Consider the following 115,343-nt stretch of genomic DNA (forward strand, 5'->3'; position numbering starts at 1 on the left):
GAGCGGGAGCATCCGGGCCCAGCAACTGGGCGAGATCCACCACCGCCACCCCGTAGACGGCGACCGCATAGAGTGGCAGGCGCAGGGCGGGCCAGAGGGCGGGCAGCAGCAGGCGCCACCAGATCTGGGGGGCGCTGAAGCCCAGGCTTGCCCCGAGCCACTGCTGGCGCGCCAGTTTAGCGGGCTCCAGGGCCGCCAGCGCCATCAACAGCAGAAACGGCGTCTCCTTCATGATGAGGGCCAGGATCAGGCCAAGCCCCCAGGGATCCCGGATGGTCTGCCAATCGGGGGGAAACTCGAACCCGGTCAGGGAGGGAGAGACGAGGCGCAGCAGCCAGCCTGAGGGGGCGAGCAGAAAGGCAAAGCCGATGGCGAAGGCGACGTGGGGCAGAGCCAGCAGGGGGGAGAGCAGGCGGCGTAGCCAGCGAAAACAGGGGCGTTCGTCACCCTGCTGACCGCTTTGTGCCAGCAGCAGGGCGGTCAGAAGCAGGCTGCCGAGAGTCGAGGCCGTGCCAATCCACAGGCTCAGGGCCGCCGAGTGCCAGAGTCCGGGCTGGGCCAGCAGGCGATGGAGGTTTAACTGGCTTAGCCCGCTGCCCAGCAGTTGCCACAACCCCACCAGCACGGGCGCCGCCAACAGGAGGGCGCAAACGCAGGTGAAGAGGGGACGCCAGCCTGGCAGCCGGTTGTCGGTGGTTGATGGCATCAGTGGCCGTAACGTTCGGCCCAGGCTTCTTCAAGCCTGAGCTGCCAGCTGGGGTGGGGTTCTGCCACCGCCTTGAAGCGAAGAGCCGGCGTCTGGCTGGCCGAGGCGGGCAGGGCGTCGGCCCGCAGCACGCTGGGATCGCCCCAGAAGGCTGGATCGGCCTTGCGTGCCTGGGCCGCCGGGCTTAGCAGGAAATTGGCCACCACTTTGGCCCCGGCACGGGCGCTGGCGTTGAACGGGATGGCGAGAAAGTGGCTGTTGGTCAGGGCCCCCTTTGCCATGGCCACCGCAACCACGCCAGGTGGCAGGGCACCATTTTGCACCGCGCTCTGGGCTTCTCCCGGGTTGAAGCTGATGGCCATGGCCAGCTCACCGTCATCCAGCAGCTGGCGGGTTTCGGCGGCGCTGGCGGGGAACAGCTTGCCCTTGCGCCAGAGCGTCGGATGCAGCGCATCGAGCCAGACCCAGAGGGGCGCCGTCAGACGCTCAAACTCGGCATCGGTCGCTTCCCGATAGAGGGGGGCGGGATCCGGGGTGAGCTCCAGCAAAATTTGCTTGAGAAAGCTCGAGCCGTGGAACTGGGGCGGCTTGGGATAGGTGAAGCGGCCAGGGTTGGCCTTGGCCCAGGCGAGCAGGGCGGAGGCCGAGGTGGGGGGCGTGGCGACCTCCTCTCCGTTGACCATCAGGTTGAGCTGGCCTATGCCCCAGGGGGCCTCGAGTCCCTCCACCGGCACGGTGAAGTCCTCACTTACCGGCAGATTCATATCCACCAAGGCCATGTTGGGCAGCTCCCCGGTGAACGGCACCCCCAGCAGCCCCTGTACCTTCATCGCCTTGAAATTCTCGCCATTGACCCAGAGCAGATCGATGGGACCACCGGTGTTCTTGCCCGCCTGTTTATTGGCAAGCAGCTGGCTGACGCTCGGGGCGATATCATCCACCTTGACCTGTACCAGCTTGACCCCGTACTGGCGCTCGAGCTCCTGCCCGGCCCACACCAGATAGCCGTTGATCTCCGGGCTGCCGCCCCAGGCGTTGAAGTAAACAGTCTGGCCTTTGGCCTCGCCCAGCGTCTGCTGCCAGCGGGCATCGGGGGCCGGGTTCTCGCCGGCAAGCAGGGAGCCGCTTGCCAGCAGGGGCAGGGCGCAGGCCAGGGTTTTGAGCAGGGGCAGGGTCTTGAACATGAGTGTCACCTAAGGGATCAGGCGCCGCGGCGCCAGTTGTGATAACGGGCCAGCAGGGCCAGGGTGCGGGTGGGCTGGTGGGCCCGTTTCCACTCGCCAGCCACGTATTTGTTCCCCTCCATCAGGGTGGGATAGGCGTGGATGGTGGCGAGGATCTTGCCAAGCCCCAGCTTGTGACGCATGGCGAGGACGAACTCGGCAATCCGCTCGCCGGCGTGAGTGCCCACTATGGTGGCACCCAGGATCTTGTCCTTGCCCGGCACGGTCAGCACCTCGACAAAGCCCTCACGCTCACCGTCGGCGATGGCGCGATCGAGCTCGGCCAAATCGAAGCGGGTCGCCTCGAATGCAATGCCCTGCGCCTCGGCCTCCTTGCGATTGAGGCCAACACGGGCAATCTCGGGGCTGGTGTAGGTAGCCGCCGGGATCACCCGGTAGTCGGCGCGAAAGCGCTTGAACTGGCCGAACAGGGCGTTGACGGCGGCATACCAGGCCTGATGGGCGGCAAAGTGGGTGAACTGATAGGGGCCGGCCACGTCCCCTACCGCCAGAATGCTGGGGTAGTTGGTGGCCAGAAAGCCATCGACCGCGACTGTGCCGCGCGGCGCCAGCGTCACTCCCAGATCTTCCAGCCCGAAGCCGCTCACGTTGGCGACCCGGCCCAGCGCCAGCAGCAGCTGATCTCCTTCGATCACTTGGGTCTCGTCACCCCGGCGCAGGTGCAGCCGGATGGGCAGCCCATCCTCTATGGCTTGGTATTGCGCCCGCTCGGCGCGCCAGCCGGTGAGAAGGGTGACGCCGTCCCGTTCCATCTGGAGGCGCAGCGCCTCGGCCACTTCCCGCTCCTCTCGTGGCAGCAGCTGATCGGCCAGCTCCACCAAAGTGACGGGAATGCCGAGCAGAGCAAAGCTCTGGGCCAGCTCGCAGCCGATGGGGCCGCCGCCGAGCACCAGCAGGCGGCGCGGCGGGGTGCGCAGTTGCCACAGGGTGTCCGAGGTGAGGTAGGGGACGTCGCCAAGGCCAGGCAAATCGGGCACCAGCGGCCTGGCACCAGTGGCGATGACCACATGGCGGGTGGTGAGGCGCCGGCCGTTGACGTCGACCTCCCAGGGGGAGACCAGTCGCGCCGCCCCCTCGATGCACTCCACCCCCAGTCCCTGGTAACGCTCGACGGAGTCGTGGGGCTCGACATCCCTGATCACCTGGGCGACCCGCTCCATCACGGCGGCAAAATCGGCCTCGCTCTGGCTCGGACTAAAGCCGAGCTCGCCCGCCTTGCGCTGCTCGGCAGCAAAGCGGGCGGCGCGGATCAGCGCCTTGGAGGGGACGCAGCCGGTGTTGAGGCAATCTCCCCCCATCCTGTGCTTTTCAATCAGGGCCACTTTGGCCTTCACCGCCGCGGCGATATAGCTGGTGACCAGGCCGCCGGCGCCGGCGCCGATCACCACCAGGTTGTAGTCGTAGCGGATCGGTTTTTGAAAAGGGGCGTGCAGGCGGCGCAGGGCCAGAGTCTGCGCCAGTTTTTTCATCAGCCAGGGCATCAGCCCCAAGAGGGTCAGCGCCACCATCAGGCTGGGGGAGAGAATATTGCCGGTGCTGGTGAGGGTCGCCAGCTCGCTGCCCGCCAGCACGAAGACGAAGGTGCCGGGCAGCATGCCAAGCTGGCTCACCCAGTAGTAGGTACTGACTCTGATAGGGGTCAGCCCCATCAGCAGGTTGACCAGAAAGAAGGGGAAGATGGGGATGAGGCGCAGGCTCAGCAGATAGAAGGCGCCATCTTTTGCCATCCCCGCCTGGAAGGTGGCCAGCTTGTCGCCAAAGCGGGCGCTCACCCAGTCGCGCAGCAGGAAGCGGGCGCTGAGAAACGCCAGGGTGGCTCCGAGCGAGCTGGCAAACGAGACCAGTAGCAGCCCCCACGCCACGCCAAAGACCGCGCTGCCTGCCAGGGTGAGCAGGCTGGCGCCCGGCAGGGAGAGGGCGGTGCTGAGCACATAGATCACCAGAAACAGCAGGCTGGCCGTGACAAAATGGCGGTCGACCCACAGCGCCAGGCTCGCCTGGCGAGCCTGTAACTCGGAGAGGCTAAGATAGTGGCCGAGATCGAACGCGAAAAAGGCGCCGATGAGGCACCCCATCACCAGCAGAAGCAGCAAACGGGCTCGCGTCATTTTACGTCCTTGTCGGCGTTGGCATCGGTCGGACGCGCTGGCTGCACCGGCAGCTGGCAGAAGCCCTGGGGAGCGATGTCTAGGGCCGCATTGAATTTGGCCGACATGTTCTGGAAGGCGATGAGGCCGGTCAGCTCCACCATGGCGTCGTCATCGAACCATGGCTTGAGACGGGCAGCCTGTTCATCGCTCACTCCATCCAGCCCTGTCATCGCCTCTGTGTAGTCGAGCACGGCCCGCTCCCGCTCGTCGAACAGCGGGCTTTCGCGCCACTCGGCCAGGGCTTCCACCTTCTCGCTGGAGCCGGCCCGCTTGATGAGGGTCATGGCATTGATGTCGACGCAGAAACGGCACCAGTTGAGCTGGGAGACCCGCACCGTCACCAGGGAGCGCAGCACGGGATCGATGGGAGAGCGTTTGCGGTTGATGACGCCATAGAGAGTTGCCACGGCGGCAAACAGCCTGGGGGAGCGGCCCCAGCACTTGCCCGGGATCAGCACCTGGCCGTAGTTGCGTTTTTGCAGCCAGAAAAAGGGGCGGATAAACCAGGCATACTCCTGATCCGGTTTGACCTCGACGCGCATTGCTACTCCTCTTCTTTGTTCTTCTTCATCATCTTGGGTTTGTAGGCCCCACCCAACCGTTCATTGAGCCGCTCCAGAAAGCAGTTGATCCGTGCCCGGTTGGTGCCAAGGTCACTGCGCCCCTGACGGGAGGCGGAGCGCATGTCGATGCGTGTCTCTCTGGGGCCGGTAAAGACCCGCAGCGCCACATCATCCTGAAAGCCGAACCAGGGGGTGGTGACGACGGCATCGAGCCCGTGGGGGCTCGGACGTACCTGCCAGCCCAGCTCTGCCATCAGTGCGTTGGCCTCGGCGATCACCTCGGCCCCGGAGGCTCGGGTATAGAGAGGACCGGGGTTGCCGGCAAAAACTTTCAGGGGAGGCGCATTGACGGGCAGATCCGCCGGGGTTCTGAGCTCGCTGGCCCAACTCAGGGCGGGGGGATGATAGGGATCCGTGCTGACATCGTTGGTCAGCGGCGAGCGCCACGCCTGCACCAGGAACAGCAGGGGCAACAGCAGCGGGATGGCCCCCCACAGGTTGGATACCTTGTTTCGGCTCCACGGCAGGCGTACCAGCAGGAAGAGAGAGAGCAACGCCCCGGCCAGACAGAGGGCAAAACCCAGCCACCAGGGCCAGAGATGGATACGGCTACCGAGGGCCCCTACCAGAGGAACGAACCAGGCCAGCAGTGGCCACAAGATGGTGCTGGGCATAGCGCGGGATCCATGGATTGAGTGGGCAATGCCGAGAAGGATAAACCTAATAGCCTGATAACGTTAGCAAATTGAAGCCTGTTCGGCGATTTTTTGGTCGAGGTGACAAGTGCAGGAACGCGGTTTGGGCGTCATCACCAGGCTGGCGACCAAACGGGGCGCCATGTGCCAGCATGATGAGCCAGTTATCAGTTAATGAGAGAGGGGCGAGGGTGGAGTGGAGCAAAAGGATAAAGAGAATTTCAGGAGAGTGATGACCCACCGATGTCGCGCTCACTGGGCGACATCGGTGGGAGAGGCGATTTACGTCGTTACTGTTTGTCGACGGCAACCGGTAGCGGCAGCTTGTAGTCGCCATTGATGACATCAGCCTTGGGCCGATAGACACGCAGACCCAGATACCAGTTGTCGGTTGGCGTCTCCAGGAGGTTGTCGACCTTGCCACACGTGGCTTCTGAGCCGTAGTAGAGGGTGAAGGAGCCATCCTTGTTGCGCTTGATGGTGCGATCGTTCAGCGTCGATTTATCGGTATGCAGATACTTGTCCGAGCCATACATGGTGAATGAGAAGAATCCCGGCGCATTAAATCCCGGCGCATCATAGGTGGCCGAATAACAGGTGTCTTTGGAGAGGCCATAGTCACGGTACTGGTATACGGCGTCTTGTGGCGGCAGCAGCCCCAGGGCAACGGCGACCCCCATCTTCTGCAGCTCGGGATCTATGGTGCCGTGGCGACCCGAAGTGCCATTAAAGTTGGGCAGCTTTTTCGCCTTGATCTGGTACTCGCTTCTGATGGTATCCAGGCTGGCGCTGTCCCAGTTTCTCGGCTCATATTGTTTCGGCGTTACCCCCTTGGGGAAGGTGACCTTGATCTGATCCTGCAGCTGGTTGACATACTTGACGTCGTCCGGGTTGTTGGCATCGACCTGGGTACGGATCACGATGGCGACGAAATCGGTTTTGGAATCGATCTCGTGGGTACCCGCGCCGTAGAACACCTGATCGATGTAGTGATCGCTTTGCAGGATCATGGCCGACTGATAGCGATTGTCTTTCGAGGTCGGCAGCGTGATGGTGGTCCCTTTTGGTGCATAGAAAATGCCGAATGAATAGACGGTATCGCGATTCATGGTTACGGCTGGTTGCTGATCGAGGGCGATCAGGTTGCGATCATGCCGGAATTGATTGGCTCCGGCGCTCTTGTAGATATTGGCAAATGAAAGGTCCACTTCGGCTTCGACATAATTGTTGGTCGTGACCGGAATGGGCGCCGAGCTGGCGGCATAAGCCGTGGCACTGCCAAGGGTTGCTGAGGCGATGAGTAAGCACAGTGCCGTTTTCTTCAAAGACATAGATAATTCTCCACAAACCATGAGGGTGTTGATATCCGAAATATCCTGCCGTGATGCCTTGACAAGAAGTATTAATGTATCGACCGGATGCATACTATGGTAGCGTCACGCTCAGGAAAGTGAGTCAATATCTTCTTGAATTAAATTCAATTAACGCGAGAGTCGGGATGCGCAGTGATTTTGATTTGAATCTGCTGAAAACGCTGGTGATCCTGGCGGAAAAGAAAAATCTGAAAAAAACGGGCATCTCTCTCGGCTTGACGGAAAGTGCCGTGAGCAAACAACTCGCCCGGCTGCGGGAGCATCTCGATGATGAACTGTTTGTCAGAGTGGCCGGCGTGCTTGAGCCGACCGACTATACCCTGTCTATCTTGCCGCGCGTCAATATCGCGCTGACCGATATAGAAGACGCGTTGATCCCCATCTCCTTCAACCCACAAAACTATTCCGGTTCCATCAATCTGGCGCTGCCTGATCTGGTGATGGAGGTCTTTGGTCTGACGCTGTATGAAACCTTGCAGCGTGAATTCCCCAATGCCCTGATTGCACTTCATAACTGGGGAGAGGAGACCGAAAATAAAATACTGTCTGGCGAAATCAATCTGGGTATTCACCTGCTGCATCCCGATCGCTTGAACGGGTTATATCAGCAGCGAGTGTGCGGCGATCAGTTGGTGATCGCGATAGCGGGCAATCACGGCGTGCATGACTGGCAGACAGTAAAACATTGGCCATTCATCAAGCAGAAAAATATTGGCTGGAATGCACAGCGCTTTCATTTTATTAAAAGCCTGAAAGAGTTGGCGGTAGAGATTGATTATTTGCATGATATTGACACCGCTTCCCTCGCACTCAAATTGATGAGAAGCCAGCGTGTCGGCAATGTACTGCCCAGTTTGATCCTGGGAGAGGAATTAATCAGGGTACCGGGTGCTGAATTTCTCGACTATGAGGTTGTCTGGACGACCTGCGTTCGTCTTACCGACCGCCGCTCCGGCCTGTATCAATATCTCTATAAAATCATCCTGACCCTGTTTATTGGTCAACGCCGGGAAGACATCTCGGCAAAACCGGCAAATTAGCGGGGAATTTATGCTCATCCGCCCGGCCAGATAAGGCCGGTTATGACCTGATCATGGTATGCAGGGCGGAGGACAGGTGCTCGCAGGAGCAAGGAGATAAGCAGTTACGCCGCACTGGGCGATGAGGCCTAGTTGCGGTAGAGCACCTTGATCAGGTGAAAACCGAACTTGGTGCGCACCGGCCCCAATACCTTGAGCAACTCCCCCTTGAAGACGGCATCGTCGAAAGATTTGACCATGTCCCCCTTGGAAAACTCCCCCAGATCGCCGAAGCGCTTGCCGGAGGGGCAGGTGGAGAAGCGCTTGGCCATCTGGCCGAAGTCGGCGCCCTTTTCGATCTTCTCCTTGATCTCCAGGCACTGTTTCTCTGTCTTGACCAGGATGTGCTGGGCACAGGCTTTTTTCATGGGGCGCTCCTCGGGTTAACGGGTGGATGGCAAATCGGGGGCGCAAGGGTACCCCAAATTGCGCCCGGCGTCAGCCGTCCGGGTAACGTTTGACAGAGCCTTGTCGCCATCAGGGGTGGCTGCTGGTGGCCAGTTGCGTTCTGGGGCGAGCCTGCCAGAGGATTTCCAGTCCCAGCAGGGCATAGAGGCTCCAGATGGCCAGCGGGTTGAGCCATTCGCCACCAAGCTGCATCGTCAGCAAGGCAGCTGCCGCCAGCAACAGTGTGATGCCGGGCAGGCGCCAGTAAGCGGGCAGGGGCGCCAGCAACGCCATGGTCAGCAGGATGGCGAGACCAAATGGCAGGTTGAGTGCGGTAAAGGCCAGCGCCTGCTGGCCGTTCATGCCGGTCAGCAGCGCCAGCAGGGCGCTGCAACAGGCGAGAAAGGTGATGAATTCGAGCCGGTCGGCAATGTAGTCAGCCATCTGTTCGCTACGAGCATGCATGATGGGATCTCCTTCGGTTGATGGCTTGAGTGTGCGCGAGGGTGTCAGACAAGGGCAGCGGGATAATTCGATTGCACTGAACGAGCCAGTCTCAATCCCGTGTGGCGCGGGCCTTGTCGCGGGATAGCGAGGTTTGAGAGGCAGGCTGTTCAATCGACCGGCAGGTTCCGACAAGCCTTGTCGTGGCACACCCAGGGAAGCGCTGTTCGACGTGGGCCGGGAGTGATGGATATTTATCCGGTTTCAGATGGCTAGCGGTATCCTGGGTCGGCGAGCGAGGCCAAAGGGGGCACCTGGCTGCGCAATTTGTGGCCAACATCTTAAAATCTATGGCGAATTTGCCAGGCCGGCGGCTCTGTCGTTGGCGAAAGCCTATGTTAGGATAGGGTTCGCCATATGTTGGTGCGCTCTTGGTCCGACCCCGTGCATGACTGCGTTCCCCGCTTGGCGGGCGAGCGGCTGCAGCGGGCTGTGCCTGTGTGCGTCTTTATATTCGTTACCCAACTTTCAGGAATATCGACCTTTGACCGGATGCAATCCATCCCTGCCGGCAGGGCGTTTACTCTCCGGCTCCGCCTGTCGCCGCGGCCTGCTGATCCTGGCGCTGGGCCTGTTTCTGTCGCTCCTGGCGGCGCCAGCGCTGGCGGCCAAGCTCACCTATCAGGTCAAGGGAGTGAAAGGGGACAACAAGGACAACGTTGAAGCTTATCTCAACGCCCTGCCCGTCTATCAGGAGCGCCAGTATCGTCCTGCCCGCCCCAAGATCATCGAGAGCGTGCAAAAGGCGCTGCAGGTGTATGGCTACTATGAGCCCAAGATCACCCTCAGCCGCGACGAGAAGAAGCCATCCCGGGTCATCGTCACCATCGACAAGGGGGAGCCGGTTATCGTCTCCCGTCTCGACGTCTTGCTGGAAGGGGATGCCAGCAGTGACGAGCGCTACAGCGAGCTGCTGGATCAGCTGCCCCTGAAAGAGGGGGAGCCCCTCAACCATGCCAAATATGAATCCATCAAGGCCGATCTCGGCAGCCTGGGGCTGGCGCGCGGCTATTTCGACGCCAAGCTGAGCAAGAGCCAGGTCAAGGTGTTCCCCGACAAGGGCACGGCGGAGATCTTCATCCTGTTCCAGTCCGGTCATCGCTACCGTTTTGGCGATATCCGCTATGACGCTACCCCCGAAGCGCTCAAGCTGATCAAGCCGCTCATCACCATCAAGGATGACGAACCCTATCTGGCCATCCGCCTGGCCGAGATGTCCCAGGATATCTCCTCCACCAAGCTGTTCCGTCAGGTGGATATCAAGCCCCAAATCAGCGAGGCGACCGATTACCGGGTGCCCATCTCGGTGACCCTGGCCAATCGAGTTGATCACGAAATAGAGGCGGGTCTGGGCTATGCCACCGACGTGGGGCCGCGGATGAGCGCAACCTGGGAGAAGCCCTGGGTCAACCGTTACGGCCACCGCCTGTTTGCCACCGCCAAGGTGTCGGCGCCGGAGGCGGAGCTCAGCTTCGACTACCAGATCCCGGTGGGCAACCCGCTGCGGGATTACTACTCCATCCAGAGTGGCTATCAGTACAAGGACAACAACGACACCCGCTCCGATCTCACCACCATAGGGGTGCACCGCTGGACCCGGCGGCCGGAGAGCTGGGATCGCGACGTCTTCATCCGTCTGGAGAACGAGGTCTATACCCAGGGCATGGACGAGGGGAACAGCTTGCTGGTGATCCCCGGCGTCTCCTGGTCGCGGCTGCGGGTGCGGGGCGGCCTGGTGCCGGACTGGGGGGATCGCCAGCAGCTCACCCTGGAGTTTTCCGATCCCACCTGGGGATCCGACATCAGCTTCGTGCGGATATGGGGTCGCAGCAAGTGGCTGCGCACCCTGGGCGAGGATCATCGCTTCCTGATGCGAGCCGAGCAGGGGGCCATCATAGGGGACAGCTTTTCCCTGGTGCCGCCATCCCTGCGCTTCTTCACCGGTGGCGATCAGACGGTGCGTGGGTTTGACTATGAAACCATCTCCCCGACCGGGCCGGATGGCAAGCTGACCGGGGGCCGTTATACCAGCGTGGCCAGCCTGGAGTACAACTACCGCTTCAGCGAGAAGTGGCTGGGGGCTCTGTTCGTGGATGGCGGTACCGCCACCGTTGATTACAGCGAGCCGTGGAAAATCGGCACCGGGATCGGGGTGCGCTGGGTCACCCCCATCGGTCAGGTCAGACTCGATCTGGCAGTCGGAGTATCGGAAGAGGATAAGCCCGTGCGGCTGCATTTCGCCTTGGGGCCTGAATTATGATCTGGGTAAAGCGTCTTTTTCTCTGGCTGATGGGCCTTGTTTTTCTGCTGCTCATCGGCGTCAGCCTGCTGGGCTTCACCCATCAGGGCAACAAGTGGCTGTGGCAACAGGCCAAGGGCGCTCTCCCTTCCCTCAAGGGGGAGCTGGTGGCGGGCCAGCTCGGTTATGGCTGGACCCTGGAAGGGGTCGGCTGGCAGGATGAGCTGGTGGATGTTTCGGTCGATCGCGCCGTGCTGGACTGGGATCTGGGCAAGCTCCTGCAGGGCAAGCTCTGGATCAAATCCCTGGTGGTCACCCATCCGGTGGTGAAGGTCGCCGACTCCGAACCCACGCCGCCAGAGCCCTCCGAACCCTTTGTCTGGCAACCACTGCCCCTCAAAATCCAGGTAGACACCCTGCAGGTGGCTGATCTCGATCTGGCCGTGCCCGGTGTGGCCGTGACCCTGGGCTCGCTGGATATAGGCGCGACCCTCGATCGCAAGGGGCTGATAGTGCGCGGCCCCGTGCTGGATGGTCTGAGCGTCACCCTGGTTGACACGCCGCCGGCCAAAGAGGCGGCCGAAGAGAGTGCCAAGGCCGGGAAAACGGCTCAGGGCAAGGCTCAGGATAACGCGAGCGGGACAACCAACAGCGAGTCAACTCAGGCTGATAAAGCTGCACCCATCGAGCTGCCCGCCATTTCCCTGCCATTCCCCGTCCAGCTGGAAGGGGTGAGTCTGACCCGTTTTCGTTATCAGCAGGGCGATCTGATCGAAGCCGTCGACAAGCTGCACCTCTCGGCCGGCGCCGAGGAGGATCGCATCGAACTGCGCGAGCTTTCGCTGCGCCACGCCATGGCCGATCTGGCCCTCAAGGGGAATATTCGCCTGGGCGATGATTATCCGCTGGATCTGACCCTGGATGCCAAGGCGCGCAAGGGCTTGCTCGATGGCGAGCTCAAGGGGGAGCAGGCCACTCTGGCCCTGAGCGGGTCGGTCGGCAAGCTGGATCTGGCGTTGCAGGCCAAGGGGCCGGTAGCCGCCAGCCTCAAGGGGTCGCTGGCAGCCCTCGACCCGGATCTGCCGTTTGATCTGGCGCTCGACTGGAAGAGCCTCGGCTGGCCCTTGCACAAGCCGGCCAAGGATGAGCCGAATTACCGGCTGGACAAGGGGAGCCTGACCGCCAAGGGCAAGCTCTCCGGCTATCAGTTTGCCCTCAAGACGTCGGGCAAGGGGACGGATGTGCCCCCGTTCAAGATTGCCCTCGATGGCAAGGGTGATCTCGAACAACTGAGCAAACTGGCCCTGCGGCTAGAGGCTCTCAAGGGGGAGTTGACCCTGGATGGCAAGCTGGCCTGGCAAAAGGGAGTCCACTGGCAAGGGAGCACCCGCTTCAAGGGGATCAATCCGGCCGAGCTGGTGCCGGATCTCAAGGGCACTCTGGCCGGGGAAATAGAGAGCCGTTTCGTGATGGACGAGGCGGGCAGCTGGGAGCTGAACCTGCCCACCCTCAGGGTGGATGGCAAGCTCAACCAGTATCCGCTGGCCATCAAGGGGGAGGCGAGCGGCAATGACAAGATGGAGTGGCGCATTCCCGGGCTGTCGCTGCAAAGCGGCCCCAACCGGTTGCAGGCCAAGGGGCAGATCAGCCAGCAGGTGTGGCAACTGGTGGCCGATCTCGATGCTCCCAATCTGGCGGGGCTCTACCCCGGTCTGAAGGGGGACATCAAGGGACAGGTGCGCCTGGGGGGCAATCAGCAGGCGCCTCGGGTGACCACAGAGCTCCTGGCCAATCGCCTCTATTATGCGGGCACCAACATCAAGGGGATCGCCATCAAGGGCAATGCCCTGGTGGGTGACAAGCCTGCGGGTGAGCTGGCGCTCACCGTGGCCAGCCTGACCCAGGGAGAGACCAAGCTGAACCAGCTGGCGCTGGCCCTCGACGGGGATCTGGCGCGCCATCAGCTCACCCTGACGATGAAGGGCGATCCGGTGGCCGCCAATCTCAAGCTGGGTGGCGGCGTGCGCGGGGATCACTGGCGCGGGACCCTCTCCGAGCTCAAGCTCAAGACTCCCTTGCGGCGCTGGAGTCTGACCAACCCCTGGGCGCTGGATCTCGATCTGCCGCGCCAGCGCCTGGCGATGGGGGATCTCTGTCTTGACTCCCAAGGGGCCAACCTCTGCATCAAGGGCAGTCAGGTATCGGCCGAGCAGGGGGCGCTGGAGTTTGCCCTCAACGGGTTTGATCTCAAGCGGCTGCGCCCCTGGCTGCCGGACAACTTCCGCTGGCAGGCGGTGCTCTCCGCCGATGGCCGTGCCAGCTGGCGGGGCAGCCAACCGACCCTGCATGCGGTGGTGCGCACCACGCCGGGCAGCTTCGTGGCCGACGACATCAAGACCGATTATCAGCAGTTGGCGCTTGCCGTGGAGTTCGAGCGCCAGCAGGCGGCGATCCGCCTCGACTTCGTCTCGCAGCAGATTGGCAATATCGATACCGATCTGCTGATCAGGGAGCCCGCCGGTCGCGGCCAGCTCGGGGGGCAGCTCAAGTTTGACGATCTCAAGCTCGACACCTTTGCCCCCCTCATTCCCGAGGTGCGCTCCCTGCAAGGGGTGATCTCCGCCAATGCCCGCTTCGAGGGAACCCTGGCATCCCCCCTGCTGTTCGGTCAGCTCAATCTGCTGGATGGCGAAGTGCAGACTCACTCCGATATGGTGACCCTCTCCAAACTGGTGACCCGCCTCAAGATCGAGGGCAACCGCGCCGAGCTGGATGGCTCCATGCTGGTGGGCAAGGGGCCGCTGGCCCTCGGCGGCTGGCTCAGCTGGGCCAAGATGCCGGTGAGTGGCAGCCTGACCATCCAGGGGGATGAGCTGGAGGCGCAATACCCGGGCATGGGCCGGGTGCGGGTCTCACCGGACATCGCCATCTCGTTGGGGGAGGAGACCCGCATCACCGGGAAGGTGGATATTCCCTGGGCGCGGATCCTGGTCAAGAGTCTGCCGGACTCGGCGGTCGCCGTCTCCGATGACGTGACCGTGGTGTACGACGATCTGCCGCCACCGCCTCCCCAGGCCAGCCTGCCACTGCTGATGAAGGTGGCGATCCGGCTCGGGGACGACGTGAAACTGGAGGCGATGGGGCTCAAGACCAATGTCTCCGGCGGGCTCAATATCAATCAGGATCCGGGCAAGCCACTGGCGGGCAATGGCCAGCTGGTGCTGACCGACGGCCGCTTCAAGGCCTATGGCCAGAACCTCATCATCAAGGAGGGACGGATCATCTTCTCCGGTCCCCTCGATCGCCCCTTCCTCAATATCGAGGCCTATCGTGACCCGGATACCATAGAGGATCAGGTGACGGTCGGGGTACGGGTGACGGGGCCGGCCACCAAGCCGGAGATCAAGGTCTATTCCGAACCCCAGATGGCCCAGTCCGAACAGCTCTCCTATCTGCTGCGCGGCAAGGGGCTGCAGACGGGCGGCGAGGATGGCGGCTTCAACGGCTTGCTGGTAGCCGGCGCGGTCAGCCAGGCCAACGGCGTGGTGTCGAGCATCGGCGAGGCGCTGGGGATGAGCGATGTTTCCCTCGATACCGCCGGCAGTGGCGACGATACCCAGGTGACCCTCTCCGCCTATCTGTTGCCCGGTTTGCAGTTTCAGTACGGGGTGGGGGTATTCAGCCCGATCGCCGAGTTCAAGCTGCGCTACGAGGTGCTGCCGCGACTCTATCTGCAGGCCATGAGCGGGGTCGCCCAGGCGGTGGATGTCTTCTATCGTTTCACCCTCTAACGGGGGCGACCGTGACTGACGAGACGGGAGGCGCTGGTCTCCCGTTTTTTATCCTGATTGCGAGGTGTAAGGGAAAGAATTGGGCGGGCCGGAAAAGCGAAAACCCGGCGCAAGGCCGGGTCTTCTGAATGATGGTGGAGGGAGAAGGATTCGAACCTTCGAAGGCAGAGCCGTCAGATTTACAGTCTGATCCCTTTGGCCGCTCGGGAACCCCTCCACGGGGTATTGCAAACAGATTGTGGCACTTGAAATGGTGGAGGGAGAAGGATTCGAACCTTCGAAGGCAGAGCCGTCAGATTTACAGTCTGATCCCTTTGGCCACTCGGGAACCCCTCCACAAGTGCGAGGCGCATACTAACAGATCTTCCGCTTTTGTGAACCCCCAAGCGGGATTTTTCCATTAAAAGAATCGGATTGATGGCCGATAAGAAGTGAAATCGCCATTTTCAAGAGTTATGCCATGCTACCCCGCTCAATCCGTGATCACCTGCTCGTCGATGAGGGCCAGTTGGGGCAACGCCTCAACCTGGATCTGCAGCATGGCGATCGGGCGGATTTTCGGCTGCACCTGGCGTTGCTCACCGATTCGGTGGAGGAGCAGCCCTGGTTTGATGCCAAGCCGGCCGCTGCGCCGGATGAGCGGGACTGGCGTGCCCATTTCGGGTTGCGCCCGGCAGAAGCCTTGATGGCAGAAGAGGCGACCAGCGACAGCAGTGCCCTCAACGAGCGGTTGCAGCAGGGGGGCAGCATGGTGGATGTGCGGCTGTGGCTGGCATTGCAGCCACCGCCACTGGTGGCAAAGCAACCGCTGCTGGATGAGGCGGTCTACGACAACCTGACGCCACTCGGGCGCGAGCGGCTGCGGGGAGCACTTGTGGATGAGCCTCGTCAGGAAGATCCGCTGGTGCTGTTGCCTGTGCTGGATCGCCTGCAGCAGGGAATCGATACCCGGCTCCACTGGCTCAGTTGAGCGAGACGGGTTGCATGAAGGGCGGTTCGGATCGCCCATGTCGGTAAGCGAATGCGGGCATGCAAGCGGACATACAAAAGGCGGGATATCCCGCCTTTGTGTTGAATGACTGAGTTAACCTTGCCGGGAGTTATGCGTCGGCTTCATCCGGTTGTGGCATCTCCTTGCGTGTGCCATTGGCGCGACGGGCGATCGGCTTTTCGGTGTGGCGGTTGATTTGACGCTCCAGTTTTTGTCCCAGTTCATTGATGGCGGCGTAGAGATCCTCATGCTCTGCCTGGGCAAACAGCTTGCCGTTGGGGATGCCAGCAGTGGCTTCGACGATAAACATCAGACGCTCTTTGGACACAATCACATGGGGTGTGATGAGAGGCACCTGAAGACGCTCGAGCTTGTCAAAACGGGATTCGATGCGCTCGCGGATAGCCGGGGTGATGTCGATGATTTTGCTGGTAATTTCGATTTTCATATTGGCCCCCTTCGGGTCGTCTTGCTTGTGTCTTCACCTTCAGATTACTCATCGGTGGCATTGAAAATGTGATGTTGGTCACAAAATCTCCCGCCATGTATTTAGCGATTTGTAAATTGTGAGCTTTTCCGGTTTCGTGCCAAAAATAGCTTGAGCTCCTTGAAACTGGCAGGCAGTATGACGGGAATAGGATCGTTTCTGTCCCTTCTTGGCAGCACCTTGTGTCGACTTCTTGTCCGGTTCGCCCGGTTTTCCCCGCTCGATACTGCATGTTAGCCCCCTCTCTGTATTGTCTTTGAACTCATGAGTCGATGTGGGGAGTGGTTGTGCCCGTTCTGCCTGGACATCAAACGTGAGCGATTGTTGTGTTGGAGTTGTAGATGAAGCAGCAAGCCACTCAAATCATGTGGTTTTATGATCGGCAGCATGATCAGTGGAGCCTCTCCGATCAGGGCGCCTACCAGCAGTGGCAGGGGGAGGGGAAACACCCCTGGGCAGGTTGCCTGCAGCCGGAAGATGAAGCGGGCTTTGCCGATTTTTTGGCGCGTCTGCATCAATCCACCTTGCCGGAACAGTTCATCGGCCATCTCAAGGATGAACGGGGCCTGTTCAGTCACGTGATCTGGAGTGGGCAATACGTTCCCAGCCAGCAGTTGTGCTGCGGTTGGCTGGCACCCCTTGACGGGATGAGCGCGGCGGCCGAATCACTCAATCTCTCCCAGCCATTGCAGACCTCATTGCTGACCCGCCTGGCCCAGGCGCTTTCTGCCTGTACCGGTACCGAGTTTTTCAACACCCTGGTCAACCAGCTGACTCACATCCTCAAGGTGGATGCCGTCTGGGTGGGTGAGCTGAGCGGGGTGGACAGGATCAAGGTGCTGGCTGCCGACGGGCTGGATATCCGGGATTACCCTCTGGCGGGCACCCCGTGCCAGCAACTCTATCGGCAGGGAACCAGCTGTCAGGTGAACCTGGATGAGCTGAGCGAATGCCAGACCCCCTCCCGACCCGGACAGCGCTATTATGGCCAGCCGCTGTGCGATAGCCGGGGCCAGCTGCTGGGTCATCTGGCCCTGCTCTACTCCGCTCCCGCCGACATTGCCAATCTCGACTCCGTGCTCAACACCTTCTCGGTACGCATGGTGGCCGAGTTGGAGCGGCTGCAATCCGATGCCCAGATGCGCCTCTCCGCCGTGGCCTTTGAAACCCACGAGGGGATCATCATCACGGATCCCGGTTTCAAGGTGCTGAGGGTCAATCACGCCTTCAGCCAGATCACCGGTTTTGACAGCCAGGCCGTGCTGGGCCTGCATCTGGAAGAAGATCTCTGGCCCACCATGGGAAAACCGGGCTACGAGCTCAATACCCTGAGCCGCTGGCAGGGGGAGACCCAGCGGCGCCATGCCGATGGCCACGTCTATCCCCAGTGGGAAATCGTCACGCCGGTGCAGGATGAGAAGGGGGAGATCAGCCACTTCGTCATCTGCTTCGAGGATATCTCGGAGCGCAAGGCGGCCGAGCTGCGGATCCAGGATCTGGCCTATTACGACGAGCTGACCGGTCTGCCGAACCGGCGCCAGTTGCACGAAACCCTGGTGCAGACCTTCAACGAGGCCAGTCGCAACGGATTGATCGGGGCTCTGCTGTTTATCGATCTCGATCACTTCAAGACCATCAACGACTCCCTCGGCCACGCCACCGGTGACTGGCTGCTCAAGGAGGTGGCGACCCGTCTCAAGCGGCTGGTGCGTCAGGGGGACTGTCTCGCTCGCCTCGGTGGTGACGAATTCGTGCTGCTGCTGCCCTCTCTCTCCGCCAGCCCGCCTCAGGCAGAAATGCAGGCCGACATCATCGCCGAGCGCCTCATCACCGAGATTGCCTCCCCCTACAGCCATGGCGGGCAGGTATTGCATATCGGCGCCAGCGTCGGCATCACCCTGTTTCCGGATCGGGAACAGGGGGTCGACGATCTGCTCAAACAGGCGGATACCGCCATGTACCAGGCCAAGTCTGCCGGCCGCAAGACGCGGCGTTTCTTCGATGCCTCCATGCAGCATCAGGCGGATCGGCGCCTGCTCATCCACAACGAGCTGCGCAACGCCCTGAACAAGAACGAGCTGACCCTCTACTATCAGCCGCAGCATCTGGTGGATGGCGGCGATCTCATCGGCATTGAAGCCCTGATCCGCTGGCAGCCGCCGGGCCGGGCCCTGGTCTCGCCCGCCGAGTTCATCCCCATTGCCGAGGAGACGGATCTCATCGTCGACATCGGCAACTGGGTGTTGCATGAGGCGTGTGTCCAGTACGTGTTGTGGGAGGAGAGTGGCATCCACATTCCCCAGATCTCGGTCAATGTGAGCGCCAAGCAGTTTCACGCCACCGATTTCGTCGAGCGGATCCACGATGTGCTGGCACAAACCGGCATGGATCCGGCCTGCCTCAACCTGGAGATCACCGAGTCGGTAGTGCTGGGCCATGCCGAGGACACCATCAGCAAGATGGCGGAGCTCAAGGCCCTTGGCATCAGCTTTGCCATCGACGATTTTGGTGCCGGCTACTCGTCCCTCAGCTATCTCAAGCGGCTGCCCGCTGACGAGCTCAAGATCGACCGCTCCTTCATCCAGGACATTCCGCGGGATGGGGACAACATGGCCATTGTCGAGGCGGTGATCGCCATGGCGCGTCACATGGGGTTCAACGTGACGGCGGAAGGGGTGGAGTCGCGCCAGCAACTTGAGTTTCTCAAGGCGCAGGGGTGCAGCTTCTATCAGGGCTACCTCGCCTCCAAGCCGTTGCCTGTGCCTTATCTGGAGAAATATGTGCAGCGGCTGGCCAAACCCGAGTACCAGCGCGACGTCCACCTGGCCTGCGCGGAAAAATAGTCGTCATCCCCGCTTTCGCACCGCCCGGCTGCGGGTAGAATGGGCATTTCCGGATCCACCGCCTGCGGGCGGTGGCGTGCTTCCCAATGGAGATGTTCAGTGAAAGCTGTGTGGGGAATTCTCTTAACGACACTGTTTGCGCCAGGGATCATGGCCCAGACCCAGGATCAGAGTCTGTACCGTCAGGCCTATGATGCCGTGCGGGCCAACGATCAGGCCCGTTTTCAGCAGCTTCGCGCTCGCTTGACCCATTATCCTCTGCTGCCCTATCTCGATTACTTCCAGCTCGCCTTTCGGCCCGGGGCGGCCGATTATCAGGATGTGACCCGTTTCATCCGCCAGCATGGGGATACCCCCCAGTCCAACCGGCTGGAGCGTACCTATCTGACCTATCTGGCCCAGAGCCAACAGTGGTCGCAGTTCCTGCGCTTCTACCCGGCCAAGCCCAAATCGACCGACCTGCTCTGCATGCACTATCAGGCGCTCTATTACACCGGCAAGACCAGGGAGGCGTTGCAGGGGGCGGGCAAGATGTGGATGAGCGGGCAATCCCGTCCCGATGCCTGTGATCCGCTGTTCACCCTCTGGCAGGGGGCCGGTCTGCGCACCCAGGACAAGATCTGGCAGCGGATGACGATGGCCTTCGAGGCGGAAAATCCCAACCTGATCCGCCATTTGGGGGCCTCCCTCGGTACCGGCCTGCAGGGGTATGGCAACCAGATGGTGACCCTGTTCGAGCAGCCAGCCAAGGCGATGAATCCCACCTACTTCAGCAACAACCCTTACTCCAGGAAGTTGTTGTCGCTGGGGCTGACCCGTTATGCCAACCAGCAGCCGGAGGCTGTACTGCGCCAGCTTGACCTGTTTCGCAGCCGCTTTGGCCTGAACCAAGACGAGATCAAGCCGGTGGAGCGGGCAATCGCCCGCCGCCTGCTGCTGGATCGTTCGAGGAGCGAGCGCCAGTGGCTGGACAACACGGTCAGGTTGCTGGCCGATCCGGATATCACCGAATTGCGGGCCAGGCTCGCCATCTGGGAAGAGGATTGGCGCGGTCTCTCCGGTTGGGTGAAGATGATGCCGATGGCACGCCAGAAGGAGGATCGCTGGCGCTACTGGATGGCCCGCTCGCTGGAGGTGCAGGGACAGCAGAAGCAGGCCCGTGATCTCTATCTGGAGACCGCCAATCTGCGTGGTTTCTACGGGTTTATGGCCGCCCAACGCACCGGCGCCCCCTACCGGATGAAGAACCAGACGGTGCCGCATGTACCTGACTGGCGCAGCGCGAGCCGGCGTTGGCCCTTCCTGCTTCGGGTGCAGGAGCTCCTGACCATGAACGAGGTGGCGGCTGCCCGCTCGGAGTGGATCCACAACATGGATCGCAACCCGGTGGCCCAGCGCATCGAATTTGGCCACATCGCCCTCAATCGGGGCTGGCATGATCTGGCGATCCTCGCCAGCATCCGTGCCGAGGCCTGGGATGCCCTCGAGTTGCGTTTCCCCAAACCCTACAAGCAGACCTTCAGTCAGGTGGCCCGCGAGCGGGCGGTCAACATGAGCCTGCTCTACGCCATCTCCCGCCAGGAGAGCGCCCTCTACCCGCGGGCACAATCGCCGGTGGGGGCGAGGGGCCTGATGCAGCTGATGCCGGCGACCGCGAAAGAGACTGCCGGCAAGATTGGGGTACCCTATCGCAGTGAGCAGCAACTGTTTGATCCTGCCATGAATATCCGTTTGGGCAGCGCCTATCTCAAACGCCTGCTGGATGTCTATGACGGCAACCGGATCCTGGCGGCGGCGGCTTACAACGCAGGCCCCGGCCGGGTGAAGCGCTGGCGTGAGCAGAGTGCCGACAAGCCGATGGATGTCTGGGTCGAAAGCATCCCCTACCGGGAGACGCGCAACTATGTGCAGAACGTGTTGTCGTTCGATCTCATCTATCAGCACAAGTTTCAGCAGCCGCTGCGGTTCATGTCCGATCGCGAACTCAAGCACGGCTATTGAATGCGGGGGCCGCTGGCCCCTGCCTGTTACCCGGCGCCGGGTATCACGGCGCAAGAATTTGTTACCAAAGGAAACCTGTCAGGTGACCTGGCTCCGGGAATCGGATCCGCGAGCAGGATATACTGGGCCGTCGGTACCGACAGGTTCCCCACAATAAAGGAATGGATAGTGGCAACGATTAAAGACGTTTCTCAGCTGGCAAATGTGTCCATCTCAACCGTCTCCCGGGTGATCAACAACACGGCACAGGTCGCGCCGGAAAAGCGCGAGGCCGTGCTGGCTGCGATGAAGGAACTCAATTTTCGTCCCAACAGCTTTGCCCAGGCCCTGGTCAGCAAGCGCTCCAACTGCATCGGCGTGCTGGTCGGCGATCTCTGTGGCGGCCCCTTCTTCGCCCAGATGATGCGAGGCATCGAAGCCATGGTCGATCGGGCCAACAAGTTCACCATAGTGATGTCAGGCAACCATGACATCACTCGCGAGCGTCATGCCATCCAGGCACTGCTGCAGCGCCAGTGTGACGCCCTGATCCTGCACAGCAAGGCGCTCCCCGATGAGGAGCTGAGCGAGCTGGCGGCAGGATCCACCCCTGTGGTCTTTATCAACCGCCAGGTGCCGGGAGCCGAAGATCGCTGCGTCTGGCTCGACAACCAGGCCGGTATCACCACGGCGTGCCAGCATCTGCTGGAGGCCGGCCACCGCAAGATCGCCTTTATCACCTCGGACGATGAAGAGTTCGTCGACGGTCAACAGCGCATGGCGGGCTACACCCAGACCCTGGCCCAGGCCGGTATCGCACTGGAACCGGCCTTGATCGGCCGTGGCTTTGCCGATGAGAACGGCGGTTATGTGGCGATGAACGAGCTGCTCTCCCGCGGGGTTGAATTTACCGCCGTGCTTGGCTTCAACGATGCCATGGTGGCGGGAGCCATCTCCTGTCTGCTGGAGCGGGGTTACAAGATCCCGCAGCAGATCTCGGTGGTGGGGTTCGACGATATCCCTTACGCCCGCTACATCTATCCCAAGCTCACCACGGTGCGTTATCCCATCGAGGAGATGGGGAGCCGTGCCGCCGAGCTTGCTCTTCGCCTGCTCGATCACAAGCCGGCCGACGGCCTGTCACTCAAGTTTGAAGCCAGGCTGGTGGAGCGCGAGTCCGTCGCCTGACGCCCGCCAAAGAGAGTAAAAATGTGGCCCCGTCGGGGCCATATTGCGCTCTGGCGCTGTACCAGGAATGCCGCCGTTTTATCTCAACCTGCCAGCGCAATCCGCCGCTGGCGCCTTGCCTCCACCCCTTCGGCCAGCATATCGAGCAGTACCAGGGTCTGTTCCCAGCCGATGCAGGCGTCGGTGATCGACTGGCCGTAGCAAAGTGGCTGACCCCCCTTGATCTCCTGACGCCCTTCACACAGGAAACTCTCCACCATCACGGCAACGATCCCCTGGTTACCAGCTGTCAGCTGATTGGCCAGATCCTGTGCCACCCGCAGTTGACGAAGATGCTGCTTCTGGCTGTTGCCGTGGCTGCAATCGACCATCAGCCGGGGAGCTAGGTGGTGTCGTTGCAACAGTAAACAGGCTTGTTTCACGGCATCATGTTGATAGTTGGGTTGGCGGCCGCCACGCAGGATCAGGTGGCAATCCTTGTTGCCGTGGCTACGAACCAGTGTCATGCGCCCCTCATCATCCGGTTGGGTATAGAGGTGGGCAGCCCGACTGGCAAGGATCGCCTCCACGGCGACCTGGACATTGCCATCGGTACCATTCTTGAAACCGATGGGGCAGGGGAGCGCAGATGCCAGCTGGCGATGGAACTGGGATTCGGTGGTGCGTGCTCCGATGGCTCCCCAGCTGATAAGGTCCCCCAGATAGAGCATGCTGGTGAGATCGAGAAACTCGGTAGCGCAAGCAAGACCCGCTTCTCCAAGCTCCAGCAGCAGAGCGCGCGCCTGGTGCAATCCCTCCGCCAGTCGGTCACTACCATCGAGGCGGGGATCGAAGATGAATCCCTTCCAGCCGAGGGTGGTACGTGGTTTTTCGAAATAGGTGCGCATCACCAGCAGCAGTTGATCGCCGTAGCGTGTCTGCAGCTCGACCAGCCGAGCGCCATAGTCGCGGGCGGCGATCGGATCGTGAATGGAGCAGGGGCCAATCACCAGCAGCAGGCGATCATCCATGCCTTGCAGGATCTGGCTGGCATGGTGGCGGTAGTAGCCGATTCGGTGGGCAAGCCGGGTGGGGCAGGGGTGCGTCGCCAGCAACTCGCCCGGAGTGGGGAGAGTGGCAAGTGGCGATGCGTTCAGTAGTGAGGGGAACATGGAAGATCCTCGAACAGAGTGAAAATCTGCATGCTCATTGCTATCCAGTGGGACTTGTCCCTTGTTGTCGTAAATTGCGGCACGGGAAGGTTCCCGTGCCGCGTGGAGGGCCGGATCAGAAACGGGCCGAGCCGCTGATGTAATAGCTGCGGCCCGGTTCCACGTTTTGGAAGAGGGCATCTTTCTCTTGCAGACGGACATCGGTCAGGTTGGTGATGCCGACTCGCAGATCAAAGTTGTTGGTTACCTTGAAGCCGGTGCCAAGATCGAACGTCTGGTAGCTGGGTAACTTATGCAACACAGTGGCCTTGTTGACGGTCTGCTCCGCAAACTGGGTGCCCGTGTAGGTCGTGCCGACGAAGGCATTCACCCGCTCGGTGGCTTGCCAGGTGAGCCTGGCGTTGGCCTTGTGCTCCGGGCGCTCGGGCAGGGGCTGACCTTGTTCCCCTTCCGCCTTGAGGTAGGTGTAGTTGGCATTGAGGCTGAGATCCTCGAACAGATCGAGGCGACCGGTCAGCTCCAGTCCCTTGGTCGTGGCCTTATCCAGGTTGTACCAGGTACGGTCTTTGGAGTTGGGTATCTGCTTGAAGGTCAGCATGTCTTCTATGTCGGAGTAGAAGAGGGTGGCGCTGGTTTCCCAGATGCCTTCTCCTGCGATGATCCCCAGCTCGTAGTTGGTGCTGGTCTCGGGTTTGACCTTGTCGCTGCCGTAGATGAGGCAGCTGCCACCGCAGCTCTCGATGCTGTAACCCTTGGAGTATTGATGCGGAGCCGGCGCTTTGAAGGCCTGGCTGACGCCGCCCTTGACGGTCACCAGGTCGCTCAGCTCATAGACCAGATAACCGCGTGGCGTGAAGTGGCCGCCATAGATCTCGTGGTGATCGTAACGCCCCCCCAGGGTCAAGGTCAGGCTATCGGTCAGACCGATCTCGTCCTGGGCAAACAGCGCCTCCTGGGCGTGACTCTCCCTGCCGCCGATATCCTTGTAGCTCACCGTATCCACCAGCTCCCGGTCGAGATATTCGCCGCCGAAGGTCAGATAGTGATTGGCCAGCATCAGATTGGTGTAACCCTTGAGAGTCAGGGTGTTCTCCTCCAGCTCGCGCTGCTGGGGGGCTGAGTAGCTGGTGTTGAAGTCGTCGATCCGGGAGCTTTCGTAATTGGCCATGACGGTGGTGTCACCCCAGCTCCAGTTTCCCTTGTGAGTCAGGCCAAACAGATTGCGGTCGTTCTGCTGCTGGCGACTGTGCACCTTGTTGCCTGTTTTGCGGAAGATGTCGAGGGGCCGTTCGTCCTGGTTGTAGAGATAATCGAGTTCGAAGCGTTGTTGCTCATCCACCAGCCAGCTCAGGGTGGAGGCGAAGTTGCGCGTCTGTTTGGCTTCGATGAGGGGAATGCCGTCGGTTGCCTCTGTGGGTGTCCAGGCCTGGCGATCATAGACTTCGCCGTTCATCCGGATCAGCAGGTTGTCGGTGAGCGGGCCGGTAAAGCCCAGGTTGGTTCTGTGCTGCTCGCCGCCATCCTTGCCTTCTATGGCCTTGAAGTCGGCATCCGCCGCCCCCTGCCACTGCGTGCCCGGCTGCTTGGTGATGATGTTGATGACACCGCCGATGGCGTCGGAACCGTAGAGCGCTGACATGGGGCCGCGGATCACCTCGACCCGCTCGATCATGCCAAGGGGAACCGGAGTGTTGTCAAAGTTGCCGCCGCGCCACAGGGCATTGGAGGAGGAGAGGCGTTTGCCATCCACCAGTACGAGCGTGTATTTGCCCGACATGCCGCGAATGCCGATATCGCTGCGACCATTGGTATCGGTTTCGGCCTGGATACCCACCTCGTGACGCAGCAGATCCGAGAGATCGTTGATCGGTGCCGCCTTAATCTGTTCGGCGGTGATGACAGAGATGGAAGCTGGTGCCGAGCGGGTGTTGTGTGCCGTGGTGGTGACGGTGATCACCTCGTCGGCTTGGGGCGTGCTATTGGCGGCTGTGGCTTGCTGGGTCAGCAAGGCCACTATGGTGGTGGCCAGTAGCGTGGGGGTGACAAAACGGGAGGCTGAGGATTTCATTATTTATATTTTCCATAATATTCAAATGATAAGCATTATCATTATCAAATTGCTTTTGCCTCGTTCGCAACTCTTTTTTTAGCTTTCTTTCAAAGATTCATACGCTCCCCTTTTTGACAGAAAAGAAGTTAATGATATTGATTATCATTTGTATTGATCCAGATTTTGCTCCTTGCTAGGATGCCGCTCACCTTGTTGCCAAGCGAGTCGAATGACGGGCTTGTCAGCATCAGGCAGAGATTCATTCCAAGGAGTAGCACCCTCATGTGTGACTATGTACAGGAAGAAGAGTGGCCCGCCACTGCGGCTGATCTGGACAGGGCCTGCTGTTTTGCCAGTGGTGAGCGGGTACTGCTCACCTCGGGCATTCACGACAGCTTCACTGGCATCGCACCGGGTCAGTTGCTGAGCCATTTGCGTCAGCTGCGCCGACAGGGCATGACCAATCCCGTCGCGATTGGCGCCATCCCCTTCGACACCCGAGCCCCCTGGCATCTGGTGATCCCGAAACAGTGGCAATGGATTGCACGGGAGCGCCTGCTGCCCGCCTGCCACTGCCAGCTGCACGGCAAGGTGTGTGAGGTGACCGATGCGGCTCACTATCAGGGGGCAGTGCGAGAGGCCCTGCAGCAGTTCAGCGAAGGCCAGCTTGAGAAGATAGTGCTTTCGCGAGCCATTGATGTGCAGAGCGCGCAGTGTACTGCCCCTTCGCAAGCCTATGGCAGCCTGCTGGCCCAGAATCCCGGGGCCTATGTGTTTCAGGTTCCGCTTCCCGAGGGGGAGACACTGCTGGGCGCCAGCCCGGAGTTGCTGATCTCGCGCAATGACATGACAGTGGTGAGTAACCCGTTGGCAGGCTCTCGTCCCTGCCACGCCTTTTGCGAACAACAGGCAGCCTGCGCCGATCTGCTGCAGGCACGCAAGGATCGCTATGAGCATGCGCTGGTGGCCGATGCGGTCGCAGCCGCGCTCTCTCCCTTCTGTCGCGAACTCGAGGTGCCGGTCGAGCCGCAGGTGATCGCCACGCCCACCATGTGGCACCTCTCGACCCGGATCGAGGGGCGGTTGCACGAGCCATCTACCGCGCTGGAGTTGGCACTGGCGCTCCATCCCACTCCGGCAGTATGTGGTACTCCCCAGGAGGAAGCCCGCCAGGCCATCGCCCGGCTGGAAGGATATGATCGTCACTTCTACAGTGGCGCAGTGGGGTGGATGGATGCCGATGGCAATGGCGAGTGGGTGGTCACTATTCGCTGCGGCATGCTGACCGAGAAGACGTTGCGTCTCTATGCCGGCGCCGGGGTGGTGGTGGGTTCCTCGCCCGAGGCGGAGTGGCAGGAGACGGCTGCCAAACTCGGCACCATGCTGCGTGCTTTTGGCCTCGAGAGCCGTGAACCGGAGGTGGCTGCATGAAGCCGCTGGTCCCCTTTACCCCCTGGCCCGCAGAACGCGCAGCCTACTATCGGGCGCAAGGGTGGTGGCGCGGTCAGCCGCTTACCGCCCTACTGGATGAGTCTGCAGAACGTTATCCCGATCGCACTGCCCTCATCTGTGGCGAGCGTATCCTGAATTATGGCCAGCTGCGTCGTGAGGTCGATGCATTGGCGGCGCGGCTGGTTGCCCGCGGGCTCGGTCACGGCGATACCGCGCTGGTGCAGTTGCCCAACTGCGCCGAATTCTATATCTGCTGGTTTGCCTTGATCCGCTGTGGCGTAGTGGCGGTACATGCCCTCTTCAGCCATCAGCGGCGCGAGCTGGTCGCCTTTGCTCGCCAGATTGAACCCTCGCTGCTGGTATTGAGCCCTGCTCATCCGGGTTTTGCGGGAGAGGCGGGCAGCCTGGCGGCCCTCGAAGCGCTGGCGCAGCCATCCTGCCAGATGCTGCTCTTCGAGCCTGTAGACGGGGAGGCGTCAGCACAAGGGTTTGCATGGCGTGAGCCGGACCCCGTTTCTCTTGCAGATCATCCTGCTCCTGTTGCAGTGGCGCACCCTGTGCCGACCCCGGCCGATCAGGTTGCCTTTTTCCAGCTCTCCGGTGGCAGCACGGGCACTCCCAAGCTGATCCCCCGTACTCACGACGACTACGGCTACAGCGTGCGCCAGAGCGTGGCGGTCTGCGGCTGGGACGAGCGGGTCATTTATCTCTGTGCCCTGCCTGCCCCTCATAACTTTGCCCTGAGCTCTCCCGGAGCGCTCGGCGTTTTTCATGCCGGCGGCTGTGTGGTGATGGCGCCGGATCCTTCACCGGCAACCTGTCTGCCACTGGTACAGCGTTACCGGGTCAACTGGGCCGCACTGGTACCCCCCGCCCTTGCGCTCTGGCTGGAGGCGGCAGGCCATTATCCGCAAACGTCCCTTGAGTGGGTGCAGGTGGGGGGCGCGCGCCTGAGTCCTGCGCATGCCGAGGCGGTGGAAAACCGTCTGGGTTGTCGCTTGCAGCAGGTATTCGGCATGGCGGAGGGGCTGGTCAACTACACCCGCGCCGAGGATGGCCACTGGCATCTCGTCAACACCCAGGGACGTCCGATGAGCCCGGGAGACGAGGTGGAGGTGCGTGACAGCAACGGGCGCACCTTGCCCGATGGCGAGTGCGGTGAGCTGTGGACGCGCGGACCCTACACCTTCCGTGGTTACTACAAGGCCGAGGCCCACAATCTGCGGGCCTTCGATCGGGATGGCTTCTACTGCACCGGCGATCTGGTCTGCCGCTTGCCCGGCGGCTATTTGATGGTGGTCGGCCGCAACAAGGATCAGATCAACCGGGGTGGGGAGAAGATCGACGCCCTTGAGATAGAGGAGCTACTGCTCACTCATCCCGACGTGCGGCAATCGGCGCTGGTGGCCATGCCCGATCCGCTGCTGGGGGAGCGCAGTTGTGCCTTTCTGATGAGCCGTGAGTCCCTCGATTTGCCCCGTTTGCGTCGTTTCCTGCGAGAGCAGGGGGTGGCGGACTACAAGTTGCCTGATCGCCTGGTACTGGTGGATGAACTGCCCCAGACCCCGGTCGGCAAGATAGACAAACAGAGGCTGCGCGAGCAGCTTGCCAAGGAGTGTGCATGACCATTCAAGCCCTTGATGCCTACCCGCTGCCCACCGCAGAAGAGCTGCCCGCCGCACGGGTCAACTGGCCCTTCGAACCGGGCCGCGCCGTGCTGCTGATCCACGACATGCAGCGTTACTTTGTCGACTTCTACGGGCCGGACAACCCGCTTATCAACCAGGTCGTCGCTAATATCGTGCTCCTGAGCCGCCAGGCCCGGGCCCTCGGCATGCCGGTGGTCTATACCGCCCAGCCCGCCGAGCAGAGTCCGGCTGATCGCGCCCTGCTAAACGACATGTGGGGGCCGGGTTTGACTCGCTCGCCGGAACGCCAGCCCATTGTCGCGGCGCTGACGCCACAGCCGCAGGATACTGTGCTGACCAAGTGGCGCTACAGTGCTTTTTGCCGTTCCCCCCTTGCTGATCTGATGGCTGGATGGGGGCGGGATCAGCTGGTGATCTGCGGTATCTACGGCCACATCGGGGTGATGCAGACGGCGGTCGATGCTTTTATGCGCGACATACGCCCCTTCCTTGTGGCCGACGCCATCGCCGACTTCTCTCGCGAGGATCATCTGCTGGCTCTCTCTTATGTCAGCCGCAATGCCGGTCGGGTGATCACGGTGGCAGAGGTGCTGGCGGCAGCAAACCCCGTTCCGCTTAGCCGTGCGCTGTTGCAGGCGCAGGTGTTGGCCCGTTTGCCAGCAGAGATGCAGCAGACGCTGCCGGCAGAGGATGAGAACCTGCTCGACTACGGCCTCGATTCTTTGGCGGTGATGGGGTTGGTGGAGGAGTGGCGCCAGCGTGGCCTGGAGGTTGAACTCGCCGAACTTGCCCGTCAACCGACGCTGGCCCACTGGTGGTCGCTGCTCTCCCGTCACGCCGAACAGCCGGAGTGCACCCCATGAACGAATGGCAAGGCAAAATCGTCTGGGTGACCGGCGCGGCGCAGGGAATAGGCCATGCCGTGGCGCGCACCTTTGCCGAGGCGGGGGCGAGCGTGGTGGTGCTCGATCTTCAGTTGGTCGAGGCGCTGCCCGGCAATGTGAAGGGGGTGGTGATCGATGTGAGCGACAGCGAGGCCATCGTCCGCTGCTGCGAGCAGTTGCTCGAAGAGGGGCTGGGGCCCGATGTGCTGGTCAATGTCGCCGGCGTGCTGGCCACCGGCAGACTGGACGAGGTGGGTGACGTCCTGCTGGCGCGCACCTTTGCCGTCAACACCTTCGCCCCCTTCTACCTGATGCGGGCTCTGGCCCCCTGGTTTCGCGCGCGGCGAGGCGGTGCCATCGTCAATGTCTCCTCCAATGCAGCCAAGGTGCCGCGAGCGGGGATGGGAGTCTATGGTGCTTCCAAGGCTGCACTGACCAGCCTCACTTTGACGGCGGGGCTTGAGCTCGCTCCCTACGGAGTGCGTTGCAATCTGGTGTCACCGGGCTCGACCCAGACGCCGATGTTGTGGGGCATGTGGCAGGACGGGGAGGGGGAGCGGAGAACCATCGCCGGGCTCCCCGAACAGTTCAAGCTGGGGATCCCCCTTGGCAAGCTGGCCACACCGGCCGACGTGGCGGCCTGCGTTCTCTTTCTCGCCTCCGATGCTGCCAGCCATGTCACCCTGCAGGATCTGGTGGTCGATGGCGGTGCCACTCTGGGCGTCTAGCCCCGCATCTTCAGATGTCGCTGGCATCGCCCTTTTCTTATATTGAGGAGGCTCTGCTTCCTCGCTTTTCAAGCGTTCGGGGAGGCGAAAACGCTACCCGGTCGATGTTGCGCAAGGATATTCCCATGGAACAGACAATGGCGATGCGTGCCCCGTACCAGGGCGGGGACAAGCCGCGCTGGCCACTCACCACGGCGCAGGCGGGCATCTGGTTTGCCCAGCAAAAGTACCCGGAGAGTCCGGCTTGCAACACGGGAGAGTACTGGCTGCTGGAGGGGACGCTCGCCCCTCACCACTTCATCCGGGCGGTGCGTCAGACGCTCGATGAGATCCCCGGTCTGCACTGCGCCTTTGTGGCAACGGGGGAGGGCCCCTTCATGGAGGCCAACCCCGCCTGCTGGCAGATGGCAGAGCGGGATCTGCGCCGTGAGGCCGATCCGCTCGCAGCTGCGCAGGTAGAGATGGAAACCCTGTTGGCGACCCCCTTCAATCTGGCCGAGGGCCCGCTCTTTGCCACTACCCTCTACCGCCTTGCCGACCGGCAGTGGGCCTGGTTTATCGCGGTGCACCATATCGCTATCGACGGTTTTGGCCTGCGCCTGATCTGCCAACGCGTGGCGCTCTGGTACGAAGAGCTCTGCTGCGGGGGTCTGCCAGCCCCATGCCGTTATGCCACCCAGACCGAGCTGCTGGCTGAAGAGGTTGATTATCAGGCATCCCCCCGTGCCGCGCGGGATCTCGACTTCTTCGTGCAGCAGTTGGCTGGCGTGGAGAGCCCGGCGTCGCTCTCCCGTCGTCCGGTGCAGGGACCGGGAGACATCCATCGCCTCGAGCAGCGTTTGGCTGGCCGACTGTGGCAGGCTCTGGTGGCACGGGCTGGCTGCTCTTCCTGCCATCCATACAGCCTCTTGCTGGCGGCGGTAGCCAGCTATATACACCGGATGAGCGGCGCTGGCGAGGTAGTGCTGGGGATCCCCCTGATGGGGCGGCTGGGCTCACAGGCTGCCGATACCCCCTGCATGAAGGTCAATGTGCTGCCCCTTCACATCGAGGTGACAGGGGCAAGCCGGGTTGGCGAGCTGCTGGCGCAGGTAGAGCGGCAATTTGCCGCCCTGCGTCGCCATCAGGGTTGTCGTCAGGAGCATTTGCAGCAGCGTCAGCCCGGGCTGCCTCTCTTTGGCCCTCAGGTCAACCTGATGCCCTTTACCCGCACCCTGACTTTTGGCGAGGTACGCGGCGAGGTGCGGGTACTGGCGGCGGGGCCGGTGGAAGAGTGTGCCTTTTACTTTGCCGAGGAGGCAGGCGACGTCACCCTGACCCTTGAGACCCATCAGGGGCGCTTCAGCCGTCAGGAGAGTGAGCGCCATCTGGCCCGTCTGGTGGTCTATCTGGAGGCCTGGAGTGATGCCGGTGACGACATTGAGGCCGTGCGTCTGCCGCTGCTGCTGGCTTGTGAGCAGGCCGAATTGGCACGCTGGAACGAGACCAGCCATCCGTTACCATCCACCACGCTGAGCACCCTGCTAGGCGAGGGGTTGGCCGCGGCCAACCCCGCCGCCATCGCCCTTGAATGTAGTGAGGAGCGCTGGTCAGTGGCCGAGCTGCGCCAGGGCACTCGCCAGCTGGCCAGCTATCTGGTGGGGAGGGGGATAGGTCCCGGTTGCCGGGTGGCGGTGGTGATCCCCCGCTCGCCCGAGCTCATCTTGGCCCAGCAGGCCATCATGGCGGTGGGGGCCGTCTATGTGCCGGTCGATCCAGACTATCCGGCAGAGCGGATCGGCTACATTCTGGCGAGTAGCGCACCTGCGCTGTTATTGACTTGCCGAGCCCTGGCCATGTCGGTGGCGCCCGATATACCTGCCGTCTGCCTTGATGCACCGGAGGTGGCGAAGACGCTGGCGGCGGTGGCTCCCTGCACCTTGCCGGCCCCCAAACCGGAAGATGCCGCCTACATCATCTACACCTCGGGTTCGACCGGCCGCCCCAAGGGGGTGGTGGTGAGCCACGCCGCCATCGTCAACCGACTGCTCTGGATGCAACATATGTATCCCATCGGCCCAGCGGATCGAGTGCTGCAAAAGACGCCGGCCGGTTTTGATGTCTCCATCTGGGAGTTCTTCTGGCCTGTTATGACGGGGGCGCGATTGGTGCTCGCCAAACCGGGCGGCCACAAGGATCCCGCTTATCTTGCCGCGCTTATCGAACAGGCGGGGATCACCACCTTGCACTTCGTTCCCTCCATGTTGCAGATCTTCGTCGGTCAGGCCGAGCCCAAGCGTTGCCGCACCTTGCGCCAGGTCTTCTGCTCCGGCGAGGCGCTGCCGGCCGATCTGGTGCAGCGCTGGTATGGCGCTTTTGCCGCGCCCCTGCACAACCTCTATGGCCCGACCGAGGCGGCAGTGGATGTCACCTGGTACCCTTGCCGTGCGGATGAGGCGGTGACCAGCGTGCCCATCGGCTATCCGGTCTGGAATACCTGTATCCATATTCTCGATCCCTGGCTGCAGCCAGTGCCACCCGGTGTAGCGGGAGAGCTCTGGATAGGGGGCGTACAGGTGGCAGAAGGCTATTTCGGACAGCCTGAGCTTACCGCCGAGCGCTTTATTGCCAACCCCTTCGGGGCGGGGCGTCTCTATCGAAGCGGCGATCTGGCCTCCTGGCGCGAGGATGGCGCCATCGAGTATCTGGGGCGCCTCGATTTTCAGGTGAAGATCCGCGGTCAGCGCATCGAGCTGGAGGAGATTGAGCAGGTGTTGCTGCAACATCCCAGCGTGGCGCAGGCAGTGGTGCTGGCCCCCGAGTTTGCCCAAGGCGATCGCCGCCTGGTGGCCTATGTGGTGGCCGCCGATGAGGGGGAGTTGACGCTGGCAGAGCTGACGCCTGCGCTCAGTGCCGCGCTACCCGACTACATGGTGCCGGGGCTGCTGGTGACTCTGGCCGAGCTGCCGCTCACTCCCAACGGCAAGCTGGATCGCAAGGCATTGCCGCTGCCAGATCTTGCTACCGCAGTTGGCCAGCAGTTGCCGCGAACCCTGCTGGAGGAGCGGCTCTGCCGTCTCTTTGCCGAGGTGCTGGGGCTGGTGCGGGTCGGCGCCGGGGATAACTTCTTTGCTCTCGGCGGCCACTCTCTGCTGGCAGCGCAACTGGTGGTACGCATTGAAGAGGCGCTCGGCCAGACGCTTTCCCTGGCCAGCCTGTTCGAAACACCTAGCCCTGCTCAGTTGGCACGGCATCTTGGCGGCGAGCGAGAAGGGATGCCAATGCTGTTGCCACTCAGGGGGCGCAGGGAGGAGGCGGTGCTATCCGGTCCAACCCTTTTCTGTGTCCATCCCGCCGGTGGCCTTGGCTGGTGTTATGCCTCGCTGGTGGCCCATCTACCTACCAGCATGGCGGTCTATGCCCTGCAGGCCCGGGCCCTCTGCCAGCCGGATGCCCCTTTGCCTGCCACATTCGATGAGCTGGCGCTTGACTATGTGACCGAGCTGCGTCGCCATCAGAGCGAGGGGCCTTACTGGCTGCTTGGCTGGTCGATAGGTGGCATGCTGGTTCACAGGATGGCGGCCATGCTGCAAGAGCAGGGGCAGGAGGTGGCCATGGTGTTGCTGCTCGATGCCTATCCCTGTCACCAGTGGCACACCCGGCCGCTGCCCGACGAGCAGCACATGCTCGATGCTCTGCTGCGGATGGGAGGCATTGCCGTGTCGGACGCGGCGCTGGGTTCCCTCACTCGTGAAGAGGTGGTTGCCCGGTTGGGGGAAGAAGGAAGTGCGCTGGCCATGCTCGATGGGCAAGTGGTGAGCGCCATGATCGGGCTGATTGACCACAATAACCGGCTGATCCGCCAGCCTGTCGACTATTGCTATCACGGAGAGGTGATCTTTATCGAGGCGGTGGGCTCCCGTCAGCCCTGGCTGGATGGCCGTGGCTGGGAGACCCTGACGCGAGGGACGATCCACTATCAGCACTTCCCGTGTCTGCATCAGGAGATGGTGCATCCTGACTGGCTGGCGAAGATAGGTGAGCTTGTCTGCAAGCGCCTTCAGGCAGCAGAGCGGGAGGTGCAGTCGTGACCCCGGTCGCGGCCATCAGGGAAGCGCTGCTGGCAGGCAAGCTGGTGGGGCTTGGGGAGCCGCACTGGCACCCCGCATTTATCAGGCGCCAGCACGCCTGGCTTTGCGATCCGATGCTCTGGGGGGTGATGACGGATCTGGTGCTTGAGTGCGGCAACCGCCGCCATCAGGGTCTGCTAGACGCCTGGCTGGCGGGAGCAGATTGCTGGCAGGGAGCACCGCTCACGCTGGAGAGCCTCTATCCGGTCTGGCTGGACTCCAGCGCTTTCACCGCCTGGATGCCCCCCGAGTTTCCAGCCCTCTTTGCTGCCTTGCGCCAGAGCAATCTGGCGCGTCCTGCGCAACTGCGGTTGCGGGTTCATCTGTGCGAGCTGCCATTTGAGTGGCAGGAGCTGACTCCCGAGGCGTGGCAATATCACAACAGGGGGCGGGATCAGGCGATGGCCGACTGTATCGCCGGGTTGCCCGAGCGCGGTGTGGTGGTGCTGGCGGGAGCGCGCCATCTGCTCAAAGCGGCGGGCGATCCCCATTTCTCGCTGCCAAGCCTTGGTCAGTTGCTGGAGATGGTCAATCCGGGGCGATTGCATGTGCTTTATCCCTGGCTCACTTCAGCTCCGCTGGGGGAGGGAGTCAGCGGGGTGGACGGGCTTACTACGGCCGAGATCTTTCCTCACTGGCCGGTCCAGCTCCCCCTCGACTCACTTATCGATCAACGGGTCTGGGTCGCAGGCGCCGAACGGCAGATACAGACTTGTCCGATCCTGCAGACAGAACCCTGGCGAAGCAGGTTGCGTGCCCGGGTTCCCTTGTTGCCTCCGAGAATAGCCAGCCAGCTGACACGCTGGCTGGATTGATACCAGGGAGTTCGACTCCCTTTTGGGTGTATTGGCGTTCTGTATCAGCCCCTGAAAACCTGCACCATTTACGGCATCACGCCACCTCTCTCGACGAAAATTCAATTTATTTACTATTTCAAAGAAGTTTACACTGGTCTTACCTGGCTGATTCCCTTTGCTTTTTCATTAACATGATATTTACATTTGAGGTGTCACCACTCCCGGTGGCGTTCTCAACGGCAAGGAGCCAGTTATGACCCATGTCGACATCCCTTTCCTTCGTTACCTCGATGCGGAAGGGGGCCAGGTTGCTAACCTGCCGACCTGGCTGGACAAGGCGATACTGCACACCTTCTACCGCAACATGGTGATGGTGCGCAGCTATGACAAGAAAGCGATCGCGCTGCAGCGAACCGGCAAGCTCGGTACATTCCCCTCCCATCTCGGGGCGGAGGCGGTCGGCGTCGGCATTGGTCTTGCCATGCAGCCGCAGGATGTCTATGTGCCCTACTACCGGGATATGCCCACCCTCTACGTGCGGGGCGTGCCCATGGAGAAGAACCTGCAGTATTGGGGAGGGGATGAGAGGGGCAGCTATTTTCTCAAGGCTGACGGCACTCCCTCGGAGGATCTTCCCATCTGCGTACCTATCGCCACCCAGATCACCCATGCCTGCGGCATTGCCGCCGCGTTCAAGCTGCGCAACCAGCCCAGGGTTGCCGTGGTCACCATCGGCGATGGTGGCACCTCCAAGGGGGACTTTCTGGAGGGGCTCAACTGCGCCGGCGTCTGGCATCTGCCCATGGTCATCATCATCAACAACAATCAGTGGGCCATCTCGGTGCCCCGCAAGTTGCAGTCGAGCGCCCCGACCCTGGCCCAGAAAGGAATCGGGGCCGGAGTGCGCAGCCTGCAGGTCGATGGCAACGATGTGGTCGCTGTCTACGATGCCGCTCGCAGCGCCATCGAGCGGGCTCGCACCGGCAAGGGGCCGACCCTGATCGAGGCGGTGAGCTATCGCCTCGGGGATCACACCACCGCCGACGATGCCACTCGCTATCGTGACGGGGCTGAAGTTGAGGCCGCCTGGGCCCGCGAGCCGGTCAAACGGCTGCGGCAGTTCATGCACAGCCAAGGGTGGTGGGATGAACAGCAGGAGCAGGCGCTGTTGGCCGAGGCGAGCCAGGAGGTGGAGCAGGCAGTGGCACGTTACGAGGCGATGCAACCCCAACCACCGGAGGCACTGCTTGATTATCACTACGCCGAACTGCCCGCCGAGCTGCTGCCCCAGCGCGAGCGGATCATAGCCAAGGGGATGAAGTGGGAGGCTGGCCATGAGTGAGATGAGTCTGCTGGAAGCGGTCAATATGGCTCTGCACTACGAGATGGAACATGACCCCGACGTGGTGGTGCTGGGGGAGGATGTGGGGGTCAATGGCGGGGTGTTTCGCGCTACTGTGGGCCTTCGCGACAAGTTCGGTTTCAAGCGGGTGATAGATACGCCACTGGCCGAGGGGCTGATCGCCGGGGTGGCGGTCGGCATGGCGACCCAGGGACTCAAGCCGGTGGCCGAGTTCCAGTTTCAGGGGTTTATCTTCCCCGGCATGGAGCAGATCATCTGCCAGGCGGCCCGAATGCGCAACCGTACGCGCGGCCGACTCTCCTGTCCCATCGTTTATCGTTCACCCTATGGTGCCGGCATCCACTCACCCGAGCACCACAGCGAGAGCGTCGAGGCGCTGTTTGCCCATATTCCGGGGCTGCGGGTGGTTATCCCCTCCAGCCCGCGGCGCGCCTACGGCCTGCTGCTCTCGGCCATCCGCGATCCGGATCCCGTGATGTTCTTCGAGCCAGATCGCATCTATCGCTCCATGAAGTCCGACGTGGTGGATGACGGTATCGGCCTGCCCCTGGATGTCTGTTTTACTCTAAGGCCCGGGCGGGACATCACGGTTGTTGCCTGGGGGGCCTGCGTGCAGGAGGTGATGCGGGCGGCGAACCTGCTGGCCGAGCAGGATATCCAGTGCGAGGTACTGGATCTGGCTACCATCAAGCCGCTGGACATGGAGACTATCCTGGCTTCGGTGCGCAAGACCGGCCGCCTGCTGGTGGTGCACGAGGCGTGTGGCAGTTTTGGCGTGGGCGCCGAGATTGTGGCGCGAGCGACCGAGCAGGCATTGACCTCCCTCAAGGCACCGCCAAAGCGCCTGACCGGGGTGGATGCGGCCGTGCCCTATTATCGCAACGAAGAGTATTACCTCATCACCGAGCAGGATATCGCGGATGCGGCTCACCAGCTGATGGAGAACTGGTCATGAAATTTTTCAAATTACCGGATCTGGGCGAAGGACTGGCCGAGGCCGAGATTGTTGAGTGGAAGGTGAAGGTCGGCGATACCGTGGCGGTCGATCAGGTGTTGCTCTCGGTCGAAACGGCCAAGGCGCTGGTGGACGTGCCTTCACCGGTGGCGGGGGTGATCGCCCGCCTGTGCGGCGAGGAGGGGGATATCCTCCATATCGGCGCCCCGCTGGTGGAATTTGAAGGGGGCGAGGATGACGGCACAGTAGTGGGCAAGGTGAGCGCCCATCAGCATCATATCGAGGATCACTTCGTGGTGGGGGCCATTGCGCCCGGCGGCACTCTGGTGCGGGCCATGCCTGCGGTGCGCCTGCTGGCCCAGAAATTGGGGCTGGATATCGAGCGACTCAAGGGGAGCGGCAATGCCGGCATGGTGACCGAGCAGGATGTGCAGGCGGCCTTCGAAGCGATGCAGGGTAGTGGCAACGAATTTCTCAAGGGATCGCGCCGGGCCATGGCCAAGGCGATGGAGATCTCCCATCAGACGGTGGTGCCGGTCAGCATCACCGACGAGGTGGATTTGCGTCACTGGCGAGCCGATGAAGACGTGACGGTACGTCTCATCAAGGCCATCGGCGTGGCCTGTCGTGCCGAGCCCTCCATGAACGCCTGGTTCGATGGTGAGACCCTGTCAAGGCGGCTGTTCAACGAGGTCAATGTGGCCATTGCGGTGGATTCCAGACATGGGCTCTATGTGCCCGTGATGGAGAACGTAGCCGAGCGGGAAGGGGCCGACATCCGCCAAGGGCTGGATCGGATGATAGCCGACGTGAAGGCCCGTGCTGTGCCGCGCGAGATGCTGCAGGGGGCGACCATCACGCTGACCAACTTTGGCGCCATCGCGGGTCGCTACGCCAGCCCCATAGTGACGCCCCCCCAGGTGGCCATCATAGGGGCCGGGAAATTGTTCGAAAAAGTGGTCTTCATTCACGGGGAGGCCAGACCGGTTCGGGCACTGCCTTTGTCGATGACGTTTGACCACAGAGCCTGCACCGGTGGTGAGGCGGCACGCTTCCTAAAAACCCTGGTACAAGCACTGGAAGCGCCGAGTCTGTAAACGATTGTGCCCTGCTCCCGCAGGGCACAAATTTGTTTGCGTAATCTACAAAGCCACGTATAATCCTATCCAGCTTGAAAGGGCGATAGTTATGTCAATGAATTTGATGTTTTACATCTTTTCCTGTTGTTCATAAGTTAATCCCGTTTTTTGAGCTTTACCCGCTGAAAAGCATAAGTAATTATTTTGAATACAGGTTTAAAGATATGTCTAACATGATCACCGGTACCGTTAAGTTTTTCAACGAAACCAAAGGTTTTGGCTTCATCCAGCAAGAAAACGGCCCGGACGTTTTCGTTCACTTCAGCGCCATTCAAGGTAACGGTTTCCGTACCCTGGCTGAAGGTCAGCGCGTACAGTTCTCTGTGACCCAAGGTCAGAAAGGCCCGCAGGCTGAGAACGTAACTGCTCTGTAATCTTACAGAATTTAAGAAAGCCGTGGTGCCTCAGGTACCACGGCTTTTTGTTTATCTGGAGCTCGTCAGGGCTCAGGACGCGGGTTGAATCATGCTGTTGCCACTGCTGATCCTTGCTACCTCCATGTCGACACCGGAAGTGCCGGTGCAAACTGCCATGCAGGCACAAAGTGTCTGCCGGCAATTCGTGGCGGTGCGCCTGGGCAGTGATCGCCAGCCTGACGAGATACAGGCCCGGCCTCTGCCTGGCAAGGAAGGGGAGTGGCTGGTGGACGGCAAAGTAAAAGGACCCGAAGGTCCTTTGCTGTTTGCCTGTCACCTGCATCAGGGACGGCATTGGAAATTGCTGAATTTTTCGCTCTGGGCACCGCAACCCGTCAAACAGGCTTGAGTGCGACCAGCAGGTGCTGCAGATGCTCCACCATGGTCATGCCAAACGGGGTGAGATAGCCGCCATCTTCCGCGCTGATGAGTCCCTGTTGATGCAGGCGAGCCGCCGCCTGGCACAGCTCCTCGGACATATCGCTGCGCAACTTGATCCCCAGGCTCATGTTGGCTGGATCAAAGCAAGCCAGTATCTTCAACTGGTTTATCACGTCATCCGAAATCTGATCGATACCAATCATGGATCCACTCCTTACGCTAAAGATGTAAGCAAACTAGCATCCCTGTCGCCACTTTAGTGGGCGCTGGCTCAAATTATTGCGCTTTGCAGGGGGCGTATGGGGTGAATGATGTTTTTTTGGTCGTTATCAAGTACTTGGCGTTCGGTTTATCGAAAGGTTTGGGTCGTACAAACATGATAGGATAGGTCACTCCTTTTATATCGGACGGTCCGTCGGCGACTGTTCGCTCGGTTCAAGGTATCGTCCATGGTCAAGATCACTCTGGTATCCCTGCTGCATTCGCTCTCTGCCCGTTTTCCCGTCTATCAGACGTCATTGCTGACATCCTTCCTGGACTCCTGCCAGGGGGAGGTATGGCTGCCCGCTCGCAAGGGGAGCGATGTCGCCCAGCTGCGCAAGCACGCCAAAGGGGCGTCGGCCGGTGAGCTGGCCTCCCTCGATGCGGGCTGGTGCGACTTTGCCACCGGCGCTAGTGGGGCCACGGCAGAGCTCGATGCCCTGGCCAACTATGATGCCGAGATGATGGACAACCTCCTGATGTATTGGCACAGCGCCGCCAAGATCAACAGTCCCATCACCGACAACCTGTTCGAACTGCGCCGCGAGGTGGTGGATGAAGCCCATGGCACCAAGCTGGCGCAGGCCTGGCAACAGCAGCAGCAACAGCGTTTCGAGCAGCTGATGGCCGCGGCGGCCAGTGGCCGTGATCAGCTTTGCTTTGTTGAGGTCGAATCCGCCTACTGGCTGCGCCAGAAGCTGAGCGAAGTGGCGGAGATCGAGCTGGTTACCCCCGAACTTTGACGAAATATCCTGGTAGGAGCCGCTATGTGGCGTGCTTCTGCCCTATTCTTGTGGGCGCCCCAACCCCTCATTCGGTGCCGGGGGCGGCGAGCTGGACAAGCTGACCACAAGATGTGAACATGGCGCCCTTTTATCGAGAGAGAGACTTGGCCGATGAGTTATGAACTGAGCGACACCGAGCGCAATGCCGCGCTGCAACTGAATGCCGACTACCGATACGATCACTTCATCAGCAAGCTGGTCGAGCATGAAGAGCTCTACGTGCTGACCGATGAGCACGGCGTCATGATGCTGACCACCGACGATGAAGACTGCATCCCGGTATGGCCGCATCCCGAGTACGCCAAGGCGTGGGCCGAAGGCGAGTGGGCCGACTGCAAGCCACAGTCCATCACCCTGAAGGTGTGGCTGGAGCGCTGGATCGACGGCATGGAGCAGGACGAGCTGTGTGTCGCCGTGTTCCCGACTCCGGATCAGGAAGGTATCGTGCTGGAGCCGGCCGACGTGGCCGACGCCATCGCCCAGAAGCAGGCCAAGCGCGGCTAAGCGACGGCGACCTGTTCCCGCAACCGGTCAGTTGCAATAACAAGACCCCGCCAATGAGCGGGGTCTTTTGTTGGGGGATAGGGGCGTTCAAGGCTGCAGGTAGGTTTTGTCTATTCGCACGACCGGGGGGAAAGTCTGGCCACGCTTGATGGCCGCCTTCGTCTCGGTTTTCAGGGCCTCGTCAATCCACAGCAGACCGCCGTAACTGTAGCCACTGTTGCCTCCATCGAGGGGCCAGTAGAGCAGTTCGCTCTTGGGCGTGGCGGGCACCTTGGGCAGCTTTATCCAGCGCCAGGCCCCTTCCCGGGTATAGGGCACCTGATAGGCTGGCACGAAGCTGGCCAGCTCATAGAGCCGCTGCTGGATCTGCCGTGACAGTGCCGCTTTTTTGGCGAAGTCGAACTCCTTGTCGTACTGTTCCACCAGGGTCGAGATTGCGTCATCATCTATGTTCATGATGTTGTTGGTCTGGGGCTTGTTGGCGTTGACCTTGTGGAAAAACTCCCAATACGCAGGATAACGGCCACCGCTCCAGGCCATCCAGGCACTCTGGTGTTTCTTCTCCAGCATGGATTTGAAGCCGGCCGAGGCATCCATCAGGTTGAGCTCGAGATTGAGTCCCGCCTTTTTCGCCTCTTCGCGCAGCAGGGTCAGGCGCTGGGCATGTTCCGCCGTAGTGTAGGTGATGGTCAGGGTCAGCGGTTGTCCCTTGTCATCCTGCAAGATCCCGTTTGGCCCCGCCTTGCTGAAGCCAGCCTTGGCAAAGTATTCCCGGGCGAGTTTGGGGTCGAAGGGGCGCGCCTTGATCTCGGTATTGGTAAAATCCCCCTGGCCCGAGCCGTAACTGTTGAGACGCTGATAATCTCCCCGCAGCAGGGTGGTGAGCATCTTGTCGAGGTTGAGGGCGTACTGGATGCCGAGCCGCACGTTGAGATCTCGCAGCAAGGGATCCGCCGTGTTGAGGTAGAGCCCCATGGGAGATTGCGGGGTCTGGTTATAGAACCAGGTCCGCTCGATATAGCCCTTCTCGAACTCGGGAACCTTGGTCTTGTCGTGCCACCAGTTGGGCATGGTCAGGCCAAAGGTGTCGAGATCGCCGCGCAGAAAGTGCTGCCAGGCGATGTTCTGATCCCGCAGTACCTTGATCTCGATCCTGTCCGGGTTGAAGCGATACTGAAAGTAGCGCTCCTCATCTCCCCACCAATCCTTGACCCGCTCCAGGGTGATGGACTTGCCCTTTTTCACCTCGCCGATCCGGTAGGCGCCGGTGACCGGCAAGACCTTCCAGTTGTACTCCTTGACCCAGTTGGCGGTGAGCTTGATGGCGTGGCTCGGTACCGGGGTGAAGGGCAGGGAGTCCAGCAAATCTTGCCGGCTCTTCTCGCTGCCGCTGGTGATGGCCAGGGTATGATCATCAAATTTGGTGACGTCGGTTATCTGGGTGCTGTAGTAGTTGTTGTACCAGGGGTCGTTGATCTCCTTGCTGCGCAGCATCTTGAGGGCGAACAGCCAGTCATCGGCGGTGACCGGCTTGCCGTCCGACCAGCGCGCCTTGGGGTTGATGCGAAAATAGAGGGTCTTGTTGTCGGGTCCGAAGGCCCACTCATTGGCCAGCAGCGGCATGGGATTGCCGGTCAGCGGATGGGTACCGAGCAGAGGCAGGTTGGTCTCCCTGACATAGCCGGCAAAGCCGCCATTGGAGTCGGGCCCGTAGACGCGCAGGGTGAGCGGGAAACTGGTCATGAAAGTGTGGAAGGTGCCGCCCCGTTTGGCCGCCGGATCCCCATAGACGGGATCCGTGTTGTTGCTCTCCCACGTGAGATCGGCCGGCAGGGCGGCGCTCCAGCCAATCTGGCTCCAGCACAGGGTCAGGGTGATGGCGGTGGCGCGGATCAGATAGGGGAAGGCTCGCCCCCCGGCGGCGATGGTCGATGGCATATCCTTGCTCTCCTGTTGGCTGCATCCTGCAGATCACTCATGGGTGACACCACTCCCGATGGGGATTGGGCCATCATGGAAATTTTCCCCGAGCGGGTCAATGGTCAGAGGCAAATAACGCGAAGCAATCAAGGGGTTGGCTGTGGCCTCAACCAGCGCAGCCGTCCCCCCAGCAGGTGCACCACGAAGCCGAGCAGCACCAGGGCCGAGCCCAGCCACTGCAAGGGGGTGGGGTGTTCGTCCAGCAACAGGGCCGCCGCCACCATGCCGACGCAGGGCACCAGCAGGGAGAGGGGAGCCACCTGCGCCACCGGGTAGCGCATCAGCAGCCGCCCCCACAGGCCGTAGCCGAGCCAGGTGGCGATCAGCGAGAGGTAAAGCACGCAGAGTACTCCCTGCCAGCTGATGTGTTGCAGGCTGCTCGTGATGCGTTCGGGCCCCTCGAACAACCAGGAGAGGGCGAGAAACGGCACAATGGGCACCAGGCCACCCCAGGCGATGAGGCTCGGCAGGGCGGCTTGATAGCGCAGACCAATCTGGCGATTGATCACGTTGCCAAGGCCCCAGCAGGCTGCGGCGCAGAGGGTCAGGGCAAAGCCGAGCAGGGTCAGGTTACCCGCCCCCTGGGTCGCGATAAGGTAGAGCCCGGCACCTGCCAGCGGCAGGGCAACCCAGTGGTGGGGTTGCCAGCGCTCCCCCAGCCAGAACATGGCAAACAACAGGGTGAAGAGCACCTGGGATTGCAGCACCAGGGAGGCCATGCCCGCCGGCATGCCGAATTTCATGGCGCAAAACAGGAAGGCAAACTGGCCCAGGCTGATGGTGCCGCCATAGGCGAGCAACCAGCGCCAGGGGAGAGCGGGTCTTGGTACCAGCAAGATGGCGGGGAAGACGACGCCGATAAAGCGCAGCGCCCCCAGCAGCAGTGGCGGGATCCCCTCCAGCCCCCACTTGATCACTACGAAGTTGAGCCCCCAGCAGAGGATGACCAGGGCGGCTAGACATTTATCCTTGATGTGCATCTTGGGTCCTTGTGCGAGAGACGCCGCCCACAGGTGGTCTGTCTGCGGGCGGCGCAAGGGGTTGAGCATACTCCGGGCAGGGTGGCGGGCGTCAAGTCATCCGGCTGCGCGGGACGCCGGGGTTGGCCTGATTAGCGGCTTCAGGCCGTGACGCAGTGCAGGGTGAGGCCGCGCGCCGCGAGCGCCGCCCGCATGGGGGCAGGCAGGGCATCGTCGGTGACCAGCACGCCGATCTCGCCGGGTTTGCCGAGGGGGCTCGGGTGAATGGCGCCAAACTTGCTGCTGTCGGTGATGACCACATTGGTTACTCCCTTGGCCAGCACGCTGTTGACCACATCGGCCCGCATCATGTCCCGGCTGGTGAATCCCACCTCAGGGTGAAAGCCATCGACCCCGATAAAGGCTTTGGAGAAGTGCACCTGCTCGATGCAAAGGCGGGTCAAAGGGCCCACCACGCTCTCGCTCTGGTGCTGGAACAGGCCGCCGAGCAGCACTACCTGGGCCTGGGTGTCTTTGAGCAGATGGGCGATATAGCTGCTGATGGTGATGATGGTGACCCGCTTGTGCAGGGCCAGGTGGCGGGCCAGCAGGGCGTTGGCGCTGCCCCCCTCGATAAAGACCGTCTCGCCATCTTCCACCAGCTGGGCCGCCCGCTCGGCGAGGCGCTCTTTGAGCAGGTAGTTGATGTTCATCCGGGCGTCCGGGTCATCGCTTTCCAGCGCCATGGCCGAGCCATGCACCCGTTTGAGCAGACCCTGTTTTTCCAAGGCGGTGAGATCGTTGCGCACCGTGACTTCCGATACGCCGGTATGTTGCGCCAGCTCGGCGACGCTCATCTTGCGGGCCTGATGGACCAGGGTGAGGATCTGTTGGTGGCGTGGGTTCATGGGGGCTCGCATACAAGAGTCGGTGATGGCAGGAGCGCTTGGCGCCTGCCGCTAACATGGGTCCGGCCTCATCGATGTGCCTTGAAGCAGCGACATATGAGCCAGGCGGGCAATCATAACATCTTGCCCTCTGTCCGTGGAGCCGGGATGGCCAGGACAGGGGTATGGTACAGGTGGCGTGCTCCTCTGCCAAAAAAGGCGGGAGGGCATGGACCCTCCCGTCCATTGTCAGAGGCTGTGTTCGGTGCGGGCGATGATGTCGTCTTGGGCATCCGGAGAGAGGGCCGTAAAGAAGGCCGAGTAACCGGCCACTCGCACCACCAGATCCCGGTATTGATCCGGGTTGGCCTTGGCCGCCAGCAGAGTCTCCCGCGAGACGATGTTGTACTGCACGTGCCACCCCTTGTGCACCTCGAAGAAGGTGCGCAGCAGGCTCATCAGCTTGGCCTTGTCCCGTTCGTTCTCAAGGCTCGCCGGGCTCAGCTTCTGGTTGAGCAGCACGCCGCCGAGGATGGCCTGGGTGGGCAGCTTGCCGATGGAGTTGAACACCGCCGTTGGCCCCAGGCGATCCGAACCCGACGCGGGGCTTGCCCCCTCCGCCAGCGGGGTGCGGGCATGACGGCCATCTGGGGTAGCCATGGTGGCCGCGCCAAAGGGGACGTTGGCCGAGATGGAAGAGGTGCCGGCATAGTAGGTGCCGCCGATGGGACCGCGGCCGAAGCGGGTGTTGTGCAACCCCTTGAGCTCGTCGATGTAGCTCTGGTAGGCCGCAACCAGCAGCAGATCCACCTCGTCCAGATCGTTGCCGTATTTGGGGGCCGCGTTGGTGAGGCGCTGGCGCAGCTGCTCGCCGGCGAGCCCCGCAAAGTCCTGTTCCAGCGCATCGGCCAGCTCGCGTTGATCCACCATGCCCTGTTCGAACACCAGTTTCTTCAGCGCCGCCAGGCTGTTGCCCAGATTCGCGATCCCCACTTGCAGGCCGGAGACCCAGTCATAGATGGCGCCTCCCTCCTTGATGGTTTTGCCGCGCTCGATGCAGTCGTCCACCAGGGTGCTGCAGAGGATGTCGTGAGCTTGCGCTTCCAGCACGCTGTCGACCACGCAGTCGATCTCGATGGACTTGCGGGTGAAATAGCGTACCTGCTCGTCCCAGCGGGCCATCACCTCGTCAAAGTTGCTGAATGATCCTTCCCGCAGCGACTGCGACTGGGGCAGGAAGATCTTGCCCGTGGTGGCATCGCGGCCGCCATCCAGCGCCGCCAGCAGGATGCGGGCGAAGTTGATGAAGCTCATGCCGGTGCAGCGATAGCCCCATTTGCCGGGCACTGCGGTCTCGATGCAGCCGATGGCGGCGTAGTTGTGGGCATCCTCCACGCTCACGCCGAGCTTGATGAATTCGGGGATCACCACCTCGTCGTTGTTGAAGGCGGGCATGCCAAAGCCGCAGCGGATCACCTGGATGCAGGCATCGAGGAAATCTTCGCTCATGCCGGCATGGTAGCGCACCGAGAGGTTGGGCTGGGTGGAACGCAGCTGGCCGCAGGATTCGAGGATGGCGTAGGAGAGGCCGTTGACCGCGTCATGAGCCTGACCATCCTGCCAGACCTGGCCGCCAATCGTCACGTTTTGATAGAGCGGGCTGCCGGCGGAAGCTTTGGAGTGGGTGCCGGAGCGGATCTTGTTCACCTCCAGCAGTTTCAGCCAGCAGCCCTGCAGCAGCTCGATGGCGTGCTCGCGCGGCAGGGATTCTGACAGCTCCACTTCGCGGCGATACCAGGGGTAGAGGTACTGGTCCATCCGGCCAAAGGAGACCGAGTGGCCGTTGGATTCAATCTGCAGGATGAGCTGGATGAAGTAACACAGCTGCAGCGCCTGCCAGAAGGTCTCGGGAGGCTGGTGGGCGATATGGGCGCAGTTGAGCGATATGCTCTGCAGCTCGTCACGGCGCTCGGCGCACAATTCCTGCTCCGCCATGCCGCGAGCTAGGGTCGCGTAGCGCTCGATGTGGTTGCTCACTGCATCGAGGGTGATGGCAACGGCCTGCAAAAACTGCTCGCGCTGCAGATCCGCCCAGTCAGCCAGATCCAGCCGGCCGCGTCGCTCGGCCACCTTGACCTTGAACCCATCAAGCCCCAGGGTGAGCAGCTCCTCGTAGTTGACCGCGAGGTGGGCATCTCCCGAAGTCATGTTGCCCTCGGCCTTGATGATGCCGCTCTCCAGCAGCGCTTTTTGCTCGTCAGTAAAGAGGCCGTAGCAGCGATCCTGTACCGTCTGGCCGCGCCAGAAGGGAGTGAGGGCGTGGATAGCCTCCTTGTCCTCTTCGCTCACCGCAAAGCCGGCACCTGGCCTGTCTGCCAGCTCGTCGATCTCCTTCTCAATCCAGCTGACCGTGTACTCGGGAAAGAGCGGCGCGGCGCGCACCTGGCTTGCCTGGTTGCCGACGATGAGCTCGTCGTGCCTGATCCAGATGGTGCGCTCCTTGAGGTGGTGGGCCAACGCCAGGGCGCGGCGCACCGGTAGCGGGCGGGCGAGATGGGCCTGGTAGGCTTGTGTGTAGTGGCGGGCCCGCTCGGTGCAGACCGGCGGCTGGACTATGTGGATCAGGCTCTCCTTGTGGGCGCGGATCCGCGGGGTGAGGGTGGTGAGGTCGAGCTGGGTCATGATCTTATCCTCTGGTGGGTCTGTGTCTGCGTCATGGTGGTGTGCCTATCCCCGGGTGATGGGGGTCAGCCCCCGTTGCCGGGCGCAATCATGGGCAAAGGCGAGCAACTCGGGGGCATCAAGGGGTTGGCTGGGGGCCTGATAGGGCTGATCCAGCAGGGCATATTTGCCCATTCCCAAGGTGTGGTAGGGGAGAAAGTGGATCTCCTGCACGTTGCCAAGGCTCGCGGCGGTGGCGACGATGGCCGCGATGCTGGCCTCGTCGGCGTTGAAACCTGGAACAAGCGGTACCCGGATCTGCATGGGAATACCAGTCTTGGCGAGGCGTTTGAGGTTGTCTTGGACCCGCGCCACCTTGCCGCGGGTCCACTCGAAGAAACGCGCCTGGTCGACGTGTTTGAGGTCGGCCAGCACCAGATCCAGGTGGGGGAGGCTCGGCTCAATCTGGTGCCAGGGTACGTGCAGGCAGGTTTCCACCGCGGTATGCAATCCCTCCTGTTTGCAGCGGGCCAGCAGGGTGGCTGCGAAGTCGGGCTGCATAAAGGGCTCGCCACCGGAGAGGGTGACGCCACCGCCGCTGCGCTCGAAGAAGGGGCGATCCCGCAAGATGGTAGCCATGAGGCTCTCCAGGCTCTCTTCCCGGCCGCACACCTGCAGCGCCTCGCTCGGGCAGAGATCGCGCAGTCGTTCTACGTCCTGCTTAGCGAGGGCGGCACGATCCAGCTGAATGCCCCGGGTGTCACGCAAGATTGCCGGACAGGCCTGGCTGCAGAGCTGGCATCCCTCGATGCATTGGCGCCGGTCGAGTAGGATGTCCGGTCTGGGAGAGCGGCTTTCCGGGTTTTGACACCAGCGACAGGCCAGGGAACACCCCTTGAGAAACACCAGGGTGCGAATGCCGGGGCCATCGTGAGTCGAGTAACGTTGCAGGTCGAAAATCATACCGCCTCCTTTTGTTTTTATTTTATTTGCTTTCGTTCGAAAGTTGATTTGATTTTGATCAAGAGTTTTGTGGATGTTTTATCGCTAAAATGACGGCAGATTGAACACCCCAACCTAAAGGAGTCAGAGATGGAGTTGTATCTCGATACTGCCGATGTGGCCGCGGTGCGCCGCTGGTCACGGATCCTGCCGCTGGCTGGCGTCACCACCAATCCTTCCATCACCGCTGCTGGTGGTATGCCGCTGCCCGAGTTGCTGCCCGCTCTGCGCGAGGTGCTGGGGCCCAAGGGGCGACTGTTTGCCCAGGTGATGGCCAAGAGCGAGACCGAGATGGTGCGCGAGGCGTTTGCGCTGCGGGAGCTGGATCGGGATCTGGTGGTCAAGATCCCGGTTTGCGAAGAGGGGGTGGCAGCCATCAAGACCCTGACAGCCAATGGGGTACCGACCCTGGGGACTGCCGTCTATACCCCGCTGCAGGGTTGGCTGGCGGCGGTGGCCGGGGCCGAGTACGTGGCGCCCTATGTCAACCGGCTGGATGCCCAGGGGGGCGATGGCATCGCCACCGTGCAGGAGCTGCAGCAACTGCTGGCGCTGCACGCACCCAAGAGCAAGGTGCTGGCGGCTTCCTTCCGCACCCCGCGCCAGGCCCTCGACTGCCTGCTGGCGGGTTGCCAGTCCATCACTCTGCCGCTCGATGTGGCGGAACAACTGCTGAGAGTGCCAGCGGTGGATGCGGCGCTGGTCAAATTTGATCAGGATTGGCAGCGCGCCTTCGGCCGCTGAATCGAAAAGGAGTGACGGGGGAGGGTACGTGTCGCCGGCCGACTAGACTGGAAGAAGGTGGCCAATCTGGATGGCCACCATCGGGTTTGTCGGAGGTATACCATGAGCGATCATCTGCTTCTCCCCCATGGCGAGGATTTGCGCCGGGCGGTACGCTGGCTCAGCGAGCATCACGAATACGATATCGCCGCGATTGAAGAGGTCAGCTTGCGCTTTGATCTCTCGCCGCTGGATGAGGAGTTTCTGGTCCAGCACTGGCTCGGCAGCCAGCGCCAGTCCTGACAAGCCGGGGGAACGTCAGAAGAAGTTGGCGAGGTTGATGCCGTACTCTTTCGGATCGACTGTGCTTTCGATGCTCTCCTGCACGTTGCTTTTGGCCAGATCCAGCCACTGTACCTCGAGGTAGTGACGCTGGGTGGCATGATAGATCACCTTGACCACCGGCTTGAGCGGCTGCTGTTCGTTGCGCTGCATCACGATGGCCAGCCGCTGGTTCGAGAGCATGACCAGGGTACCCACCGGATAGACCCCCATGCATTTGATGAACTTGGTGACCAGCTCGGCATCAAAGTGCTGGTTGATCCCCTTGAGCAGGATGCGAAACGCCTGGGTCGGCTGCATGCCGGTTTTATAAACCCGATCAGCGGTAATGGCATCGTACACATCGACGATGCAGCTCATGCGGGTATGGAGGGAGAGTTGATCTCCCTTCAGCTTGCGGGGATAGCCGCTGCCATCGAGCCGCTCATGGTGATTGGCGGCCACCTCCAGCATGGTGGCCGTGATGCCCTTGGTATTTTTCAGGATGCCGTAGCTGTGCACCACGTGCTGGCGCATGATGGCGAACTCTTCGTCGGTCAATTTCCCCGGTTTGTGCAGCACCTCGTCCGGGGTCATGATCTTGCCCACGTCGTGCAGCAGCCCCCCCAGGGTCAACTCCTTCAAAACGCTGCGCTCCAGCCCCAGATAGCGGCCGAAGTTGGCCAGCAGGATGGCCACGTTCATGGAGTGTTCCATCAGGTAGGCATCCTTGGCCCGGATGCGAGCCAGGCAGAGCATGGCATCACCGTGAGTGAACATGGTGTCTACCATCTCCTCGGCCACTTCGGCGAGGGGGGTGATGTCGATGGGTTCGCCTGCCTTGAGATGGCGGATGAACTTGCCCTGCAGTTCGCGGGCCTCCTGATAGAGGCGACGGATCTTCAGCTCCCGTCCTTCACCGCTGCCGCGAAGATGGCGCTCGCCGTGGGCGGTACTGGTGCCGGGATCCGGTGCAGCAAGAGCGTCGCTGTCGGCACTGCCCAGTTTGCTGCGGGCCAGATCGATACGCACCGTCAGTACCCCCAGCCGGATCAGATGGTCGATTTGGGCCTGGTTGCTCACCAGTCCCATCTGGGCAATCTCCATCCCGCCTGTCTGACTGGCGATGGCGATGACATACATGCCGGGTTTGAGTTTGTTGACGGGGATGACGGGATAGGATGCTTGAGACTTCATGGTGCTTCCTGACTTTTATTATTATGGGGTCGTGCCAATGAACCGCACCGTTGCAGTGTACCATCGGATAATGGCTTCGTCACAATTGCGCGCGCCTTAACTGTGGCGTTGTCGCCCCTGCCCGATATAATGACGCCCCTTTCGTTGTTGGACTCCGAGGTTGTGAATGCGGCTTGATAAATTTATTTGCGATTGTTCCGATTTGACCCGCTCGCTCGCGGGCAAACTGATCCGCCAGGGAGAGGTGATGGTGGACGGGATTGTGGTCAAGCAGCCTGCCTTCCACATCAATGAAGAGAGCCAGATTGAGTTCGACGGTGTCACCCTGACCCTGGATCGGCGCAACCGCTACTTCATGCTGCACAAGCCGGAAGGCTATGTCTGCTCCAACGACGATCCGGATCACCCGACCGTGTTCTTCCTGATGGATGAACCCGCCATGGGCAAGCTGCACGTGGTGGGTCGCCTTGACCTCGATACTACAGGCCTGGTGCTGGTGACCGACGATGGTCAATGGTCCCATCGCATCACCTCGCCGCGCCACGAGTGTGCCAAGACCTATCACGTCTGGTTGGCCGATCCGGTGAGCCCGGATGCCATCGCGCTGTTTGCCGAAGGGGTGTTGCTGCGCAGCGAGACCGAGAAAACCCGCCCTGCCCAGCTGGAAATTCTGGGTGAGTGCGAGGCACGTCTGACCATCCACGAAGGCAAGTACCATCAGGTGAAGCGGATGTTTGCCGCCATCGGCAACAAGGTGGTCGGCTTGCACCGGGAGCGAGTTGGCGGCCTGCAACTGGATGACGACCTGGCTCCCGGTGAATACCGTGAATTGACCGCCGACGAGATCGCCCTGTTCTGATCTCGCCGCGTCAAGTCTCGGGCGTCAGAGCGTACTGACGCCCAGCACCAGCGCCGTGCCCAAGGTGGCCAGCAGGGCGCCGCCCCAGGCAGCCGCAGAGGGGCGTTCCCCCGAGTGCCACCAGAGCAGCGGCAACAGGATGACAGGGGTGGTGGAGGAGAGAATGGCGACCATGCCGACCTCTCCTTCACGCAATGCCACCAGGATCAAGGTCATCCCGAGGGCCATCGCCAGAAAGCCGTTGACGGCGATCATGCCGAGGATCCGCGGCGTGACGGGTTTGAGGGGCATGGCCAGGGGCAGGCGCACCAGCCGCAGGGCGCAGTGGGCCAGCAGAGCGCTGCCCATCCTGATCCCGGAGGCACTCACGGCGTCCACCTCGCCACTCATCATCACCGGCTTGGCAATGATGGCCCCCACGCTCTGGCAGAGGGCGGCAGTCAGGCCAAGGCCAATGCCCACGGCCAGGCTGCCGCGGATCTGCTCCCATGCGCTGCTCGAACGTCGCCCGAACAGAATCGCCAGCATCACCCCGCTAAATACCAGCAAGGCCCCCAGCAGTCGCCAGCCGGTGAGCTGCTCGTTGAACAGCCACAGGCCAAGCAGGGCGGAGAAGAGCGCATGGCAGGAGAACAGCAGACCGCTGCGTCTGGGGCCCAGCCGGTTCATGCAGGCGAACAGGGCGGTATCCCCGATGAAGATGCCGACCAGCCCGGAGAGCGCCAGCAAGGGGAGGGTGGAGGTCGACAGCGTCTGCCAGCCACCGGTGAACAGACTCATGGTGCCGAGCATCAAGGTGACCAGGAACATGCGCCAGCGGCTGTAGGCAAATGCCCCCAGATGGCGGGCCGGTGTGACCGAAATCAGGGCGGCCACGGCCCACAAACTGGCCGAAGCGAGAGCCAGCCATTCATACCCCATAAAAAACTCCTGAAAAAATTAACCCGAAAGACTCCATCTCTCGGGCAAGCCCGATACAATACGGGGCGTTTTCGGGGATAACAAGGGCGGCATCAGGCATTCATCAGGCGCGCCGTCGGCCTTCCCCCCTGCAGGTGGTTTATTCGAGGTTGTTGTAATGCGGTATGGTCTTTCCCCCGGGCTGGCACGACGCTGGCTCTCTCCCTTCCTGATTGGTGTGTTGAGCGGACCGCTGGCACACGCTACCCCGGTTGAGCAGCAGCCTCAGCTTTCCGACAGGCAGACCCTGGTCAAGGGCAATGGCGCCGAACCCGAATCACTCGACCCTGCCCAGGTGCGCTCCGGCTTTCCCGGCGAAGTGGTGCTGGTGGATTTGTTCGAGGGGCTGGTCAATGAAGATGGCCAGGGCAGGATAGTGCCCGCCCAGGCCCAGCGCTGGGAGACCAGTGACGATGGTCTGGTGTGGCGCTTCTTCCTGCGCCCTCAGCTCAAGTGGTCCAACGGCGAGCCGCTGGTCGCCCGGGATTTTGTCTACGCCTGGCGGCGGTTGCTGGATCCGGCACAAGGTTCCCCTTCCGCGGGCCTTCTGCTGGCAACCGGCATCAACAATGCCCAGTCCATTTACGCCGGGGCGCTTGAGCCCGACATGCTGGGGGTGGAGGCCGAGAGCGATCAGATCCTCAAGGTGACGCTGGAACGTCCCGTACCCTACTTCCTGCAGCTCATCAGCCAGCGCCCCTTCGTGCCGGTCAACGAGAAGGCCATCGCCAGCTTTGGCAAGCAGTGGACCCAGCCCGGCAAGCTGGTCAGTAACGGCGCCTACAAGCTCGAGAGCTGGGTACCCAACGAACGGCTCGAGGCGCAGCGCAATCCCCACTATTGGGATGATGCCCATACCCGCATCCAGCGGGTGACCTATTTGCCGCTCGCCTCCCAGCATGCGGAGCGGCTGCGCTACGAAGCGGGGGAGATCCAGCTCACCAACAAGGTGGCGCTGGAGTATTACCAGAAGATCAAGCAGGCTACCCCCGAGCGGATCTGGGGTCTGCCGCTGCTGGGTACTTATCTCTATACCTTCAACCTGCGTCGCCCTGAGCTGCAGGATGTACGGGTGCGCCAGGCGCTCTCGATGGCCATCGACCGCACTCTGTTGACCGACAAGGTGAGCGGCCAGGGCGAGCCGCCTGCCTGGTCTCTGCTACCCCAGATGCCGGGGTATGACGCCCTGCATCCGGCGCAGGCGTCACAGGATCTGCCGAGCCGGCTGGCCAAAGCCGCCGAGCTGCTGGCCGAGGCCGGTTACAGCCGCGCCCGTCCCCTCAAACTGACCCTGACCTATAACACCTCGGAAAACCACAAGAAGCTGGCCCTGGCGGTCGCCGCCATGTGGAAGCCGCTGGGGGTGGAAGTGACGCTCAACAACATGGAGTGGGCGGCCTATCAGGTGGCAAAGGACAGCGGCGACTTCATGGTGGCGCGCTCCTTCCTGTTCGGTGATTACGTGGAGCCTTCCGCCATGCTCAACAGCTTCCGCTGCCAGGACGTGCGCAACGAGAGCGGTTACTGCAATCCCGACTTTGACCTCTTGCTGGAGCAGGCGGCCAACACCCTGGATGCGTCGAGCCGGCGCGCGCTCTATCAGCATGCCGAACAGTTGCTGGTCGACGAGGTGCCCGTCATTCCCGTCTACCACTACAATCAGATGCGTCTGGTCGATCCCGCCTTGCGCGGATTGCCGAGCCAGAATCTGAAGGGGGCGATTGCCACCAAGGATCTCTATTTCAGCCCGCAGTGAGGAGCATTTCATGAAACTTGCCATTATTTCCGACATCCACGGCAGTATCATCGCCCTGGAGCGGGTGCTGACCCAGCTCGAGCCCTGGCAGCCGGATCACTATCTGCTGCTGGGTGATCTGCTCAACCATGGGCCGCGCAATCCGGTACCGGAAGGGTATAACCCGGCCGCAGTCGCCGATCGACTCAACGGCCTGGCACCGCAGATCCTGGCCGTCAGAGGTAACTGTGATTCGGAAGTGGATCAGATGCTGCTGCGTTTTCCCATTACCGCCCCCTACAACCAGTTGCTGGTCGATGAGCGGCGCTGGTTTGTCAGCCACGGTCATCTCTATCATCCCGATGACATCGCCTTGCCGGCGGGCAGTCTGTTTCTGAGCGGCCATACCCATGTGCCCGTGCTGGAGTGGCAGGGGGAGCGCATCTTGATGAATCCGGGGTCTATCTGTTTTCCGCGCGGCGACTTGCCGGCCAGCTATGGCCGTTATGACGCTGGCGTACTGACGGTCAACGCCTGTACGGACGGAAGGGAATTGCTGAGACTGGTGCTCTAGCCGAGCGGGAGAAATGCAAAAGGCCTGATGGGGAGATCAGGCCTTGATGCCGTAGGAGCGGGTCCCGGAGCGGGTATTGCCCTTGGCGTCATAGGTGAGGCTGTTGCGATCACGCAGCTGGCTCAAGAAGCCGGCGAGGCGGCGATTCGATACGATGCTGAGTTCGAGCAGGCGACCATTGATGTCATTCTGGCTCTGGCAGGCATCCAGTTTTTCCCGCAGCTGTACCATCTGGTCTGGATAGGCAGCCAGCTGCTGCGCCAGATCAGGCAACGCTGCCAGGGTCTTGTCCAGCGCCTCGATGGCGCTCAACAGCTGCTGTTTGCGCTCGCTCAGCTCAGGCAGGGCCAGTGCCTGGTGCTGTTTGAGCAGGTTGAACTCCTCTTCCAGAATGCCTTGCATCCGGGTGAGGTAGTCATCCTGAGTGTGCAGTAACGAAGGCAGGTCCATCATCCCAGCATTTTATCCAGGTTGGTTTCGAAGCTGAACATCTTGCGGGCAACCGCTTCGTTGTTGATTTGGTATTCGCCACTGGCAACGGCCTTTTTCAGGCGTTCGACTTTGCTCTCATTGCCGGTCGAGGCGGCATTGAGGTTTTGTTGCATCTTTTGCAATTGCTGGGCCTCGTTGGTCAGGGAGACAGAATCCTGTCTGACCGCCGTGGACTTGCTGTCGGGGGAAGAGGCAACCGATTTGCTGCCTGTTCCCTGGCTGTTACCGGTATTTTGCAACCGATTGTTCGCCAAGTTGTTGATATTGTTGATGGCCATTTTGATTACCTTCGTCTGCTTTAAGGTTCGCTTACCTGTTTATCGGTACGCTAGGTCAGAACTTTAGAAAAAAGTTGTCGACGATCCGGATATTAGAAAGTGACCGTGACGGCACCCACTGCGCTGACCTTTCCCTGCACGGTTTTACCGGAGCGAATGTTGACGAGCCTGATGATCTCTCCGAAGCTGCCATCTTGCAAGGCTCGGGCCATTGTTTTGATTTCAAAGTGGTTATTTTCTGCGGTCAGGGTGACCTGATCCCCTTTGCACACCACGCAGACCTGGCTTAACCGGACGGGTTGCCCCGGCTTGAGTTCCCGCTTGCTTCGCACCCCTATGAGGGCCGTGGTGTCACTGAGGTAGTCGCCCCGGATCAGGGTCTGATCCAGATAGGCCAGTACCAGCTGGCTTTCGGTCAGCAGATCCCCCTTTGCGACCGGGTTGGTGACGGTGACATAGGGTTTCTGGATGCTCACCCGCACAGGCAAATAGACATCCCAGGGTTTGTCTTCCTCGCACTTCATGTAAACTGTTGTATTACGGCGAATTTCCATTTTTGCCGGGAGGGTGATGGTCAGGCTGTCTTCACAACGGGTCAGCGGTAGACGCTCATCCAGAGTCGCTGCAGTGACCTCCGCCCTGGCATCAAGCGGCACAGCCAGTTGCTCGTAGACGAATTCTTGCGCTCTTTCTTGCAGGTAGTCCGTGACGTCCGATGCGTAGCTGGAGGAGATGCTGCCGAAAAAAAGGCTGATGAGTAAAAGTCGATTAATCATTTTCGCTCGTTGGTCGATAAGTTATCCACGCATATCACCAAATTAACTATGATTGCTTCAGGATTTGTTCGTTTCTACATCGATAGTCTGACGCAATCCATTACGCATGCATGAACAGTGCCAAGCGTTTTTAGGGAGTGTTTATGGCCAGTATTCTGGACTCGGTCAACCAACGCACCCAGCTAGTGGGGCAAAACCGGCTGGAGTTGTTGTTGTTTCGTCTCAATGGTCGTCAAAGATTTGGCATCAACGTATTCAAAGTACGTGAAGTGCTGCAGTGTCCCCCTCTGACCGTGATGCCCAAATTGAATTCCTGCATTCGCGGGGTCGCCCATATTCGTGGCCAGACCATTTCGGTCATCGACCTGAGCATGGCGATGGGCAAACGTCCCATCGAAGATCTGAGCAAGTGTTTCATCATCATTTCCGAATACAACCGCTCCATTCAGGGGTTTCTGGTGCACTCGGTCGAGCGCATCATCAACATGAACTGGGAGTCCATTCTGCCGCCCCCCAAAGGTGCGGGTCGTATCAACTACATGACGGCCGTCACCGAGGTGGATGGGGAGCTGGTCGAGATACTGGATGTAGAGCGCATCCTGAACGAGATCTCCCCTGTCTCAACTGAAGTGAGCCAAGAGTTGGTGGAAGCGAGCGTTGAACACCCGACACTGGGTCGTCCCGTGCTGGTAGCCGATGATTCCTCTGTTGCTCGCAAGCAGGTGCAGCGTGCGCTGCAGGCTATCGGAGTGGAGTGCGTGCTGGCCAAAGATGGTCGGGATGCACTGAACATGTTGCTGGAGATGGCCAAAAATGGCCCGATCAAGGATCAGATTGCACTGGTCATTTCGGATATAGAGATGCCGGAAATGGATGGTTATACCTTCACGGCTGAAATCCGGAATAATCCCAACCTCAAGGATTTGCATGTTATTCTGCATACATCCCTCAGCGGAGTATTCAACCAGGCAATGGTGCAGAAAGTCGGTGCGAACAATTTTATTGCCAAGTTCCAGCCCGATGAATTGGCCAAGGCCGTACAAAATGCACTCTGATAAAAGAAGAACAGCTGCATGAAGACACTTTCGGACGACTTATACAAACAGTTCAGCAATTTTCTGGCGATACAGAGCGGGATTGTGCTGGGCGATAACAAACAGTATCTGGTGAAGAGCCGTCTTTCACCCTTGATGGCTCAGTTTGGCATTGAGAGTCTGTCTGATCTGGTTACCCGTGCAATGAGTGTGCGAGAGCGTGACCTGAAAATGGCGGTAGTGGATGCCATGACCACCAACGAAACCCTCTGGTTTCGCGATACCTACCCCTTTCAGCTGTTGACCGACAAGATCTTTCCCGAACTGGGCAAGAGTGGCCGCCCTGTTAAAATCTGGTCTGCGGCCTCTTCATCCGGACAGGAACCCTACTCGATAGCCATGACGGCGCTGGAGCAGCAGATGAAAAAGCCGGGCACCCTGCCGGGTGGCGTCCAGATCGTGGGAACGGATATTTCGACCACTATGCTTAACCAGTGCAAGGAAGGGGTGTATGACAGCCTGGCGCTGGCACGCGGCCTCTCTCCCGAGCGCAAGAAGATGTTTTTCGAGCCTTGTGGCGACAACAAGATGCGGGTGGTCGAGCGAGTCAGAAAATTGACCACCTTCAGACCGCTCAACCTGCTGGAGAGCTACAGCCTGCTCGGCAAATTTGACATTATTTTCTGCCGCAACGTACTCATCTACTTTGCGCCGGAAGTGAAGTCGAAGATCCTTAACCAGTTTGCCACCAGCCTTAACCCGGGTGGTTACCTGATGCTGGGGGCTTCTGAGTCGCTGGCAGGGCTGACCGACCGGTTCGAGATGATCCGCTGCAATCCGGGGATTGTCTACAAGGTCAAATAAGCCTTGGGGCCACGCCATCCAAGGGTTTGCGGGATCCTCTCGCACCATATGAATCATCAATGAGGGAAGCGACAGCTTCCCTCATTTTTTTATCTGACTGTACCTGTCTGCGTTTGATCGTGACTGACAGTATGCCAGCCTCTTTGAGCGACCCACCGCCAAGTCGGGGATTGCCTGTCTGGGTATTCTATTGATATGAAGCTTTTCTGGCATAGCTCTTGCTAAGAAATACTCCAAGCAGGAGGTGTGCTATGGCTATTTCATTCGACAAGGCATTCGGGGTTCACCAATACACCCTGAGCGTGCGTGCCAAACGGGCAGAAGTGCTGTCCAGCAACATTGCCAACGCGGATACCCCGGGTTTCAAGGCCAGGGATCTCAATTTCGCTCAAGCGTTGCAGGAAGCCCAGCATCAACAGGGGTTTGGATTGGCGACCACCAGTGAAAAGCACTTTGCTCTGAATATGGATGCGCCGGGAACCGTGCAGTACCGCAACCCGCTGCAACCTGATACCGGTGATGGCAACACGGTGGATGTCCAGCAGGAGCGCAGCGAGTTTTTGCGAAATAGCCTTGAGTATCAAACTTCCCTCGAATTCATGAATGGCAAGATCAGTGGCCTGCTCAAGGCCCTGAAAGGAGATCAGTGATGAGTTTGTTCAAGGTCTTTGACATAGCAGGCTCGGCCATGAGTGCCCAGTCGGTACGACTCAACACTGTGGCCAGCAATATGGCCAACGCAGACAGCGTCAGTTCGAGTGTGGAGGCAACTTACCATGCCAGGCGGCCAATTTTTGCCGCCCAGCTTGACCAGGCCATGTCGGATAAACAAGGGTCAGTCGGCGTTGAGGTGAAGGGGATAGTTGAGAGCAAGGCTCCCCTGCTCAAAGAGTACAACCCCAACCATCCCATGGCGGACAAAGACGGCTTCATCTTCAAGCCCAACGTCAACATGGTGGAAGAGATGGCTGACATGATCAACGCCTCGCGCAGTTACCAGACCAACGTTCAGGTTGCAGACTCGGCCAAGAAGATGCTGCAGCAGACCCTGAACCTGGGCAAATCTTGATAGGAGTGCTGCCACATGGTTGATATCACCAATACGCTGGGCGGGGTTAGTAAGACAAGCCAGACTGCGAGCTCCACCTCGACCCCGAAAAAAGAGCTGGATCAGGCGTCATTCCTGAAATTGCTCACCATGCAGCTCTCTTACCAGGACCCGTTCAAGCCGGTGGATAACGCCCAGACGCTGTCGCAGATGACCTCCATGTCGACGTCGGATGCCATCAACCAGTTGTCGACCCAGATGGGGAGCCTCAACGACCTGATGACCTCCAGCCAGGCATTGCAGGCGTCGTCACTGGTGGGGCAGAGCGTCCTTATTCCCTCGGATACCGGTTATCTCGATACAGATGGCCAGGTTTCCGGTGTGGCGGCAGTCGGCGGGCAAAAGCTTTCCAACCTCAAGATCACGGTCGAGGATGAAAAGGGTCAGGTCATCAAGGACTTCGTCATCAATGGTGAGCAGCAGGGCAACGTGCCGTTCACCTGGGATGGTACCGACAAGGATGGCAAGCCTGCTCCAGCCGGCAAATACAAGTTCAAAGTCAGTGGTACCGATGCCAGTGGCAAATCAGAGAGCATACCTGCACTGACTTACGGCCAGGTAGAGAGTGTGACCCTGGGGAGCTCGGCTTCTCCCACCCGGGTTCAGCTCCAAGGGCTTGGGTCCATCCTGCTGACGGATATCCTGGAGATCTCCGGCACCAAGAGCAAACCTGAAACAACCCCCACGCAACCAACTACACCTAATTCCTCAGCAGTGATTTAAGGAGCTGAACATGTCATTTAACAACGCTTTAAGTGGTGTCAACGCGGCACAGAAAGACCTTAACGTCACCGCTAACAACATCGCCAACGTCAACACTACCGGCTTCAAGGAATCACGTGCCGAGTTTGCTGACGTCTATGCCAACTCCATCTTCGTCAACGCCAAGACCCAGGTCGGCAACGGTGTGGCAACAGGTGCGGTGGCGCAGCAGTTCCACCAGGGGGCGCTGCAGTTCACCAACAACTCGCTGGACCTGGCCATCCAGGGCAACGGTTTCTTCGTGACCTCTGACGGGCTGACCAACCTGGATCGCACCTACACTCGTGCCGGGGCTTTCAAGCTCAACGAAAACAGCTACATGGTCAATAACCAGGGCCACTATCTGCAAGGCTACGAGATCAATGATGACGGCACCCCCAAGGCGGTGAGCATCAATGCGACCAAGCCGATCCAGATCCCGGATCGGGCCGGTGAGCCGGTTCAGACCAGCAAGATAGAAGCGAGCTTCAACCTGCCTTCAACCGCGACCCCGCTGCCGGCGGGTAATGCTGCCGCGGATGCCTCGACCTTTGATCCGAAAGATTCGAAAACCTACTCCTCTTCGACTTCAGTCGTGGTTTACGACTCGCTGGGTGAACCCCATACCATCACCCAGTACTTCATCAAGGAGGCCGATCCGGCCGATCTGACCAAACCGGCCGATCCCACCTCCTGGCGCATGTATCTGTATGAAGGGGACAAGCCCATCGATATCGTGGGGGGGACTGCCCCGACCATGGCCACCGGCCTGAACCAGGCGCCACAGGGGGCCAAGATCCAGTTTGGGGCCGATGGCAAGATGATCACCCCGACCAGCCCTGCCGTCATCACGACCGAAGCGCTGGGGGCCGGTGGTGCCGGCATCATTACCAACGGCGCCGATCCGACCCAGCAGGTGGAGATCAAGCTGGGCACCGTCACTCAGTATGCCTCTCCGTTCGAAGTCAACAAGTTGACACAGGATGGTTCCACCGTCGGTCGCTTGACCAAGGTCGAAATCACCCCGGATGGCATCGTTTCCGCCACCTACAGCAACGCAACTACGGTCAAGGTCGCCATGGTGGCCATGGCCAAGTTTGCCAACTCCCAGGGGCTGACCCAGGTGGGGGACACCTCCTGGCGCGAATCCCTGCTCTCTGGCGCCGCTCTGCCCGGTACGCCCAACTCGGGTACTTTCGGTAGCATCAAGTCGTCGGCACTGGAGCAGTCCAACGTCGACCTGACCAACGAGCTGGTGGACCTCATCACGGCGCAGCGCAACTTCCAGGCCAACTCCCGTTCGCTGGAAGTCAACAGCTCACTGCAGCAGACCATATTGCAGATCCGCTGATCTCTCTGATAGCGAGGCGCCTTTAGGCGCCTCGCGCTTTTCTGTCCCGCCTTCGACTATCCGCAAATCACCCCGTCACCGAGCCAAATTTACGCTGTTGGCATCCAAATTGCAGTTATCCCCTCAGAGTCATCTGTTTGACGGAGGATCCCATGGATCACCTGCTTTACATCGCCATGTCCGGGGCCAAGGAGAACATGAACAGTTTGGCTGTTCGTGGCAACAACCTGGCCAACGCCAACACCATCGGCTTCAAGTCTGATTTTGAGCAGGCCAGAAGCATGCAGGCGTTTGGCGAAGGCTTGCCGTCACGGGTATTTGCCATGACGGAGCGGCCGGGTCAGAACCTGCAACACGGCATGCTGATGACGACCGGGCGGGATCTGGACGTGGCCGTGGATGGCCCGGGCTGGATTGCGGTACAGGACCCCAAGGGGGGAGAGGCTTTTACCCGCATGGGTAACCTCCAGGTGAGTGCCACGGGCAATCTGCAGACTTCGACCGGGCTCAACGTCGTGGATGACGGTGGCCGCCCCATCGTGCTGCCGATGCCAATGGAAAAGATCGAAATCAACCGGGATGGCACCATCAGTGGCCGTCCCGAAGGGGCCGCAGCCAACCTGCCGGAGGATTTCCAGCGGATCAAGCTGGTCAACCCGGCCGCCGATGCGGTGGAGAAAGGGCAGGATGGCCTGTTTCGCCGCAAGGATGGCCAGAACGAGGCGGCCTCCGCCAATGTCGGCCTGATTGCCGGCTCCCTCGAGGGGAGCAACGTCAATGTGGTTGACGAGATGACCAACCTGATCCGGCTGCAACGTCAGTTCGAAACCCAGGTCAAAATCATGAAGACGGCCGAGGAAAATGACGAGGCCCAAACCCAGCTGCTGCGTATCAGCTAATCAAGGAGTTTTACATGAATCCTGCACTCTGGATCAGCAAGACCGGGTTGGATGCCCAGCAGACCAACATCTCGGTCACCTCGAACAACCTGGCGAACGCCAGCACCGTCGGCTTCAAGAAGTCGCGGGCCATCTTCGAGGATTTGCTCTATCAAAACATCAACCAGCCAGGTGGCCGCTCCTCGGCGGATACCGAGCTGCCCTCCGGCTTGATGCTGGGGGCCGGTGCCAAGGTGGTGGCGACCCAGAAGAACCACAGCCAGGGCAACGTCCAGACCACCGACAACTCGCTGGACCTGATGATCAGCGGCCGCGGCTATTTCGAAATCCAGCTGCCGGATGGTAGCGCCGCCTATACCCGCAATGGCCAGTTCACCCTGAACGATGAGGGGACCATAGTGACCCCGGGCAACGGTTATCCCCTGCAGCCCGAAATCCAGATCCCGCAGGATGCCCAGAGCGTCACCGTGGGGGAGGATGGCCAGGTCTCGGTCCAGCTCAAGGGCGATGGTGCTTCCCAGGTGGTGGGCCAGATCAATATCTCGGATTTCGTCAACCCCACCGGCTTGCAGCCGATGGGGGAGAACATGTTTGTCGAGACCCAGTCCAGCGGCGCGGCCATTCAGGGCACTGCCGGGGCTGACGGGATCGGGGTGATCAAACAGGGCATGCTGGAGACCTCCAACGTCAACGTGACCGAGGAGCTGGTCAATCTCATCCAGGCACAGCGTGTCTACGAGATGAACTCCAAGGTGCTCTCCGCCGTCGATTCCATGACGTCCTTCCTGATCCAGCGAACCTAATTAGGAGGTCCAGAATGAAAGCAGTATGGATGCTGGGATTACTGGTGCTGGGGGGCTGCTCGTCCACGCCCTATACACCCAGACCGGATGACCCCGAGTTTTCTCCCGTCTACGGGGAGTCGGAGCCGGTATCGGTCAAACCCACCGGAGCCATTTTTCAACCGGATCAGGTCAATGGCATCTATTCGGACATCAAGGCGCACAAGGTGGGTGACATCATCACCATCGAGCTCGCCGAATCGACCTCGGCGTCCAAGAAGGCCAACACCCAGAGTGGCAAGGACAACAAGTTCAACCTGGATACCGTCACCCTGGGTGGCGTGCCGGTGACGGCCAGCCCCTACGATCTCTCCGCCAACATCGGCCAGAACAGCGCCTTCAAGGGGCAGGCCAAGGCGGATCAGAGCAACAGTCTGCAAGGCAACATCTCGGTCAGCGTGGCCAAGGTACTGCCCAATGGCAACCTGCTGGTGCGCGGTGAGAAGTGGATCATGCTCAACAACGGCAACGAATATATCCGCATCACGGGTCTCATTCGTCCCGAGGATGTCTCCTCGGAGAACAGCGTCTCCTCCCAGAAGGTGGCGAATGCCCGCATCTATTACGGCGGCACCGGTGATCTGGCCAATAGCCAGGAGCAGGGATGGCTCACCAGCTTTTTCAATGGTCCCTGGTGGCCGCTCTAGGAGATGTTATGAAGTCACTGCGTCTTGTGGCCCTGCTCTGCTGCCTGTTGCCCCTGGGGGCGGCCCACGCCGCCCGCATCAAGGACATCAGCTCGGTGGAAGGGGTGCGTAGCAACCAGCTGATCGGCTATGGCCTGGTGGTGGGCCTGCCCGGTACCGGCGAGAAGAACAACGCCTTCACCGAGCAGACCTTCCGTACCATGCTGAACAACTTCGGCATCAAGGTACCGGACAACATCAAGCCCAAGATCAAGGACGTGGCGCCGGTGGCCATCCATGCCGATCTGCCCCCCTTCTCCAAGCCGGGGCAGACCATAGACGTGACCGTTTCCGCCATCGGCGAGGCCAAGAGTCTGCGTGGTGGCACCCTGCTGCAGAGCTTCCTCAAGGGGCTGGATGGCCGGGTTTATGCGGTCGCCCAGGGCAGCCTGGTGGTTGGCGGTCTGGGGGCCGAGGGGGCCGATGGTTCCAAGGTGGTGATCAACACCCCGACCGTGGGACGTATCGCCAATGGCGCCACTGTGGAGCGGGAGGTACCGAACTCCTTCAGCCAGGGGGATACCATCACCTTCAACCTCAATCGCCCGGACTTCACTACCGCCCGCCGTCTGGCGGACGTGGTCAACGATCTGGTCGGCCCCAACACGGCCCAGGCCCTCGATGCGACCTCAGTGCAGGTCTATGCGCCGCGGGATCCGGGCCAGCGCGTCTCCTATCTCGCCACCATCGAGAACCTGGAGGTGGATCCGGCCAACGAGGCGGCCAAGATCATCGTCAACTCCCGCACCGGTACCATCGTCATCGGCAGCGAGGTACGCCTCAAGCCGGCCGCCGTCAGCCATGGCGGCCTGACGGTCACCATCGCGGAAAACCAGCAGGTGTCCCAGCCCAATCCGCTCTCCGGCGGCCAGACGGCGGTCACCAACAACTCCACCATCAATGTGCAGCAGGCCGAGGGACGCATGTTCAAGCTGGATACCGGCGCGACCCTCGACGATCTGGTGCGGGCCGTGAATCAGGTCGGGGTGGCCCCCGGCGATTTGATGGCGATCCTCGAGGCGCTGCAGCAGGCGGGTGCCATCGAGGGCCAACTGGTCATATTGTAACAAGCGGCAAGGGGTTGCCGTGGGCGGCAATGAGGTATGAGAAATGGCAGAATTTGACAGCAACAGCGGCATGAATCTCGGGGTCGTACAGGATATCCAGAACCTGGATCGCCTGCGCCAGATGAGCCAGAGCGAGAGCAAGGAGGGGAAAGCAGAAGCGCTGCAGGCCGCCTCCCGTCAGTTCGAGTCCATCTTTACCCAGATGCTGTTCAAGGGGATGCGCCAGGCCAACCAGGTGCTGACCCAGGACAACCCGATGAGCAGCAGCTATACCCAGTTTTATGAGGGGATGCTCGACGAGCAGCGGGTTGCCGACATGTCCAGCAAGGGGGGCCTGGGGTTGGCCAACATGGTGGCCAAACAGCTTTCGCCCGAGACCTTCACCCACAGCGATGGCCGCATCCTCAAGATGCCCCAGCGCACCGAGCGGGTCTACAAGCCCTATCAGCCGCCTACCGCTGCCGCCAACGATTTGATTGAAGCCTCAAAAGTTGGCAAAGATTTTGCTGAAAAGGAGATGGCGCAAGAGAAACGTGACCTTGCCGCGCCGCGCCGGACTCACCGCACCGTGCCCCCGATGGGCCCTAGACACAGTGCTGGCGCGACTGCGCAGGATGGCAGCCAGGGTTTTGACACGCCGCAGGAGTTCGTCAACCGCCTGATGCCGCTGGCCAAGAAGGCGGCCGACAAGCTGGGCCTGAGCCCGGCGGTGCTGGTGGCCCAGGCCGCCCTCGAGAGTGGCTGGGGCAAGCGGGTGATCCGGGATGGCGAAGGCCAGATAACCCACAACCTGTTCGGCATCAAGGCCGATCCGCGCTGGCAGGGGCCGAAAACCGTGGTCAGCACGCTGGAGTATGAACAGGGAGTGGCCTCGCGCCAGAAGGCCGCCTTCCGTTCTTACGAATCGTTTGAAGAGAGCTTCAACGACTACGTGGATTTCCTCACCTCGGGCACCCGCTACAAGGGGGCGCTGGCCAAGGTGGACAGTCCGGACCGCTACTTTGAAGCCTTGCAGCAGGCGGGATATGCCACGGATCCCCACTATGCCAGGAAACTGAAACAGGTATTGCGCAGCGATGCCATTGCCCAATACAACGAAAGGGAGCTGTAACGTATGGCAAGCGATCTGCTTGGAATTGGTACCTCGGGCGTGCTGGCACAGCAACGCCTGCTGCAGACCACCAGCAACAACATAGTCAACCTCAACAGCCAGGGCTATGTGCGCGAACGGACGCTGGTTTATACCAATTCCATCGGATTGGGCACGGGGGACATGGTGACCGAGCGGGTCATCAACAGTTACGCCCAGGGGGAAATGCGCCGTGACACCTCGGCCTATCACGCCTCCGCCACCCGCTTTGAACAGCTCTCCACCGTCGACGGCCTGCTCGGGGATACCAGCAACAGCGTCGGTACGGCCATTACCTCCTATTTCAAGGCGTTTCACACCGCCAACGAATCCCCAGCCGAGATTGGCGGGCGCAAGACCACCATGACCGAACTCGGCAATCTGGTGAACCGCTTCCACACCCTCTCCGGTCAGTTCGACACCCAGATGGATACCATCAACAAGCGTATCGAGGACGAGACCAAGCAGGTCAACAGCCTGCTCAACAGCATCAATGACCTCAACCAGGCCATCTTGCGCACCCAGGGCTCCCCCGAAGAGAACCTGATGCTGTTCGATCAGCGGGACGAGGCCATTCGTAAGCTCTCCGAGAAGATGGACATCCGTACCGTGCCCCAGGCCAATGGCAGCATGCTGGTCAACCTCAGCACCGGTCATTCGCTGGTGCTCGACGGCGGCGTGGCCCAGTTCCAGACGGTGGCCGGCGATCCGGACTCCCGCTCCCTGGAGCTCAAGCTGACCATGGGCAAGAATGAGGCCGATATCGACCACACCATCTTTGGCGGCGCCCTGGGCGGTCTGTTTGCCGCCCGCGACGATCTGGAACCGACCCAGCGTGAGTTGGGCCAGTTGGCCATTGCCATGGCCGATGCCATGAACCGCCAGAACCACCTCGGCATGGATCTGGACAACGAGATCGGCGGCGACATCTTCTCCCTGCCCAGCAGCAAGGGGTTGCCCTACAGCGACAACGCCGGTACGGCGGGGGCCACGGTCAACTTCGTGCCCGGCAAGGGGGGAGAGGTGACCACCTTCGATTACGAGATCCAGTTCAGCAGTGCGACCGGATACGAGGTTTTCTCCCTGGACAAGGACGGCAACCGTACCTCCATCACCACGGGCACAACACCGCCGACGACTTTCGAGATCCCGGGCCATGGTCTCTCGGTGGATCTCACCGGGGCGCCTGCCGCCGGCGACAAGCTGCTGCTGCAACCCACCAAACATGCCGCGGCCGGGGTGGAGCAACTGATCACCCGGCCCGAAGATCTGGCCCTGGCGTCGCCCCTCAAGGGGGACAAGGACAGCAACAACTTTGGCAGTGCCGAGATCAAGCTGAACGGCATTTTCAACACCGGTACCGGTTCGAGCTTCGGCGCCAACAGCCTGGATCCGGCCGCGCCCCAGGTCATCAAGATCGACAGTGCCGGCAACTACGAAGTCTACGCAAAAGACGGTACCACCCTGATCGGGGTAGCCCCCGCCTCCAGCAAGGGGCAGAACCTGATGGGGGCCATCGTCAACCCCTTCCCGGCGGGCACGCCTGTCTACAGCGATCCCAAGCAGACGCCGGGCTATGAGTTCAGCATCACTGGAACGGTCGAGCCTAAGGACAGCTTCACCATCAGCTACAACGAGGATGGCTTTGCCGACAACAGCAACGGCTTGGCGCTGGCGGAGCTGCAGAACAAGGATTTGGTGCGCAAGAGCAGCAGCGGCAATACCAGCAACGACAAGATGACTTTCAACGAAGCCTATTCCGGCTTGGTGATGGGGGTGGGGAACAACACCAGCCAGGCGCGCACCCAGCTCAAGGCCAACGAGGCCAAGCTTATCCAGAGTTCCGGCATCTACGAAAGCGTGTCAGGGGTCAACCTGGAGGAGGAGGCGGCCAACCTGATCCGCTTCCAGCAATCCTATGCCGCCTCGGCCCAGGTGGTCAGCACGGCCAAGACCATCTTCGACACCCTGCTCTCTTCCGTGAGGTAAGTTCATGCGTATCACCACCAACATGATTTACAACCGCAGCCTCAGCTCACTGAACAACGCCAACGAGCGGATCGCCAACGCCTATGAGCAGTTGCAGACCGGCAACAAGTTCAAGACGGCGGGGGAGGATCCCTCCGGCATGAGCCAGAAGATGGCCCTCACCAAGGAGATCGACCTGTTCAAGCAGTACGGCATCAACGGCAGTCTGCTGGAGAACAGCCTGGGTCACGAGGAGACGGTGCTGAGCTCCATCAACACCGCCATGATGAGCGCCCAGACCCTGATCCAGAAGGCCAACAACTCGGCGGTCAGCTTCGATGACCGCAAGGCCATCGCCAGCGAGCTGGAAGGGCTGCAACAGCAGATCTTCGACCTGATGAACAGCAAGAACTCCCAGGGGGAGTACATCTTCGGGGGCAACCAGAGCAAGAACCAGCCCTTCATCAAGGATGCGAGCGGCAACTATGTGTTTCAGGGGGATACGGGCCAGCGCAACATCCAGGTCTCGCCCACCGTCGAGATCGCGGCCAACGACTCGGGCCAGGGGCTGTTCCAGATCGTGGCCACCCGCCGGACCGCCAGCGCCACTACCGGCAACCTCAAGGTGGAGATCGCCGATCAGGGCAACTTCGACAGCTTCTACCGCAACAACTACGACTCTTCCCTGGCCAGCAACAAGTACACCATCACTACCACGGCGGGTACCCCGGATACCTACGAGATCCTGGATGCTGGAGGCAACCCGGTGCAGTCGGGGGATTATGTGGCGGGCAACAAGATCCCCTTCAACGGGATGGAGCTGACCCTGGATCTGCCGGCTGGCGGTGCCGCCCAGGAGCTGGTGCTGGATCCGCCGCAAAACGACAATATCCTGAACGGCATGTCGAACTTCATCAACGACCTGCGCGATCCTTCCATCACCCCGGAGAACTTCCAGCTGTCGGTGGCCGATGCGAGCGTGCACATGAACAACGCCCGCTTCAACATGGATCGCGGGCTGGGGGATCTCGGCAGCCGGATGAACAGCCTGGAGCAGGTGATGAACTCCAACGAGGGGCTCAGCACCCTCAATACCGAGGCGCGAGCCAAGGTCTCGGAAGCGGATCTCTACGATGTGATCTCGACTCTGGCCAAGGAGGACGCCGCCCTGAGCGCCTCCCAGCTCTCGTTCAGCAAGATAAGCCGCTTGACCCTGTTCGACTACATCCGCTGATGCATTCGATGATAAAAGGCCCTTCGGGGCCTTTTATCATCCCGCCTCACACCCAATCCGCCGGTAATTGTAACAAGCTGTTGCGTATGGCTATTTTTGCCGCGCCCTGGGTTGACCCCTCTGGCCGATTGCCTGATGATGCCGCCCGCACAACAGGGGTTGTGCGTATTATTTGCAGCATCTCGTTAGGCGAGGCTCCTGTATAAACACAGGCCACTGATCTCACGACGTCCAGAGACGCCCAAGATCAGGACAGTTTTCATCGGATTAAGGTGTCAACCCAAGTGGCTTCCGGCATGCCGGATACGTTATGCAGTGCTAAAGCTGGTACGTGGGGATGATGGCACGCCGAACGGCGTCATTTCCTGCCTATTACTCGTCAATCAAATTGCTGTTTTCTTGTCGTCGCATCCGGCGCCCTGCCGGATGTGTTCAGGCTTGCCTGAAATCACATGAGGATATCTGTGATGAAGAAAACACACACCCTTCTCAATCGTCATCAACTGCTCGATCTGGCGGCCCTGCAGGGCTGGCTGGCGCACAATCTGGATCCGGTCCAGCGCGCCGATCAACTGCTGACCCTGAAGGCCGAAGAGCTCAACTGTGTCTTTGACACCCTGCCGGTCACGCAAGGGGGCGCCCTGCTGGGGGCGCTGCCGGCGGAGAGTGCCGGCAACCTGCTGCTGAGGTTGCATGGCAGCATCGTCAGCGTGCTGCAGGAGGCTATTCCCCGCCGGGAGATGGTGACCATATTGCGCAAACTGGGTCGCAAGGATCGCCCCCGCCTGCTCGAGCGTTTTCCGGCGCAGGCCAGGGAGATGTACGAGGCCCTGCTGGATTGGCCCACCGAATCGGTAGGGGCCAACATGCGCCAGGAGTATCTGGCGGTGCGGGAAGCCGACTCTGCAGGCCGGGCCCGGCAACTGCTCCACGATGCCTGGGACAACGCCAGGCTGTTTCGCCAAATCTACGTCGTCAACGGGGAGGGCAAACTCCTGGGGAGCATCTCCCTCAAGGCGCTGTTGATCGCCGATCCCCAGGCGAGCGTGGCGACCCTGATGGACAGGGAAGCGGTGCGGATCAATGCCCGCGCGGATCAGGAGCTGGCGGCGCGCCTGCTGATCGACCGTGACCTCCAGGTATTGCCGGTGGAGGATAGAGGGCGCCTGGTGGGGATCTTTCACCTCGACGATGCCGCCGACATTCTGGAGCGCGAATCCACCGAGGATGCCGAGATGCAGGGGGGATCATCGCCCCTCGATACCTCCTATCTGCAGGCGACCCCCTGGCAGCTGTGGCGCAAGCGAGTAGGTTGGCTGCTGGTCCTGTTCGTAGCCGAAGCTTACACCGGCACTGTGTTGCGGGCGTTTGAAGAGCAGTTGGAGGCGGTCATCGCCCTGGCTTTCTTCATTCCGCTGCTCATCGGCACCGGTGGCAACAGTGGCACCCAGATCACCACCACGATCGTGCGTGCCATGGCGGTGGGGGAGGTGAGCCTGCGCAATCTGGGCTCGGTGCTGAGAAAGGAGCTATCTACCGGCGTGCTGATTTCCCTGGCCATCGCGCTGGCCGCCTGGGTGCGGGCCTGGAGCCTGGGGGTTGGGCCCGAGATTGGACTGGTAGTGACCCTGACCATCATCGCCATCGTGCTGTGGAGCGCCACCGTCGCTTCGGTGATCCCCATGGTGCTGCGTCGCTTTAGGATTGATCCGGCCGTGGTGTCGGCGCCCTTCATCGCCACCCTGGTCGATGGTACCGGTCTCATCATCTACTTCGAAATTGCCAAGCTCTTGTTGCCGCAACTGCAGGGGGTGTAAGCAAGAAGCCCGTCAGCAAAAAGGCAGCCAGTGGCTGCCTTTTTGCTTTGCTGTGAGTGACCGGTTTGTCAGGTGAGGTGAAACAGCAGGGGCCAACCCTGCTCCTGGCAGTAGCGCTGCTCTTTCTCGAGGTTCTGCATCAGGAGCCGGTTCTCCTCGCACCAGCTGGCGGGCAGGTTGACCACCAGTTGATCGCCGGCCGCCTGCACGTGCAGCTCGGGCAGCAGGTCATCCTGGCGCTTGTGATGGGCCGCCACGGCGAGGCGCAGGATGCGGATGCAGCGCAGCACCGTCTGCTCGTCGTGGTTGGGCAGGGCGGGTAGCTCGGCGAGCTTGAGCCCCTTGCGCTGGAAGCGTACCAGGGCCGCCAGCAGGGCCTGATCGTCCTGGTTGAAGCCGGGCAGGTCGGTATGCTGCAGGATATAGGCGGAGTGGCGGTGAATGCCGCTGTAGTTGATGGCAAGGCCAATCTCGTGCAGCCGCGCCGCCCAGCCGAGGATGGCGCGATAGGGTTCGGTCGGCATCAGCCAGGGCACTTGCAAGGCATCGAACAGGGCCAAGACACTCTGCTCGACCCGGGCCGCCTGCCTCTTGTCCATCTTGTAATGCAGCCCGAGAGCCTGGGCGGTGCGCTCGCGAATGTCGTGGTGCTGCAGCCGTTCCTCGAATTCATAGAGCAAGCCTTCGCGCAGGGCGCCGTCGGAGTACTCCATCCGCTCGATGGGCAGGGAGGTAAAGAGCCCGAGCAGGATGGCCACCGCGGCGGCGAACACCTCCTGGCGCTCCTCCGAAAGACCGGTCAGTTTGAGATTGTCCACCCGCTTGCGTTCAATCATCTCGGCCTTGAGTCGCTCCAGCCCCGCCAGGGTGATACCGCCGTCGGTCCAGCCTTCCCCCTGCAGCACGTCCCGCACGGTGCGGATCGACCCCGAGCTGCCGAGGCAGCTCTGCCAGCCGAGCTTGCGGTACTGGTTGATGATGGGGGCGAGCTGGTGCTGGGCCTCCAGCACGGCGCTGGTGAAGGCCTTCTCGGTGAGCTTGCCGCCGGCAAAGAAGCTCTGGGTAAAGCTGACGCAACCCATCTTGCGGCTGGTGAGCGCCTTGTGTTCGAACCCCTCGCCAACGATGAGCTCGGTGCTGCCGCCACCGATGTCCACCACCAGCACCTGACCCCCGATGTGTTGGGTATGGGCGACTCCCTGATAGATGAGGCGCGCCTCCTCCTGACCGCTGATGATCTCGATGGGGTGGTTGAGCACCTTGGCCGCCTCGCTAACAAATTCGCGGGCGTTGCTGGCGCGGCGCAGGGTATAGGTGCCGGCGATGCGGATATGCTCCGGCCTGATGTTGGTGAGCCGCTCGGCAAACAGCGCCAGGCAGGCGAGGCCGCGGGCCATCGCCTCCGGGCTCATCCGCTTTTGTTCATCCATCCCTTCCGCCAGCCTCACCCGCTCCTTGATGCGATCGACGATGCGAAAGCGCCCCTCCGAGAGGTGGGCGATCACCATGTGAAAACTGTTGGAGCCGAGATCCACGGCGGCATACAGACTATTGTCCATTGTTGGCCTCGATACGTTTGAGGTAGTCGTAAATCGCGACCTGGGAGCGGATCTTGCGGCGGTTGCCCCGCTTCACGTATTCGTTCTTCTGGTCGGCATCGATGACCCGCGCCTTGCAGGTATCACTCAGTTGCAGCTCGAGAATGTCGAGGATGCGCTGCTTGAGCCGCTCGTCATAGATGGGGGTGCCCACCTCGATCCGCCCGTCGATGTTGCGGCTCATCCAGTCGGCGCTGGAGATGTAGAGCTGGGGATTGCCCTTGTTGTGAAACACCATCACCCTCGGGTGTTCGAGGAAGCGGTCGATGATGCTGATGACCCGGATGTTGTCGCTAAGACCCGGCACACCCGGGCGCAGGGCGCACATGCCGCGGATGATCATCTGGATGGGCACCCCGGCCTGGCTGGCGGCATAGAGCCGGTTGATGAGGTCTCTGTCCACCAGGTTGTTGATCTTGAGAGTGATGCCGCTGGGCTGGCCCGCCTTGGCATTGGCCAGCTCGTTGTCGATCATCCGGTAGAGCTGGCGGCGGCTGTTGATGGGGGAGACCAGCAGGTGGTTGAACTTGTAGCGCCGATAGGGGTATTCGATGTACTCGAACACGCTCTCCACCTCGGCGGTGATGTCCGGGTGGCGGGTCAGCAGGGAGAAGTCGGTGTAGATCTTGGCGGTCTTCTCGTTGAAGTTGCCGGTGCCGATGTGGGCATAGCGCACCGCTTCGCCATTTTCGTGGCGAGTGATGAGGCAGAGCTTGGAGTGGATCTTGAGGCTCGGTACCCCGAACACCACCTTGACTCCCGCATTGGTCAGGATATTGGCCCAGTCGATGTTGGCCGCCTCATCGAAACGGGCGCGCAGCTCCACCACTACCGTCACCTTCTTGCCGTTGTTGGCGGCATCGATAAGGGAGTGGATGATCCGTGACTTCTTGGCGACCCGGTAGATGTTGATGCGAATGGCACTGACCGCCGGATCGAACGCCGCCTGGCGCACCAGCTCGGTGAAGTGGTGGAACTTGTGGTACGGGTAGTAGAGCAGTATGTCCTGCCTGGTGATGGCGTCGAAGGCATTGACGAAACCGTCGAAGTCGCGGCACTCCAGGGCCGGCAGCTTGGGGTTTTCCAGATAGTCCCGCCCCACGTTGGGGAAGCCGATGAAATCCTTGAAGTTGTGATAGCGCCCGCCGGGCATGATGGCGTCGTAGGAGCTGATCTGCAGCTTGAGCTTCAGGAAACTGATCATGGCGGCCGGCATCTCACGCTCGTAGACGAAGCGTACCGGCATGGCGGTGAGGCGCTGCTTCAGGCCATCGCTCATCTTGTCCACCAGGCTCAAGTCCAGCTGATCCGAGAGGTCATACTCGGCATCTCGGGTCAGCTTGACCGCATAGGCGGCAATCTCGTCGTAATCGAAGAAGCCCTTGAAGATCTCGTCCAGACAGAAGCGGATGACGTTGTCCAGGATGATGATCTGCTTCTTGCGCCGGGTGCCCTCCGGCGGCAGCTGGAAGAAGCGGGGCAGATCGTCGGTGGGTACCTCCACCAGGGCGTACTGGATCACCTGGCCATTCTTCTTCATCTCGATGGCCAGATAGGTGTACTCGTCTTTCAGGAACTTGACCGGGTTGACCTCCTTGTTGAGCAGGATCGGGATGATGTGGCGCAACACCTTCTCCCGGAAAAAGACCCGCAGCCATTTCTGGATGTTCTCGGAGAGCTGGTTCTCGTTGACCAGGAAGATGTTGTGGCGGGCCAGGGCGATCAGCAGCTCCTTGTAGGTGTTGTCGAACGCCTCGCCAAGGGCCATCACCTTCTGCTGGATGGCCCGCAGCAACACCTTGGCTTCGTCATCGCCGCCGTGTACCTCGTTGATCAGGATGCGGCGCTTGACGTCAGATACCCGCACCTTGAAGAACTCGTCCTGGTTGGACGAGAAGATCCCGAGGAAGCGGACCCGCTCGATGAGGGGCACCGTCTTGTCCATCGCCTCTTGCAACACCCGTTCATTGAATGAGAGCCAGCTCAGCTCTTTCTCTTCATACAGCTTGTCGGTGCTCATCTTGTGCCTCTGTGTCGATCCGTTTTAGGGGCTGGTATGGCGTGAATATATGACAGTTCAATGACAAAAATATTACTCGCCAAACCCCTCGTCGATATCGACCACCAGATCGTCGGAGAGGGACTCCAGTGCGCCGATCAGGGTCTCCATTTCGAGCTCGTCTGGCAGGGCGACCAGCGCGTGGGCATAGAAGAGCGGGGCGCCGGAATGGGGTGCCGGTTCACAGCCGGTGGTGAGATCGGCCACGTTGATGTTGAGCTGGCGCAAGATGCTGGCCACCTCGTGGACAATACCAGGGCGATCGTTGCCGGTGACCGTCATCATCATCTGGTTGACTGGCTCTGCCGAGGGGGTTCCTTCGGCGAAGCTGATGGTGAGGCCTGGCAGCATGGCCAGCGCCTCGCACAGGCTGCGATAGTGCTCTTCGGGAACCGATACATGGAGGATGCCGGCAAACTGGCCCGCTAATTCACTCATGGCACTGCCCAGCCAGTTGCCCTGCTCGCGGCTGATGACGGCCGCCAGGCTTTCGACGATCCCGGGTTTGTCTGCACCGATCACGGTGACCACCAATTGCTTTTGCATCCTGCTCTCCTTGGAATGGTTTTTGGTCCGGACGGGATGTCGTCGCGAGTGCAACGTCATCTCAACCGACCCTAGCATTGTGCCTGCTGTGGCAGGCCATATGAAGCCCCGTCCGCAGGCAAAAGGACAAAAAGCGGGGCGTTTTGCTTATCCACCTCAATTGCCGGCTGCCTTGTGCCACGACGGCTGTGGTAGAGTGAGCGCCCTGTCGTGTCGTGAACTGGATCGCGTTTTCATGAATATCCTCATCCTTTCGGGTTTGCTGTTGCTGGCGCTGCTCGTGCTGGCGATCGTCTGGCGTCGGGGCCGGCGCCCGCAGCGTCTGCCCTATGAGCTGCAGGAGACCCTGCTAAACCCCGCCGAACGGGCCTTTCTCACCGTGTTGGAACAGGCGGCAGGGGAACAGGCCAGGGTCTTTGCCAAGGTGCCGGTGGCCGATGTGCTGGCGCCACAGGCCGCTCTTGGCAAGGGCAAATGGCAGCAGTACGCGGGCAAGATAGGGGGCAAGCATTTTGATTACCTGCTGTGCCATCCCGCCGATCTCTCTTTTGTCTGTGCCATCGAGCTAGATGACAGCGGCCCCCGTCACCAGAAGCGCAAGGTGCGTGACAGCTTCCTGAAGGCGGCCTGTGACGGCGCCGGTTTTCCCCTGCTGCAGATCCCCGCAGGCAGCCACTATCTGGTGGAAGATCTGCGCGAGCAGCTTCAGCCGCTGTTGACCAAGAGGCGTGAACCGCAGGCCGATGAGCTGCTGCCCGGGGAGCGGCGAGAACCTACCTTCAACCCGTTGTTGCTCGATGGGGTCGATGTGGAAGGCAAAGAGCACAAGCGGGCCGTCCCCCTGGCCGGGCTGCCGTCAACCGAACCCGAGTTGGCTGTCACCAGGACAACCGTCGTGTCCGAGCCAGCAGAAGAGGAGCTGGCCGCTCTGCTGTTCGAAGATCCGGAGGATGATGAGGAGCAAGACGCCCCCCACTGTCCTCGCTGCGATGCCCCGCTGGTGGAGCGGGAAGCCAAAAAAGGCCCTCATGCCGGCCGGCTATTTCTCGCCTGCAGTCGTTTTCCCGAGTGCCGTTACGCAGCTCCTCACCATTCCCGTCACTGAGCTTGTCGGGAGTGCCGACACGGCCCGCCTGGCGGGCCGTTTTCCCCGTTTCTGCTTGCGCAAAAAAATCGTTGGCAAAATTTATCTTCTCCCCTCTTTGTGTCGATACACTTACCCTGACTACGACAATTTTTGACAATGTGTCGGATTTTTGGCACTTTGTGTGCCGCAAAGGAACCGTCAACGAGCGTTTTATAATCAAATAAAACAATAAGTTAGCTATGTAATCGCGAGAGGTGGATATGGTGGAGATGGGCGTGTTGATTGTTGATGCCGATGAAGCACGGCGTCAGCAATTGGAAACAGTGCTCTCGTTCATGGGGATCCCGTGGCAGGATGTGGCCGAAGGGGACCTCGACGTTGCCATCGAATCCGCCGGCCCGCTGCAGGGGGTATTGGTGGGTGAGCTGACGGAGCGCCCCTTGCCCGAGCTGCTGGCGGCCTTTCCCCGCACACCGTTTCTCTCCCTGAACGATGCCGATCTCGACAACAGCAATTTCATCGGTGTGGCGCAGGCCCCCATCACTTACGAATCCCTCACTCGCCATCTGCATTTCTGTCAGGCGTTTGTCTCCCTGCATCCTCGCCAGCAGACCCACGACAAGGGTCAGGCTCTGCTGCGCCTGCTGGTGGGCAAGGGCAAGGGGATCCAGGAGGTGCGCCGCCTCATCGGTCAGGTGGCCGAGACCGATGCCAACGTGCTGATCCTGGGGGAATCCGGGACCGGTAAAGAGGTGGTGGCACGGGCCATCCACGAACTATCAACCCGCAGTGCCGGTCCCTTCGTGCCCATCAACTGTGGCGCCATTCCCGCCGAACTGCTCGAGAGCGAGCTGTTTGGCCACGAGAAGGGGGCCTTCACCGGTGCCATCGCCGCTCGCCGTGGTCGCTTCGAGCTGGCCCAGGGGGGCACCCTGTTTCTCGACGAGATCGGCGACATGCCGATGCCGATGCAGGTCAAGTTGCTGCGGGTATTGCAGGAGCGGATGTTCGACAGAGTCGGTGGCGGCAAGCCCATCCAGGCCGATGTGCGTGTCATCGCCGCGACTCACCGGGATCTGGAGGCGATGATCCGCACCCAGGATTTTCGCGAGGATCTCTATTACCGCCTCAACGTCTTCCCCATCGAGACGCCGCCGCTGCGGGATCGCTGTGATGACATTCCCCTGTTGCTGCAGGAGCTGCTCAACCGCCATGCGGAGCAGCACCAGGGCTTCATTCGCCTGACCCAGCGCGCCATGGAGTCCCTGATGCAGTACCCCTGGCCCGGCAATGTGCGCGAGCTCTCCAACCTGCTGGAGCGGCTGCTCATCCTCTATCCGCACCAGATCGTCGATGTGGCGGATTTGCCGAGCCGTTACCGCCTGCTGCCCTGCGAGCCACGGGACGAGCGGCTGACCGAGATGGACGAGCGCGATGCGCTGGCCGCCGTATTCCAGGATCCGCCGGAGCTGGATCACGCCTTCAGCTCGGCCCGCTCCATGCAATTGCCGGAGGAGGGAGTCAATCTCAAGGAGATGCTGGCCGACCTCGAGGTGGAGCTGATCCGCCAGGCCCTGGAGTCCCAGGAGGGGGTAGTGGCCCGCGCCGCCGACCTGCTCGGCATGCGTCGCACCACCCTGGTCGAGAAGATGAAAAAGTACGGGATGAGCAAGGAGGGCTGAGGGTCAATGCCTTGACGCCTGTCTTTAATTCTTTGTTTTAATTAATTTAATTTAGTGGCATGAAAATTGAATGAGCTGACCAAATTGCCAGTTTGAGGTCAGCTTTATGACAATCTTGCAGCAGGACATGCCACTCCAGTCCCACGAAGTGAGCCAGCTCTACGCCATCTTCACGGCACTCCCCACCGGGGTGTTGCTGCTCGATGGCGCCGGGGTGATCACCCGGGCCAATCCGGCCGCGCTCTCCCTGCTGGGGGAGCCACTGGAAGGGGAACTCTGGCGTCAGGTCATTGCCCGCTGCTTCGAGCCCCGGGAAGATGACGGCCACGAGATCTCCCTGCGTGATGGTCGCCGGGTCCAGCTCTCGACCCAGCCCCTGCCGGATCAGCCAGGCCAGCTGGTGTTCATCAACGATCTCACCGAGACCCGCAAGCTGCAGGATCGCGTCAACCACATGAAGCGGTTGTCGGCCCTTGGCAACATGGCGGCCTCACTGGCCCACCAGATCCGCACGCCGCTCTCCGCCGCCATGCTCTATGGCGCCAACCTGGCCAACCGTACCCTCAAGCCCGAGTCCCGCAGCCAGTTCCAGCAAAAGCTGATGGACAGGCTCAAGGATCTGGAAAAGCAGATCAACGACATCCTGCTGTTTGCCCGCAACGGCGACAATCAGGTGGTTACCCCCATCTCGGTGCAGGGGTTGATGGCCGAGGTGCAGGCGGGGGCCGAGGCCTTCTGCCTGCAGCAAGGATGCGAGCTGCACATACAGGCGCCGGAGCCCGATCTCTGCCTGCTGGCCAACAGCAACGCGCTGTCGGGAGCCATCAACAACCTGATCGCCAACGCCCAGCAGGCGGGGGCCGATTCGCTGCTGGTGAGTGCGGTGCGCAGTGGCTCCCGGGTTGAGATGCGCGTCATCGACAATGGCAAGGGGATCCCGAGTCATCAGCTCGGCCAGGTGTTCGAACCTTTCTTTACCACCCGCTCCCAGGGCACAGGCCTTGGACTGGCGGTGGTGCAATCCGTCGTACGTGCCCACCAGGGGGAGGTCAGCGTGGCCTCCGTGCCTGGTGAAGGCACCTGTTTTACTCTGTCGTTCCCCCTGCATCAGCAGTCGGTGCAGCTTGGAGGTGTAGCATGACACAGGCCAGGATCCTGGTAGTTGAAGATGACAATGGCCTGCGCGAGGCGCTGGTGGATACCCTGCTGCTCGGCGGCTACGAGTGCCGCGAGGTGGACAGCGGCGAGCGGGCCCTGCTTGCCCTCTCGCGCCAGAACTTTGACATGGTGATCTCCGATATCCAGATGGGGGGCATGGATGGCCTGACCCTGCTGGCCACCATTCGCCAGCAATATCCGCAGTTGCCGGTGCTCCTGATGACCGCCTACGCCAACATCGACGGCGCGGTGCGCGCCATGCGCGAGGGGGCCATCGACTACCTGGCCAAGCCCTTCTCGCCCGAGGTGCTGCTCAATCAGGTCAGCCGTTACGTGCCGGCCCAGAAAGTGGAAAAACGCGCAGTGGTCTACGGCGATCCCAAGACCGCCGAGTTGTTCCAGCTGGCGACCCGGGTGGCCAGAAGCGAGGCGACCGTGATGGTGACCGGCCCGAGCGGCACCGGCAAGGAGGTGCTGGCCCGCTACATTCACGACAACTCCAGCCGCGCCGAGCAGCCCTTCATCGCCATCAACTGTGCCGCCATTCCGGAAAACATGCTGGAGGCGACCCTGTTCGGTTACGAGAAGGGGGCCTTCACCGGCGCGGTGCAGGGGTGCCCGGGCAAGTTCGAGCAGGCCCAGGGAGGCACTTTGCTCCTTGACGAGATCACCGAGATGGATCTCGGGTTGCAGGCCAAGCTGCTGCGGGTACTGCAGGAGAAAGAGGTGGAGCGGCTCGGCAGCCGCAAGATGATCCCCCTCGATGTGCGGGTCATCGCCACCAGCAACCGGGATCTGAAAAAAGCGGTGCAGGATGGCCTGTTCCGTGAAGACCTTTACTACCGCCTCAACGTTTTTCCGCTGCGCTGGTTATCCCTGTGCGAGCGCCCCGGCGACATACTGCCGCTGGCGGAACACCTGCTGGCGCTGCATGCCAGCCAGCAGGGCTTGCCAACGCCACAACTGGAGGCCGACGCATGCGAGTGTCTGCTGGCCCACCCCTGGCCCGGCAATGTGCGCGAGCTCGACAACGTGGTGCAGCGTGCCCTCATCCTGAGCCCGGACGGCGTCATCGGTGAGGCGCATCTCATCCTGGAAGAGGTGGACGAGCAGGAGATGGGCGCCATGCCCGATCGCAGTTATGGCGGGGATCGCCTAGGCAGCGAGCTCAAACAGCAGGAGCACCAGATCATTCTCGACACTCTGCAGGACTGCAACGGCAGTCGCAAGGAGGTGGCCGACCGGCTCGGCATCAGCCCGCGTACCCTGCGCTACAAGCTGGCGCAGATGCGGGAGGCGGGGATCGACCTGCCTGCCTGAATGTAAGGGCTGTCATGGTCTTGCCGGCCCGGCTCGATTATCATGGGGCCCTTGGCGCTTTGAGCCTGGGCCCTGTTTTTATTGGTAAAACAGGGGCTCGAGCCTTAATAAGGGACCCTTATGATCTCTCATCGAAAACTCGAAACCGTACTCAATCATCTGCTCGAACCGCACGCCATCAAGGATTACTGTCCCAATGGCCTGCAGGTGGAGGGGCGTGAGCGCATTCGCAAGGTGGTAACCGGCGTCACCGCCAGCCAGGCCCTGATCGATGCGGCGGTGGCCGCCAACGCCGATGCCATCCTGGTCCATCACGGCTACTTCTGGAGCGGCGAGCCGGCCCAGATCACCGGCATGAAGCAGCGCCGCATCAAGACCCTGCTGACCCACGACATCAACCTGTTCGCCTATCACCTGCCGCTGGACGTGCATCCCGAGGTGGGCAACAACGCCCAGTTGGCCCAGTTGCTGGGCATCAAGGTGCGCCGCGGGCTGGAGCCCTGGAACAGCAAGAGCGTCGCCATGGTGGGCAAGCTGGAAGAGCCCATGAGCGGAGCCGATTTTGCCAGGCTCATCGCCGAGCGCCTTGGCCGCGAGCCACTCCATTGCGGTGACAGCGGCCCCGAGCTTATTCGCTCCGTGGCCTGGTGCACCGGCGGCGGCCAGAGCTACATCAATCTGGCGGCGGAGCAGGGCATTGATGCCTTCATCTCCGGCGAAGCGTCCGAGCAGACCATCCATACCGCCCGCGAGATGGGGATGCACTTCTACGCCGCCGGTCATCACGCCACCGAGCGTTACGGCGTCAAGGCGCTGGGGGAGTGGCTGGCCACCGTGCACGGGCTGGACGTGACCTTTATCGATATCGATAATCCGGTGTAAACCAGTCCACGATCTTGCTGCGAAGCCGTGATCAAGGCTCATGTGCTGCTCGCTTATGTGCAGCAAAGAGTGCTCACGTATGTCCATACGCTCCGGTTCCTGAGCGGCTTGTGACCTTGCTGACGGTTTCTCGCGACAGGTCGTGAACAGCTTTGAATTAATGCAGCCATTGTTCGGGTATGCAGAAATGACAAGGGAGGCCAAAGCCTCCCTTGTTGCGTTTTACTGCTGCAGTTAGCGGTTACTCGCAGGCATGTCCCGCCGGGCCGAGCCGTGTGCCATCCAGGAAGGCGGCGCCCTCCTGCATCCGCAACCTGCCCTGACAGAACCACTGCACCACCAGCGGGTAGATGCTGTGCTCCTGGGCCTGTACCCTTGCTGCCACTTCATCAGCCTCATCCCCCTCAAAGATGGGGACGTGGGCCTGCAGGATCACCGGGCCGCCGTCGAGTTCTTCGGTGACGAAGTGGACGCTGGCGCCGTGTTCGTTGTCACCGGCGTCGATGGCGCGCTGATGGGTATGCAGCCCCTGATACTTGGGCAGCAGGGAGGGATGGATGTTGATCATCTTCCCGGCGAAGTGACGCACCAGATCGGCACTCAGGATCCGCATAAACCCGGCCAGCACCACCAGATCGGGCTGATAGTCCTCCATCAGTGCCAGCAGGGCGGCGTCATACTCCGCCCGGTCGGCAAACTGCTGCTGGGCGAGGATGCTGGTGGCCACACCGGCTTCCCTGGCGCGCACCAGACCATAGGCATCGGCCTTGTTGCTAATGACGCCAACCACTTCCCCGGCAATCTTGCCAGCGGCGCAACTGTCGAGAATCGCCTGCAGGTTGCTGCCGCTGCCGGAGATAAGGACCAGGATCCGCATCATTGGATGATGACCTGCTCCTCGCCATCGGCCGCCTTGGCGATATGGCCGATGTGCCAGGCGTTCTCGCCTTCGGCCTTGAGCAGGGTCAGCGCTTTTTCAAGCTGATCTGCCGGCAGGGCGATGATCATGCCGACGCCGCAGTTGAAGGTGCGATACATCTCGTGACGGGTCACGTTGCCGGCCTCTTGCAGCCAGCTGAACACCGCCGGCCACTGCCAGCTCTGCTCGTCAATGACCGCCTTGGTGTTGGCTGGCAGAACGCGCGGGATGTTTTCCCAGAAGCCGCCGCCGGTGATGTGGGACAGAGCGTGGATCTCGCACTCCTTGATGAGCTTGAGCACCGATTTCACATAGATACGGGTCGGCTCCAGCAGGGCATTGGCCAGAGTGGTGTCACCCAGCGGCTGATGCACGTCGGCCTGGGAGACTTCCAGGATCTTGCGAATGAGGGAGAAGCCGTTGGAGTGGGGGCCGCTGGCGGCCAGGGCGATCAGGGCATCCCCTTCGCCGACCTTGCTGCCGTCGATGATTTCACTCTTCTCGACCACGCCGACGCAGAAACCGGCGATGTCGTAGTCATCCCCCTCATACATGCCCGGCATCTCGGCGGTTTCGCCGCCCACCAGGGCGCAGCCTGACTGCTCGCAACCTTCACCGATGCCGGTGACCACGGCGGCGGCGGTGTCCACATCCAGCTTGCCGGTGGCGTAGTAGTCGAGGAAGAACAGGGGCTCGGCACCCTGCACGATGAGATCGTTGACGCACATGGCCACCAGATCGATGCCCACGGTGTCGTGTTTTTTCAGATCGATGGCCAGGCGCAGCTTGGTGCCCACCCCATCAGTGCCGGAGACCAGCACCGGCTCCTTGTAGCCCGCAGGGATTTGACACAAGGCCCCAAAGCCGCCAAGACCACCAAGGACTTCAGGACGACGAGTGCGTTTGGACACGCCCTTGATACGTTCAACCAGTGCATTGCCGGCATCGATATCCACGCCAGCATCCTTGTAGCTCAGTGAGGTTTTGTCTGTCACGAGTATTCCCCGTCATGTGAAGAAGTGGAGGGTAAAATTCGGGGCGTATTCTAGCAGTGCGGGGGAAAAACCAGAAAGGAAATCGTTTGCGCATTTTTGCGCGGAAAAACTCTACAAGCGGCGGCTTTTGTTGTATGATTCCGCGATTTTTTTGCGGCAGTTAGAGGAGATAATAATGAAAGTCGTTGAAGTCAAACATCCCCTGGTCAAACACAAGATCGGTCTGATGCGTGAAGGCGATATCAGCACCAAGCGTTTCCGTGAACTGGCCAAAGAAGTGGGCAGTTTGCTGACCTACGAAGCGACCTCTGACTTCGAAACGGAGAAGGTTACCATCGATGGCTGGAATGGGCCAGTAGAAGTTGACCAGATCAAGGGCAAGAAGGTCACAGTCGTGCCCATCCTGCGTGCCGGTCTGGGCATGATGGACGGCGTGCTGGAGCACATGCCGAGCGCTCGCGTCAGCGTGGTCGGCATCTACCGCGATGAAGAGACCCTGCAGCCGGTGCCTTACTTCGAGAAGATCGTCAGCAACATCGACGAGCGTCTGGCCCTGGTTATCGACCCCATGCTGGCCACCGGCGGCTCCATGATCGCCACCATCGACCTGCTGAAAAAGAAAGGCTGCCACTCCATCAAGGTGCTGGTGCTGGTTGCCGCCCCGGAAGGGATCAAGGCGCTGGAAGCCGCTCACCCGGACGTGGAGCTGTTCTGTGCCTCCATCGACAAGGGGCTGAACGAGAAGGGCTATATCGTCCCGGGCCTGGGCGATGCCGGTGACAAGATCTTCGGCACCAAGTAAGCCGATGCAATCAGCCGCCCCTGTTCGGGTGAGCGGCATTCCGAGCCGGCGTTCTGCCGGCTCTGTTGTTTCTGGCAGCCTTGCTGCATGGCGCGCCTTGCCGCTACCATAGCCACAGGCTCCCAGTTCGAGATGATATTCATGTTCAAACGCGCAATCACCGCTCTTTGTTGCGGTCTCTCCTTCATGGCCTCTGCCGCCCAGGTGACCGATCTCTATCAGGGCAAGGCGCCCACCAGCGGCGATATGACGGCGGCCCAGTCCCAGGCGTTGGGAGAAGTTCTGGTCAAGGTGACCGGCAAGCGGGACATCCTCAGCCAGCCAGCGGTAGCCAAGGCGTTGGCGGCTCCCGGCGACTATGTAAAGAGCTACGGCTATCAGGATCTGGATTCGGTCAAGTATCTGAAGGCCGAATTCAAGAGCGACAAGGTCAACCGGCTGGTGGCCGACAGCCAGTATGCCCTGCTGGGCCCGGTTCGCCCCCAGGTGGCGATCTGGCTGGTAGTGGATCAGGGGGAGCGCCGCCTGCTTGCGGATCAATCCGCCGATGGTTGGGCCAGGGCCCTGCGTGAACAGGCCCAGACACTGGGGCTGCCAGTCAGTATTCCGCTGATGGATCTGGACGACAACATGGCAGTCAGTGCGACCGATGTGTGGGGCCGTTTCGCCGATCCCATCCTCAAGGCGAGTCAGCGCTATGGCGCCGAGATGGTGGTGTTGGGCAAGCTGACGCCGGAAGGGGAGAAGTGGAACATCGACTGGGGTCTCTACGGACCCAAGGCCGGTGGTGAGGTGGCCGAGCTGACCCGGGGCAATGGTGCTGGCTCCCAGGCCGAGGTGGCACAGGGCTTTGCCGATACCCTGGCAGGCTGGTTGGTGAAAAACTATGGTGCTCGCGTCTCGGGGCCGGCCTCCAGCCAGAGTCTGGTGGTGAGTGGGCTCTCCGACGTGGACAGCATGATCGCCGTGCAGAAGATGCTGCAGGGGATGGCCAACGTGAGCAAGGTAGAGATTGGCAAACTGGAAGGGGACCAGGTCACCTTCAATTTCACCCTGCAGGGTGATCAGGCCGAGTTGGCCCGCATGCTTCAGCTCGAGAGCCGCCTGCATCGGGTTGACGATAATGGCAGCGCATTGCGTTACCAATGGTCGCAGCCCTGATTTTATAAGGCTTTTGTATACCGCCCGGCTTGTCCGGGCGGTTCTCTATCCGGCCCGGCGATGATACACTTGGTAGCAAATGTCACAGTCAAAGCCTAACGAGTGAAGCAACCGGCCCAACTGTCTTTAGCCGTACAACTACCGGACGATGAAACCTTCGTCAGTTTTTATCCCGGCAACAATGCTCATCTGATCACCGCCCTCAAAAATGCGGCCATTGGTCAGGGGGCACCTTTCCTCTATTTCTGGGGAGCCAAGGGGTCGGGGCGTTCCCACCTGCTCCATGCGACCTGTGCCGAGGTCAACGCCCGCGACGCAGCCGCTGCCTATCTCTCCCTCGATCAGTTCGAACAGCTGGATCCCAGCATGCTGGATGCCCTCGAGAGCCTGCCGCTGGTCTGTCTCGACAGCCTGGAAGCCATCGCCGGCAATGCCTTGTGGGAGCGCGCCCTGTTCGATTTTTACAATCGTTGGAAGGAGAAGGGCGAGGGAACCCTCATCGTGACCGGCTGCAGTGCGCCGCGCAAACTGGGGCTGCAACTGCCGGATCTCGCCTCCCGCCTCGACTGGGGGGTAAGTTTCCATCTCGATGAGCTGGATGATGAAGGCAAGCTCAGTGCCCTGCAGCTGCGTGCCGAGCTGCGGGGCTTCAAACTGCCCATCGACGTGGGTCGTTTCCTGCTAAACCGCCTCTCCCGCGACATGCGCACCCTGCTCACTACCCTCAATCAGCTCGACAACGCCTCATTTCGCGCCAAGCGAAAGCTCACCATCCCCTTCGTCAAAGAGATCCTCGAGCTCTGATACCCCCGTCACGTTTGGTGACTCTCTTTGGTGTGAGCTGGCAAGCGGACAAAAAGAAACCCCGGCATCAGGCCGGGGTTTTTGATTGCTGCCGTCAGATGATCAGTGGAACTGATCCTCTTCGGTGGAACCCGTTAAAGCGGTCACCGAGGATTGGCCACCCTGGATGACGGTGGTCACCTTGTCAAAGTAACCGGTCCCCACTTCCTGCTGGTGCGCCACGAAGGTGTAGCCACGCTCGGCAGCGGCAAACTCGGGCTGCTGCACCATCTCGACATAGTGCTTCATCCCTTCGCCACGGGCGTATTGGTAGGCCAGCTCGTACATGTGGAACCACATGTTGTGGATGCCTGCCAGGGTGATGAACTGGTACTTGTAACCCATGTCGGACAGCTCCTGCTGGAAGCGGGCGATGGTGGCATCGTCCAGGTTCTTCTTCCAGTTAAAGCTCGGGGAGCAGTTGTAGGCCAGGATGCGATCCGGGAACTTGGCCTTGATCGCTTCGGCAAACTTGCGTGCCTCGTCCAGATCCGGTTTGGCGGTTTCACACCACACCATGTCGGCGTAGGGGGCGTAGGCCAGACCACGGGCAATCGCCTGATCGATGCCGGCACGTACCTTGTAGAAGCCTTCGGCAGTGCGCTCACCGGTCAGGAAGTCGGCATCATAAGGATCCGCATCCGTGGTCAGCAGGTCGGCCGCGTTGGCGTCGGTACGAGCGATCACCAGAGTAGTGGTGCCGCAGACGTCGGCTGCCAGACGGGCTGCCACCAGTTTCTGCACCGCTTCCTGGGTCGGGACCAGCACCTTGCCACCCATGTGGCCGCATTTTTTCACGGAAGCCAGCTGATCTTCGAAGTGAACGCCGGCGGCGCCTGCCTCGATCATTCCCTTCATCAGTTCGAAGGCGTTCAGCACTCCACCAAAACCGGCTTCGGCATCTGCCACTATGGGCAGGAAGTAGTCGATGAAGCCCTCATCCTGCGGCCCTACCTTGTTGGCCCACTGGATCTGGTCGGCACGGGCGAAGGAGTTGTTGATGCGCTCCACCACCGACGGCACCGAGTTGGCCGGATAGAGGGACTGATCCGGATACATGGTGGAGGAGAGGTTATTGTCCGCCGCGACCTGCCAGCCGGAGAGGTAGATGGCCTCGATGCCGGCTTTGGCCTGCTGCACCGCCTGGCCGCCGGTCAGGGCGCCGAGGCAGTTCACGTAACCTTTTTTGGCCTCGCCGTGGATCAGTTCCCACAGTTTGTCGGCGCCGCGTTGGGCCAGGGTGTGCTGCGGCTGCAAGCTGCCGCGCAGGTTCACCACGTCCTCGGCGCTGTAGCCGCGCTTGATCCCTTTCCAGCGGGGGTTTTGGGCCCAGTCTTTCTCGATAGCCTGGATCTGTTGCTCACGGGTCAGTGCCATATCAGTTCCCTCTTTCATTGATTTCACGTTTCCATTGACTTGTTATTGGCGAGCCCCCTCCGGGGCCCGTGATTCAGAGCCGCTCGTAACCGGGCAGCGTCAGAAAATCGATCAGGGTATCAGCGCAGGTGATCTGCTCCATCAGCTCGCTCGCCTCGGCAAAGCGACCAGCCTGCCAGCGGGCCTCACCCACTTCGCGTTTGACCACCTCCTGCTCTTCGGCCAGCATCTGGCGGAACAGATCCTTGGTCACCACCTGGCCGTTGGAGAGGCTCTTGCCGTGGCGGATCCATTGCCAGATGGAGGTGCGGGAGATCTCGGCGGTGGCGGCATCTTCCATCAGGCCGTAGATGGGTACGCAGCCGTTACCGTTGATCCAGGCCTCCAGATACTGCAGGGCAACCCGGATGTTGGTGCGCATGCCAGCTTCGGTGCGCTCGCCCTCGCAGGGGGCCAGCAGGTCGGCGGCAGTAATGGGGGCATCCTCTTCACGCAGCACGCCGATCTGGTTCTGTGCACCGGCCGGGATGGCGGCGTTGAACACCGCCATAGCGGTATCGGCCAGCCCCGGGTGGGCGACCCAGGTGCCGTCGTGGCCGTTATCGGCTTCACGCTGCTTGTCGGCATGCACCTTGGCAAAGACTTGTTCGTTGACCGCCGGATCCTTGGCCGGAATAAAGGCCGCCATGCCGCCCATGGCGAGGGCGCCGCGCTTGTGACAGGTCTTGATGAGCAGACGCGAGTAGGCGGAGAGGAACGGCTTGTCCATGGTCACTACCTGGCGATCCGGCAGGACGCGATCCGGGTGATTCTTGAGCGTCTTGATGTAGCTGAAGATGTAGTCCCAGCGGCCGCAGTTGAGGGCGACGATGTGATCCTTCATCTGATAGAGCAGTTCGTCCATCTCGAACACCGCCGGCAGGGTCTCGATCAGCACGGTGGCCTTGATGGTGCCGCGGGGCAGGCCGAACTTGTCTTCGGTCCAGGCGAACACCTCGCTCCACCAGCGCCCTTCGAGGTGGCTCTGCAGCTTGGGCACGTAGAAATAGGGGCCGGAGCCTTTAGCCAGCAGCGCCTGATAGTTGTGCAGGAAATAGAGGGCGAAGTCGAACAGGCCGCCGGGGATGGGGGCTCCATCGAAGGTGACATGTTTCTCCGGCAGGTGCAGACCGCGCACCCGGCAGATGAGCACGGCCGGATCGGCATTGAGGGTATAAGCCTTGCCCTCGGGGCTGGTATAGGCAATGGTGCCATTCACCGCATCGCGCAGGTTGATTTGACCCTCGATCACCTTGTTCCAGGCCGGCGCCAGGGAGTCTTCGAAGTCAGCCATGAAGACCTTGACGTTGGCGTTGAGGGCGTTGATCACCATCTTGCGCTCGACCGGGCCGGTGATCTCCACGCGGCGATCCTGCAGGTCAGCGGGGGTGCCACGAATGGTCCAGTTTCCCTCGCGGATGTGGGCAGTCTCCGGCAGGAAGTCCGGCAGCTCACCGCCATCGATGCGAGCCTGACGGGCCACACGTTGTTTCAGCAATTCGTCCCGCTGGGGGGCAAAACGTTCCACCAGTTCGGATACCAGGGCCACTGCGTCCGGCGTCAGGATTTGCGCGTAATCGGGAAGCATGGCGCCCTGGATGCGAAGGCGTGCGCTGCAGTGGGTCTGGGCTGGTGCCGACATAAGATTCACTCCTTTGAGAATTACATTTTGAACTTATTAACTACGACTAAAGTCGATCCCTGTTCCTGTAATCTTCCCGTAACAACGGGATAACACGTTTCATACGGTGCGAAATATTGCCGATTGCGTCAACAACTTTTTTTAAACGCCCGTTTTTGGGTGATGATTAACTTTATGTTTTTTAATGATTTATGTGGTTGGTATAAAAGCTCTACGCAGATGGTTATGCTTCTGCTTTTCATCGCGGGGTGATGGGTAATTCGGTCTGGTGAAAACAGGCATGCCATGTAATTTATTACGTAATAAAATTACAAATGCAAAAACAAATCCCGACCTTACTCCAAGCTTTTGAAAAACAGTTGTATTAATTTAGTTTGAAAGCCTCTATGCAGCCTCAGGCCTTTCTGGCTATTGCTGATGAACGTCTGTTTTAAACTAAATGACCATTAATGGGTATGAATGGCGCAGGTTGCCATCCTGGTGGAAAGTGAAGGGCAATAACGTAGGTTTGTATCAGGTGATGAGAAAAATGTCAGGAGAGCAGGGGGGCGACATATTGGTGGATAATCCTGCGATTATATACCGATGTAGTGATTTGTCGTTTTTTGTGTGCACACTCTCAAATCGGGGGAAAAAAGGCCATAAAGGCCTGTCGTGAAGTGCATGGCGATGTCCCCGGAAGGGATTAGTACTCCTCTTCCGGCTCTGCCAGATCGATCACATCCAGTTGAATGACCTGCACATCTTCATGTGCAGCGGGGCAGGTGGTGTCTTGGGGGACGGTAAAAAGCGCGATGGTGGGGCTGGTCTCTGTGGTCTGTTTCATGCTTGGTCCTTGGTTGAACGCAAGCCGGTGTGTGATCCCTTCACCGATTTTCCACCTCCTTGTCTCGCTACCGGCGGAAAGTCGCGCATATTAATGAGTTCACATGAAAGATTCAAGCGGTTCTGTATGTTTTTTGTTCCTGCGAAGTGAGGATGGCAGTCGATAGAAACTGCGGGCAAAAAAATAGCCCAGTCGTTTGACTGGGCTATTTCGGGGAATGATGGTCGGCGTGAGAGGATTTGAACCTCCGACCCCTGACACCCCATGACAGTGCGCTACCTGGCTGCGCTACACGCCGACAAGGTCAGTCTGAGCTGACGGGGAGGAAGTCTAATGTTCTGGCGCTATGGGTGCAACTCCTTTTTTATCATAGAGATGCCGACTGCTTCTTTCTTGTGCAACCAAGATGCAACTTGGGCCTTGCGGCCGGATTTGGCATAATCGCCGTCCCGTCATGGGCGTCTATTGTGAAAGGTGCTTCGAGCCGGGGCAGAGACATAGCAATCAATCAAGAGAGGCATGGGTGGAACCATCAGCAGTCGCCGCAGTGCAAACACCGACAGAGCTGGCACAGGCAGAGCAGGACGAACACTGGATGCGTCACGCCATGGCATTGGCGGCCAGAGCCGAAGGGATCGGCGAGATCCCGGTCGGGGCCGTGCTGGTGTTGGGTAATGAGGTGATCGGGGAGGGCTGGAACCACTCCATCAGCGAGCACGATGCCTGCGCTCATGCCGAAGTGATGGCCATCCGCGCCGCCGGACAGCGCCTTGAGAACTACCGCCTGCTGGATACCACCCTCTATGTGACTCTGGAGCCTTGCTGCATGTGCGCCGGCGCCCTCATTCATAGCCGGGTCAAGCGGGTGGTGTACGGAGCGCGGGATCTGAAGACGGGGGCGGCTGGCTCTGTGTTCGAGATCCTGCAGGACCCGCGTCATAACCACAGGGTGGAATTGACAGGGGAGGTGCTGGCAGAGGCCTGCTCGGCTCAGTTGTCGGCCTTTTTCAAGCGCCGCCGCGCCGAGAAGAAAGCCGCCAAGCAGGCATTGCAACAATCCATCGGCTCATCCAGCTGACCCGTAGGGGGGAGGTTGCCTCCAGCCTCCCACGCGACGCTTGTCAATTATACCTTTTCAAACAGCCTGTTAGCCTTGCCAATGTGGGTAAAACCTGACCCACCTTCGATGCTGTAAAATCCCCTCCTACTGCCGTTGTAAAAGCGGTTTCCATGTAACAAAACTGTCATGCAACCGCCATATAATGCCGCCAAGCCTAGCTCACATTGAGGTCTTGCATGTCATCGGAATCGATAAACTTAGGTATGGCGGGCAGCAGAAAGCGCCGTATCAAGGATAAGTTGGCCAAATACGGGGTCACCACGGGGGGAGCCCTGGTACTGGTGGCCCTGCTGCTTATTTTCTTCTATCTGCTCTATGTGGTGAAGCCCATCTTCAATGGCGCTTCCATGGAACCGACCGCCTCATTTTCGCTGCCTGTCGAGGGCAAGACCGCCTGGCTCGGCGTCGAAGAGCAGAACGAGATCGGCTACCGCTTCAGCGACAAGGGGCAGGTCGACTTCTTCGCCCTCCAGGCTGAAGGAGAGGTCAAGGTTGGCCAGATACTGGGCCAGGATCGGGTCGCAGGAGAGGTCACGACCGTGGCCGCACCGGCGCCGGGCCAGAAGTTCATCGCCTATGGCTTTGCCGATGGTAAGGCCCAGGTGGTGCAGCCCTACTTCAAGGTCTCCTATCCCAAGGACGTACGCGTCATCGAGCCCAGCCTGCAATATCCGTTTGGCAAGGAACCCATGGTGATCGATCCCGAGGGCAAGGCGCTCTCGCGTATGGTGTTCGAGGCCACCAAGGACAAGATGGCAGCTGCCGCCGTGACCGAAGATGGCCGCGGCGTGCTGATGGTGATGAGTGGTGAGGAGAACTTCCTTTCCGGCGAGGTGGAGTGGAGCACCCAGAACTACAGCATTCCCTCCCTGCCGCGCCATGTGGATCAGATGTTGCTGACTCCCAACCTGCGCATCCTGTTCGTGCGCGAGGGCAACCGTCTCTCCGTCTATGACATCCACAACCTGAGCGAGATCTCCCTGCGCGATGTCATGGAGGTCAATGCCCCCAATGCCAACGTGACCCGAATTGATCTGCTCTCCGGCGCTTCTTCATTGCTGGTGGGCAACGACAACGGCGTCATCTCCCAGTGGTTCGAAGTGGCCAAAGATGGCAAACGTGAATTCACCCAGATCCGTGATTTCAAGAGTGACGGCGCCGTCGACCTGCTGACGCCGGAACATTTTCGCAAGGGCTTCATCAGTGCCGACAAGAAGGGCGACATCAATTTCTTCCACGCTACCGGCGAGAGCAAGCTGCTGAGCGAGAAGGTGGAAGGGGGCGAGCTCTCTGCCCTGGCCATTTCGCCGCGTCACAATCTGTTGCTGATGCAGCAGGGCGAGACGCTCAAGCTGTTTGCCGTCGAGAACGATCACCCCGAGGTAACCTGGTCCGCCCTGTGGCAACAGGTGTGGTATGAAGGCTACCCCGAGCCCCAGTATGTGTGGCAGTCCACCTCCGCCAGCAACGACTTCGAAGCCAAGCTGAGCCTGGTGCCGCTGGTGTTCGGTACCCTCAAGGCCTCCTTCTACGCCATGGTGTTTGCGGTACCGCTCGGCGTTGCTGGCGCCATCTACACCGCCTACTTCATGTCGGCGGGGCTGCGCAAATACGTCAAGCCGACAGTCGAGATCATGGCGGCGCTGCCGACCGTTATCCTGGGCTTCCTGGCTGGTCTGTGGCTAGCGCCCATCATAGAAGGGGCCCTGCCCGGCGTGGTACTGCTGCTCATCCTGCTACCCATGGGGATGCTGCTCACTGCGTTGGTATGGAACTATCTGCCGGAGCGCGGCAAGTCCTGGTTGCCGGAGGGGTGGCACGCCATCCTGCTGATCCCTGTGCTGCTTTTCATCGGCTGGGGGGCCTTCGCGGTGAGCCCGCTCATCGAGAACGCCTTCATGCACGGCGATTCCCGGATCTGGCTGACCCATGACATGGGTATCAAGTTTGATCAGCGCAACTCCCTGGTGGTCGGTATTGCCATGGGCTTTGCGGTTATCCCCACCATCTTCTCCATCGCCGAAGACGCCGTCTTCTCGGTGCCCAAGCATCTGACCCAGGGATCCCTGGCCCTCGGTGCCACGCCGTGGCAGACCCTGAGCCGGGTGGTGATCCTGACCGCGAGCCCGGGCATCTTCTCGGCGGTGATGATGGGCCTTGGCCGCGCCGTGGGCGAGACCATGATAGTGCTGATGGCCACCGGCAATACTCCCATCATGGACTTCTCCATGTTCCAGGGGCTGCGCACCCTGGCCGCCAACATCGCGGTGGAGATGCCGGAGTCGGAAGTGGGCAGCTCCCACTATCGGGTGCTGTTCCTCGCGGCCTTCGTCCTGTTCGTGTTCACCTTCTTGTTCAACACCCTGGCCGAGTTCATCCGTCAGCGGTTGCGTGAAAAATACAGCTCTCTGTAAGGACCAAGGAATGACAATGGGTAAGTGGTTTAAATCAGGGGCCCCCTGGATCTGGATGACCGGCGGTGCCGTCAGTCTGAGTCTGGTCGCGGTACTGGGTCTGTTGCTGCTCATCGGCTGGCGCGGTCTGGTCTACTTCTGGCCTCACCCCATCTATGAGTGGCAGCTGATCGATGCCAATGGCAACAAGAGCGTGCTGATCGGCGAGATCAACGATCGCGAGCTGGTGCCGGTGGAGCGGCTGCGGGCCGCCGGCCTGCCGCTGGAAGGAGAAGAGCGCGAGCTGCTGACCCGCTATCTGGTCAAGACCGGCAACCGCGAGTTCGTTGACCTCGATTTTCGCTGGGTGCTGGAGACCGACATCAAGTCCCAGACCCAACCTGCCGAACTCGCCATGGTGGAGCGCGCCACCAACGGCAACTTCTACGGCTACATCGTCGGGGTGAAGGAGGATGGTCGCGAGCTGACTGCAGATCTGCACCCGGCCCTGCAGCGTGTGCTGGCCCGCGCCAACGGGCTCTCTGAACAGGCCAATGACCTGCAAAAAGGGGACATCGGCAGCATCAACTATCAGCTGGAGCGGCTGCGTCTGAAAGAGCGCAAGGCCGAGCTGGATGATCAGCTGACCGACGAGCTCAAGGCCCAGCTGGCGAGCGAGCGCCAGGCGCTGAACGATCGCTATCAGGTGCTGGAGAAGGAGCTCTTCTCCCTGCGTGCCCAGGCGGACAGAGATAGCATCACCGTCAAGGACATGCGTGGCGAGCTGGTGACCATGCCCATGTCCAAGGTGCTGGACGTGGTGTGGCCCAACGACATGAGCCTGCTCGCCAAGACCGGTTACTGGTTCCATCAAATCGGCAAGTTCATCTCCGACGATCCCCGTGAGGCGAACACCGAGGGCGGCGTCTTCCCGGCCATCTTCGGCACCGTCTTCATGGTGTTCCTGATGGCGATCATCGTGACCCCGCTCGGCGTGGTGGCGGCGGTCTACCTGCACGAGTACGCGGGCAAGAACAGCCTGACCAAGATCATCCGCATCGCGGTGATCAACCTGGCGGGCGTGCCCTCCATCGTTTACGGCGTGTTTGGTCTGGGCTTCTTCGTCTACACCCTGGGCGGTTCCATCGATGCGCTCTTCTATCCGGAAGCGCTGCCGAGCCCGACCTTTGGCTCTCCCGGTGTCATCTGGTCGGCGCTGACCCTGGCCATCCTGACCCTGCCGGTAGTGATCGTTTCCACTGAAGAGGGGCTGGCCCGGATCCCCAGCACTATTCGCCAGGGCTCTCTGGCGCTGGGGGCCACCCAGGCCGAGACTCTGTGGCGCATCGTGCTGCCGATGGCGAGCCCGGCCATCATGACCGGCCTCATTCTGGCGATTGCCCGTGCAGCCGGTGAAGTGGCCCCCTTGATGCTGGTGGGGGTGGTGAAACTGGCGCCGACCCTGCCGATGGATGGCAACTTCCCGTACCTGCACGTGGAGCGCAAGTTCATGCACCTGGGCTTCCACATCTACGACGTCGGCTTCCAGAGCCCCAACGTCGAGGCGGCGCGACCGCTGGTGTATGCCACCTCGTTCCTGCTGGTGACGGTGATCGTCGGCCTCAACCTGACGGCCATCGGTATTCGCAACCACTTGCGGGAGAAGTTCCGTTCTTTGGAGCATTGATGATGAACCTGACGGACATCACAGGCATTCGCAACCACCTGCATGAGAAATTCCGGTCGCTGGAACATTAATCCGGCCACCCAGAACAGACCAGGCGGTCGATGGCACTCTGACAAAAGAGGCCATGGCCGCCACCCGAGGATCCCGGTCGCTGGCACAACGGAGGCCAGCCACCCCAGAGCGTTTTTGAGGTAACAGATGATCAACGTAACGACACCGTCGAGCCAGCACACCACGCTGGATCTGCTCAACCTGAGCCCGGCCCAGACTGCGCTGGAAGTGAAGGATCTCAACCTGTACTACGGCAGCAAGCAGGCGCTGTTCAACGTCAACATGAAGATCCCGAAAGGGCAGGTGACCGCCTTTATCGGCCCGTCCGGCTGTGGCAAGTCCACCTTGCTGCGCTGCATCAACCGGATGAACGATCTGGTCGAAAGCTGCCGCATCGATGGCGAGATCCAGCTGCACGGCCACAACATTTACGACAAGAGCGTCGATGTCTCCGCCCTGCGTCGTCAGGTGGGCATGGTGTTCCAGCGTCCGAACCCCTTCCCCAAGTCCATCTACGAGAACGTGGTCTACGGCCTGCGCCTGCAGGGCATCAACGATCGGCGTACCCTGGATGACGCGGCCGAGCGCTCCCTGCGCGGCGCGGCCCTGTGGGAGGAGGTGAAGGATCGTCTGCACGACAACGCCTTCGGCCTTTCCGGTGGTCAGCAGCAGCGTCTGGTGATTGCCCGGGCCATCGCCATCGAGCCGGAAGTACTGCTGCTCGATGAACCCACCTCGGCGCTCGATCCCATCTCCACCCTCACCATCGAGGAGCTGATCAACGAGCTCAAGAGCCAGTTCACCGTGGTGATCGTCACCCACAACATGCAACAGGCGGCGCGGGTGTCGGATCAGACCGCCTTCATGTACATGGGCGAGCTCATCGAGTACTCGGACACCAACACCATCTTCACCACCCCGGCCAAGAAGAAGACCGAAGACTACATCACCGGCCGTTACGGCTAAGGCCTGACCGGAGCCATGAGGATGAGCAAGATGAGCATCAACAAACAGATTACCGGTCAGTGCAACGGCTAGGGCATAATCGGAGCAACAAGGATTATTTGTATGGACAATATGAACCTCAACAAACATATCTCCGGTCAGTTCAATGCCGAGCTGGAGGGAGTGCGCAACCAGGTGCTGGTGATGGGCGGCATGGTGGAGCAGCAGCTCACCGACGCCATCGCGGCCATCCACGATCAGGATCTGGAAGCGGCGCGCAAGATCGTCGCCAACGACCACAAGGTGAACGCGATGGAAGTGGCCATCGACGAGGAGTGCACCCGCATCATCGCCAAGCGTCAGCCCACCGCCTCCGACTTGCGGCTGGTGATGGCCATCATCAAGACCATCACGGATCTGGAGCGTATTGGCGATGTGGCGGACAAGATCGCCCGCATGCTGACCGACAACGCCAACAAGCCCCAGCCGCCGCTGGTGTCGCTCGAAAATATGGGCCGCCGTACCATCAAGATGCTGCACGACGTGCTCGACGCCTTCGCCCGCATGGATCTGGATGCGGCGCTGGCGGTTTACAAGGAAGATGACAAGGTGGATCGGGAGTACGAGTCCATCATTCGTGAACTGATGACCTACATGATGGAAGATCCCCGTACCATCCCCCAGGTGCTGAACGTGCTGTGGGCGGCGCGGGCCATCGAGCGGGTGGGTGATCGCTGCCAGCACATCTGCGAATACATCGTCTATTACGTCAAGGGCAAGGACGTGCGTCACACCAAGACGGACGATCTGGGCACCCTGTTGGGGAAAAGCTGACCCGATATGAATAAAAAGGCGCGAAAGCGCCTTTTTTTATTGCATCGAAGGACAGAGTAAGATAAAGCGCATCGCTGGTCGTTTTCTGATAGAATAGCCCCCTTGTGAGTCCCGGATGGACTCACGGTCCGGCCTCCCGGGCCCAGTTTGCCGTCTTGTGCTAAGGCGGCTGTTGCAATAGGTTAATCATGAGTTTTGCCGATAGTTTGTTCTTTCTGATGCTGCTGGTCGCCGGCAGCGTGTTCTTCTCCCTTTCCGAGATCTCTCTCGCCGCGTCCCGCAAGATCAAGTTGCAGGTGATGGCGGACGAAGGCAATCGCCAGGCCGAAAAGGTGCTGGCACTGCAGGCTCAGCCGGGCAACTTTTTCACCGTGGTGCAGATTGGTCTCAATACCGTCGCCATCCTGGGCGGTATTTTGGGGGAATCCTCACTCAACCCCGCCATCAAGGAGATCGTCTCCGGCTTCTATCAGGGCCCCTGGCTTGGCGAGATCAGCTCGGGCATCTCCTTCGTGTTTGTCACCGGCATGTTCATCCTGCTGGCCGACCTGATGCCCAAGCGCCTGGCCATGACCATGCCCGAGCGGATCGCCGTGGTGGTGGTGCGCCCCATGATGTTCTTCGTCGCCGTACTGTTGCCACTGGTGTGGGTGTTCAACGGGCTGGCCAATACCCTGTTTCGCATGCTGCGCATCTCGACGGTGCGCCGTGACGAGATCACCTCTGACGACATCTATGCGGTGATGGATGCAGGCGCCGAGGCCGGCGTCATCCAGCGCGAGGAGCACCAGCTCATCGAGAACGTGTTTGAGCTGCAGTCTCTGTGCGTGACCTCCGCCATGACCGCGCGCGAGAGCCTTATCTACTTCACCCTGCAAGAGGGGGAGGAGAGCATCAAGGCCAAGATCGCCGAGCATCCCCACAACAAGTTTCTGGTATGTGACCACAACCTCGACAGCGTCAAGGGCTTCGTTGATTCCAAGGAGCTGCTGATCCGCGTCATCGGTGGCCAGAACATCGATCTCAACAGCGGCTCCCTGGTGCAGAGTGTCATCATTCTGCCCGACACCCTGAACCTCTACGAGGCGATGGAGTACTTCAAGAACCATCGTGGCGACTTCGCCGTGGTGATGAACGAGTATGCCCTGGTGGTGGGGATCGTCACCATGAACGATCTGATGAGCACCGTCATGGGTGAGTGGGCGACCCACGTGGTGGAGGAGCAGATCGTCCAGCGCGACGAAAACTCCTGGCTGGTGGACGGGGTGACCCCCATCTCCGACGTGATGCGCGCCTTCGATATCGAAGAGTTCCCGGAAAACCAGAACTACGAGACCATCGCCGGTTTCATCATGTACATGCTGCGCAAGATCCCCAAGCGGACTGATTCGGTCAAATATGCCGGCTACAAGTTCGAAGTGGTGGATATCGACAGCTACAAGATTGACCAGCTGCTGGTCACCCGGCTGGATCCGGTGGTGGCAGCCGAGAAGCCCGCGCAGGAATCGTAAAAGGATCGACACAAGGAGTCATGAAGATGCAGTCTCATTCCCGTGCGCTGGCCTGTGTGGCGCTCGCCCTGACACTGGGTGCCTGTAGCCAGAGCGCGCCGCAAAAGGCGGCTGTGGCCACCAGGCCCACCGCCCCCAAGGCTGCCGTGGTGGTGCCGCAGCCGGATCCCGATGCCGTGGTGCAAAGCGCCATGGCCGAGCCGAGCCCCATCTTTGATGAGGAGTATCACGGCCCGGATCAGGGCTCTCTGGAGTCGGTGACCGCCCTGTTTGCCCGCGGCTATATCGAGTCGGCCATGCGCGAGACCATGCTGGCGGCGGTGCACAACGACTACCCGCTGCTCGGCATGCGGGACGTGCGTCTGACCGATCCGGTTTCCAAGTTCCTCACCTCGGCCCAGGCCCGTACTACGGCCCACGACTACCTCTACGCCGGGGTGCAGCGTCGCCTGGGTCGTCCCCTGAGCCCGGCCCAGTGGGAGCAGATCTGGCAAGGGTTGCCCCAGCAGGGAAGGGTCTCCGACTGGGTCAAACAGACCAAGCGGATACTGGCAGGGCGTTGAGTCGTCCGAACGTCATGTTGCAACAAGGCCACCTTAGGGTGGCCTTGTTTTTTGTCGTCAACGGTCGGAAGAGGCCGGCCCCGCCGGCTTGCCAAACAGCACCTTGAGTCTGACGCGCCAGGGCAGGCCACGGGCGTCCCGCAGCATGTCGCGCCACTCGTGAAAGGTGAGGGTGAGCGGGTTGAAACTGTGGATGGGCTTGGTGATGCCAAAGCGACACGGCTCGGCGGGGTCTTCCTCGACGAAGGTGCCAAACAGCCTGTCCCAGATGATGAGCACACCGGCGAAGTTGCGGTCTATGTATTTGGCGTTGCTGGCGTGGTGCACCCTGTGGTGGGAGGGCGTATTGAAGACCCACTCAAGGCGGCCGAGTTTGCCCACCACCTGGGTGTGGACGAAGAACTGAAAACCCAGGCTCAAGAGTACGGTGGCGACCACGGCTTCGGGTGGAAAGCCGATGAGGATCATGGGGATCCAGAACAGCCACATGCCGGAGACCGGATACATCAGGCTCTGGCGAAAGGCGGTGGAGAGGTTGAGCCGCTCCGAGCTGTGGTGCACCACGTGGGAGGCCCACAACCAGCGCACATGGTGGCTGGCGAAGTGGAACAGCCAGTAGCAGAGATCCTGCAGCAAAAACAGCAGCAAGAGGCTCCAGGCGTTGAGCTCGATGTCCAGCAGACGCCATCCCCACAGGGCGTCATACAGGTAAGCGATGGCGATGGCTGCCAGGGCGTCGCTCCCCTGGTGCATCAGGGCCAGGGTGGCGTTGGCGAGGAGATCCCGCCACTGGTAGGTCGCGGTGGGAAAAGCGGCGCCATGGCGTCGCAGATAGAGCATCTCCCAGCCGATAAAGGCCACAAAGACAGGGGAGAGGTAGAGCAAGAGCAGTTGCACATCCATGTCGGGTATCCATCCAGAGCAATTGCTCTCCAGCATAAAGGATGGATGTCATCTTTCATTAACAATTTGTCCCGTTATCCGCACGGCCAGGTTGGCAAGCGGCGCCAACTCGCCAGCAATGAGGGATGGCGTCCCTGACGGTCCGGCGCAGTGACTATGCTTGGTGGAGCTTTCTACCTCTGGAGTAGCAGACGATGCGGCTGTGGTGCTGTTTGTTGATGGGGGTCTGCCTGCTGGCGCAGGCCAAGACCCGGGTCGAGATCCTGGCCGATGCCAGTTATCCGCCCTACTCCTGGCAGGAGGGAGAGGAAGTCAGGGGCATCTATGCCGACATAGTGCGCCAGGTGACCGCCTCCATGGAGGAGTACGAGGTGGTGATCAAGCCAGTCCCCTGGCGACGGGGTCTCAGCATGATAGAGCAGGGGGCGGCCTTCGCCATTTTCCCGCCCTACTATATGCCGGACAGCCGGCCCTGGATCTGGCCCTATTCGCAACCCATGCTCGATGAGGAGCTGGTGGTGATGTGTGGTGAGGGCGTGGCGGTCAATACCCCGCAGGCCCGTTTTCCCGGCGATTACCAGGGCCTTCGTTTTGGCATCAACGCAGGGTTTGCCATCGGTAGCCCCCCCTTCTGGCAATTGGTGAAAGAGCGCAAGATAGAGGTGGAAGAGGTGAAGGGCAACCGGGAAAACCTGCTCAAGATAGTCCGGGGGCGGGTGGATTGTACTGTCAATGATCGCCTCTCTTTGCTCTTTGAGCTGCTCGACATGATCCAGAACAACCAGCTGGCGGTGGCCGATATGTCGCGGCTCAAGCAGGGGCCCGTGATCAGTCGGGAGCAGGGGTTTCTCGGCTACAGTCGCAAGGGGGCGTTTCCCTTCAGGGAGGATTTTGCCGGGCAATTTGACAAGGGGCTCTACCAGTTGAAGAAACAGGACGGGATCAGGGCCATCGTCGAGAAATATCTGGGAAAGTCTCCACGCTGAACTGGTAACCGGCGCAAATAGGTTCAGCGGGAAAATGGCCGGGATCCGGACGGCAAAGAGGGGCAGTTTGGCCCCTCTTTCTGTTTTTCTTCTCCGGTTGTCCGGTTTGCTAGAGCACCTGGCTCAGGAACTGGCGCAGCCGCGGGGAGGAAGGGTTGTCGAAGAAATCCCCCGGTTTTTCGTCCACCAGCAGTTCGCCGCTCTCCATGAAGAGCACTCGGTCGGCTACCTCGCGGGCAAAGCCCATCTCGTGGGTCACCACCACCATGGTCATCCCTTCCCGGGCCAGCCCCTTCATCACGTCCAGCACCTCGCCGACCATTTCGGGGTCCAGCGCACTGGTGGGCTCGTCAAACAGCATAATGCGCGGCTGCATGGCGAGCGCCCGGGCGATGGCCACCCGCTGCTGCTGGCCGCCCGAGAGCTGGGAGGGGTAACTCCGGGCCTTGTTCGAGAGCCCTACTTTCAGCAGCAGGTTTTTGGCTCTGTCCTCGGCATCCTTGCGCGACAGACCCCGCACCTTTTGCGGGGCGAGGCAGATGTTGTCCAGCACGCTCAGATGGGGAAAGAGGTTGAAGGACTGAAACACCATGCCCACCTCTTCCCGCAACTTGTTGACGTCGCCAGGCTCGGTCAGGCTGATGCCGTCGACCACGATCTGGCCATCGTTGATGGTCTCCAGCTGGTTGAGGGTGCGCAGGAAGGTGGATTTGCCAGAGCCGCTGGGGCCCACGATCACCACCACTTCCCCTTCGGCCACCTGGGTACTGACGTTCTTCAGGGCATGCACCTCGCTGCCATAGAACTTCTCCACGCTGGCCGCTTTGATAATGGGATCAGTTGCTGCGCGCATGTTGTACCTCCAGACGACGCACCAGGAAAGAGAGGGTGCCGGTGAGCACCAGATAGAGCAGGGCCACGGTGAACCACACTTCGAACGGGCTGAAAGTGGAGCTCACCACTTCGCGACCCGCCTTGGTGAGATCCGTGATGGAGATGACCGAGACCAGCGACGAGTCCTTGATGAGGTTGATGAACTGGCCGGCCAGGGGCGGCAGCACCCGCTTGAAGGCCTGGGGCAGGATCACGTAACGCATGGTCTGGGCCGAAGTCATCCCGAGGCTGCGGCCAGCCTCCATCTGCCCTTTATGGATGGAGCTGATGCCGGCACGCACGATTTCCGCCACATAGGCACCGGTAAAGACGGCAAGCGCCGCCACCCCGGCGGTGAAGCGGTCGAGGTTCAGCACAGTGCCGATGAAAAAATAGACGATGAAGATCTGCACCAGCAGCGGGGTGCCACGGATGAGTTCCACATAGGTAACCGCCAGGTTGCGCAGGGCCGGATTGGGGGAGAGCCGCGCCAAGCCGGCCAGGGTGCCGAGCAGGATGGCGAACACCCCGGCCACCAGGGAGAGCTTGACCGTGACCCAGACGCCCCAGGCGATGGGGCCAGCGGTCCAGCTCAGTTGAATGTCGAGGGCGTCGCCGCGAAAGACGGTATCCCCTTCGGCGACCTGGGCGCCACGGGTGGCGATGGGTTGGCGCTGGTTGGGGTCGAGATCATCTTGCAGGAACAGTTTGCCCTTGTCGGCCTCGGTGGTACCGGCAATCACGGTGCCGTCGAACTCGGCATAGTTTTTCTGCTCCGCCTGATAGGCGATGTATTGGGGAATACGCTCCCAGCGCCAGGTGTAGTCAATGGACTGGACCGCTTTATAGATGCCGAATATGGCTGCCAGCACGATCAGCAGAAACACGCCGTGCCAGAGCAGCTGGTTGGGCTGCTTTTCCATCTGTCTTGTCGGTTTGGGGATGTGCACAGTCACAACCTCTTCTCGTTATTGTTGGGGGAGGAGCGGGGTGCGGGGGCGGCATGCCGCCCCCCGGGAGGTTATTTCAGCTGGTTCAGCCAGGTAGTGGATTCGAACCACTTCTTGTAGAGGCGGTCGTAGCTGCCGTCGCCCTTGATCTGGCGCAGGTAGTTGTTGAACCAGTTGAGGGTGTCCTGATCCCCCTTGCGGATGGCCCAGGCCAGCGGTTCGAAGGTGAACGGCTTGTCCAGGTGCACCACGGCTCCCTGATTCTGGGAGGCGAAGATGGCGTTGTAGGGCAGGTCGTAGACAAACGCGTCGACCTTGCCGTTGATCACTTCCAGCTTGGCGTCATCCTGGGTTTCAAACTGCAGCAGGGTGGCTTTGGGGATCAGGCGCTTGACCGCCTGCTCGCCAGTGGTGCCCAGCTTGACCGCGATCTTGTACTTGGGATCGTTCAGATCCTGGAACGACTTGATCTCGCCCGCTTTATCCTTGCGCAGGACGATGGTCTGGCCAACGACTATGTAGGGATCGGCGAAGTTGACGCGCAGGTTGCGCTGGGGGGTGACGGTCATGCCGCCCATGATGACGTCGAACTTGTTGGTCAGCAGTGCCGGGATGATGCCATCCCAGGCGGTGTTGACGAACTCGACCTTGACGCCCATCTCCTTGGCAACCATCTTGGCCAGATCCACGTCAAAGCCGATGTACTGGCCCTGCTTGTTGGTCATCTCGAACGGCTGATAGCCGGCGTCGAAGCCGACTCGCAGCACACCGCGCTCCAGCACGGCATCCAGGGTAGAAGTGGGGGCTGGGGTCGGGGCCGCACTGGCCAGCCCGCAAAACAGCAGGGTAGAAAGAAGCAGTTTTTTGATCATAGTGACGTCTCTGTCGATGTTGTGTTCGGCCTTGAACCTGATCCCGTGCGACTCCGTGGCACAAGAGACTGCTGCATCCGGCAACAGGCAAGACAGGATGAATGTCTTGAGCGGAGCAAAAGCCCCATATGAGATGCTATGAATAACGAAGTGAGTGAAAAATGTACCAAAACCGAATTGTGTCAGAAGACTCAAGAGGTTAGAGGCATTTTTTGCTCATGGCTTCACTCATAAAATCACACGAAAACAACATATCTATCTAATAGAGTGGGTTCAAGCGCAAAATGTGTTCGAGGGCCATTGAGGCCAAAAGAGGAGACAATTGAACCGCCCCATCATCATGGAGAGCCTCGATTGAATTCATGCATGGGAGGGCGGGCACGGTGCGAGATTCAGGGGAGGTCGACTTGCGCCACTCTGGGGGCCTGGGCCTTGAGGAAGGGAAGGAGCAGCAAGGCCGAGACCCCGGCGGCCACCGAGATCACCACGAAGAAGCCGTTCCAGTGCCAGATCTCCATCACCTTGGCCAGGGGATAGCCGGAGAGCGCCGCCCCCATGTAGGCGAACAGGCCGACGAAACCGGTGGCCGCTCCCGCCGAATTCTTGTGGGAACACTCCGCCGCCGCCATGCCGATCAGCATCTGGGGGCCGAACACGAAAAAGCCGATGGTGAAGAAGCAGGCCGCCTGCATCACATAGCTGAAGAAGGGCATCAGCCACAGCGACCCCACCGAGAGCAGTATCCCCACCGCGAAGATGAGGTTCATGGGGCCGCGATTGCCGTTGAACAGCTTGTCCGACCCCCAACCCGCTACCAGAGCGCCGATAAAGCCCCCCACCTCGAACATGGAGATGGCCGAGTTGGCGCTCATCAGATCGAAGCCGCGTTGCTCCGTCATATAGAGGTTACCCCAGTCATTGATGGCGGTGCGCACCACATAGACCAGCACGTAGCAGCAGGCGAGCAGCCAGATGTAAGGGTTGCCCAGCACATACTTGCGCAGGATCTGGCGATGGGAGAGACCCGCATCCTGGGTCTGCTGGGCCAGCTCCATGACATCGTTGCGCCACACGCCCACCGTGGGCAGCCCCATGGCGCTCGGGGTATCCCGCAGCCGCCAGCAGAGGAACAGCCCCGCGACGATGGCGATGAGGCCGGGCACTATCATGCCGTAGCGCCAGCCATGCTGCAGGGCCAGGGTGCTGACGATGAGCGGGATCAGGGCCCCGCCCACGTTGTGGGCCGTGTTCCAGGCCGACCACCAGACCCCGCGTTCGCTGCGCGAATACCAGCTGGTGAGCAGCTTGGAGCAGGGGGGCCAGCCCCAGCCCTGGAAGAAGGCGTTGGCGACCCAGAGGGCGGCAAACAACAAGAGGGACGACGAGAGGCCGAACAGGATATTGATGACCCCGGTCGCCATCAGGCCGAGGCCCATGAAGTAGCGCGGGTTGGCCCGGTCGCTGATGATGCCGGAGAAGAACTTGGAGCAGCCGTAGGTGATGTAGAACAGGGTCCACATCATGCCGATGTCGGCCTTGTCCAGCATGCCGTTTGTCAGCATGTCCGGCATGGCGAAGTTGAAGCTCTTGCGGGTGAAGTAGAAGACCGCATAGCCCAGATACATGGTCAGCAGCAGGTGCAGCCGCCAGTGGCGATAGGTGGCGTCAATCTCGGCCTGATCGCGCAGAGGCGGCCGGGGCGGCGCGCTTCTCATAAAGCTCAGCATGGGACGGCGCTCCGGTGACCGCGGGGGGTTAATCATGGGCCTCCTCCCGCCTGCGGCTGGGCAGATTGACGGTGAGCTGGGTACCGTGGGTGCAGGAGAGTTGCAGGCTGCCCCCCAGTGCCTGCACCCGCTCGCGAATGCCGAGCAGACCGTAACCCTGCGCGGGGCTAGGCTGGGGCAGGCCGCGGCCGTCGTCCTCCAGCACCAGTTTCAGCTGCTCGCCGCCTTGGCTGGCGCGGATGGTGACCGAGTGGGCGTTGGCGTGTTTCACCACGTTGTTGAGCCCCTCCTGACAGACCCGAAACAGGGTGACCCGCTGGGCGTCGGAGAGATCTGCGTCGGGCAGCTGCCACTCCAGTCGGGTGACGATGCCGTGGCGATCCAGCTCCAGTTCTCTTAGCAGGGCGCGCACCGCCTGCTCCAGACTCATATCGTCGAGCTGGCGGGGGCGCAGCCGGCCGAGCAGGGCGCGTACCGCGTCATAGATGCCGAGGGACAAGGTCTCGATGAGGGCGCTGCTCTGGCCCACGCCGGCGTTGTCCGGTGCCAGTCGTCGCACTATGCCCGCCTGGGTGCGGATGGCGGTGATGGTCTGGCCGATGTCATCGTGCAGCTCGCGGGCCACTTCTTTACGGATGCTCTCCTCGGTTTCCAGCAGCCGCTCGGTGAGCTGGCGATTGTGGGCAAGCTGGCGGGTCAGCGCCTGGTTGAGCTCCCGCTGGCGCTGGATGCCGGCGCCGAGCAGCAGGCCGGTGAGGCTCTGGGCCAGCAGGGAGAGCAGCAAGTCCAGCGGATGATCGTGCCAGGCCTGGCTCGCCAGCAGGGCGATGGTGTTCATCAGGGTGGCGAGCAGAGCCCCCTGCCAGCCGTAGCGCCAGGCCATGGCGATGATGGGAATGGCCAGACAAAACGGGGTGAAGCGCACCAGGGAGTTGGGTAGCCCCAGCTGCAACCAGAGGCTCAGCACGAACAGCAGCAGATACCAGATCAGGTGGTGAAAGCGCCAGTCCACCGGCTGATCCACCAGGGCAGGGCCCAGCGGCACCCAGGTGGCACGGGTCAGGTAGTGCCAGATCAGCATGCAGGTGGAGGTGAGGGTCAGGCCGCCAGTCAGGGTGAGCAGCAGGGCGGAGAGGCCATCCTCCCCGGCCAGATGCCAGAGTAGGGATTGCAGCAGGGCTGCGGCGGTGACCGTCGCCAGCAGTAGTAGCAGTTGCTGCCAGTCGTTGCGTACCTGCTGACGGCGGGCGATGAGCAGCGGCAGCAGGGTGAGCAGGCTGCCTGCCATCAGCCAGGGCCAGTGGGGCAGCCCCACCTCGAGGTTGAGCCAGTAGAGCAGCCCCCCTTCGCACAGCAGGATCGGCGGCCAGTAGGCAGTGGGGCTTTGCAGCAACAAACCGAGGCGCAGGCCAAAGGGGAACAGCAGTACCGCCAGGGCCGGGCCTCCCGCCAGGTGCAGGCTGATGCTCCACAGGCAAAACCAGCCGGCGGCAAAGATGAAGCAGGCCGCCAGGATGATGGCGACGTAGCTGGCCAGACGCGGGATCACCAGCTGTCCAGCATGCGGTGGGCCAGCTCCACGTTATTGCTGACCTTGAGTTTGTCCATCAGGTTGGCGCGATGCACGTGCACCGTCTTGGGGGAGAGGCCGAGGCGCTCGGCGATGCTCTTCACCTCCAGTCCCTGGGCCAGCAGCTGGGCTATCTCCCGCTCCCGGTTGGTGAGAGGATCCCGGCTGCTGCTGGCGAGCTTCTGGGCGATGTCCGGGGTGAGGTAGCAGCCACCCAGGGCGGCGGTGCGCACCGCGGCGATCAGCTCGTCCGGGCTGCAGCGTTTGGAGAGAAACCCTTTGGCCCCGCTCTGCAGCGCCTGCTCGATGAGGGCCGGACTGTCGTGCACCGACAGCATCACCACGGCAAGGCCGGAGGGCAGTTGCTTGAGCAGCTCCAGCCCGGATTGATCCGGCATGGAGATGTCGCAGACGCAGACCCGGGCGCCGCTGCCGGGCAGACCGGCCAAGGCGTCGCTGGCGGAGCCGAATTCGGCGACCACCTGCAGATCGGGCTCCAGATTGAGCAGTTGGGCAAAACCGGATCGGACGATCTGGTGATCGTCGATGAGGGCAATCTTAATCATGATGTCAGCCTGAAATTCGGGGCGTCATGACCATGACGCGGCCAACAAGATACCTGCCCGGCGGGTCAGGCTCAAGCCGCAGTGGGAGTGAAAGGAGGAAAGCGCCTCTCTGTCGGCGCAAAGCTTGATCGGGATCAGTTGGTGCGGGTGGGTCGTGCTGCCCGGACCCGCACCGAGGGATCAGCGGTGCAGCTCGCCTGCGCGCTCCGGCTGATAGACCACTTCGAGGATCTCCACCTGAATGGTGCGACCGGCAGGGCCGGGCCAGGCGATGCTGTCACCGACTTTCAGCCCCAGCAGGGCGCTGCCGACCGGCGCCAGCACCGAGATGTTGCTCTCGTCCCCTTTGGCATCGCGGGGATAGACCAGATTGAGGCAAAACTCGTTGCCGCTGCTCTGCATCTTGAAGCGCACCGTGCTGTTCATGGTGACCACGTCCGGCGGCATGTCGGCCGGCTCGCGGATCTCGGCGCGATCCAGCTCCTCTTGCAGGGCCAGGTGCTGGGGGTGGTTGCCGAGCAGCTGTTCGATACGATCCAGGTCCAGGCTGGAGATGACGAGATGAGGTTGTTTCATAGGATATTCCTTATCAATGGGTTAAATGACCAGGATGGCAGGCAAGCTGGTCGAAATTCGGATGTCAGTGCTGAAAAAAAACAGACGGGAAACACCATGCCCCCTGGCGACTCGCGGCCGAAGGAGCGAGGCGGGGGCTTAACAGGGTGTGAGCAAACAGGGAGAAATAACGAATATTTTCATGTGGATACCATAACCATTCTGATCACCCTTGGCAACCGGATTGGATTATCTGACGGGGGCCTGATAGTGGTACTGCTTGATGATCCGCGCCAGGCTACCGTCTGCGCGCATCCGGGCCAGGGTAGCCTGCCAGCGCCGCTTCTGTTCGGCAGGAAACGCCTTGTTGGCAGCGACGAACAGGGAGGTGCTCATCAGGGTCTCCCCTCGTACCAGCCGGGCCTCGTCATATCCACCAAGCTGCTGGTTGTAGAGGATGGTGTTCCAGGCTGCGACCCAGGCATTGATGCGGCCACGATGGAGCTTGTGGGCGTTGAGTACCTCGGTGGCGACCGTCTGGCTCGCGAGATTGAGTCGCTGCCTGAGCAACGTCTCGCCAAAGGAGTAGCGCAGGGTGCCCACCCGAAGGGCTGGCAGTTCCCGAACCTTGAGGGGGACGGGGTGATGACGGCGATCCGTAACGATGACGAAATCCTCCTCCAGCAGGGGGGCTATCCAGTCATAGAGGTGTTCGCGCCGGGCGCTGCGCACCGGGGGCACGAACAAGACATCCTGGCGATGGTTGGTCTCGGTGAGGGCGCGGGCCAGTGGCATCAGCTCCACGGTCAGCGGCTCCCCCAGGCGACGGGCCGCCTCTTCCATGATTTCGATGACCATGCCGCTGGGGTTGCCCTGCTTGGCACGGATCACATAAGGAGGAAGTTCTGCCGCCACCAGCACGATGGCCTGAGCAGCTAACGGGATCAACATCAGCAGCAGGGCGGTAAAGAACAGGCAGGATGTACGCATTCATCGAGTGAACCAGGGGGGAATTAATCGAGTGTAACACTCCTGCCTTTGAAAACGTTCCCTCGGCAAGGAGGGATGGGATCTCAGTCGAAGAAATCCCGTAGATCGCGCACCTCGTGGTCCGCCAGTTGCAGCCAGGGATACTGGCTCGGCAGTTTGCGCAAGGTCACCTCCATCCGGTAGCTGCGGTAGCCGTCGAGACTGGCGGACTCCACCACCAGGGGGATCTGCCACTGACTCGACCAGAGGATGCGGGTGCGCTGCTTGCCCTCGCGCTTTTCATACCAGCGCGCCTGCTCGGGGGCGGCCTCATCGAGGGGGGTCATCTCCTGCAGCAGGGCCGGGTTGATGAGGTGGCGGATCCTGGGCCAGTCGGGCTTGAAGGCTACCTGGCCATACTCCTCCTTCGGTACCTCCACCAGCTGGTTGTGCCAGTTGTCGGCGTAGCGCAGTTGCAACTCATCCTGCTGGTTGCGGGTCACCCAGCGCGCCGCCATCTGGTGGGTAAAGTGCTTGTGGCCCGGGGTGGCATCGTGGGCGGCGTGGTAGGCACGGGCCAGGGGGAGGGGAATGAGCCGCTGGCTCCACACCTGGTCGCCGACCCGCAACCACTTCTCCTGCCACTGGCTCTCCTTGCTGATGCCGTCGCTGCTGGTCACTCTGTCCTGATAGCGGATGCGGGCGGCCAGATCGGGGACTTCATCGGCAAGGAGGGAAAAAGAGAGGCTGCTGGTGAGCAGCCACAAGGGTAATAAATATCGCATCATGCCGTCTCGCTCGAGCGAGCAAGGCCCGGCACCTGGCCGGGCCCTGCCGTTTACAGACCGAGCGCCTCCTTGAGCTTGCCGAACACCTTGGTGTTGTCGAGGGTGCCCTTGAAGCGGCTGCTGCCGGCGCCGTCGGCAAACAGCATCACATCGCCGCCGCCGTGGGTCTCGGAGCCGAGCTTGACCCCGGTCTCCTGCAGGTAGTCGTCCGCCATCACCTGATCGCTGGTGAGGGTGGGGCGCACGTCGGCGCGGTTGGGGCCGTTGCCGAACACCAGGGTGGTGAACGGCTTGCCATCCACGTCGTTCTGGGTCGAGCCGTCGCCATTTTTCACCAGGTCCAGCACCTTGTTGCCCTTGGCGGAGTAGCCGTTGATGGTCATGGTGTGGTCATGGTCGGCGGTGACCACGATCAGGGTATCTTTCAGGTCCACCTTGCCGAGCGCCGTCTTGACCGCCTCGTCCAGCGCCACCGCGTCGGTGAGCGAGCGCTTGGCATTGGTGCCGTGCAGGGCGTGATCGATGCGACCCCCTTCCACCATCAGGAAGTAACCCTGACTGTTCTGACTGAGCAGATCGATCGCCTTGGCGGTCATCTCAGAGAGGGAGGGCTGGGTGCTTGCCGCCCCCTTGGCGACCCGATCCAGCTCGTAGTCGAGGTGGGACTTGGCGCTGAACAGCCCAAGCACCTTGCCCGAGTTGACGCCAGCCAGATCATCTTTGGTGGTGACGTAGTGGTAGCCCTGGGCAGTCAGCTCGGCGGTGAGATCCCGCCCGTCGGCGCGGCCACCCTTGTTGCTGGTGCTGTTGTAGGGCGTCCAGTGGTTGGCGCCGCCCCCCATCAGCACGTCGACTCCATCCCCCAGCGCGGTGTTGAAGCCGGCGCCGCCCGGTACCGCCTGCTCGGCGATGGCGTAGGCGGCATCCCGGTGGCAGATGTGGGAGTAAGTGGCGGCCGGGGTGGCATGGGTCAGCTCGGTGGTGGTGACGGCTCCCACCGACTTGCCGGCCGCCTTGGCCAGTTCGAGAATGGTGGGCACCGGCTTGCCGTTGTCGCTGGTGCAGTTGTTGATGCCCTTGTTGCCGTTGACGTCCTTGCCGGGCGCGACGGCCTTGGTGTCGCTGCTCATGGCGATCACCTCGTTGTTCATCTTGACCCCGGTGGTGTAGGCCGCCATGGAGGGGGCCGAGTCGGTGGTCTGGGCATCGTTGGAGAAGGTCTTGATGCGAGCGCTGCGGGCCAGCTTCATCATCTCCAGATTGCCCTCTTCCCCCACCTTGTAGAGACGGGTGGCGGTGAGCACGGTGGGGCCCATGCCGTCACCGATAAACAGGATGACGTTTTTGGCGTCGCTGGCCTGTGCCTGGGCCGCGCCGCCGAGGGCGGCCAGCAGGGCCGTGCTGACGAGGGTTTTATGCAGTTTTTGTTTCATGGCGCTTTTCATGGGAATGCTCCTTACAGCCCGGCCGCAGCCTTGACCTTGCCGAACACGGCGGTGTTGTCGAGTGAGCCGTGGAAGCTCTCCGCTCCCTGGCCGATGGCGCCGAGGAAGACGTCGGTGCCGCCGTGGGTCTCGTTGCCTATCTCGCCTACCTTGACCACCACCTCCTGGTGATAGTCGTTGGCAGAGACGGTGGCGTCGTCCAGCGGTGCCACGCTGCTGCGCGGACCATCCACCCGGTTGTAGCCGTTGCCAAAGCCGATGATGGTGTAGGGCATGCCGTCGGCATCCTTGCTCGGTTCGCCGGTTTCATAGTTCTTCACCAGTCCGAGTACGCCGGGGTTGTCGGCGGTGGTCTTGCCGGTTCGCTTGGCGTAGCCGTTGAGCACCAAGGTGTGGTCATGGTCGGCGGTGACCACGATCAGGGTGTTTTTCAGCTCGGGATCGGTTTTCTTCACCTCGTCGATGGTCGCCTTGATGGCGTTGTCGAAGGCGAGGGTGTCCTGCAGGGCACGCTTGGCGTTGGTATCGTGCAGGGCGTGGTCGATGCGCCCCCCTTCCACCATCAGGAAGTAGCCCTGTTTCTTGTCCTTGAGCTGCTTGATGGCGGCCAGGGTCATCTGGGTCAGGGAGGGCTCGCTGGCGGGTCGGTCCAGGTCATATTTCATGTGGCTTGAGCCAAACAGCCCCAACAGCGGCTTGCTCGCATCGGCTTGGTTCAGCTCGTCCAGGGTTGCGGCAAATTGGTAGCCCTTGGCCTTCATCTCGTCGATGAGGTTGCGGCCATCCTCGCGCTTGCCCTTGTCGGCCTTGGGCAAGAAGAAGCTGCTGCCGCCGCCGAGTACCACGTCCACACCCTCTTTGAGGGCGCTGTTGTAACCGGCGCCGCCGGGTACCAGCTGGGCGGCGATGTCCGCCTCCAGATCCCGGTTGCAGAGGTGGGCATAGGTGGCGGCCGGGGTAGCGTGGGTCACCCGGGTGGTGGTGACCACGCCGGTGCCGCGGCCGGCGGCCTTGGCCAGCTCCAGCAAGGTGGTGACCGGCTTGCCGGCGCTCTTGCTGCAGTCGTTCTCCTGGGTGGCATCGCCGTCCATGCTGATGACACCGTTGTTGCTCTTGACCCCGGTCATGTAGGCGGACATGGAGGGGGCCGAGTCGGTCACCTGGGCGTCGTGGGAGAAGGTCTTGATGAAGGCCGTCTCCGGCAGGGTATCGATGGTGAGGCTGCCCTCTTCACCGACGCCGTAGATGCGGGCAGCGGTCAGGGTGTTGAGACCCATGCCGTCGCCGAGGAAGAAGATCACGTTCTTGGCACCGGGCTCGGGCGCACTGCTGTCGTTGTTGGAGTTGCAGCCGGCGGCCAGGGCGGCGCCGATCATCAATGCAAGTCCTGCCATCTTTCTCATTGGGGTTCGCTCCTTGTAAAACCTGAGCGCAGCCTAGAGGTCGCAGATGACACTTTTAGTGAAACTGGATGACAATCCGATGAAGGTGTTGCGTGAATGTTATGTTGTATCAATCACTTATCTATCAATAACCGAGACTGGCCACATCGGCTGACGAGGGGAGGGGGCGGGCGAAAATCTGGCCGGTTTGCCGGCTGGCGGCTAGAATGGCCTGTCAAATCGGGGCGGGTACAGGTAAAATGCGCCCCCTTGCGACGCCCTGCGTCCGCCATCGCCCGCCGCTCGCGCCACCGCAAGCCCGCGCCCGCAGTCCCTAGATGAGAGTAACGGATATGTCCATCAACTGGTTTCCCGGCCACATGCACAAGGCCCGCAAAGAGATTGCCGAGGTCATGCCCCAGGTCGATGTCATCATAGAGATGCTCGACGCCCGCATCCCCTTCTCCAGCGAAAACCCGCTGGTGCCCGAGCTGCGCGGCGATACTCCGGTGATCAAGGTGCTCAACAAGGCGGACCTCGCCGACCCCGAGATCACCGCGCTGTGGGTGGCCCACATGGAACAGGAGAAGGGGATAAAGGCGCTGCCCCTGACCCAGCAGGAGCCGGAGAAGATCAAGCAGCTGCTGACCCTCTGCCACGAGATGCTGCCGGAGCGCAATCTGGAGCTGCGCGGCGTACGCGCCATGATCATGGGTATTCCCAACGTGGGTAAATCCACCCTGATCAACACCCTGGCGGGGCGCATCATCGCCCGTACCGGCAACGAGGCGGGGGTGACCAAGTCCCAGCAGCGGATCAAGCTCGACAACAACGTCATCCTGACCGACACCCCGGGCTTCTTGTGGCCCAAACTCAACCCGCCCTCCTGCGGTTATCGGCTGGCCATCACGGCCGCCATCAAGGATACCGTCTATGACTACGCGGACATCGCCATGTTCGCCGCTGACTACTTCCTCAAGGCCTATCCGGAGCGGATCCAGGCGCGCTATCAGATTGACGCGCTGCCCGAGACCGAGATCGAACTGCTGGATCTCATCGCCCGTCAGCGCGGCTTCATGCGCAAGGGGGGGCTGTCGGATCTGCACAAGGCGTCCGAGATCCTGGTCAACGAGTTCCGCTCTGGCCTGCTGGGCCGCATCTCCCTGGAGACCCCGCAGATGGTGAGCAGCGAAATCGTGGAGGCCGATGCCGAGGCCGAACAGAAGGCCAAGGAGAAGGCGGAGCGGGAAGAGGAGCGTCAGGCGCGGGCCCGCCGCAAGTACGCCAAGAAGCGTCAGCGCTGACCGGCCTTGTGCCAGGTATATAAAGAAGAGGCGGCCCGGGGTCGCCTCTTCTCGTTATGGCCCCCAGGATTGAGAAGAGGCCGACAGGCAACCGGCATCTGCCCGTCATCATGGCCAAAGAGTCGGTGAATCAAGGGGATAAGCTAGGCGCCGAACGGTGCCGTGCTGCACCGCACCAGCAGCATTCGATAAAACCTTGCGATCCTGCTTTCAGTGCCGATTGACAATGGCATTGGCGGTGGCATGATGCGCTCGCATTTTTGACTCTCCTCACGGTTTTACCCATGACCATATACACCCGGCCAGTGCTGTTATTGCTCTGTGGCCTGTTGCTGCTGACCCTCTCCATCGCGGTGCTCAATACCCTGGTACCGCTCTGGCTTGCCCATGAACAGCTGCCGACCTGGCAGGTGGGCATGGTCGGCTCCTCCTATTTCAGCGGCAACCTGCTGGGCACCCTGCTGGCGGGCACCTTGATCAGGCGTTGCGGCTTCAACCGCAGCTATTACCTGGCCTCCGCCCTCTTTGCCGCCGGTTGTGTCGGGCTCGGCATTACCCTTGATTTCTGGAGCTGGCTCGGCTGGCGATTCATTGCCGGTATCGGCTGCGCCATGATCTGGGTGGTGGTGGAGAGCGCGCTGATGTGCAGCGGCAACGCGCACAATCGGGGCCGTCTGCTGGCCGCCTACATGATGGTCTACTACCTGGGCACTGTGCTCGGCCAGCTCTTGGTCAGCAAGTTGCCGACCGGCCTGATGGTGGTACTGCCCTGGGCGAGTGGGCTGATCCTGGCGGCTATCCTGCCACTGTTGTTCACCCGTATCGTCAGTGAGCGCAGCGAAGCGCAGGGCTCAACCCGGGTCTGGTCCATGTTGCGGCTGCGTCAGGCACGGCTCGGGGTCGATGGCTGCATCATCTCCGGCATCGTGCTGGGGTCGCTCTACGGCCTGATGCCGCTCTACCTGAATCATCAGGGGGTGAGCGATGCCGGCATTGGTTACTGGATGGCGGTGATGGTGAGTGCCGGCATCCTGGGGCAGTGGCCGGTGGGTCGGCTGGCGGACAGGTTCGGTCGCCTGCCGGTGCTGCGGGTGCAGGTGCTGGTGGTGATCCTGGGGTGCGGGGCCATGCTCGGCGGCGTGGCGATGGGGCCGGCGCTGTTCATTCTGGGCGCCGCCGGTTTCACCCTCTATCCGGTGGCCATGGCGTGGGCCTGCGAGAAGGTCGAGCACCATCAGCTGGTGGCCATGAACCAGGCGCTGCTGCTGAGCTACACCATCGGCAGCCTGCTCGGCCCGGCCTATACCGCGCTCCTGATGCAGCACCTTTCGGACAACCTGCTGTTCATCATGATCGCCGGCGTGGCCTTGCTCTATCTGCTGATGCTGCTGCGCCCTTTGGGGAAACACTCGACACCGGTGGCCC

Annotated in this window: 99 protein-coding genes, 3 tRNA genes and 1 riboswitch (1 of these 103 running past the window's edge); of the genes, 57 read left to right on the plus strand and 45 right to left on the minus strand. The window is 61.0% G+C overall.

Annotated features, from left to right (window positions below; genetic code table 11):
* The 6 genes from BN1123_RS03480 to BN1123_RS03505 all read right to left on the minus strand — a co-directional run.
* Positions 1–706 (minus strand): ABC transporter permease family protein (locus BN1123_RS03480; RefSeq protein ID WP_042025388.1); only part of this gene is annotated, 706 nt, incomplete at its 3' end.
* A complete protein-coding gene (locus BN1123_RS03485; RefSeq protein WP_042025391.1) occupies positions 706–1,890 on the minus strand; it encodes an ABC transporter substrate-binding protein in 1,185 nt (394 codons plus the stop codon). The genes BN1123_RS03480 and BN1123_RS03485, both read right to left, overlap by 1 nt.
* A 17-nt stretch (positions 1,891–1,907) precedes the next feature.
* Positions 1,908–4,058, minus strand: coding sequence for an FAD-dependent oxidoreductase (locus tag BN1123_RS03490; RefSeq protein WP_042025392.1), 2,151 nt, complete (start codon positions 4,056–4,058; stop codon positions 1,908–1,910).
* Positions 4,055–4,642 (minus strand): carboxymuconolactone decarboxylase family protein, encoded by a 588-nt coding sequence (locus BN1123_RS03495; RefSeq protein WP_042025393.1) that lies wholly within the window; start codon positions 4,640–4,642, stop codon positions 4,055–4,057. Before BN1123_RS03495 ends, BN1123_RS03490 begins: the two co-directional genes overlap by 4 nt.
* Positions 4,643–4,644: 2 nt before the next feature.
* Complete coding sequence (locus tag BN1123_RS03500) at positions 4,645–5,337, minus strand: DUF1499 domain-containing protein (protein WP_042025395.1); 693 nt, start codon at positions 5,335–5,337, stop codon at positions 4,645–4,647.
* Between the two features lie 311 nt (positions 5,338–5,648).
* On the minus strand, positions 5,649–6,689 hold the full coding sequence (locus BN1123_RS03505) for a DUF1214 domain-containing protein (protein WP_052449239.1): 1,041 nt from the start codon (positions 6,687–6,689) through the stop codon (positions 5,649–5,651).
* A 74-nt stretch (positions 6,690–6,763) separates the two neighbouring features.
* On the opposite strand from BN1123_RS03505, the gene BN1123_RS03510 reads away from it, so the two are divergent.
* Positions 6,764–7,771: a LysR family transcriptional regulator gene (locus BN1123_RS03510; RefSeq protein WP_197064439.1), complete on the plus strand. Its 1,008-nt coding sequence runs from the start codon at positions 6,764–6,766 to the stop codon at positions 7,769–7,771.
* Positions 7,772–7,899: 128 nt separating this feature from the next.
* Here BN1123_RS03510 and BN1123_RS03515 read toward each other — a convergent pair whose 3' ends face one another.
* Together BN1123_RS03515 and BN1123_RS03520 are read right to left on the minus strand one after the other, a co-directional pair.
* Entirely contained in the window at positions 7,900–8,178 is a 279-nt protein-coding gene (locus BN1123_RS03515; RefSeq protein WP_026457964.1) for a peptidylprolyl isomerase, read from the minus strand.
* A 109-nt stretch (positions 8,179–8,287) separates the two neighbouring features.
* Positions 8,288–8,662 (minus strand): hypothetical protein, encoded by a 375-nt coding sequence (locus BN1123_RS03520; RefSeq protein ID WP_042025398.1) that lies wholly within the window; start codon positions 8,660–8,662, stop codon positions 8,288–8,290.
* Between the two features lie 523 nt (positions 8,663–9,185).
* Between BN1123_RS03520 and tamA the strand changes: the two genes are divergently transcribed.
* Both tamA and tamB read left to right on the plus strand, forming a co-directional pair.
* Positions 9,186–10,961 carry an autotransporter assembly complex protein TamA gene (gene tamA / locus BN1123_RS03525; RefSeq protein ID WP_042025400.1) on the plus strand — a complete coding sequence of 592 codons (1,776 nt, stop codon included), beginning with the start codon at positions 9,186–9,188 and terminating at the stop codon, positions 10,959–10,961.
* A complete protein-coding gene (gene tamB / locus BN1123_RS03530) occupies positions 10,958–14,731 on the plus strand; it encodes an autotransporter assembly complex protein TamB (RefSeq protein WP_042025402.1) in 3,774 nt (1,257 codons plus the stop codon). The genes tamA and tamB overlap by 4 nt, the downstream gene beginning before the upstream one ends.
* Before the next feature lie 132 nt (positions 14,732–14,863).
* On the opposite strand, the gene BN1123_RS03535 is transcribed toward tamB, so the two are convergent.
* Positions 14,864–14,948: transfer RNA gene (locus tag BN1123_RS03535), tRNA-Tyr, on the minus strand.
* 34 nt (positions 14,949–14,982) lie between these two features.
* A tRNA-Tyr gene (locus tag BN1123_RS03540) sits at positions 14,983–15,067 on the minus strand.
* Between the two features lie 124 nt (positions 15,068–15,191).
* Between BN1123_RS03540 and BN1123_RS03545 the strand changes: the two genes are divergently transcribed.
* A complete protein-coding gene (locus tag BN1123_RS03545; protein WP_042025403.1) occupies positions 15,192–15,701 on the plus strand; it encodes a VC2046/SO_2500 family protein in 510 nt (169 codons plus the stop codon).
* Between the two features lie 130 nt (positions 15,702–15,831).
* Here BN1123_RS03545 and hpf read toward each other — a convergent pair whose 3' ends face one another.
* The gene (gene hpf, locus BN1123_RS03550) at positions 15,832–16,170 is read right to left on the minus strand and encodes a ribosome hibernation-promoting factor, HPF/YfiA family (protein WP_026456769.1); all 339 of its coding nucleotides are present in this window, start codon (positions 16,168–16,170) and stop codon (positions 15,832–15,834) included.
* 380 nt (positions 16,171–16,550) lie between these two features.
* Between hpf and BN1123_RS03555 the strand changes: the two genes are divergently transcribed.
* From BN1123_RS03555 to BN1123_RS03565, 3 genes are all read left to right on the plus strand, one after another.
* Positions 16,551–19,052, plus strand: a complete 2,502-nt coding sequence (locus BN1123_RS03555) for a putative bifunctional diguanylate cyclase/phosphodiesterase (protein ID WP_042025404.1) — start codon at positions 16,551–16,553, stop codon at positions 19,050–19,052.
* 99 nt (positions 19,053–19,151) lie between these two features.
* Positions 19,152–21,053, plus strand: coding sequence for a transglycosylase SLT domain-containing protein (locus BN1123_RS03560; RefSeq protein ID WP_042025405.1), 1,902 nt, complete (start codon positions 19,152–19,154; stop codon positions 21,051–21,053).
* A 168-nt stretch (positions 21,054–21,221) separates the two neighbouring features.
* Positions 21,222–22,220: a LacI family DNA-binding transcriptional regulator gene (locus tag BN1123_RS03565; RefSeq protein WP_042025406.1), complete on the plus strand. Its 999-nt coding sequence runs from the start codon at positions 21,222–21,224 to the stop codon at positions 22,218–22,220.
* 83 nt (positions 22,221–22,303) lie between these two features.
* Here the strand turns inward: BN1123_RS03565 and BN1123_RS03570 are convergent, their stop codons facing one another.
* Together BN1123_RS03570 and BN1123_RS03575 are read right to left on the minus strand one after the other, a co-directional pair.
* Entirely contained in the window at positions 22,304–23,371 is a 1,068-nt protein-coding gene (locus BN1123_RS03570) for a 3-deoxy-7-phosphoheptulonate synthase (protein WP_042025407.1), read from the minus strand.
* Between the two features lie 115 nt (positions 23,372–23,486).
* Positions 23,487–25,439: a TonB-dependent receptor domain-containing protein gene (locus tag BN1123_RS03575; RefSeq protein ID WP_042025408.1), complete on the minus strand. Its 1,953-nt coding sequence runs from the start codon at positions 25,437–25,439 to the stop codon at positions 23,487–23,489.
* A gap of 264 nt (positions 25,440–25,703) precedes the next feature.
* On the opposite strand from BN1123_RS03575, the gene BN1123_RS03580 reads away from it, so the two are divergent.
* The 11 genes from BN1123_RS03580 (at position 25,704) to BN1123_RS03630 (ending at position 39,262) form a co-directional block, all read left to right on the plus strand.
* The gene (locus BN1123_RS03580) at positions 25,704–26,852 is read left to right on the plus strand and encodes an isochorismate synthase (protein ID WP_042025410.1); all 1,149 of its coding nucleotides are present in this window, start codon (positions 25,704–25,706) and stop codon (positions 26,850–26,852) included.
* Positions 26,849–28,498: a (2,3-dihydroxybenzoyl)adenylate synthase gene (locus BN1123_RS03585; protein ID WP_042025411.1), complete on the plus strand. Its 1,650-nt coding sequence runs from the start codon at positions 26,849–26,851 to the stop codon at positions 28,496–28,498. The genes BN1123_RS03580 and BN1123_RS03585 overlap by 4 nt, the downstream gene beginning before the upstream one ends.
* Positions 28,495–29,385, plus strand: a complete 891-nt coding sequence (locus BN1123_RS03590; RefSeq protein ID WP_042025412.1) for an isochorismatase family protein — start codon at positions 28,495–28,497, stop codon at positions 29,383–29,385. Before BN1123_RS03585 ends, BN1123_RS03590 begins: the two co-directional genes overlap by 4 nt.
* The gene (dhbA, locus tag BN1123_RS03595; protein WP_042025413.1) at positions 29,382–30,134 is read left to right on the plus strand and encodes a 2,3-dihydro-2,3-dihydroxybenzoate dehydrogenase; all 753 of its coding nucleotides are present in this window, start codon (positions 29,382–29,384) and stop codon (positions 30,132–30,134) included. Before BN1123_RS03590 ends, dhbA begins: the two co-directional genes overlap by 4 nt.
* 125 nt (positions 30,135–30,259) lie before the next feature.
* On the plus strand, positions 30,260–34,204 hold the full coding sequence (locus tag BN1123_RS03600) for a non-ribosomal peptide synthetase (protein ID WP_042025415.1): 3,945 nt from the start codon (positions 30,260–30,262) through the stop codon (positions 34,202–34,204).
* Positions 34,201–35,058 (plus strand): hypothetical protein, encoded by an 858-nt coding sequence (locus BN1123_RS03605; RefSeq protein ID WP_042025416.1) that lies wholly within the window; start codon positions 34,201–34,203, stop codon positions 35,056–35,058. Before BN1123_RS03600 ends, BN1123_RS03605 begins: the two co-directional genes overlap by 4 nt.
* Positions 35,059–35,293: 235 nt before the next feature.
* Entirely contained in the window at positions 35,294–36,382 is a 1,089-nt protein-coding gene (gene pdhA / locus BN1123_RS03610; RefSeq protein ID WP_042025417.1) for a pyruvate dehydrogenase (acetyl-transferring) E1 component subunit alpha, read from the plus strand.
* Positions 36,375–37,358 carry an alpha-ketoacid dehydrogenase subunit beta gene (locus BN1123_RS03615; protein ID WP_042025418.1) on the plus strand — a complete coding sequence of 328 codons (984 nt, stop codon included), beginning with the start codon at positions 36,375–36,377 and terminating at the stop codon, positions 37,356–37,358. Before pdhA ends, BN1123_RS03615 begins: the two co-directional genes overlap by 8 nt.
* Positions 37,355–38,455 carry a dihydrolipoamide acetyltransferase family protein gene (locus BN1123_RS03620; RefSeq protein ID WP_042025419.1) on the plus strand — a complete coding sequence of 367 codons (1,101 nt, stop codon included), beginning with the start codon at positions 37,355–37,357 and terminating at the stop codon, positions 38,453–38,455. Before BN1123_RS03615 ends, BN1123_RS03620 begins: the two co-directional genes overlap by 4 nt.
* A gap of 206 nt (positions 38,456–38,661) precedes the next feature.
* The gene (locus tag BN1123_RS03625; protein WP_005302803.1) at positions 38,662–38,871 is read left to right on the plus strand and encodes a cold-shock protein; all 210 of its coding nucleotides are present in this window, start codon (positions 38,662–38,664) and stop codon (positions 38,869–38,871) included.
* A gap of 91 nt (positions 38,872–38,962) precedes the next feature.
* The gene (locus tag BN1123_RS03630; RefSeq protein ID WP_042025420.1) at positions 38,963–39,262 is read left to right on the plus strand and encodes a hypothetical protein; all 300 of its coding nucleotides are present in this window, start codon (positions 38,963–38,965) and stop codon (positions 39,260–39,262) included.
* On the opposite strand, the gene BN1123_RS03635 is transcribed toward BN1123_RS03630, so the two are convergent.
* Positions 39,249–39,497, minus strand: a complete 249-nt coding sequence (locus BN1123_RS03635; protein ID WP_026457400.1) for a TIGR02647 family protein — start codon at positions 39,495–39,497, stop codon at positions 39,249–39,251. The two genes, BN1123_RS03630 and BN1123_RS03635, sit on opposite strands and share 14 nt — an antisense overlap.
* Before the next feature lie 246 nt (positions 39,498–39,743).
* On the opposite strand from BN1123_RS03635, the gene BN1123_RS03640 reads away from it, so the two are divergent.
* Both BN1123_RS03640 and BN1123_RS03645 read left to right on the plus strand, forming a co-directional pair.
* Positions 39,744–40,298: a hypothetical protein gene (locus BN1123_RS03640; RefSeq protein WP_042025422.1), complete on the plus strand. Its 555-nt coding sequence runs from the start codon at positions 39,744–39,746 to the stop codon at positions 40,296–40,298.
* A 153-nt stretch (positions 40,299–40,451) separates the two neighbouring features.
* Positions 40,452–40,844, plus strand: coding sequence for a DUF2750 domain-containing protein (locus BN1123_RS03645; RefSeq protein ID WP_026457402.1), 393 nt, complete (start codon positions 40,452–40,454; stop codon positions 40,842–40,844).
* Positions 40,845–40,931: 87 nt separating this feature from the next.
* On the opposite strand, the gene BN1123_RS03650 is transcribed toward BN1123_RS03645, so the two are convergent.
* From BN1123_RS03650 to BN1123_RS03670, 5 genes are all read right to left on the minus strand, one after another.
* Complete coding sequence (locus tag BN1123_RS03650; protein ID WP_042025423.1) at positions 40,932–42,782, minus strand: extracellular solute-binding protein; 1,851 nt, start codon at positions 42,780–42,782, stop codon at positions 40,932–40,934.
* 128 nt (positions 42,783–42,910) lie between these two features.
* Positions 42,911–43,804 (minus strand): EamA family transporter, encoded by an 894-nt coding sequence (locus tag BN1123_RS03655; protein ID WP_042025424.1) that lies wholly within the window; start codon positions 43,802–43,804, stop codon positions 42,911–42,913.
* A gap of 140 nt (positions 43,805–43,944) precedes the next feature.
* Complete coding sequence (locus BN1123_RS03660; protein WP_042025426.1) at positions 43,945–44,691, minus strand: DeoR/GlpR family DNA-binding transcription regulator; 747 nt, start codon at positions 44,689–44,691, stop codon at positions 43,945–43,947.
* A 228-nt stretch (positions 44,692–44,919) separates the two neighbouring features.
* Positions 44,920–47,352, minus strand: a complete 2,433-nt coding sequence (locus BN1123_RS03665) for a formate C-acetyltransferase/glycerol dehydratase family glycyl radical enzyme (RefSeq protein WP_042025427.1) — start codon at positions 47,350–47,352, stop codon at positions 44,920–44,922.
* A gap of 45 nt (positions 47,353–47,397) precedes the next feature.
* Entirely contained in the window at positions 47,398–48,294 is an 897-nt protein-coding gene (locus tag BN1123_RS03670) for a glycyl-radical enzyme activating protein (protein ID WP_042025428.1), read from the minus strand.
* 129 nt (positions 48,295–48,423) lie between these two features.
* On the opposite strand from BN1123_RS03670, the gene fsa reads away from it, so the two are divergent.
* Together fsa and BN1123_RS03680 are read left to right on the plus strand one after the other, a co-directional pair.
* On the plus strand, positions 48,424–49,077 hold the full coding sequence (gene fsa / locus BN1123_RS03675; protein WP_042025429.1) for a fructose-6-phosphate aldolase: 654 nt from the start codon (positions 48,424–48,426) through the stop codon (positions 49,075–49,077).
* Positions 49,078–49,179: 102 nt separating this feature from the next.
* Entirely contained in the window at positions 49,180–49,359 is a 180-nt protein-coding gene (locus tag BN1123_RS03680; RefSeq protein ID WP_042025430.1) for a hypothetical protein, read from the plus strand.
* 15 nt (positions 49,360–49,374) lie between these two features.
* Here the strand turns inward: BN1123_RS03680 and BN1123_RS03685 are convergent, their stop codons facing one another.
* Positions 49,375–50,574 carry an HD-GYP domain-containing protein gene (locus tag BN1123_RS03685; protein WP_042025431.1) on the minus strand — a complete coding sequence of 400 codons (1,200 nt, stop codon included), beginning with the start codon at positions 50,572–50,574 and terminating at the stop codon, positions 49,375–49,377.
* Positions 50,575–50,740: 166 nt separating this feature from the next.
* On the opposite strand from BN1123_RS03685, the gene rsuA reads away from it, so the two are divergent.
* Positions 50,741–51,433, plus strand: a complete 693-nt coding sequence (rsuA, locus tag BN1123_RS03690; RefSeq protein ID WP_042025433.1) for a 16S rRNA pseudouridine(516) synthase RsuA — start codon at positions 50,741–50,743, stop codon at positions 51,431–51,433.
* A gap of 24 nt (positions 51,434–51,457) precedes the next feature.
* On the opposite strand, the gene BN1123_RS03695 is transcribed toward rsuA, so the two are convergent.
* The gene (locus tag BN1123_RS03695; protein ID WP_042025434.1) at positions 51,458–52,354 is read right to left on the minus strand and encodes a DMT family transporter; all 897 of its coding nucleotides are present in this window, start codon (positions 52,352–52,354) and stop codon (positions 51,458–51,460) included.
* A 157-nt stretch (positions 52,355–52,511) separates the two neighbouring features.
* On the opposite strand from BN1123_RS03695, the gene BN1123_RS03700 reads away from it, so the two are divergent.
* Together BN1123_RS03700 and yfcE are read left to right on the plus strand one after the other, a co-directional pair.
* A complete protein-coding gene (locus BN1123_RS03700) occupies positions 52,512–54,149 on the plus strand; it encodes a peptide ABC transporter substrate-binding protein (protein WP_042025435.1) in 1,638 nt (545 codons plus the stop codon).
* A 10-nt stretch (positions 54,150–54,159) separates the two neighbouring features.
* Positions 54,160–54,702, plus strand: coding sequence for a phosphodiesterase (yfcE, locus tag BN1123_RS03705; protein WP_026457622.1), 543 nt, complete (start codon positions 54,160–54,162; stop codon positions 54,700–54,702).
* A 36-nt stretch (positions 54,703–54,738) separates the two neighbouring features.
* Here the strand turns inward: yfcE and BN1123_RS03710 are convergent, their stop codons facing one another.
* From BN1123_RS03710 to flgA, 3 genes are all read right to left on the minus strand, one after another.
* Complete coding sequence (locus BN1123_RS03710) at positions 54,739–55,155, minus strand: flagella synthesis protein FlgN (RefSeq protein ID WP_042025436.1); 417 nt, start codon at positions 55,153–55,155, stop codon at positions 54,739–54,741.
* Positions 55,152–55,472, minus strand: a complete 321-nt coding sequence (gene flgM, locus BN1123_RS03715) for a flagellar biosynthesis anti-sigma factor FlgM (protein ID WP_042025437.1) — start codon at positions 55,470–55,472, stop codon at positions 55,152–55,154. Before flgM ends, BN1123_RS03710 begins: the two co-directional genes overlap by 4 nt.
* A 92-nt stretch (positions 55,473–55,564) precedes the next feature.
* Positions 55,565–56,248, minus strand: a complete 684-nt coding sequence (gene flgA / locus BN1123_RS03720; protein WP_082037454.1) for a flagellar basal body P-ring formation chaperone FlgA — start codon at positions 56,246–56,248, stop codon at positions 55,565–55,567.
* Positions 56,249–56,391: 143 nt separating this feature from the next.
* On the opposite strand from flgA, the gene BN1123_RS03725 reads away from it, so the two are divergent.
* The 14 genes from BN1123_RS03725 to mgtE all read left to right on the plus strand — a co-directional run bounded on the left by BN1123_RS03725 (position 56,392) and on the right by mgtE (position 70,988).
* Positions 56,392–57,303, plus strand: a complete 912-nt coding sequence (locus BN1123_RS03725; RefSeq protein ID WP_042025439.1) for a chemotaxis protein CheV — start codon at positions 56,392–56,394, stop codon at positions 57,301–57,303.
* Positions 57,304–57,321: 18 nt separating this feature from the next.
* Positions 57,322–58,146: a CheR family methyltransferase gene (locus BN1123_RS03730; protein WP_042025440.1), complete on the plus strand. Its 825-nt coding sequence runs from the start codon at positions 57,322–57,324 to the stop codon at positions 58,144–58,146.
* Between the two features lie 251 nt (positions 58,147–58,397).
* Positions 58,398–58,796, plus strand: a complete 399-nt coding sequence (gene flgB / locus BN1123_RS03735) for a flagellar basal body rod protein FlgB (RefSeq protein ID WP_026456458.1) — start codon at positions 58,398–58,400, stop codon at positions 58,794–58,796.
* A complete protein-coding gene (flgC, locus tag BN1123_RS03740; protein WP_026456459.1) occupies positions 58,796–59,215 on the plus strand; it encodes a flagellar basal body rod protein FlgC in 420 nt (139 codons plus the stop codon). The genes flgB and flgC overlap by 1 nt, the downstream gene beginning before the upstream one ends.
* A 15-nt stretch (positions 59,216–59,230) precedes the next feature.
* On the plus strand, positions 59,231–59,977 hold the full coding sequence (locus BN1123_RS03745; RefSeq protein ID WP_042025441.1) for a flagellar hook assembly protein FlgD: 747 nt from the start codon (positions 59,231–59,233) through the stop codon (positions 59,975–59,977).
* 10 nt (positions 59,978–59,987) lie between these two features.
* On the plus strand, positions 59,988–61,346 hold the full coding sequence (gene flgE / locus BN1123_RS03750; RefSeq protein WP_026456461.1) for a flagellar hook protein FlgE: 1,359 nt from the start codon (positions 59,988–59,990) through the stop codon (positions 61,344–61,346).
* A 152-nt stretch (positions 61,347–61,498) separates the two neighbouring features.
* A complete protein-coding gene (gene flgF / locus BN1123_RS03755; protein WP_026456462.1) occupies positions 61,499–62,245 on the plus strand; it encodes a flagellar basal-body rod protein FlgF in 747 nt (248 codons plus the stop codon).
* A 14-nt stretch (positions 62,246–62,259) separates the two neighbouring features.
* The gene (gene flgG / locus BN1123_RS03760; RefSeq protein ID WP_026456463.1) at positions 62,260–63,048 is read left to right on the plus strand and encodes a flagellar basal-body rod protein FlgG; all 789 of its coding nucleotides are present in this window, start codon (positions 62,260–62,262) and stop codon (positions 63,046–63,048) included.
* Between the two features lie 14 nt (positions 63,049–63,062).
* Positions 63,063–63,734, plus strand: a complete 672-nt coding sequence (gene flgH / locus BN1123_RS03765; protein ID WP_026456464.1) for a flagellar basal body L-ring protein FlgH — start codon at positions 63,063–63,065, stop codon at positions 63,732–63,734.
* 8 nt (positions 63,735–63,742) lie between these two features.
* On the plus strand, positions 63,743–64,840 hold the full coding sequence (locus BN1123_RS03770) for a flagellar basal body P-ring protein FlgI (RefSeq protein ID WP_042025443.1): 1,098 nt from the start codon (positions 63,743–63,745) through the stop codon (positions 64,838–64,840).
* A gap of 43 nt (positions 64,841–64,883) precedes the next feature.
* Positions 64,884–65,951, plus strand: coding sequence for a flagellar assembly peptidoglycan hydrolase FlgJ (gene flgJ / locus BN1123_RS03775; RefSeq protein ID WP_042025444.1), 1,068 nt, complete (start codon positions 64,884–64,886; stop codon positions 65,949–65,951).
* A gap of 3 nt (positions 65,952–65,954) precedes the next feature.
* Entirely contained in the window at positions 65,955–67,958 is a 2,004-nt protein-coding gene (locus tag BN1123_RS03780; protein WP_042025445.1) for a FlgK family flagellar hook-associated protein, read from the plus strand.
* Between the two features lie 4 nt (positions 67,959–67,962).
* Positions 67,963–69,171 carry a flagellar hook-associated protein FlgL gene (gene flgL, locus BN1123_RS03785; protein WP_042025446.1) on the plus strand — a complete coding sequence of 403 codons (1,209 nt, stop codon included), beginning with the start codon at positions 67,963–67,965 and terminating at the stop codon, positions 69,169–69,171.
* Positions 69,172–69,345: 174 nt separating this feature from the next.
* Positions 69,346–69,515, plus strand: a riboswitch (M-box (ykoK) riboswitch).
* 123 nt (positions 69,516–69,638) lie between these two features.
* On the plus strand, positions 69,639–70,988 hold the full coding sequence (gene mgtE, locus BN1123_RS03790) for a magnesium transporter (RefSeq protein WP_042025447.1): 1,350 nt from the start codon (positions 69,639–69,641) through the stop codon (positions 70,986–70,988).
* A gap of 68 nt (positions 70,989–71,056) precedes the next feature.
* Here mgtE and ppx read toward each other — a convergent pair whose 3' ends face one another.
* The 3 genes from ppx to BN1123_RS03805 form a co-directional block, all read right to left on the minus strand.
* Positions 71,057–72,547 carry an exopolyphosphatase gene (gene ppx, locus BN1123_RS03795; RefSeq protein WP_042025448.1) on the minus strand — a complete coding sequence of 497 codons (1,491 nt, stop codon included), beginning with the start codon at positions 72,545–72,547 and terminating at the stop codon, positions 71,057–71,059.
* Complete coding sequence (gene ppk1, locus BN1123_RS03800; RefSeq protein ID WP_026456854.1) at positions 72,537–74,606, minus strand: polyphosphate kinase 1; 2,070 nt, start codon at positions 74,604–74,606, stop codon at positions 72,537–72,539. The genes ppx and ppk1 overlap by 11 nt, the downstream gene beginning before the upstream one ends.
* A gap of 72 nt (positions 74,607–74,678) precedes the next feature.
* On the minus strand, positions 74,679–75,191 hold the full coding sequence (locus tag BN1123_RS03805) for a glycine cleavage system transcriptional repressor (protein WP_042025450.1): 513 nt from the start codon (positions 75,189–75,191) through the stop codon (positions 74,679–74,681).
* Between the two features lie 235 nt (positions 75,192–75,426).
* On the opposite strand from BN1123_RS03805, the gene BN1123_RS03810 reads away from it, so the two are divergent.
* From BN1123_RS03810 to BN1123_RS03830, 5 genes are all read left to right on the plus strand, one after another.
* The gene (locus BN1123_RS03810; RefSeq protein ID WP_042025451.1) at positions 75,427–76,296 is read left to right on the plus strand and encodes a DUF2726 domain-containing protein; all 870 of its coding nucleotides are present in this window, start codon (positions 75,427–75,429) and stop codon (positions 76,294–76,296) included.
* Between the two features lie 242 nt (positions 76,297–76,538).
* Entirely contained in the window at positions 76,539–77,960 is a 1,422-nt protein-coding gene (locus BN1123_RS03815; protein ID WP_042025452.1) for a sigma-54 dependent transcriptional regulator, read from the plus strand.
* A 106-nt stretch (positions 77,961–78,066) separates the two neighbouring features.
* On the plus strand, positions 78,067–79,101 hold the full coding sequence (locus BN1123_RS03820; protein WP_042025453.1) for a sensor histidine kinase: 1,035 nt from the start codon (positions 78,067–78,069) through the stop codon (positions 79,099–79,101).
* Positions 79,098–80,438, plus strand: a complete 1,341-nt coding sequence (locus BN1123_RS03825) for a sigma-54-dependent transcriptional regulator (RefSeq protein ID WP_042025454.1) — start codon at positions 79,098–79,100, stop codon at positions 80,436–80,438. Before BN1123_RS03820 ends, BN1123_RS03825 begins: the two co-directional genes overlap by 4 nt.
* Before the next feature lie 120 nt (positions 80,439–80,558).
* Positions 80,559–81,320 carry a Nif3-like dinuclear metal center hexameric protein gene (locus BN1123_RS03830; RefSeq protein WP_026457901.1) on the plus strand — a complete coding sequence of 254 codons (762 nt, stop codon included), beginning with the start codon at positions 80,559–80,561 and terminating at the stop codon, positions 81,318–81,320.
* 241 nt (positions 81,321–81,561) lie between these two features.
* Here BN1123_RS03830 and purN read toward each other — a convergent pair whose 3' ends face one another.
* Together purN and purM are read right to left on the minus strand one after the other, a co-directional pair.
* On the minus strand, positions 81,562–82,200 hold the full coding sequence (gene purN / locus BN1123_RS03835) for a phosphoribosylglycinamide formyltransferase (protein WP_042025455.1): 639 nt from the start codon (positions 82,198–82,200) through the stop codon (positions 81,562–81,564).
* Entirely contained in the window at positions 82,197–83,234 is a 1,038-nt protein-coding gene (gene purM, locus BN1123_RS03840; protein WP_042025456.1) for a phosphoribosylformylglycinamidine cyclo-ligase, read from the minus strand. Before purM ends, purN begins: the two co-directional genes overlap by 4 nt.
* A 175-nt stretch (positions 83,235–83,409) precedes the next feature.
* Here purM and upp point away from each other — a divergent pair, with 175 nt between their 5' ends.
* The 3 genes from upp (at position 83,410) to hda (ending at position 86,001) form a co-directional block, all read left to right on the plus strand.
* On the plus strand, positions 83,410–84,036 hold the full coding sequence (gene upp / locus BN1123_RS03845) for a uracil phosphoribosyltransferase (RefSeq protein ID WP_026456137.1): 627 nt from the start codon (positions 83,410–83,412) through the stop codon (positions 84,034–84,036).
* Positions 84,037–84,177: 141 nt separating this feature from the next.
* Complete coding sequence (locus tag BN1123_RS03850; RefSeq protein ID WP_042025550.1) at positions 84,178–85,197, plus strand: DUF2066 domain-containing protein; 1,020 nt, start codon at positions 84,178–84,180, stop codon at positions 85,195–85,197.
* Between the two features lie 102 nt (positions 85,198–85,299).
* Positions 85,300–86,001, plus strand: a complete 702-nt coding sequence (gene hda, locus BN1123_RS03855) for a DnaA inactivator Hda (protein ID WP_026456135.1) — start codon at positions 85,300–85,302, stop codon at positions 85,999–86,001.
* A 102-nt stretch (positions 86,002–86,103) separates the two neighbouring features.
* On the opposite strand, the gene aceA is transcribed toward hda, so the two are convergent.
* From aceA to BN1123_RS03870, 4 genes are all read right to left on the minus strand, one after another.
* Positions 86,104–87,417 carry an isocitrate lyase gene (aceA, locus tag BN1123_RS03860; RefSeq protein WP_026456134.1) on the minus strand — a complete coding sequence of 438 codons (1,314 nt, stop codon included), beginning with the start codon at positions 87,415–87,417 and terminating at the stop codon, positions 86,104–86,106.
* A gap of 73 nt (positions 87,418–87,490) precedes the next feature.
* Positions 87,491–89,098, minus strand: a complete 1,608-nt coding sequence (gene aceB, locus BN1123_RS03865) for a malate synthase A (RefSeq protein ID WP_082037455.1) — start codon at positions 89,096–89,098, stop codon at positions 87,491–87,493.
* Positions 89,099–89,783: 685 nt separating this feature from the next.
* On the minus strand, positions 89,784–89,924 hold the full coding sequence (locus BN1123_RS21630; RefSeq protein WP_197064441.1) for a hypothetical protein: 141 nt from the start codon (positions 89,922–89,924) through the stop codon (positions 89,784–89,786).
* 221 nt (positions 89,925–90,145) lie between these two features.
* Positions 90,146–90,222: transfer RNA gene (locus BN1123_RS03870), tRNA-Pro, on the minus strand.
* Positions 90,223–90,447: 225 nt separating this feature from the next.
* On the opposite strand from BN1123_RS03870, the gene tadA reads away from it, so the two are divergent.
* From tadA to BN1123_RS03905, 7 genes are all read left to right on the plus strand, one after another.
* Entirely contained in the window at positions 90,448–91,002 is a 555-nt protein-coding gene (gene tadA / locus BN1123_RS03875) for a tRNA adenosine(34) deaminase TadA (RefSeq protein WP_042025457.1), read from the plus strand.
* A 218-nt stretch (positions 91,003–91,220) separates the two neighbouring features.
* Complete coding sequence (locus BN1123_RS03880; RefSeq protein WP_042025459.1) at positions 91,221–93,458, plus strand: ABC transporter permease subunit; 2,238 nt, start codon at positions 91,221–91,223, stop codon at positions 93,456–93,458.
* A 16-nt stretch (positions 93,459–93,474) separates the two neighbouring features.
* Positions 93,475–95,124, plus strand: coding sequence for a phosphate ABC transporter permease PstA (pstA, locus tag BN1123_RS03885; RefSeq protein WP_042025460.1), 1,650 nt, complete (start codon positions 93,475–93,477; stop codon positions 95,122–95,124).
* Positions 95,125–95,322: 198 nt separating this feature from the next.
* On the plus strand, positions 95,323–96,141 hold the full coding sequence (pstB, locus tag BN1123_RS03890; RefSeq protein ID WP_042025461.1) for a phosphate ABC transporter ATP-binding protein PstB: 819 nt from the start codon (positions 95,323–95,325) through the stop codon (positions 96,139–96,141).
* Between the two features lie 102 nt (positions 96,142–96,243).
* A complete protein-coding gene (phoU, locus tag BN1123_RS03895; RefSeq protein WP_042025462.1) occupies positions 96,244–96,954 on the plus strand; it encodes a phosphate signaling complex protein PhoU in 711 nt (236 codons plus the stop codon).
* Between the two features lie 188 nt (positions 96,955–97,142).
* Positions 97,143–98,465, plus strand: coding sequence for a polyamine export protein PaeA (gene paeA, locus BN1123_RS03900; RefSeq protein ID WP_042025463.1), 1,323 nt, complete (start codon positions 97,143–97,145; stop codon positions 98,463–98,465).
* A gap of 20 nt (positions 98,466–98,485) precedes the next feature.
* Positions 98,486–99,028, plus strand: a complete 543-nt coding sequence (locus BN1123_RS03905; protein ID WP_042025465.1) for a hypothetical protein — start codon at positions 98,486–98,488, stop codon at positions 99,026–99,028.
* A 57-nt stretch (positions 99,029–99,085) separates the two neighbouring features.
* Here BN1123_RS03905 and BN1123_RS03910 read toward each other — a convergent pair whose 3' ends face one another.
* Positions 99,086–99,931, minus strand: coding sequence for a sterol desaturase family protein (locus BN1123_RS03910; RefSeq protein WP_042025466.1), 846 nt, complete (start codon positions 99,929–99,931; stop codon positions 99,086–99,088).
* A gap of 194 nt (positions 99,932–100,125) precedes the next feature.
* Here BN1123_RS03910 and BN1123_RS03915 point away from each other — a divergent pair, with 194 nt between their 5' ends.
* Complete coding sequence (locus BN1123_RS03915) at positions 100,126–100,917, plus strand: substrate-binding periplasmic protein (protein WP_042025467.1); 792 nt, start codon at positions 100,126–100,128, stop codon at positions 100,915–100,917.
* A 109-nt stretch (positions 100,918–101,026) separates the two neighbouring features.
* On the opposite strand, the gene BN1123_RS03920 is transcribed toward BN1123_RS03915, so the two are convergent.
* The 11 genes from BN1123_RS03920 to BN1123_RS03970 form a co-directional block, all read right to left on the minus strand.
* Positions 101,027–101,770 (minus strand): amino acid ABC transporter ATP-binding protein, encoded by a 744-nt coding sequence (locus BN1123_RS03920; protein WP_042025468.1) that lies wholly within the window; start codon positions 101,768–101,770, stop codon positions 101,027–101,029.
* Positions 101,754–102,713, minus strand: a complete 960-nt coding sequence (locus tag BN1123_RS03925; protein WP_042025469.1) for an amino acid ABC transporter permease — start codon at positions 102,711–102,713, stop codon at positions 101,754–101,756. Before BN1123_RS03925 ends, BN1123_RS03920 begins: the two co-directional genes overlap by 17 nt.
* A 98-nt stretch (positions 102,714–102,811) precedes the next feature.
* Positions 102,812–103,612 carry a transporter substrate-binding domain-containing protein gene (locus BN1123_RS03930; RefSeq protein WP_026457279.1) on the minus strand — a complete coding sequence of 267 codons (801 nt, stop codon included), beginning with the start codon at positions 103,610–103,612 and terminating at the stop codon, positions 102,812–102,814.
* 392 nt (positions 103,613–104,004) lie between these two features.
* Positions 104,005–105,339 (minus strand): MFS transporter, encoded by a 1,335-nt coding sequence (uhpC, locus tag BN1123_RS03935; protein WP_042025471.1) that lies wholly within the window; start codon positions 105,337–105,339, stop codon positions 104,005–104,007.
* A gap of 28 nt (positions 105,340–105,367) precedes the next feature.
* Positions 105,368–106,888 carry a signal transduction histidine-protein kinase/phosphatase UhpB gene (gene uhpB, locus BN1123_RS03940; RefSeq protein WP_042025472.1) on the minus strand — a complete coding sequence of 507 codons (1,521 nt, stop codon included), beginning with the start codon at positions 106,886–106,888 and terminating at the stop codon, positions 105,368–105,370.
* Positions 106,885–107,475, minus strand: coding sequence for a response regulator transcription factor UhpA (gene uhpA / locus BN1123_RS03945; RefSeq protein ID WP_042025474.1), 591 nt, complete (start codon positions 107,473–107,475; stop codon positions 106,885–106,887). The genes uhpB and uhpA overlap by 4 nt, the downstream gene beginning before the upstream one ends.
* Positions 107,476–107,655: 180 nt before the next feature.
* Positions 107,656–108,051, minus strand: coding sequence for a nucleoside diphosphate kinase regulator (gene rnk, locus BN1123_RS03950; RefSeq protein WP_026456481.1), 396 nt, complete (start codon positions 108,049–108,051; stop codon positions 107,656–107,658).
* Between the two features lie 228 nt (positions 108,052–108,279).
* Complete coding sequence (locus tag BN1123_RS03955) at positions 108,280–109,020, minus strand: substrate-binding periplasmic protein (RefSeq protein WP_042025476.1); 741 nt, start codon at positions 109,018–109,020, stop codon at positions 108,280–108,282.
* An 83-nt stretch (positions 109,021–109,103) separates the two neighbouring features.
* On the minus strand, positions 109,104–109,787 hold the full coding sequence (locus tag BN1123_RS03960; protein WP_042025477.1) for a hypothetical protein: 684 nt from the start codon (positions 109,785–109,787) through the stop codon (positions 109,104–109,106).
* Between the two features lie 50 nt (positions 109,788–109,837).
* Complete coding sequence (locus tag BN1123_RS03965; RefSeq protein WP_042025478.1) at positions 109,838–111,232, minus strand: alkaline phosphatase; 1,395 nt, start codon at positions 111,230–111,232, stop codon at positions 109,838–109,840.
* Between the two features lie 11 nt (positions 111,233–111,243).
* Positions 111,244–112,635: an alkaline phosphatase gene (locus BN1123_RS03970; RefSeq protein ID WP_024942425.1), complete on the minus strand. Its 1,392-nt coding sequence runs from the start codon at positions 112,633–112,635 to the stop codon at positions 111,244–111,246.
* Between the two features lie 332 nt (positions 112,636–112,967).
* On the opposite strand from BN1123_RS03970, the gene ylqF reads away from it, so the two are divergent.
* Both ylqF and BN1123_RS03980 read left to right on the plus strand, forming a co-directional pair.
* Positions 112,968–113,918: a ribosome biogenesis GTPase YlqF gene (ylqF, locus tag BN1123_RS03975; protein WP_010633500.1), complete on the plus strand. Its 951-nt coding sequence runs from the start codon at positions 112,968–112,970 to the stop codon at positions 113,916–113,918.
* Positions 113,919–114,202: 284 nt separating this feature from the next.
* Positions 114,203–115,343, plus strand: the 5' portion of a protein-coding gene (locus BN1123_RS03980; RefSeq protein WP_042025479.1) for an MFS transporter. It continues 8 nt past the right edge of the window; the window shows 1,141 of its 1,149 coding nt (coding positions 1–1,141); it begins with the start codon at positions 114,203–114,205; its stop codon lies off the right edge, out of view.

This window comes from Aeromonas enteropelogenes (assembly GCF_000819845.1).
GTDB classification, from domain to species: domain Bacteria; phylum Pseudomonadota; class Gammaproteobacteria; order Enterobacterales; family Aeromonadaceae; genus Aeromonas; species Aeromonas enteropelogenes.

Bases quoted from the DNA above. Each gene is read 5' to 3' on its own strand.
- BN1123_RS03710 (WP_042025436.1), bottom strand. From the start codon at position 55,155: ATGATGGACCTGCCTTCGTTACTGCACACTCAGGATGACTACCTCACC.
- BN1123_RS03570 (WP_042025407.1), bottom strand. From the start codon at position 23,371: ATGTTCCCCTCACTACTGAACGCATCGCCACTTGCCACTCTCCCCACT.
- BN1123_RS03575 (WP_042025408.1), bottom strand. From the start codon at position 25,439: ATGAAATCCTCAGCCTCCCGTTTTGTCACCCCCACGCTACTGGCCACC.
- BN1123_RS03910 (WP_042025466.1), bottom strand. From the start codon at position 99,931: ATGGATGTGCAACTGCTCTTGCTCTACCTCTCCCCTGTCTTTGTGGCC.
- BN1123_RS03920 (WP_042025468.1), bottom strand. From the start codon at position 101,770: ATGCGCGCAGCAACTGATCCCATTATCAAAGCGGCCAGCGTGGAGAAG.
- uhpC (WP_042025471.1), bottom strand. From the start codon at position 105,339: ATGCTGAGCTTTATGAGAAGCGCGCCGCCCCGGCCGCCTCTGCGCGAT.
- BN1123_RS03825 (WP_042025454.1), top strand. From the start codon at position 79,098: ATGACACAGGCCAGGATCCTGGTAGTTGAAGATGACAATGGCCTGCGC.
- BN1123_RS03685 (WP_042025431.1), bottom strand. From the start codon at position 50,574: ATGAAGTCTCAAGCATCCTATCCCGTCATCCCCGTCAACAAACTCAAA.
- BN1123_RS03770 (WP_042025443.1), top strand. From the start codon at position 63,743: ATGAAGTCACTGCGTCTTGTGGCCCTGCTCTGCTGCCTGTTGCCCCTG.
- BN1123_RS03485 (WP_042025391.1), bottom strand. From the start codon at position 1,890: ATGTTCAAGACCCTGCCCCTGCTCAAAACCCTGGCCTGCGCCCTGCCC.
- BN1123_RS03660 (WP_042025426.1), bottom strand. From the start codon at position 44,691: ATGAACCCACGCCACCAACAGATCCTCACCCTGGTCCATCAGGCCCGC.
- BN1123_RS03510 (WP_197064439.1), top strand. From the start codon at position 6,764: ATGTATCGACCGGATGCATACTATGGTAGCGTCACGCTCAGGAAAGTG.
- BN1123_RS03615 (WP_042025418.1), top strand. From the start codon at position 36,375: ATGAGTGAGATGAGTCTGCTGGAAGCGGTCAATATGGCTCTGCACTAC.
- phoU (WP_042025462.1), top strand. From the start codon at position 96,244: ATGGACAATATGAACCTCAACAAACATATCTCCGGTCAGTTCAATGCC.
- BN1123_RS03640 (WP_042025422.1), top strand. From the start codon at position 39,744: ATGGTCAAGATCACTCTGGTATCCCTGCTGCATTCGCTCTCTGCCCGT.
- BN1123_RS03700 (WP_042025435.1), top strand. From the start codon at position 52,512: ATGCGGTATGGTCTTTCCCCCGGGCTGGCACGACGCTGGCTCTCTCCC.
- BN1123_RS03515 (WP_026457964.1), bottom strand. From the start codon at position 8,178: ATGAAAAAAGCCTGTGCCCAGCACATCCTGGTCAAGACAGAGAAACAG.
- tamB (WP_042025402.1), top strand. From the start codon at position 10,958: ATGATCTGGGTAAAGCGTCTTTTTCTCTGGCTGATGGGCCTTGTTTTT.
- ppx (WP_042025448.1), bottom strand. From the start codon at position 72,547: ATGGACAATAGTCTGTATGCCGCCGTGGATCTCGGCTCCAACAGTTTT.
- BN1123_RS03850 (WP_042025550.1), top strand. From the start codon at position 84,178: ATGTTCAAACGCGCAATCACCGCTCTTTGTTGCGGTCTCTCCTTCATG.
- BN1123_RS03695 (WP_042025434.1), bottom strand. From the start codon at position 52,354: ATGGGGTATGAATGGCTGGCTCTCGCTTCGGCCAGTTTGTGGGCCGTG.
- BN1123_RS03655 (WP_042025424.1), bottom strand. From the start codon at position 43,804: ATGCACATCAAGGATAAATGTCTAGCCGCCCTGGTCATCCTCTGCTGG.
- BN1123_RS03495 (WP_042025393.1), bottom strand. From the start codon at position 4,642: ATGCGCGTCGAGGTCAAACCGGATCAGGAGTATGCCTGGTTTATCCGC.
- BN1123_RS03830 (WP_026457901.1), top strand. From the start codon at position 80,559: ATGATCTCTCATCGAAAACTCGAAACCGTACTCAATCATCTGCTCGAA.
- BN1123_RS03725 (WP_042025439.1), top strand. From the start codon at position 56,392: ATGGCCAGTATTCTGGACTCGGTCAACCAACGCACCCAGCTAGTGGGG.
- rsuA (WP_042025433.1), top strand. From the start codon at position 50,741: ATGCGGCTTGATAAATTTATTTGCGATTGTTCCGATTTGACCCGCTCG.
- flgB (WP_026456458.1), top strand. From the start codon at position 58,398: ATGGCTATTTCATTCGACAAGGCATTCGGGGTTCACCAATACACCCTG.
- paeA (WP_042025463.1), top strand. From the start codon at position 97,143: ATGAGTTTTGCCGATAGTTTGTTCTTTCTGATGCTGCTGGTCGCCGGC.
- BN1123_RS03810 (WP_042025451.1), top strand. From the start codon at position 75,427: ATGAATATCCTCATCCTTTCGGGTTTGCTGTTGCTGGCGCTGCTCGTG.
- aceA (WP_026456134.1), bottom strand. From the start codon at position 87,417: ATGGCACTGACCCGTGAGCAACAGATCCAGGCTATCGAGAAAGACTGG.
- dhbA (WP_042025413.1), top strand. From the start codon at position 29,382: ATGAACGAATGGCAAGGCAAAATCGTCTGGGTGACCGGCGCGGCGCAG.
- ppk1 (WP_026456854.1), bottom strand. From the start codon at position 74,606: ATGAGCACCGACAAGCTGTATGAAGAGAAAGAGCTGAGCTGGCTCTCA.
- fsa (WP_042025429.1), top strand. From the start codon at position 48,424: ATGGAGTTGTATCTCGATACTGCCGATGTGGCCGCGGTGCGCCGCTGG.
- flgC (WP_026456459.1), top strand. From the start codon at position 58,796: ATGAGTTTGTTCAAGGTCTTTGACATAGCAGGCTCGGCCATGAGTGCC.
- BN1123_RS03625 (WP_005302803.1), top strand. From the start codon at position 38,662: ATGTCTAACATGATCACCGGTACCGTTAAGTTTTTCAACGAAACCAAA.
- uhpA (WP_042025474.1), bottom strand. From the start codon at position 107,475: ATGATTAAGATTGCCCTCATCGACGATCACCAGATCGTCCGATCCGGT.
- BN1123_RS03915 (WP_042025467.1), top strand. From the start codon at position 100,126: ATGCGGCTGTGGTGCTGTTTGTTGATGGGGGTCTGCCTGCTGGCGCAG.
- flgH (WP_026456464.1), top strand. From the start codon at position 63,063: ATGAAAGCAGTATGGATGCTGGGATTACTGGTGCTGGGGGGCTGCTCG.
- BN1123_RS03970 (WP_024942425.1), bottom strand. From the start codon at position 112,635: ATGAGAAAGATGGCAGGACTTGCATTGATGATCGGCGCCGCCCTGGCC.
- BN1123_RS03670 (WP_042025428.1), bottom strand. From the start codon at position 48,294: ATGATTTTCGACCTGCAACGTTACTCGACTCACGATGGCCCCGGCATT.
- BN1123_RS03780 (WP_042025445.1), top strand. From the start codon at position 65,955: ATGGCAAGCGATCTGCTTGGAATTGGTACCTCGGGCGTGCTGGCACAG.
- BN1123_RS03930 (WP_026457279.1), bottom strand. From the start codon at position 103,612: ATGATCAAAAAACTGCTTCTTTCTACCCTGCTGTTTTGCGGGCTGGCC.
- BN1123_RS03650 (WP_042025423.1), bottom strand. From the start codon at position 42,782: ATGCCATCGACCATCGCCGCCGGGGGGCGAGCCTTCCCCTATCTGATC.
- aceB (WP_082037455.1), bottom strand. From the start codon at position 89,098: ATGTCGGCACCAGCCCAGACCCACTGCAGCGCACGCCTTCGCATCCAG.
- flgM (WP_042025437.1), bottom strand. From the start codon at position 55,472: ATGGCCATCAACAATATCAACAACTTGGCGAACAATCGGTTGCAAAAT.
- BN1123_RS03955 (WP_042025476.1), bottom strand. From the start codon at position 109,020: ATGCGTACATCCTGCCTGTTCTTTACCGCCCTGCTGCTGATGTTGATC.
- BN1123_RS03635 (WP_026457400.1), bottom strand. From the start codon at position 39,497: ATGATTGGTATCGATCAGATTTCGGATGACGTGATAAACCAGTTGAAG.
- ylqF (WP_010633500.1), top strand. From the start codon at position 112,968: ATGTCCATCAACTGGTTTCCCGGCCACATGCACAAGGCCCGCAAAGAG.
- BN1123_RS03745 (WP_042025441.1), top strand. From the start codon at position 59,231: ATGGTTGATATCACCAATACGCTGGGCGGGGTTAGTAAGACAAGCCAG.
- yfcE (WP_026457622.1), top strand. From the start codon at position 54,160: ATGAAACTTGCCATTATTTCCGACATCCACGGCAGTATCATCGCCCTG.
- pstB (WP_042025461.1), top strand. From the start codon at position 95,323: ATGATCAACGTAACGACACCGTCGAGCCAGCACACCACGCTGGATCTG.
- pstA (WP_042025460.1), top strand. From the start codon at position 93,475: ATGGGTAAGTGGTTTAAATCAGGGGCCCCCTGGATCTGGATGACCGGC.
- BN1123_RS03820 (WP_042025453.1), top strand. From the start codon at position 78,067: ATGACAATCTTGCAGCAGGACATGCCACTCCAGTCCCACGAAGTGAGC.
- BN1123_RS03555 (WP_042025404.1), top strand. From the start codon at position 16,551: ATGAAGCAGCAAGCCACTCAAATCATGTGGTTTTATGATCGGCAGCAT.
- BN1123_RS03630 (WP_042025420.1), top strand. From the start codon at position 38,963: ATGCTGTTGCCACTGCTGATCCTTGCTACCTCCATGTCGACACCGGAA.
- rnk (WP_026456481.1), bottom strand. From the start codon at position 108,051: ATGAAACAACCTCATCTCGTCATCTCCAGCCTGGACCTGGATCGTATC.
- BN1123_RS03645 (WP_026457402.1), top strand. From the start codon at position 40,452: ATGAGTTATGAACTGAGCGACACCGAGCGCAATGCCGCGCTGCAACTG.
- BN1123_RS03505 (WP_052449239.1), bottom strand. From the start codon at position 6,689: ATGTCTTTGAAGAAAACGGCACTGTGCTTACTCATCGCCTCAGCAACC.
- BN1123_RS03490 (WP_042025392.1), bottom strand. From the start codon at position 4,058: ATGACGCGAGCCCGTTTGCTGCTTCTGCTGGTGATGGGGTGCCTCATC.
- BN1123_RS03730 (WP_042025440.1), top strand. From the start codon at position 57,322: ATGAAGACACTTTCGGACGACTTATACAAACAGTTCAGCAATTTTCTG.
- BN1123_RS03580 (WP_042025410.1), top strand. From the start codon at position 25,704: ATGTGTGACTATGTACAGGAAGAAGAGTGGCCCGCCACTGCGGCTGAT.
- flgA (WP_082037454.1), bottom strand. From the start codon at position 56,248: ATGATTAATCGACTTTTACTCATCAGCCTTTTTTTCGGCAGCATCTCC.
- BN1123_RS03680 (WP_042025430.1), top strand. From the start codon at position 49,180: ATGAGCGATCATCTGCTTCTCCCCCATGGCGAGGATTTGCGCCGGGCG.
- hpf (WP_026456769.1), bottom strand. From the start codon at position 16,170: ATGAAAATCGAAATTACCAGCAAAATCATCGACATCACCCCGGCTATC.
- BN1123_RS03815 (WP_042025452.1), top strand. From the start codon at position 76,539: ATGGTGGAGATGGGCGTGTTGATTGTTGATGCCGATGAAGCACGGCGT.
- BN1123_RS03520 (WP_042025398.1), bottom strand. From the start codon at position 8,662: ATGCATGCTCGTAGCGAACAGATGGCTGACTACATTGCCGACCGGCTC.
- flgJ (WP_042025444.1), top strand. From the start codon at position 64,884: ATGGCAGAATTTGACAGCAACAGCGGCATGAATCTCGGGGTCGTACAG.
- pdhA (WP_042025417.1), top strand. From the start codon at position 35,294: ATGACCCATGTCGACATCCCTTTCCTTCGTTACCTCGATGCGGAAGGG.
- BN1123_RS03965 (WP_042025478.1), bottom strand. From the start codon at position 111,232: ATGAAAAGCGCCATGAAACAAAAACTGCATAAAACCCTCGTCAGCACG.
- BN1123_RS03545 (WP_042025403.1), top strand. From the start codon at position 15,192: ATGCTACCCCGCTCAATCCGTGATCACCTGCTCGTCGATGAGGGCCAG.
- mgtE (WP_042025447.1), top strand. From the start codon at position 69,639: ATGAAGAAAACACACACCCTTCTCAATCGTCATCAACTGCTCGATCTG.
- BN1123_RS03665 (WP_042025427.1), bottom strand. From the start codon at position 47,352: ATGACCCAGCTCGACCTCACCACCCTCACCCCGCGGATCCGCGCCCAC.
- purN (WP_042025455.1), bottom strand. From the start codon at position 82,200: ATGATGCGGATCCTGGTCCTTATCTCCGGCAGCGGCAGCAACCTGCAG.
- BN1123_RS03600 (WP_042025415.1), top strand. From the start codon at position 30,260: ATGGAACAGACAATGGCGATGCGTGCCCCGTACCAGGGCGGGGACAAG.
- BN1123_RS03960 (WP_042025477.1), bottom strand. From the start codon at position 109,787: ATGATGCGATATTTATTACCCTTGTGGCTGCTCACCAGCAGCCTCTCT.
- BN1123_RS21630 (WP_197064441.1), bottom strand. From the start codon at position 89,924: ATGAAACAGACCACAGAGACCAGCCCCACCATCGCGCTTTTTACCGTC.
- BN1123_RS03590 (WP_042025412.1), top strand. From the start codon at position 28,495: ATGACCATTCAAGCCCTTGATGCCTACCCGCTGCCCACCGCAGAAGAG.
- flgE (WP_026456461.1), top strand. From the start codon at position 59,988: ATGTCATTTAACAACGCTTTAAGTGGTGTCAACGCGGCACAGAAAGAC.
- flgF (WP_026456462.1), top strand. From the start codon at position 61,499: ATGGATCACCTGCTTTACATCGCCATGTCCGGGGCCAAGGAGAACATG.
- flgL (WP_042025446.1), top strand. From the start codon at position 67,963: ATGCGTATCACCACCAACATGATTTACAACCGCAGCCTCAGCTCACTG.
- BN1123_RS03880 (WP_042025459.1), top strand. From the start codon at position 91,221: ATGTCATCGGAATCGATAAACTTAGGTATGGCGGGCAGCAGAAAGCGC.
- BN1123_RS03500 (WP_042025395.1), bottom strand. From the start codon at position 5,337: ATGCCCAGCACCATCTTGTGGCCACTGCTGGCCTGGTTCGTTCCTCTG.
- BN1123_RS03925 (WP_042025469.1), bottom strand. From the start codon at position 102,713: ATGGAAAAGCAGCCCAACCAGCTGCTCTGGCACGGCGTGTTTCTGCTG.
- BN1123_RS03620 (WP_042025419.1), top strand. From the start codon at position 37,355: ATGAAATTTTTCAAATTACCGGATCTGGGCGAAGGACTGGCCGAGGCC.
- flgG (WP_026456463.1), top strand. From the start codon at position 62,260: ATGAATCCTGCACTCTGGATCAGCAAGACCGGGTTGGATGCCCAGCAG.
- BN1123_RS03905 (WP_042025465.1), top strand. From the start codon at position 98,486: ATGAAGATGCAGTCTCATTCCCGTGCGCTGGCCTGTGTGGCGCTCGCC.
- BN1123_RS03585 (WP_042025411.1), top strand. From the start codon at position 26,849: ATGAAGCCGCTGGTCCCCTTTACCCCCTGGCCCGCAGAACGCGCAGCC.
- BN1123_RS03805 (WP_042025450.1), bottom strand. From the start codon at position 75,191: ATGCAAAAGCAATTGGTGGTCACCGTGATCGGTGCAGACAAACCCGGG.
- upp (WP_026456137.1), top strand. From the start codon at position 83,410: ATGAAAGTCGTTGAAGTCAAACATCCCCTGGTCAAACACAAGATCGGT.